Source organism: Hymenobacter nitidus, assembly GCF_020447315.1.
Lineage (GTDB): Bacteria > Bacteroidota > Bacteroidia > Cytophagales > Hymenobacteraceae > Hymenobacter > Hymenobacter nitidus.
This window is the reverse complement of the sequence record NZ_JAJADQ010000005.1, coordinates 112,561-227,903: the sequence shown is the minus strand read 5'-3', so window position 1 is coordinate 227,903 and position 115,343 is coordinate 112,561. Positions and strand designations below refer to the sequence as shown.

The 115,343-nt window shown below is 58.3% G+C and carries 92 protein-coding genes (2 of these 92 only partly in view); 44 read left to right on the top strand and 48 right to left on the bottom strand.

The window, feature by feature from the left end:
• The 19 genes from LGH70_RS11535 to LGH70_RS11445 form a co-directional block, all read right to left on the bottom strand.
• Nucleotides 1–810 carry the start of a DUF8818 domain-containing protein gene (locus LGH70_RS11535; RefSeq protein WP_226185686.1) on the bottom strand. It extends 2,655 nt beyond the left edge of the window, so 810 of the gene's 3,465 nt are visible here — the first part of the coding sequence; its start codon is at nucleotides 808–810; the stop codon falls past the left edge of the window.
• Nucleotides 811–968: 158 nt separating this feature from the next.
• The gene (locus LGH70_RS11530) at nucleotides 969–4,700 is read right to left on the bottom strand and encodes a sensor histidine kinase (protein WP_226185683.1); all 3,732 of its coding nucleotides are present in this window, start codon (nucleotides 4,698–4,700) and stop codon (nucleotides 969–971) included.
• A gap of 127 nt (nucleotides 4,701–4,827) precedes the next feature.
• Nucleotides 4,828–5,139, bottom strand: coding sequence for a DUF983 domain-containing protein (locus LGH70_RS11525; protein ID WP_226185680.1), 312 nt, complete (start codon nucleotides 5,137–5,139; stop codon nucleotides 4,828–4,830).
• A gap of 68 nt (nucleotides 5,140–5,207) precedes the next feature.
• Nucleotides 5,208–5,453 carry a hypothetical protein gene (locus tag LGH70_RS11520; RefSeq protein ID WP_226185678.1) on the bottom strand — a complete coding sequence of 82 codons (246 nt, stop codon included), beginning with the start codon at nucleotides 5,451–5,453 and terminating at the stop codon, nucleotides 5,208–5,210.
• Nucleotides 5,454–5,494: 41 nt separating this feature from the next.
• Nucleotides 5,495–6,049 (bottom strand): DUF420 domain-containing protein, encoded by a 555-nt coding sequence (locus LGH70_RS11515; RefSeq protein WP_226185676.1) that lies wholly within the window; start codon nucleotides 6,047–6,049, stop codon nucleotides 5,495–5,497.
• Nucleotides 6,024–6,698 (bottom strand): SCO family protein, encoded by a 675-nt coding sequence (locus tag LGH70_RS11510; RefSeq protein ID WP_226185674.1) that lies wholly within the window; start codon nucleotides 6,696–6,698, stop codon nucleotides 6,024–6,026. The genes LGH70_RS11515 and LGH70_RS11510 overlap by 26 nt, the downstream gene beginning before the upstream one ends.
• Before the next feature lie 3 nt (nucleotides 6,699–6,701).
• Nucleotides 6,702–7,043, bottom strand: a complete 342-nt coding sequence (locus tag LGH70_RS11505; protein ID WP_226185672.1) for a cytochrome C oxidase subunit IV family protein — start codon at nucleotides 7,041–7,043, stop codon at nucleotides 6,702–6,704.
• Nucleotides 7,044–7,092: 49 nt separating this feature from the next.
• Nucleotides 7,093–7,866 (bottom strand): cytochrome c oxidase subunit 3, encoded by a 774-nt coding sequence (locus LGH70_RS11500; RefSeq protein WP_226185670.1) that lies wholly within the window; start codon nucleotides 7,864–7,866, stop codon nucleotides 7,093–7,095.
• A 22-nt stretch (nucleotides 7,867–7,888) separates the two neighbouring features.
• On the bottom strand, nucleotides 7,889–8,476 hold the full coding sequence (locus LGH70_RS11495; protein WP_226185668.1) for a cytochrome c oxidase subunit 3: 588 nt from the start codon (nucleotides 8,474–8,476) through the stop codon (nucleotides 7,889–7,891).
• A 9-nt stretch (nucleotides 8,477–8,485) separates the two neighbouring features.
• On the bottom strand, nucleotides 8,486–9,337 hold the full coding sequence (cyoE, locus tag LGH70_RS11490; protein ID WP_226185662.1) for a heme o synthase: 852 nt from the start codon (nucleotides 9,335–9,337) through the stop codon (nucleotides 8,486–8,488).
• A gap of 50 nt (nucleotides 9,338–9,387) precedes the next feature.
• The gene (locus LGH70_RS11485) at nucleotides 9,388–10,467 is read right to left on the bottom strand and encodes a COX15/CtaA family protein (protein ID WP_226185660.1); all 1,080 of its coding nucleotides are present in this window, start codon (nucleotides 10,465–10,467) and stop codon (nucleotides 9,388–9,390) included.
• A gap of 169 nt (nucleotides 10,468–10,636) precedes the next feature.
• Nucleotides 10,637–12,499: a cytochrome c oxidase subunit I gene (locus tag LGH70_RS11480; protein ID WP_226185658.1), complete on the bottom strand. Its 1,863-nt coding sequence runs from the start codon at nucleotides 12,497–12,499 to the stop codon at nucleotides 10,637–10,639.
• Nucleotides 12,500–12,525: 26 nt separating this feature from the next.
• Nucleotides 12,526–13,596, bottom strand: a complete 1,071-nt coding sequence (locus LGH70_RS11475) for a cytochrome c oxidase subunit II (RefSeq protein ID WP_226185656.1) — start codon at nucleotides 13,594–13,596, stop codon at nucleotides 12,526–12,528.
• A 93-nt stretch (nucleotides 13,597–13,689) separates the two neighbouring features.
• Entirely contained in the window at nucleotides 13,690–15,024 is a 1,335-nt protein-coding gene (locus tag LGH70_RS11470; protein ID WP_226185653.1) for a quinol:cytochrome C oxidoreductase, read from the bottom strand.
• A 2-nt stretch (nucleotides 15,025–15,026) separates the two neighbouring features.
• Nucleotides 15,027–15,749, bottom strand: a complete 723-nt coding sequence (locus LGH70_RS11465) for a c-type cytochrome (protein ID WP_226185651.1) — start codon at nucleotides 15,747–15,749, stop codon at nucleotides 15,027–15,029.
• Nucleotides 15,749–16,273: a DUF3341 domain-containing protein gene (locus tag LGH70_RS11460; RefSeq protein ID WP_226185649.1), complete on the bottom strand. Its 525-nt coding sequence runs from the start codon at nucleotides 16,271–16,273 to the stop codon at nucleotides 15,749–15,751. The genes LGH70_RS11465 and LGH70_RS11460 overlap by 1 nt, the downstream gene beginning before the upstream one ends.
• Nucleotides 16,266–17,723, bottom strand: a complete 1,458-nt coding sequence (gene nrfD / locus LGH70_RS11455) for an NrfD/PsrC family molybdoenzyme membrane anchor subunit (RefSeq protein WP_226185647.1) — start codon at nucleotides 17,721–17,723, stop codon at nucleotides 16,266–16,268. Before nrfD ends, LGH70_RS11460 begins: the two co-directional genes overlap by 8 nt.
• A 110-nt stretch (nucleotides 17,724–17,833) precedes the next feature.
• Nucleotides 17,834–20,860 (bottom strand): TAT-variant-translocated molybdopterin oxidoreductase, encoded by a 3,027-nt coding sequence (locus tag LGH70_RS11450; RefSeq protein ID WP_226185645.1) that lies wholly within the window; start codon nucleotides 20,858–20,860, stop codon nucleotides 17,834–17,836.
• A 153-nt stretch (nucleotides 20,861–21,013) separates the two neighbouring features.
• Nucleotides 21,014–22,372, bottom strand: a complete 1,359-nt coding sequence (locus LGH70_RS11445; protein WP_226185643.1) for a c-type cytochrome — start codon at nucleotides 22,370–22,372, stop codon at nucleotides 21,014–21,016.
• A gap of 382 nt (nucleotides 22,373–22,754) precedes the next feature.
• On the opposite strand from LGH70_RS11445, the gene rpsF reads away from it, so the two are divergent.
• From rpsF to priA, 6 genes are all read left to right on the top strand, one after another.
• The gene (gene rpsF / locus LGH70_RS11440) at nucleotides 22,755–23,132 is read left to right on the top strand and encodes a 30S ribosomal protein S6 (RefSeq protein ID WP_135464846.1); all 378 of its coding nucleotides are present in this window, start codon (nucleotides 22,755–22,757) and stop codon (nucleotides 23,130–23,132) included.
• A gap of 4 nt (nucleotides 23,133–23,136) precedes the next feature.
• Entirely contained in the window at nucleotides 23,137–23,388 is a 252-nt protein-coding gene (gene rpsR / locus LGH70_RS11435) for a 30S ribosomal protein S18 (protein ID WP_100338887.1), read from the top strand.
• A 21-nt stretch (nucleotides 23,389–23,409) separates the two neighbouring features.
• Nucleotides 23,410–23,853: a 50S ribosomal protein L9 gene (gene rplI / locus LGH70_RS11430; RefSeq protein WP_226185641.1), complete on the top strand. Its 444-nt coding sequence runs from the start codon at nucleotides 23,410–23,412 to the stop codon at nucleotides 23,851–23,853.
• Between the two features lie 302 nt (nucleotides 23,854–24,155).
• Nucleotides 24,156–26,276: a GSCFA domain-containing protein gene (locus LGH70_RS11425; RefSeq protein ID WP_226185639.1), complete on the top strand. Its 2,121-nt coding sequence runs from the start codon at nucleotides 24,156–24,158 to the stop codon at nucleotides 26,274–26,276.
• Between the two features lie 54 nt (nucleotides 26,277–26,330).
• Nucleotides 26,331–28,382 carry a thioredoxin domain-containing protein gene (locus LGH70_RS11420; RefSeq protein ID WP_226185637.1) on the top strand — a complete coding sequence of 684 codons (2,052 nt, stop codon included), beginning with the start codon at nucleotides 26,331–26,333 and terminating at the stop codon, nucleotides 28,380–28,382.
• Between the two features lie 109 nt (nucleotides 28,383–28,491).
• The gene (gene priA / locus LGH70_RS11415; RefSeq protein ID WP_226185635.1) at nucleotides 28,492–31,029 is read left to right on the top strand and encodes a replication restart helicase PriA; all 2,538 of its coding nucleotides are present in this window, start codon (nucleotides 28,492–28,494) and stop codon (nucleotides 31,027–31,029) included.
• A gap of 100 nt (nucleotides 31,030–31,129) precedes the next feature.
• Here the strand turns inward: priA and LGH70_RS11410 are convergent, their stop codons facing one another.
• Nucleotides 31,130–31,621: a hypothetical protein gene (locus LGH70_RS11410; protein ID WP_226185633.1), complete on the bottom strand. Its 492-nt coding sequence runs from the start codon at nucleotides 31,619–31,621 to the stop codon at nucleotides 31,130–31,132.
• A gap of 335 nt (nucleotides 31,622–31,956) precedes the next feature.
• Between LGH70_RS11410 and LGH70_RS11405 the strand changes: the two genes are divergently transcribed.
• From LGH70_RS11405 to LGH70_RS11395, 3 genes are all read left to right on the top strand, one after another.
• Nucleotides 31,957–32,736, top strand: a complete 780-nt coding sequence (locus LGH70_RS11405; protein ID WP_226185631.1) for a class I SAM-dependent methyltransferase — start codon at nucleotides 31,957–31,959, stop codon at nucleotides 32,734–32,736.
• 69 nt (nucleotides 32,737–32,805) lie between these two features.
• Nucleotides 32,806–34,044, top strand: a complete 1,239-nt coding sequence (locus LGH70_RS11400) for an S-adenosylmethionine:tRNA ribosyltransferase-isomerase (protein ID WP_226185630.1) — start codon at nucleotides 32,806–32,808, stop codon at nucleotides 34,042–34,044.
• A gap of 189 nt (nucleotides 34,045–34,233) precedes the next feature.
• Entirely contained in the window at nucleotides 34,234–34,551 is a 318-nt protein-coding gene (locus LGH70_RS11395; protein ID WP_226185629.1) for a hypothetical protein, read from the top strand.
• 74 nt (nucleotides 34,552–34,625) lie between these two features.
• Here the strand turns inward: LGH70_RS11395 and LGH70_RS11390 are convergent, their stop codons facing one another.
• A complete protein-coding gene (locus LGH70_RS11390; RefSeq protein WP_226185628.1) occupies nucleotides 34,626–37,205 on the bottom strand; it encodes a M14 family metallopeptidase in 2,580 nt (859 codons plus the stop codon).
• 166 nt (nucleotides 37,206–37,371) lie between these two features.
• Between LGH70_RS11390 and LGH70_RS11385 the strand changes: the two genes are divergently transcribed.
• Nucleotides 37,372–37,800, top strand: coding sequence for a DUF2721 domain-containing protein (locus tag LGH70_RS11385; protein WP_226185627.1), 429 nt, complete (start codon nucleotides 37,372–37,374; stop codon nucleotides 37,798–37,800).
• 82 nt (nucleotides 37,801–37,882) lie between these two features.
• Here LGH70_RS11385 and LGH70_RS11380 read toward each other — a convergent pair whose 3' ends face one another.
• Nucleotides 37,883–38,131, bottom strand: coding sequence for a hypothetical protein (locus LGH70_RS11380; protein WP_226185626.1), 249 nt, complete (start codon nucleotides 38,129–38,131; stop codon nucleotides 37,883–37,885).
• 224 nt (nucleotides 38,132–38,355) lie between these two features.
• Between LGH70_RS11380 and LGH70_RS11375 the strand changes: the two genes are divergently transcribed.
• The gene (locus LGH70_RS11375; protein ID WP_226185624.1) at nucleotides 38,356–38,835 is read left to right on the top strand and encodes a hypothetical protein; all 480 of its coding nucleotides are present in this window, start codon (nucleotides 38,356–38,358) and stop codon (nucleotides 38,833–38,835) included.
• Between the two features lie 208 nt (nucleotides 38,836–39,043).
• The gene (locus tag LGH70_RS11370; protein WP_226185622.1) at nucleotides 39,044–40,231 is read left to right on the top strand and encodes a ribonuclease D; all 1,188 of its coding nucleotides are present in this window, start codon (nucleotides 39,044–39,046) and stop codon (nucleotides 40,229–40,231) included.
• A gap of 159 nt (nucleotides 40,232–40,390) precedes the next feature.
• Here the strand turns inward: LGH70_RS11370 and aceA are convergent, their stop codons facing one another.
• Together aceA and aceB are read right to left on the bottom strand one after the other, a co-directional pair.
• Nucleotides 40,391–41,683: an isocitrate lyase gene (gene aceA / locus LGH70_RS11365; RefSeq protein WP_226185620.1), complete on the bottom strand. Its 1,293-nt coding sequence runs from the start codon at nucleotides 41,681–41,683 to the stop codon at nucleotides 40,391–40,393.
• Nucleotides 41,684–41,906: 223 nt separating this feature from the next.
• A complete protein-coding gene (gene aceB, locus LGH70_RS11360) occupies nucleotides 41,907–43,541 on the bottom strand; it encodes a malate synthase A (protein ID WP_226185618.1) in 1,635 nt (544 codons plus the stop codon).
• Nucleotides 43,542–43,742: 201 nt separating this feature from the next.
• On the opposite strand from aceB, the gene LGH70_RS11355 reads away from it, so the two are divergent.
• The 3 genes from LGH70_RS11355 to mltG all read left to right on the top strand — a co-directional run bounded on the left by LGH70_RS11355 (nucleotide 43,743) and on the right by mltG (nucleotide 47,202).
• Complete coding sequence (locus LGH70_RS11355; protein ID WP_226185616.1) at nucleotides 43,743–45,230, top strand: helix-turn-helix domain-containing protein; 1,488 nt, start codon at nucleotides 43,743–43,745, stop codon at nucleotides 45,228–45,230.
• A gap of 109 nt (nucleotides 45,231–45,339) precedes the next feature.
• A complete protein-coding gene (locus LGH70_RS11350; RefSeq protein WP_226185614.1) occupies nucleotides 45,340–46,110 on the top strand; it encodes a class I SAM-dependent methyltransferase in 771 nt (256 codons plus the stop codon).
• Between the two features lie 21 nt (nucleotides 46,111–46,131).
• Complete coding sequence (gene mltG / locus LGH70_RS11345; RefSeq protein WP_226185612.1) at nucleotides 46,132–47,202, top strand: endolytic transglycosylase MltG; 1,071 nt, start codon at nucleotides 46,132–46,134, stop codon at nucleotides 47,200–47,202.
• 36 nt (nucleotides 47,203–47,238) lie between these two features.
• Here the strand turns inward: mltG and LGH70_RS11340 are convergent, their stop codons facing one another.
• Both LGH70_RS11340 and LGH70_RS11335 read right to left on the bottom strand, forming a co-directional pair.
• A complete protein-coding gene (locus tag LGH70_RS11340) occupies nucleotides 47,239–47,832 on the bottom strand; it encodes a hypothetical protein (RefSeq protein WP_226185610.1) in 594 nt (197 codons plus the stop codon).
• Between the two features lie 142 nt (nucleotides 47,833–47,974).
• Nucleotides 47,975–49,471, bottom strand: a complete 1,497-nt coding sequence (locus LGH70_RS11335; protein ID WP_226185608.1) for a hypothetical protein — start codon at nucleotides 49,469–49,471, stop codon at nucleotides 47,975–47,977.
• 95 nt (nucleotides 49,472–49,566) lie between these two features.
• Here LGH70_RS11335 and dtd point away from each other — a divergent pair, with 95 nt between their 5' ends.
• Both dtd and LGH70_RS11325 read left to right on the top strand, forming a co-directional pair.
• The gene (gene dtd / locus LGH70_RS11330) at nucleotides 49,567–50,025 is read left to right on the top strand and encodes a D-aminoacyl-tRNA deacylase (RefSeq protein WP_226185606.1); all 459 of its coding nucleotides are present in this window, start codon (nucleotides 49,567–49,569) and stop codon (nucleotides 50,023–50,025) included.
• Nucleotides 50,026–50,128: 103 nt separating this feature from the next.
• A complete protein-coding gene (locus LGH70_RS11325; protein ID WP_226185603.1) occupies nucleotides 50,129–50,455 on the top strand; it encodes a nucleotide pyrophosphohydrolase in 327 nt (108 codons plus the stop codon).
• A gap of 132 nt (nucleotides 50,456–50,587) precedes the next feature.
• Here the strand turns inward: LGH70_RS11325 and LGH70_RS11320 are convergent, their stop codons facing one another.
• Both LGH70_RS11320 and gcvT read right to left on the bottom strand, forming a co-directional pair.
• Nucleotides 50,588–51,304, bottom strand: coding sequence for a 2-phosphosulfolactate phosphatase (locus tag LGH70_RS11320; RefSeq protein WP_226185601.1), 717 nt, complete (start codon nucleotides 51,302–51,304; stop codon nucleotides 50,588–50,590).
• 95 nt (nucleotides 51,305–51,399) lie between these two features.
• Nucleotides 51,400–52,506, bottom strand: a complete 1,107-nt coding sequence (gcvT, locus tag LGH70_RS11315) for a glycine cleavage system aminomethyltransferase GcvT (protein WP_226185599.1) — start codon at nucleotides 52,504–52,506, stop codon at nucleotides 51,400–51,402.
• Between the two features lie 206 nt (nucleotides 52,507–52,712).
• Between gcvT and LGH70_RS11310 the strand changes: the two genes are divergently transcribed.
• From LGH70_RS11310 to LGH70_RS11300, 3 genes are read left to right on the top strand one after another with little or no spacing between them, the layout of a single operon-like run.
• Nucleotides 52,713–53,078 carry a CZB domain-containing protein gene (locus LGH70_RS11310; RefSeq protein WP_226185597.1) on the top strand — a complete coding sequence of 122 codons (366 nt, stop codon included), beginning with the start codon at nucleotides 52,713–52,715 and terminating at the stop codon, nucleotides 53,076–53,078.
• Nucleotides 53,079–53,107: 29 nt separating this feature from the next.
• Nucleotides 53,108–54,649 (top strand): sensor histidine kinase, encoded by a 1,542-nt coding sequence (locus LGH70_RS11305; RefSeq protein ID WP_226185595.1) that lies wholly within the window; start codon nucleotides 53,108–53,110, stop codon nucleotides 54,647–54,649.
• 54 nt (nucleotides 54,650–54,703) lie between these two features.
• Nucleotides 54,704–55,147, top strand: a complete 444-nt coding sequence (locus LGH70_RS11300) for a response regulator (protein ID WP_226185593.1) — start codon at nucleotides 54,704–54,706, stop codon at nucleotides 55,145–55,147.
• A 185-nt stretch (nucleotides 55,148–55,332) separates the two neighbouring features.
• Here the strand turns inward: LGH70_RS11300 and rnhB are convergent, their stop codons facing one another.
• Nucleotides 55,333–55,908, bottom strand: a complete 576-nt coding sequence (gene rnhB / locus LGH70_RS11295) for a ribonuclease HII (RefSeq protein WP_226185954.1) — start codon at nucleotides 55,906–55,908, stop codon at nucleotides 55,333–55,335.
• A 195-nt stretch (nucleotides 55,909–56,103) separates the two neighbouring features.
• A complete protein-coding gene (locus LGH70_RS11290) occupies nucleotides 56,104–56,295 on the bottom strand; it encodes a hypothetical protein (RefSeq protein WP_226185588.1) in 192 nt (63 codons plus the stop codon).
• Between the two features lie 493 nt (nucleotides 56,296–56,788).
• Here LGH70_RS11290 and LGH70_RS11285 point away from each other — a divergent pair, with 493 nt between their 5' ends.
• The 16 genes from LGH70_RS11285 (at nucleotide 56,789) to LGH70_RS11210 (ending at nucleotide 82,769) form a co-directional block, all read left to right on the top strand.
• Nucleotides 56,789–57,370 carry an NUDIX domain-containing protein gene (locus LGH70_RS11285; protein ID WP_226185587.1) on the top strand — a complete coding sequence of 194 codons (582 nt, stop codon included), beginning with the start codon at nucleotides 56,789–56,791 and terminating at the stop codon, nucleotides 57,368–57,370.
• Nucleotides 57,371–57,442: 72 nt separating this feature from the next.
• The gene (locus LGH70_RS11280; RefSeq protein ID WP_226185586.1) at nucleotides 57,443–58,300 is read left to right on the top strand and encodes a lysophospholipid acyltransferase family protein; all 858 of its coding nucleotides are present in this window, start codon (nucleotides 57,443–57,445) and stop codon (nucleotides 58,298–58,300) included.
• A 25-nt stretch (nucleotides 58,301–58,325) separates the two neighbouring features.
• Nucleotides 58,326–58,613, top strand: coding sequence for an Asp-tRNA(Asn)/Glu-tRNA(Gln) amidotransferase subunit GatC (gene gatC, locus LGH70_RS11275; protein ID WP_135397914.1), 288 nt, complete (start codon nucleotides 58,326–58,328; stop codon nucleotides 58,611–58,613).
• Nucleotides 58,614–58,622: 9 nt separating this feature from the next.
• Nucleotides 58,623–61,673, top strand: a complete 3,051-nt coding sequence (locus LGH70_RS11270; RefSeq protein WP_226185585.1) for a tetratricopeptide repeat protein — start codon at nucleotides 58,623–58,625, stop codon at nucleotides 61,671–61,673.
• A gap of 11 nt (nucleotides 61,674–61,684) precedes the next feature.
• Nucleotides 61,685–62,413, top strand: a complete 729-nt coding sequence (locus tag LGH70_RS11265) for an ABC transporter ATP-binding protein (RefSeq protein ID WP_226185584.1) — start codon at nucleotides 61,685–61,687, stop codon at nucleotides 62,411–62,413.
• A gap of 80 nt (nucleotides 62,414–62,493) precedes the next feature.
• Nucleotides 62,494–63,045 carry a cob(I)yrinic acid a,c-diamide adenosyltransferase gene (locus LGH70_RS11260; protein WP_226185583.1) on the top strand — a complete coding sequence of 184 codons (552 nt, stop codon included), beginning with the start codon at nucleotides 62,494–62,496 and terminating at the stop codon, nucleotides 63,043–63,045.
• 63 nt (nucleotides 63,046–63,108) lie between these two features.
• Nucleotides 63,109–64,173, top strand: coding sequence for a branched-chain amino acid aminotransferase (locus LGH70_RS11255; protein ID WP_226185582.1), 1,065 nt, complete (start codon nucleotides 63,109–63,111; stop codon nucleotides 64,171–64,173).
• 116 nt (nucleotides 64,174–64,289) lie between these two features.
• Nucleotides 64,290–65,367 (top strand): peptide chain release factor 2 gene (gene prfB / locus LGH70_RS11250; RefSeq protein WP_226185580.1). Its coding sequence is split into 2 segments (ribosomal slippage): nucleotides 64,290–64,340 and nucleotides 64,342–65,367, totalling 1,077 coding nucleotides; the frame shifts between segments, so codons are not numbered across the junction.
• A gap of 286 nt (nucleotides 65,368–65,653) precedes the next feature.
• The gene (locus LGH70_RS11245) at nucleotides 65,654–68,851 is read left to right on the top strand and encodes a SusC/RagA family TonB-linked outer membrane protein (RefSeq protein ID WP_226185578.1); all 3,198 of its coding nucleotides are present in this window, start codon (nucleotides 65,654–65,656) and stop codon (nucleotides 68,849–68,851) included.
• Between the two features lie 53 nt (nucleotides 68,852–68,904).
• Nucleotides 68,905–70,425, top strand: a complete 1,521-nt coding sequence (locus tag LGH70_RS11240) for a SusD/RagB family nutrient-binding outer membrane lipoprotein (RefSeq protein WP_226185576.1) — start codon at nucleotides 68,905–68,907, stop codon at nucleotides 70,423–70,425.
• Nucleotides 70,426–70,519: 94 nt separating this feature from the next.
• Nucleotides 70,520–71,890 (top strand): cytochrome c, encoded by a 1,371-nt coding sequence (locus LGH70_RS11235; protein WP_226185574.1) that lies wholly within the window; start codon nucleotides 70,520–70,522, stop codon nucleotides 71,888–71,890.
• 191 nt (nucleotides 71,891–72,081) lie between these two features.
• Nucleotides 72,082–75,321, top strand: a complete 3,240-nt coding sequence (locus tag LGH70_RS11230; protein ID WP_226185572.1) for a SusC/RagA family TonB-linked outer membrane protein — start codon at nucleotides 72,082–72,084, stop codon at nucleotides 75,319–75,321.
• 26 nt (nucleotides 75,322–75,347) lie between these two features.
• Nucleotides 75,348–76,976, top strand: coding sequence for a SusD/RagB family nutrient-binding outer membrane lipoprotein (locus LGH70_RS11225; protein WP_226185569.1), 1,629 nt, complete (start codon nucleotides 75,348–75,350; stop codon nucleotides 76,974–76,976).
• Nucleotides 76,977–77,013: 37 nt separating this feature from the next.
• Complete coding sequence (locus tag LGH70_RS11220) at nucleotides 77,014–77,604, top strand: hypothetical protein (RefSeq protein ID WP_226185568.1); 591 nt, start codon at nucleotides 77,014–77,016, stop codon at nucleotides 77,602–77,604.
• 316 nt (nucleotides 77,605–77,920) lie between these two features.
• Nucleotides 77,921–81,112: a SusC/RagA family TonB-linked outer membrane protein gene (locus LGH70_RS11215; RefSeq protein ID WP_226185567.1), complete on the top strand. Its 3,192-nt coding sequence runs from the start codon at nucleotides 77,921–77,923 to the stop codon at nucleotides 81,110–81,112.
• A 13-nt stretch (nucleotides 81,113–81,125) separates the two neighbouring features.
• A complete protein-coding gene (locus LGH70_RS11210) occupies nucleotides 81,126–82,769 on the top strand; it encodes a RagB/SusD family nutrient uptake outer membrane protein (protein ID WP_226185566.1) in 1,644 nt (547 codons plus the stop codon).
• A 61-nt stretch (nucleotides 82,770–82,830) separates the two neighbouring features.
• On the opposite strand, the gene LGH70_RS11205 is transcribed toward LGH70_RS11210, so the two are convergent.
• The 4 genes from LGH70_RS11205 to lon form a co-directional block, all read right to left on the bottom strand.
• Complete coding sequence (locus LGH70_RS11205) at nucleotides 82,831–83,562, bottom strand: SDR family NAD(P)-dependent oxidoreductase (protein ID WP_226185565.1); 732 nt, start codon at nucleotides 83,560–83,562, stop codon at nucleotides 82,831–82,833.
• 124 nt (nucleotides 83,563–83,686) lie between these two features.
• Nucleotides 83,687–85,102, bottom strand: coding sequence for an ATP-dependent protease ATPase subunit HslU (gene hslU, locus LGH70_RS11200; protein ID WP_226185564.1), 1,416 nt, complete (start codon nucleotides 85,100–85,102; stop codon nucleotides 83,687–83,689).
• A 126-nt stretch (nucleotides 85,103–85,228) separates the two neighbouring features.
• On the bottom strand, nucleotides 85,229–86,293 hold the full coding sequence (porQ, locus tag LGH70_RS11195) for a type IX secretion system protein PorQ (protein WP_226185563.1): 1,065 nt from the start codon (nucleotides 86,291–86,293) through the stop codon (nucleotides 85,229–85,231).
• 213 nt (nucleotides 86,294–86,506) lie between these two features.
• Nucleotides 86,507–88,963, bottom strand: a complete 2,457-nt coding sequence (gene lon / locus LGH70_RS11190; RefSeq protein ID WP_226185562.1) for an endopeptidase La — start codon at nucleotides 88,961–88,963, stop codon at nucleotides 86,507–86,509.
• A 347-nt stretch (nucleotides 88,964–89,310) separates the two neighbouring features.
• Between lon and LGH70_RS11185 the strand changes: the two genes are divergently transcribed.
• Entirely contained in the window at nucleotides 89,311–91,305 is a 1,995-nt protein-coding gene (locus tag LGH70_RS11185) for an OmpA family protein (RefSeq protein WP_226185560.1), read from the top strand.
• A gap of 242 nt (nucleotides 91,306–91,547) precedes the next feature.
• Here the strand turns inward: LGH70_RS11185 and LGH70_RS11180 are convergent, their stop codons facing one another.
• The 3 genes from LGH70_RS11180 to LGH70_RS11170 all read right to left on the bottom strand — a co-directional run bounded on the left by LGH70_RS11180 (nucleotide 91,548) and on the right by LGH70_RS11170 (nucleotide 94,756).
• Nucleotides 91,548–92,066 (bottom strand): DUF6702 family protein, encoded by a 519-nt coding sequence (locus tag LGH70_RS11180; protein WP_226185557.1) that lies wholly within the window; start codon nucleotides 92,064–92,066, stop codon nucleotides 91,548–91,550.
• A 92-nt stretch (nucleotides 92,067–92,158) separates the two neighbouring features.
• Complete coding sequence (gene rseP, locus LGH70_RS11175; protein WP_226185556.1) at nucleotides 92,159–93,499, bottom strand: RIP metalloprotease RseP; 1,341 nt, start codon at nucleotides 93,497–93,499, stop codon at nucleotides 92,159–92,161.
• A gap of 90 nt (nucleotides 93,500–93,589) precedes the next feature.
• Entirely contained in the window at nucleotides 93,590–94,756 is a 1,167-nt protein-coding gene (locus tag LGH70_RS11170; RefSeq protein ID WP_226185555.1) for a 1-deoxy-D-xylulose-5-phosphate reductoisomerase, read from the bottom strand.
• 130 nt (nucleotides 94,757–94,886) lie between these two features.
• Here LGH70_RS11170 and LGH70_RS11165 point away from each other — a divergent pair, with 130 nt between their 5' ends.
• A complete protein-coding gene (locus tag LGH70_RS11165) occupies nucleotides 94,887–95,372 on the top strand; it encodes a hypothetical protein (protein ID WP_226185554.1) in 486 nt (161 codons plus the stop codon).
• A 221-nt stretch (nucleotides 95,373–95,593) separates the two neighbouring features.
• Here the strand turns inward: LGH70_RS11165 and LGH70_RS11160 are convergent, their stop codons facing one another.
• The 4 genes from LGH70_RS11160 to LGH70_RS11145 are packed head-to-tail and all read right to left on the bottom strand — an operon-like array spanning nucleotide 95,594 to nucleotide 98,767.
• Entirely contained in the window at nucleotides 95,594–96,049 is a 456-nt protein-coding gene (locus LGH70_RS11160) for a 3-oxoacyl-ACP synthase (protein WP_226185553.1), read from the bottom strand.
• Nucleotides 96,049–96,660, bottom strand: a complete 612-nt coding sequence (locus LGH70_RS11155) for an SMI1/KNR4 family protein (RefSeq protein ID WP_226185552.1) — start codon at nucleotides 96,658–96,660, stop codon at nucleotides 96,049–96,051. The genes LGH70_RS11160 and LGH70_RS11155 overlap by 1 nt, the downstream gene beginning before the upstream one ends.
• A 46-nt stretch (nucleotides 96,661–96,706) precedes the next feature.
• The gene (locus LGH70_RS11150) at nucleotides 96,707–98,203 is read right to left on the bottom strand and encodes a GH3 family acyl-acid amido synthetase (protein WP_226185551.1); all 1,497 of its coding nucleotides are present in this window, start codon (nucleotides 98,201–98,203) and stop codon (nucleotides 96,707–96,709) included.
• 51 nt (nucleotides 98,204–98,254) lie between these two features.
• Nucleotides 98,255–98,767: a hypothetical protein gene (locus LGH70_RS11145; protein ID WP_226185550.1), complete on the bottom strand. Its 513-nt coding sequence runs from the start codon at nucleotides 98,765–98,767 to the stop codon at nucleotides 98,255–98,257.
• A gap of 104 nt (nucleotides 98,768–98,871) precedes the next feature.
• Between LGH70_RS11145 and LGH70_RS11140 the strand changes: the two genes are divergently transcribed.
• Together LGH70_RS11140 and LGH70_RS11135 are read left to right on the top strand one after the other, a co-directional pair.
• The gene (locus LGH70_RS11140) at nucleotides 98,872–99,300 is read left to right on the top strand and encodes an OsmC family peroxiredoxin (RefSeq protein WP_226185548.1); all 429 of its coding nucleotides are present in this window, start codon (nucleotides 98,872–98,874) and stop codon (nucleotides 99,298–99,300) included.
• A gap of 143 nt (nucleotides 99,301–99,443) precedes the next feature.
• A complete protein-coding gene (locus tag LGH70_RS11135; RefSeq protein WP_226185546.1) occupies nucleotides 99,444–99,944 on the top strand; it encodes a hypothetical protein in 501 nt (166 codons plus the stop codon).
• A gap of 90 nt (nucleotides 99,945–100,034) precedes the next feature.
• On the opposite strand, the gene dnaA is transcribed toward LGH70_RS11135, so the two are convergent.
• The 5 genes from dnaA to LGH70_RS11110 all read right to left on the bottom strand — a co-directional run bounded on the left by dnaA (nucleotide 100,035) and on the right by LGH70_RS11110 (nucleotide 106,177).
• Nucleotides 100,035–101,531, bottom strand: a complete 1,497-nt coding sequence (gene dnaA, locus LGH70_RS11130) for a chromosomal replication initiator protein DnaA (protein ID WP_226185952.1) — start codon at nucleotides 101,529–101,531, stop codon at nucleotides 100,035–100,037.
• Between the two features lie 143 nt (nucleotides 101,532–101,674).
• Nucleotides 101,675–102,601 (bottom strand): bifunctional metallophosphatase/5'-nucleotidase, encoded by a 927-nt coding sequence (locus LGH70_RS11125; protein ID WP_226185544.1) that lies wholly within the window; start codon nucleotides 102,599–102,601, stop codon nucleotides 101,675–101,677.
• Nucleotides 102,602–102,745: 144 nt separating this feature from the next.
• A complete protein-coding gene (locus LGH70_RS11120) occupies nucleotides 102,746–103,507 on the bottom strand; it encodes a 5'-nucleotidase C-terminal domain-containing protein (protein WP_226185541.1) in 762 nt (253 codons plus the stop codon).
• 46 nt (nucleotides 103,508–103,553) lie between these two features.
• On the bottom strand, nucleotides 103,554–104,825 hold the full coding sequence (locus tag LGH70_RS11115; RefSeq protein WP_226185539.1) for a porin family protein: 1,272 nt from the start codon (nucleotides 104,823–104,825) through the stop codon (nucleotides 103,554–103,556).
• A 110-nt stretch (nucleotides 104,826–104,935) separates the two neighbouring features.
• Nucleotides 104,936–106,177, bottom strand: coding sequence for an outer membrane beta-barrel protein (locus tag LGH70_RS11110; protein ID WP_226185536.1), 1,242 nt, complete (start codon nucleotides 106,175–106,177; stop codon nucleotides 104,936–104,938).
• Nucleotides 106,178–106,356: 179 nt separating this feature from the next.
• Here LGH70_RS11110 and LGH70_RS11105 point away from each other — a divergent pair, with 179 nt between their 5' ends.
• Entirely contained in the window at nucleotides 106,357–108,132 is a 1,776-nt protein-coding gene (locus tag LGH70_RS11105) for a methylmalonyl-CoA mutase family protein (protein ID WP_226185534.1), read from the top strand.
• Between the two features lie 87 nt (nucleotides 108,133–108,219).
• Here LGH70_RS11105 and LGH70_RS11100 read toward each other — a convergent pair whose 3' ends face one another.
• A complete protein-coding gene (locus tag LGH70_RS11100; RefSeq protein ID WP_226185527.1) occupies nucleotides 108,220–109,485 on the bottom strand; it encodes an outer membrane beta-barrel protein in 1,266 nt (421 codons plus the stop codon).
• A 376-nt stretch (nucleotides 109,486–109,861) separates the two neighbouring features.
• On the opposite strand from LGH70_RS11100, the gene scpA reads away from it, so the two are divergent.
• A complete protein-coding gene (scpA, locus tag LGH70_RS11095) occupies nucleotides 109,862–111,997 on the top strand; it encodes a methylmalonyl-CoA mutase (RefSeq protein WP_226185526.1) in 2,136 nt (711 codons plus the stop codon).
• Nucleotides 111,998–113,340: 1,343 nt separating this feature from the next.
• Nucleotides 113,341–114,048, top strand: a complete 708-nt coding sequence (locus LGH70_RS11090; protein ID WP_226185525.1) for a hypothetical protein — start codon at nucleotides 113,341–113,343, stop codon at nucleotides 114,046–114,048.
• A gap of 222 nt (nucleotides 114,049–114,270) precedes the next feature.
• On the opposite strand, the gene LGH70_RS11085 is transcribed toward LGH70_RS11090, so the two are convergent.
• Nucleotides 114,271–115,032 (bottom strand): MBL fold metallo-hydrolase, encoded by a 762-nt coding sequence (locus LGH70_RS11085; protein WP_226185524.1) that lies wholly within the window; start codon nucleotides 115,030–115,032, stop codon nucleotides 114,271–114,273.
• 169 nt (nucleotides 115,033–115,201) lie between these two features.
• Here LGH70_RS11085 and LGH70_RS11080 point away from each other — a divergent pair, with 169 nt between their 5' ends.
• A protein-coding gene (locus tag LGH70_RS11080) for a winged helix-turn-helix transcriptional regulator (RefSeq protein ID WP_226185523.1) crosses the window boundary here: on the top strand, nucleotides 115,202–115,343 show its 5' end (the start). The gene runs 197 nt beyond the window's last position; only the first 142 of its 339 coding nucleotides appear in the window; its start codon is at nucleotides 115,202–115,204; its stop codon lies off the right edge, out of view.

The window sequence follows — 115,343 nt, the reverse complement described above, 5'->3', positions numbered from 1 at the left end:
GTTTTCGATGGGGGCAATATCGATGGAGGCAAACTTGCCCTTGGCCACACCCGCGGCTACCGTCGTGTTGCTGCGGCGGCCGGGCCGGGCGCCCACGTTGGCCTCAATGGCGGCGCCCTGCACGTTTTTGTAGAAGCGCAGGAAGTAGTCGGGCCTGTTGCGCAGCACCACGTCACCGGCCGTCAGGTTCCAGCGCGGGTGGGTGAGCGTGATGTAGAGCCGGTCGAATTCCTGGAGCTGCTGGGTGTTGCCCTCGGGTTGAAACGGCACGCTCTGGTCACTAATGGCCGCCGTCAGGGTAATATCGTCGGTGAGCTTGCCGTCGAGCTGTAGGTTGAGCGAGGAATTGACAAACACATTCTGGGTGTTGCCAAACGAGACGCCCCGCGACAGGTTGCCGGTTTTGCTGATGCCCGGCGTGTTAAGAATTTGCTCCTTAACGGCAAAATCCTGGTAGCCGAACGTGCGCCGCCCGAAGCTCACACTGTCCATCAGCCCGCGGGGCCGCCGAAACCGGGGCGCAGCCAGCTGCATAGGTAGCACCCGGTAGCATACCAGCACCGAGTCGGGCCGGATGATTCCCATCGAGTCGGGAGCGGGAGCCGGCCGCACCAGCTGGTACTGGCCCCGGCGGCTGTCGTAGGCCACCGAGCGGCCCAGCACGCTCACCGACGACGGCACCACTGTCAGGGAATCTCTCAAGGCAAAGCGGGTGGTGTCGCGCCCCGGCGTGAGCGGCACCCAGCGGCAGCGCCGCGACGAGGGCACATCGCGCTGCTGCTGGGCCTGCGCCGCTCCGGCTCCCAGCATTCCTCCGAGCAGTAACAGGCAAATGCGCAGAATTCGAAGCGTATTGCTGCTGATCATTCGGTCCTGAAAACGGGTTGAAGGCAAAAGTAGTGGTGTGGCTCAACAACGTGAAAAGCGGGTTGTTTCGTGCCAGCGCGTTTCACCTTCGCCCCAGATGCTTAGGCCGGCGCCAGGGGCAGCTCGATGTAGAACTGCGTGCCCACGCCTTCCTCGGTTTCAAACCAGATTTTGCCGCCCGCGCTTTCGATGCCGCGCCGGGCCACGGCCAGCCCGATACCCGAGCCCGACTCCTTGGTGGTGAAGTTGGGCACAAACACCTTGTCGCGCACGTTTTCGGGAATGCCCGCGCCGTTGTCCTGAATGCAGACCTGCACCCGGTCGGCGCCAACTACCTTCATACTGGCCGTAATCCGGGGCTTGCGGCTGTCGGGCACGGCCTGCAGGGCATTGATCAGCAGGTTATTGAAAGTACGCACCAGCAGGTTTTCATCGGCGAATACCACGAAGCGGCCGTCCTCGGCTGCTTCCGGCAGCTCCAAATCGATGCCACCGCCGCGGGCCCCGCCCTGGTGCAGGCCCACGCAGCGGCGCAGAATGGAGGCCACGTCGAGACGCTCGGGGCGCATGGCGGGCAGGTTGGTGAAGTTGCTAAACGAAGTGGCAATGTCGCTCAGCACGTCGACCTGCGTTATCAGCGTCTGGGAAATCCGGCCGATCAGCTCCTCGGCATTAGGCCGTTTCTCGGCAATAGCCTTTTGCAAAAACTGCAGGCTCAGCTTCATCGGCGTCAGCGGGTTCTTGATTTCGTGGGCTACCTGCCGGGCCATTTCGCGCCAGGCAGCCTCTTTTTCCTGAGTGGCCAGCTCCTGCTTGCTTTCCTCCAGCTTGAGCAGCATGGCGTTGTACTCGCGCACGAGCAGCCCGATTTCATCCGATGACTCGTAGGCCAGCATCTCATTCTGTCCCGTCAGGGTGGTATGCCGGAGCTTCTCGGTCAACACTTTCAGCGGTGAGGTCAGCAGGCGGGAGGCAATGAAGGTGAGCACCAGAAACAGGATGAACATCACGGTGAAGATGTTCAGAATGGTCGAAATCAGCTCAATCAGCTTGTTGTCCAGCTCTTTTTCCGAGTCGAAGAAAGGAATACCCACGTAGCCCACCACCACGTTGGCCCGCTCGGGTCCCATTACAGTGCGCAGGGGCAGATACAGAGAGTTGAAGGACAACGTGCCGGCCCGCTCAGTGAGCAGCACCCGGGGCTGGGCCTGCTCGGCCAGGGCAGCGGCGGCCTGGGGGTTCATCAATGGGCTCAGCAGTCCCGATTCGAAGATGAGCGGCTGACTGCTCACCAGCAGCTCGCCCTGGGCATCGTAGAGGTTCAGGTCGGTTTCGGTGAGGCTGGACACGTTTTCGGCTAGGTCAATCAGGGCGGTGCGGCTGGCGGAGTCGGCCAGCACGGCGCGGTTTTTCAGCAGGTTTTCCTGTACGGCCTTGCCACGCCGCTCGTAGGTGCGCAGCAGGTCGCGCTTGTAGGAGTTGGTTACCTGGCTGGCCGTGGCAATGCTGACTACGATGAGCGGCACCAAAATGCCCAGGTTGAGAAACAGCTGAATCTTGGTGCTGAAATTGGCTTGAAACGCCTCGAAATACCGCCCCCGGGCCAGCATATAAATGCCAATGGCCGCCAGCCAGAAAAAGGTGTGCAGCAGAAACAGAAAGGAGAAGTTGGCCAGCCAGTCGGCAAAGGAATAGGTGGCCGTGGTAACTACGGCCGTCCGGTTCTGGGGGCCGCGCACGGCAAGGTGGTGGAAGCCCTCTACTGACAAGCCGGTGCTGTACAGACGCGGGTCCTGCAGCTGCTGCAGCGTAAGGCGGTTAGCGTAGTCAAAGTCGCCTTCGTTGTACACCAGCCGGCTGTGCTCAAAGCCCGCGTAGCTCAGCTCGGGGCCAAGGCTGGGCTGAAAAAACTTCTGGTCCACCAGCAGCTCGGGCACGACGCTGTTGGCCGTGAGTTTTTTCAGGGAGAGCTCCAGGAGCACGGTACTCACGCCACCGCGGGGGCTGGGCACGCCCACAAAGGCCACGTAGCGCCGGGTGCTGAAGGAGCTGGGGTTGCGAATCAGGTAGACGTTGGGCTGGTCGGTGGCCAGGGCCGCGCGCAGCAGCAGCTGGCGCGTAGTAGCCAGGCCGGGCTTGCTTTTGGCTTCCTGAATCGGCTTGCCCGCGGGGTCAAACAGCGACACAGTCACCTCGTACTTGTCGAAGTAGTCGCGCAGGTAGTACTTCACAATTTTCTGGCGCACCACATCCTGGTTGGCAAACGGGCTGGCCAGCATGGAGCGAATCAGCGGGTCGGCAGCCATTTCGCGGGTCCGCTCAGCCAGCAGGTATTCACCCTGCAGGTCATTATCTACGAGCAGGTTGCCGGCAATCTTCTGCTTGGTGAGCACCAGCTGCCGGTCGAAATGCTCGTAGAGCGCCAGGGCCCCAACCGCCGAGCTGATGCCCAGCATCAGAAAGATGAACAGGTAAACTTGGTAGGGCATGATGGAGGCAATCTGCTTGAGCCCGGTCAGCCGCACGACCAGGAAAAACAGCAGCGTGAGGCCCAGCAAAATGATATTGGCCTCGCCTATGGCTACGCCGGCCGGCAGAAACAGCCCCGTCGACAGCGCCAGCATCGTCACGCCCAAGCGCTTGGAACTGGGCCGGCCAATGGCAATAAAGAGCTGGGACAGGATATAAAAGCCGACCAGATAGCCGCCCGTGTGCAGCACAATAGCCAGACACAGCAGCAGCTTGAACCCGGAAATCTGGATGTTCTGGGTTATATCCAGCACCAGTTGGGAGTTATTGAAGCTGTTGGAGTAAAACTGAAACAGCAACGCCAGCAGCCCCAGAAAAACAAACACGACTACCGTGCCTACCGCCGTCCGCCCGGCTAGTCCCTGTACGTGCCGCGCCTGCCGCACCACGCCGTAGCGCCGGAACAGCAGCAGCACGTAATAGGCCGTAATTAGCAGCAGCAAGGCATTTATCAGCAAATCACCCAGTGAGGGAGAAAGCCAGGAAGCGGCATATACACGCGGATCAAACAGCGGCAGCTCGACCACCGAAAACGGCAGGCCCAGGTAAAGCAGGGCCGCCCGGTAGACGGCCAGCGGCACTACCACGCTGGCGGCACCTTCAATGATGCGGCCCTGGCGGAGCAGGCGGCGCGTGAGGAGCAGCCAGCCGCCCACGTAGAGCACAGTGCCCAGCACCAGAAAAGCCAGCAGCAGATACTTGCCCGTAATCGGGTTGGGCTGCAGGCTCTCCACCGAAAACAGGTATTTGCCTTCCGCCGAACGGAGCCAGGGCAGGCGGGAGCCCGGCATAGCGGGCATAATACGCACGTTCAGCCCCTTAAACAGCGCTTTGTCGGAGCCCTCCCGCAGGTAGCGGTTGCTGATGCCGTAGCGCTTCTCCAACGGGACGTAGGTTAGCACCACGTAGGCCCCAGCCGGCTGCCGCAACGCCAGGTAATAGCCAAAGCGCATCTCCACGAGCTTCTCGCGAAAGTTCTGGGTGGAATTCTCCGGCTCGGGCCGCGTAGTATGATCTGACCAGTACAGGAGCTTATCCCCCCGAAATACAAAGCACGGGTACGTCGTGTGGCCCACCAGGGTGCCAAAGTTCAGCTCGCCGCTCTGCAGGCGGCGGGCTACTTCAGCTGCTTCGCGCTGGGCAATATTTTCGGCACCCTCTACCAGACTCTGCAGACGTACCACATCGGTATGCACCAGCACGCCGGAAGCCCGCGTCCCAAAACGGTTGCTAAGGTAGGCGCCCACAAAGCAGATCGTGGCGGCCAGCAGCAGAACAAGCGGGGAAAAACGGGACGACTTCAACAGCAGGAAAAAACGGTAATCGATTGAGGCACTTGGCAAAGTGGGAGGCAGCCCAAACAAAAATGCCGCCAAACGGCGGCATTTCCTATTTCTGCAGCAAGCCGGCAGGGTTTACCAACCGGTAGCGTTAGCGGTGCGGCTCATAATGAATGCCCCCGAAAAAGTACAGCATCACGGCGCGGGCGTAGCGAAACAGCAAAGGCGTCAGCAGCAGAACGGCCCCGGCTACCGAGCTGACGTACACCCACACCGGTGGGTCGTGCGCCAGGTAATAGAGCAGCATGCCTACCACCACCACAATGCCGACGGAAAAGCCGTAGCTGACATACATGGCGCCCCAGTAAAACCCGACTTCCGGCTCGTAGTGCTGCCCGCAGTCCGGACAAGCCTCGTACATGGCGTCGAACTTGGTCAGGCTTAGGGCTGAGTACTTAAACAACGGTCCGCGGTGGCACCGCGGACACTTCAGTTGCAACAAGGCCCAACCCGCCGAGGTGGGGGCGGCCACTACTTCTTTTTGTGGCTGTTGCGGTACCAGAAGTACCCTACGGTGCCAATGAGCAAATATGGAATCGTCATCAGATACACGATGCCCTTGTTCAGGCCCGAGGTATCGTAGGCATCCTTCTCAGTGCGTGCGGCTTCTACCTGCGTTTTGCACATCGTACACTGCGCCTGCGCAGCCAGGGGCGCCAGGCTCAGCAGCACCGCCACAAACAGGGCAATCAATCCAGCTCCAAAAGTCTTTTTCATCTCTTTGAAAACCAATCAGGTGAGGAATAGTTTCCCGCGTCCTAGGTGTAATACGGCGAAATCATGAAGTAGACAATCACGCCCGTTACCGACACGTACAGCCAGATCGGGAACGTCCAGCGGGCAATGCCCCGGTGTTTGGCAAACTGCTCGGTCAGGGCATAGTACAGCGTAAACAGCACCAGGCCCACCGTTACGGCGGCCAGCAGGATATGGGAAATCAGGATGAAGTAGTACACGGTCCTGATCAGGCCTTGTCCGCCAAACTTAGTCGACTCTACCTGAGAATGATACACCACGTAGGAAACCAGGAACAAGGCGCCCAGCAAGAAGGCCGTCCCCATCATGGCCCGGTGCTTCAGTACCTGTTTCTGACGAATGAAATAGTACCCAAGCACTAGGCAAACCGCCGTCAGAGAGTTCAGCACCGCATTTACGGTCGGCAGAAACTTCACCTGGGCGCCGGCAATATGAAACGACTTCGAGAAGAAATGCAGAATGGCTACTACCACCGGTATAGCCACTCCCAGGATGATCATGATGGTCTTGATCCGGGCATTATTGCCAGGTTTAGCGACCGGACTTGTCGTGGTCATAATTGTACAGCAGAATGCTGGTTTCGGTAATGAGGCGCTCTACTTCCTTGGCCTTCGTGCCGTCGTAAATACCGCGTACCCGCTTGTCCCGGTCGACCAGATACAGATTCTGGCTGTGGACGATGCCGGGGGCCGCACCCGAAGGAGCGGGCAGACGAAACTCCTCCGTTGCTAACCGGTACAAATCATCTTTGTTGCCAGTCAAGAAAAACCACTTGCCGGCAATGGCCCCGTACTGCTCGGCATAGCGCGCCAGCACCGCAACCGAGTCGTGTTCGGGGTCGACGGTGTAGGAGACGAGCTTTACGCGGGGCTCCTTGCGAAACTTCTCCTGCACCCGCATCAGTTGGCTGTTTACGCGGGGGCAGGCCCCCGGGCAGGTGGCAAAGAAAAAGCTGGCCACATACACTCCCCCGTTCAGGTCCTGCTGACTAACGACCCGCCCCGACTGGGAAGGCAGCTTAAAGTCACCGAGGGTATGAAAAACAGTATCGCGCTGCCACTTCCCGCCTACTTGTGTCGAGTCGACACGTTCGGGCAGGTAAGTTGGCAGCGCGAAACGATTGGTACCGAAGGTTTTGAGAAACAAAAACGCCAGTACCGGCAAGAGTAGAATGAGGCCCAGAATCAGGGTTTGCTTGGGCCGCATTGCTTATTTAAAGGCATTGTAGATGGCCTCGCCAATAGCCGAGCCCTCCGTAATCAGGGCTACCATCAGCCAGACCAGCAGCGCCATGGGCACCAGGATGGTCCAGATCAGGCCTTTGGTCTCATGCTTCAGGTGCATAAACTCGGCCACGATGAAGAAGGCTTTGAAGATGGTCAGCACAATCAGAATCGAGTTCCGCAGGGTGCTGGGGTCCATGATGAAGGTAACGGCAAATTCCAGGGCCGTGATGCCAACCAGAACGAAGAACGTTTTCCAGATCCAGCCCGTGACGGGCTTTTGAATCTCACCGGTTGGCTGGGTATGGTCAGTTGCGTGATGAGCCATATGAGTAGGGAAGTAAAAGCGAAGAAAAGAGACGGAACCTGGTTCGTAATTAAACGAGGTAGAAGAAGGTAAAGACGAATACCCACACCAAGTCTACAAAGTGCCAGTACAAACCTACTTTTTCTACCATCTCGTAGTGGCCACGCTTTTCGAAGGTACCGTTGGTGGTGGCAATGAAACAGTAGGTCAGTAGCACCAGCCCACTGAATACGTGCGTGCCGTGGAAACCGGTAATAAAGAAGAACAGGTCGGCAAACAGCACCGGGCCGTACTGGTTCATCTGCAGGTTGGCGCCGTGGAAAATCGTACCGTCCAGCATCTTGGTGCCTTCGTCGGTGCCAGCAATAAAGTGGCTCCACTCCCAGGCCTGGCAGCTTACGAACGTAGCGCCGAAGAGCAACGTCCACAACAGCCACTTCTGCACGTCGGCCTTGTCCATGCGGTGACCAGCTTCCACGGCCAGTACCATCGTCACGGAGCTGAAGATGAGAATCATCGTCATCAACGCCACGAAAGCCAGTGGCAGGTCCATGCCGTGCAGACCGGGGAAGGAGTTGAATACCTTATCCGGAATGGGCCAGTAGGCCGTGGAGAACACAAAATCCTTGTGGTCGCCGGTGAACGCCAGGTGGCGGTGGCGCATCAACCCGTAGGTTGTCAGGAAGGCGGCAAACGTGAAGGCATCCGACAGCAGGAAGAACCACATCATCAGCTTGCCATAGCTAGCCTTGAAGGGTTCGTTGCCGCCATCCCAGGTCCCGGAGCGGGGCCGCTCGATGGAGGCGTTGTTGTGAAGCGTCTGCGTCGTGGAGGTGGTGGACATAACGAGCGAAGTAAAAACGAAATCAGTGGTTCAAAAGTAGGAACAAATACAGGTACAACCAAAGCGCGCCGAGGAAGTGCCAGTAGATTGTGGCATTGCCAATGGAGAGCATCTGGCGGGAATGTACCTGGTAGTTCAGGCTTTTACGCAATACGATGAGCAGAAAAATGAGGCCCGTAATTAAGTGAAAACCGTGTACGCCGGTCAGCACATACAGAAACGAGCCCGACGGATTTGCATCAACGCCACCGAAGTGAATTTTGTTGGCTACCAAATCACCCCACACGTTCCACTGACCCACCAGAAAGACAAAGCCGAGGATAAAGGTCAGGGCCACACCGATTTGCGCGCGACGCACTTCATCTTTGCGCGCCGAAAACCAGGCCCACTGCATTGTGAGGCTGCTCAGGGCAATGATAACTGAAGTATAGAGCAGCCCGGCGGGCAGGTCAAACTCCAGCCAGTTGCCTTCCTCGCGCCGGACGATGTAGGCGCTGGTGTAGGCAGCAAAAATCATGGAGATGCTGATCATCATCAACACCAGCAGAAGCCGCTTGGGGTGCATTCCGGCACCGGCTTCTTTGTCTTGCAATATTTCGGAAGTTGCCATCCTGAAACGTTAAATTTTGTCGAAAACCAGCGCAATCTGCACGATTGGCAGGTACAGAAACGACCCGAACATGATGCGCATGGCCGCTTTCTTGGAGCAGGTCCGCATCAGGTAAAAAGTCTGCATTAGAAACAGCACACCGCAGACTACGGCAATCAGGGCCGAGGTTTTGCCCGCCATACCTAGTTCCAGTGGCAGCAGGCTCAACGGAATCAGCAGCAGCGTGTAGGTCATGATCTGGAAAGCCGTCCGCAGGTCCTTGCCCCCCGGGGTAGGTAGCATCTTGAAGCCGGCCTTCTTGTAGTCCTCATCTAAAACCCAGGCAATGGCCCAAAAGTGCGGAAACTGCCACATGAATTGAATACCAAAAAGCACCCAGGCCTCAGTACCCAGAAAGCCGGTAGCAGCTACCCAGCCCAGCAAGGGCGGCATACCACCCGGAATGGCGCCTACGGCCACGCAAATGGGGGAAATAGTCTTTAGCGGCGTGTAAACAAAGCCGTAGAGAATGAGCGACAACAAGGAAAGTGCCGCCGCGAGCGTATTGAAAAAGTACCCGAGAATAAAGAGCCCGATGACGCCCGTAACGATGGCAAACACCCAGGCTTCGGCGGGACTCAGTACTCCCATTGGCAACGGCCGCTTGGCCGTACGCTTCATCAGCTTGTCGAGCTCAATCTCGTGAATCTGGTTAATGGTATTCGCCGAGCCCGTCACGGCCAGGCCACCCAGCAGCACGAGCAGCGCCCGGCTCCAATCAAACTCCTGGGCGCCCAGCAAATAGCCGATGGCGCTGGAAAAGGCCACCGTCAATGCCAGCCGGAATTTGATTAACTGGAAATAGGCCTTGGCTTTCGTCATTCTACGCAATCAAAACTCCCGCCAGATCAGCCTCAAACGGGGCCGCAAAGTTACGCAACAACGCCCGGATAAGCGGCCTGCCGCTCGAATTTCGTTGCCCGACCATACAAAACGATGGTCAGGAACTGGGTTCCAAACAAAACCGTAGCCAGCGTCAGGTGAATTGGCTGCACGGCGGCCGGCAGGGCAAAATACGCCAGGATGATGCCCGCCAGAATTTCCAGCCCTATCAAGGCCATATTCACCTTAGCCATGTAGCGCAGCTGCCCCGAAGGCAGATTGTACAGCCGGTAAGCCACGTAAGCATTCAGTAGCAGCAGCAAGGCCGAGAAAGTGCGGTGAAACTTGAATACCGCCCCAAGCTGCTCAACCCACGCTGCCCGGTTCAGGTGGTTAGCAGTAAAAGATACCATATCCACCTCTTCCCGCACCTGCGTGCCCAGCACAATCTGCACGAACGTGAGTACGGTGATAAGCCACAGCCAGGGGGCCAGGTTGTGCATGGCCGGTACCGGCTCTACTGTGGTATCAGCCCGCTGAGAGCGGATAACAGCGTAGATCAGCATAGCCACAATCAGTAGGGCCAACCCCATATGAATCGTTACCATGATGGGCAGCAGGTTGGTAGAAACCACCAAAGAGCCCAACCACCCTTGGAAGCCAGTTAGCAGAAACGACCAGAAGGCTAGCCAGAATACCGTACGGTCGCGCCGCCAGTACGGTAGGGCAAACACGACGGTGAGGAAGACAAAGACCCCAATCAGCGCCCCAACCAGCCGGTTTACATACTCAATCCAGGTCTTGGTGACATTGAAGTCGGTTTCGATGTACTGCGTCGGGTGCGCGAAAATCTCGCTGGCCACCTGCTTAAAGCCCAGACGCTGGAGCGTGGTGGCAAGCTTGGTGTTCTTGGCCACGCGCTGAGCGGTGTATATCTCCTTGTAATTGGCAGGCAACTGGCTGGCCGCAGTGGGCGGAACCCAGGTTCCGAAGCATTTTGGCCAGTCGGGGCAGCCCATGCCGGAGCCGGTGCTGCGTACTATCCCTCCGACCAGAATCAGCAGGTAAACGGCCGTTACTGTTACTATCCCGATGAACCGGAAGCGGCGCACAAAGGCAGGTACTATCATACGTATTGTGGTGCTTTTACTTACCAGATAAACAAGTGAAAACCCTGTTTGTCTGAATGCAAAATGAGGAAACCCAGGCCGGTGGTTCCGGTACCGGATTTCCTCATTAGAGAAAACAAAAACGGGCCGCCGTGTTGACAGCGGCCCGTTTCAGATGGCTTTTAGAAGACTAGTCTTCCGAGTCACGCTCGTAGGGCAGATTCGAAGACTGGGTCTGCGAATACGGCACGTTCTGCGGAATGAAATCCTCAGCGGCACCGGGCTTGCTATAATCGTAAGGCCAACGGTACACAGCGGGAATTTCGCCGGGCCAGTTGCCATGACCAGGCACGACTGGGGTCGTCCACTCCAGCGTCGTCGAGTTCCAGGGGTTCTCGGTAGCGCGACGGCCACGGAAGATGCTGTAGAAGAAGTTGAAGATGAAGATAAACTGACCGAAGAAGGCCAGAATAGCTGCAGCTGAGATAAACTTGTTCAGGTCAGCAAACTGGCTGAATGAGTCGAAGCCAGTCCAGGCGTAGTAACGACGGGGGAAACCGGCAATACCTACATAGTGCATTGGCATGAACACCAGGTATACACCGATAAACGTCAACCAAAAGTGGATGTAGCCCAGTTTCTCGTCGAGCATGCGGCCGAACATCTTGGGGAACCAGTGGTACACACCGGCAAACAGACCAAAGAAGGCCGAGCTACCCATTACCAAGTGGAAGTGAGCTACCACGAAGTAAGTGTTGTGCATCTGAATGTCGATGGCGGCGTTACCGAGGATAATACCGGTCAGACCACCCGAGATGAACAGCGACACGAAGCCAATCGAGAACAGCATGGCCGTGGTGAAGCGGATGTTACCGCGCCACAGCGTCGCCAGCCAGTTGAAAGTCTTCACGGCCGATGGAACGGCAATGATCAGCGTCAGGAACATGAACACCGAGCCGAGGAAGGGGTTCATGCCGGTTACGAACATGTGGTGAGCCCACACAACGAACGACAGCAGTGAAATACCCAGCAGCGAGCCAATCATAGCGCGGTAGCCAAAGATTGGCTTACGGGCGTTGGTGGCCAGAATCTCGGATACCATACCCATGGCAGGCATGATAACGATGTACACTTCGGGGTGACCCAAGAACCAGAACAAGTGCTGGAACAGAATGGGGCTACCACCCTGGTGATTCAGTGCCTGTCCGGCAATGTAGATATCCGACAGGAAGAATGAGGTACCAAACGAGCGGTCAAAGATCAGCAGCAAAGCCGCCGAGAACAGAACCGGAAACGACAGCAGACCCAGAATAGCGGTCAGGAAGAAGGCCCAGATGGTCAGGGGCAGCTTCGACATTGACATGCCGCGGGTACGCAGGTTGATTACCGTGGTAATGTAGTTCACCCCACCCAGCAGCTGCGACACGATGAACAAGGCCATCGATACCAGCCACAGCGTCATGCCCAAGCCCGAACCAGGAATAGCCTGGGGCAGGGCGCTCAGCGGCGGGTAAATTGTCCAGCCAGCAGCGGCTGGCCCCGTCTCGATGAACAGGGAGATGAACATGATAACACTGGAGATAAAGAAAAACCAGTAAGAAAGCATGTTCATAAAGCCCGAAGCCATGTCGCGGGCACCAACCTGCAGCGGAATCAGGAAGTTGGAGAACGTACCCGACAAACCAGCCGTCAGCACGAAGAATACCATGATGGTACCGTGCATCGTGACCAGAGCCAAGTAGAATTCGGGGTTTAGCTTACCCGCTTCAATCCACTTACCAAGGAAAGGCGACAGCCACTCGAAAGTAGACTCAGGCCAACCGAGCTGAAGACGGAACAAGCTGGAGAGCGTACCACCAATGATTGCCCAGAAGATACCGGTAATCAGGAATTGCTTGGCAATTACTTTGTGGTCCTGGCTGAAGACGTACTTGAACAGCCAGTGCTGATCATGGTGCTCGTCGTGGTGCAGGTGCTCGTCGTGCGTGGTGCTTGGCTCGGTTACCCCGATGCCACCCTGCACTTGCGAGTGAGTAGGAAGATTAGCAGCCATAAAAGAGAGCGTGCGTTAAATAAGAGTTAGAGCGAGGCCTTGGTAGCCGGAGTAACAACAGCGGCAGCAGCCGAAGCGTTTTCAGTTTCTACCAGTTTATCTGATTTCTGCTTGAAGGTAGCCAGCACATCAGGGTTCTGCTCCGAGAAAGATTTTTGCTGCGCATACCAAGCTACGTAGTCGTCTGGCTCGTCCACGATAATGTTCAGCTTCATAGCGAAGTGACCACGACCACAGATCTGGTTGCAGGCCAGCTCGTAGTTGAACTTAGGATTGCCCAACTGAGCACGCATTTCGTCAGTCGTCTTGGTTGGCGTAAACCAGAACTTGGTAGGCATACCGGGCACAGCGTACATCTGCACGCGGAAGTGCGGCATGTATACTGCGTGCAGCACATCACGTGAGCGAATCTTGAGCAGCACGGGGTGACCTTTGGGAACGTGCACCTCACCGGCAACAAAGTCATCCAGACCGCTTTTGTCACTGAGGTCAAAACCGAACTCGTTGGTAGCGTCAATCAGCCGATAGTTTACCACGCCCAGCTTCTGGTCGCGGCCGGGGTAACGCACAAGCCAGTTGAACTGCTTGCCCATTACTTCCAGCACAACCGAGTCTTTGGGAGCCGGACCCGTGATTTTGGTCCACTCTTTCCAACCGGCGAATACCAGACCAGCCATTACAATAGCCGGAATCACCGTCCAAATGATTTCAATCTTGTTGTTGTGGGGAAAGAAGTAAGCGCGACGACCTTCTTTGTGCTGATACTTGTAGGAGTACACAAACAGCGCAATGTGGGTTAGGACGAATACAATACCGATGATGATCATCGTCGTCCAGAACAGGCGCTCCATTGCAAAGCCGTGAACCGACGCAATCGGCGGGTTCATCTTGCCGTAGTTCTCAATGAAGGAGTAAGCAAACGCAGCACCCCCAATCACCATGAATAGGATGAACAGGATGGCGTTAACACGGTTACTCGTGCCAATCTCGCGCGTAGAGCTGCCCGAGAAAATGGATGTCAGTATCTGGATACGGAACAGCAGGCCAAATACGACCAGCAGCAGCACGAGTACCAGAAGAATACCAAGAGCAATCATTAGTTGAATGAAGAGGTGAGAGTTGAGAGGTTAGAAGTGAGATTTCGTTACACAATCAAGTCTAACTTCTCACTTCTCAATACTCATGTCTAATTAAGTCGTGTGGTGCACGCTTTCGTCCAGGAACGGGTGATTTACCGGTACCAGGGAGGCTTGCGCCAAGCGCTTGGTAAACAACAGCAGGTAGCTACCCAGGAAGATCAAAGCCACGCCTATCTCTATTACGAACCCATTCTCGCCCTTCATAGTTGCAGGCATGAGCATTAAATAGAAATCGGACCAGTGACCAATCAGGATGGCAATGCTCACGATTTTCAGCATGATCATCTGACGCTTTGCATCCCGCGTCATCATCAGCAGGAAGGGGAAAACAAAGTTGATAACCAGGTTGAAGAAGAACATCCACGTATAGGCACCGTTGAAGCCGCCCAGACGCTGGTTGTAGTACACTGCTTCTTCAGGCAAGTTGGCATACCAGATCAGCATGAACTGCGAGAACCATACGTAGGTCCAGAAGATGCTGAAGCCGAACATGAACTTACCCAAATCGTGCAGGTGGTTCGAGTTTACATACTTCAGGTAGCCGGCTTGCTTTAGGTAGATAGCCGTCAGGGTAGTCAGGGCGATGCCCGATACCCACCAGGAGGCGAATACGTACCAGCCAAACATGGTGCTGAACCAGTGTACGTCAACTGACATTACCCAATCCCAGGCCGACATTGACGAGGTTACGGCGTAGAGCACGAGGAACAGCGCAGCTACGTTGATGCTCTTATGGAAGTACTCGGTACCGCCGTTGAGATCTTCAGCCAGCGAAATCTTGCGCAGACGCTCGGAGAAGAACCACCAGATGCCCAGGTACACGACCATGCGAATCAGGTAAAAAGGCGTATTCAAGAAGCCGCTCTTGCCGGCGATGATAGCATCGTAGTTGGCGGCTTTGGGGTCCATGATACCGTCGTGAGTCCAGTGGAACAGGTCATGACGGCCCAGGAAGAAGACGGCCAGGAAAATAACGAGGCCGGGCAGCAGCCAAACACTCATGGCTTCGTTGATACGCTTAATAACTACCGACCAACCCGCGTAGGCTACATACTGCAGCGCGACGAAGAAGGTACCAATAGCCGACACGCCCACGAAGAATACGTTGTTGTGCCACAGGCTCACAATCAGGCGCTTCAGCCATGCTGGGCTACCCTCGTGGTGGGCTGCTCCGGCCCCAGCCTCGGGTCCTGCTGCATGAGCAGCACCAGCGCCATGGGCGGCTCCGGCAGCTTCGTGTCCGCCGCCGTAGAAGGCGGCCATAATTAGTCCAATGGCCAGCAGGACCACCCCAGCAACGATGATGCTGATGAATGTTCTGCGGGTTTTCGGCGAAAGCTCCAGGTATTCAGCCGTGGCGCTTTCATGATGCGTCAGAGTTGCCATAGTTAGTTCGCCGTTCCGTTTCGTGCCTGGTCACCTTGACCGGGAGTGGATGATGCTTTATCGGCCTGAGCTTCCAAAACTGGAGCCTGGGTAGCACGGTCAGTCATCTGAGTGGAGTCATTGCTGACTTTCACAAAATCAGCCAGTCCATCAGGGCCTTTACCAGCTTGCAGTACGCGGACATACATAGCAATCTTCCAGCGCTCTTCGGGATTCACAATGGAGCCGTGCGGCATCATGCGGTTTTTACCCCACTGAATCACGTGGTAGACGTGGGCCTCGTTCATAGTCTTATAGGCACCTACCGTGTAGTTAGGTACGCCCTTGAACTTCTGCCCTACCGGCCCGTCACCAGCGCCCGCCTCGCCATGGCAATGCGAGCAGATTCGGGTGTACAAAACCTTCCCTTCTTCAAGATTGGCTTTGGTGTAGGAATAAGGATTGCGCAGACGGCGCTCAGCCGTGGTTACGCTATCCTTCGGGATGTGGGAGTAGTAGTTGAGCTTCCCACGGGGAACAGTGCCCACTACCGGAGTGCGCATGTTCAGCCCCATCGGATTCACCGTGTTCGTATGAATCTGCTTCAGCGGTTCGTAGCCAATGGACTCATACATCTGCGGCGCGTACTCCAAGCCCGTATCATCAGCCTTGTTACAAGCTGTAGTCAGCACCGAGGCAAATAGAATAGCCGACGCCTGCAGACCTAGTTTCAGCGTGTGCGTCATTAGTTCTTAGTCATTTCTTTTTCGTTCACCTCCGAGGCGCCGTTCTCGCGCAGCAGTTTGCTCAGGTTGTTGAGGTCAGTGCTTTCGTTGATCTCAATAGCCATGACGAACTTGTCGTCCGTCGAGCGTACATCCAGAACTGGAGTTCTCCAGCGAGGATACAGTTTGCTGATCGTGTAGAAGGTGATTACCATGCCGTGGCAGGTAAAGAACACCGTCAATTCGAAGGATACTGGAATAAAGGCGGGCAGCGCAATGTGCGGCTTACCACCAATAATCATGGGCCAATCGAAACCGAGCATGTAAATCTGCATCCACAGAGCGAAGGCCAGACCGCACATGCCGTAGAAGAAAGCGGCAATGGGCAACCGGGACCGTTCAATACCCAGAGCATCGTCGATGCCGTGGATGGGGAACGGGGTAAATACTTCGTAGATTTTAACACCCGCCGCGCGGACGTTCTCAATGGCGTGCAACAGCACGTCTTCGTCGTCGAAGATGCCGAGGGCGAAGCGCTTAGTCATGCTTATCGTAGTTTACCGGAGCATTGGCAGGCACTCCGTGGGTGGTTGGCTTGTGAATCAGGTCGTGGTGCGGATCATGACCAGTATAGGTCGGACCGTTGTCAACCGTGTATTTCAGCACGGTCTTCACTTCAGCCATATTAATCACGGGGAAGAACTTAGCGAAGAGCAGGAACAGCGTGAAGAACAAGCCCAGCGTACCGACATAGATACCGATGTCGATAATGGATGGCGAGAACATAACCCAGCTCGAAGGCAGGTAGTCGCGGTGCAGCGAGGTTACGATAATCACGAAACGCTCGAACCACATACCAATGTTTACGATGATGGACAGAATGAACGTCAGCGGAATGCTGTACCGAACCTTGCGAATCCACACCAGCTGGGGCGTAATCACGTTGCAGGTCATCATCGAGGCATAAGCCCACCAGTAAGGACCGGTAGCGCGGTTGATGAAGGCGTATTGCTCAAACTCAACCTGCGAATACCAGGCAATGAAGAACTCCGTGATGTAAGCCACACCTACGATAGAGCCAGTAATCATCATGATTTTATTCATGAGGGCGATGTGCTCCATCGTGATGTAATCTTCCAGCTTAAATACAACCCGCGTGATAAGCATCAGGGTCAGTACCATGGCGAAACCCGAGAAGATAGCGCCAGCTACGAAGTAAGGAGGAAAGATAGTGGTGTGCCAGCCTGGTACTACCGAGGTAGCAAAGTCCATCGATACAATAGTGTGTACTGACAGTACCAGCGGGGTCGAAACACCAGCCAGAATCAGCGACACCGTTTCGTAGCGGCTCCAGTGCTTAGCCGAACCTGTCCAGCCCATGCTCAGCAGCGAATAAGCTACTTTGGCAATCGGACCTTTAGCCCGGTCACGGATGGTAGCGAAGTCGGGTACTAGACCTGTGTACCAGAATACCAGCGACACAGTAAAGTAGGTCGAAATAGCGAATACGTCCCAGAGCAGCGGCGAATTGAAGTTCACCCACAGCGAGCCGAAGGTGTTCTGCAGCGGGAATACCCAGTAAGCCAGCCAAGGACGGCCCATGTGCAGTACCGGGAACATGGCGGCGCAGATTACGGCGAAGATCGTCATAGCTTCTGCGGCGCGGTTGATGGAGCTCCGCCACTTCTGACGGAACAGCAGCAGAACTGCCGAAATCAGAGTACCAGCGTGACCGATACCTACCCACCACACGAAGTTGGTGATGTCCCAGGCCCAGCCGACGGTTTTGTTCAGACCCCATTCTCCGATACCATACCACAGGGTGCGGTACACGGAGTAAAGAAAGATACCGAGGAAAAAGAGCGCTACGCTCAGGGCGGCCATCCACCGAACGTTCGGGGCGGCCTCTACCTGGCGGCACACGTCTTGAGTGACGTCGTGGTACGTTTTCCCCCCGGTTACGAGCGGCTCCCGTACAGGCGATACGTGCTGCATAGTTTTTGTTGGTTAGTTGGGGTCTTAGGAATGGAGGGTCTGTCGTCTGTTTCGAACCAATGGTTGAGCATCACCCCTACCCTCCGTTCCTAAGCTCCTTGACCCTGTTATTAAGCGTTGCGAACTTCAGTTTCCGTGTTACGGATCTTGGTCAGATACGTGATGTTAGGCTGCACGTTGATGGCATCCAGAACGTGGAAGCCACGCTCACCATCCTCACGGCGCATGATCTTCGAGATCTGCGACTCCGGGTCGCGCATGTCGCCGAATACGATGGCTTGGGTGGGGCACGACTGCGCGCAGGCGGTTACCACTTCTCCATCTTTCGGACGGCGCTTCTGCTTCTTGGCTTCCAGCTTACCGAGCTGAATTCGCTGTACGCAGAACGAGCATTTTTCCATCACACCCCGAGCCCGGACTGTCACGTCGGGATTCAGTACCATGCGGCCCAGATCCGTGAACATGTGGCCGTTTACGTCTTCGAATTTCTCGTTGGAGTAGTACGAGAACCAGTTAAAGCGACGAACCTTGTATGGGCAGTTGTTAGCGCAGTAGCGGGTACCTACGCAACGGTTGTAGGTCATCTGGTTTAGACCTTCCGAGCTGTGGGTGGTAGCCAGTACAGGGCACACCGTTTCGCAGGGAGCGTGGTTGCAGTGCTGGCAGAGCATAGGCTGAAAAATAACCGACGGGTTCTCCGACGGGTCTTCCATGGCTGCATACGTAGCCAGTTTGCCTTTCTCCGCGAAATCCTCCTTGCTGGCGTCCGAGCTGTAGTAGCGGTCAATACGCAACCAGTGCATTTCGCGACGGTTGATTACTTCCTGCTTACCCACAACGGCAACGTTGTTCTCCACCTGGCAACCCACTACGCACGAGCCGCAGCCAATGCAGGAGTTGAGGTCGATAACCATGCCCCAGTGGTGGTTCTTGTACTCATAGTCCTGCCACAGCGAAACCTTGTTGGGCTTCTCTAGGCCTTCCGGCGTAGCAATCTTGTCGTACTCGGTTACCTCCTTAGGGTTCTCAATATATTTGGCCAGCGTCGACTCCTGCACGACCGGCTTGCGGTCCATGATGGTGTGGTGCGTCTGGGTCTGGGCGATGGGCGACTGAGCACCCGTCTTCTCCAGCGTTACAGTGTTAGCGAAGATTACGGCGTTGTCGCGTACCACGGCTAGTGGGTAGGCGTTAGCGCCGGTTTTGTCGCCCACTTTGCCCGCCATTTCGCGGCCGTAGCCAATGGCGATGCTGACAGTATCGTTGGCTTGACCGGGCTGAATCAGCACGGGCAACTCAATGGATTTACCGTTGGCAGTTACTTTCAGAACGTCGCCCTGCTCCCACTCCTTGGCTACTGCCATCTTGCGGGGAACGGCTACGTAGTTGCCCCAGGTAGCTTTCGAAACCGGGTCGGGCAATTCCTGCAGCCAAGGGTTGTTAGCCTCGCAGCTACCAACGCCAACGCCAACCTTCTCGTAGAGGGCCAGTTCAATGCCTGAGCCTTTCGGGGCGGAATTGATGGCGGCAATAGCTTGGTCGGTGCTCATGGCCGGAGCAGCCTGTGCTACCGGAGCCGGCGACAAAGAGCCGACTGCCACACCATCGTGTACGGCTTTATCCCAGCCAGCCTGGAAGTTGCCTCCCAGCAGACCGCGCCAGGAAGCGCGCAGGTAATTGTAGTAGCTCTGCGGATTACCAGCCCAGGTCAGCAGGCTGTCCTGCGCCTGACGGGTAGCAAACAGCGGCGAAATCGTGGGCTGACTCAGGCTCAGGAAGCCACGCTTCGGCTCATAGTCATTCCACGACTCCAGATAGTTGTGGTCGGGGCAAGCGTAGGTGCAAAGCGAAGTGGTTTCGTCCAAACGGTCGTTAAGCGAAATGCTCAGCGCTACTTTGGCGACACCCGTTTTCACTTTATCAGCCAGCGGATGGTCGTAGGCGGGGTTGGCATGATAGAAAATCACGGCGCCAACGGTGCCAGCATTCATATCGTTCACCAGACGCAGCATGCGGGCATCATCCCCTTGGCGCAGCATCGATGGGCTAGCAACGTCAACGGCTGCACTGCCGATAGCCTGGTTGATGGCGGCTACCAGCGTTTGTACGGCTACATCATTGGAACCCGACACAACCAAACCACGGCTGCCAGCGGCTTTCAGCTCATCGGCAGCTTTCTTCAGCTGGGCCGAACTGGCAGCACCGCTGCCTACTACGCCATTGTATAATGCCAAGGCAGTAGCACCCATTTCCGAGGGCTTAACCGGTACCCGAACATCGGCGTTGGAACCAGTCAGTGACAGCGCGGTTTCAAACTGGAAGTGACGCGACATGGTCTTCTTGTCAGCCGATACCTTGCGGTTGGTGATGTACTGACGAGCATACTCAACCGGAGAAAGCCAAGTACCGAGGAAGTCGGCGCCCAAGCTCACGATAACAGCAGCTTTGCTGAAATCGTAGGAAGGCAGTACGCCACCATTGGCCCGCAGCAGTGCTGACTGGGAGTTGGCATCGTACATCACGTGCTCCGTGTTGGGGTAGCGCGAGGCAAACTCAGCAATTACCTTCTTGGTGCTTGGGCTGATGATAGTCGGCGACACGATGGCAATACGACCGGTAACACCGGCCAGCTTCGTGCGGATTTCCTGGTCGACTTGGTCGGTAGCAGCTTTCTTACCCTTGATGGCGAAGTGCTGCAGACGGCCTTTATCGTAGAGGCTCAGCACCGAGGCCTGAGCCCGGGCCGACAGGCCACCCCGCGTAATGGGCGACTCAGGGTTGCCTTCCAGCTTAATTGGCCGGCCCTCACGGGTTTTTACCAACACACTGTTGTAGTCGGTACCGGTGAAATAAGTGGAGGCGTAAAAGTTGGCAATACCCGGATCAACCTCTTCAGGCTTGTTCAGGTAGGGAATTGCCTTGCGGACCGGGGTTTCGCAGCTAGCCAGGGTGGCAGCGGCAATACCAAAGCCCATGAGTTTGAGGAAGTCGCGACGCGGGGCTACCGCGGCGTCGGAAGAGCCGTGGGATTCCTTCACCGGCAGAAAATCCGCAAACTCGCTGAACGCGCCTTTTACGAACTCCGGTGAGCTTTCCAGTTCCTCAATTCCCTTCCAGTACTTAGGCGACTCTTGCATCGTGTTTTTTGGGGACTAGGGTCTTAGGGACTTAGCGACTTGGATTCAGGTCCGGTAAGTCTCTAAGTTGGTATGCTTGTTTTTAAAGAAGAAAACAGGTCTTAGGCGCTCCGAAAGCAGCACTGCTGGCTCGGGCACCTAAGACCTAGTATGCTAGTAGTGGCACTTCGAGCACTCCGTGCCGCCGTTCGACGATACCGTAAACGGTGCAGCACCGTTGGCTTTATCGTGCAGCTTCACGAGGTTGTTGTAGTAGCCGTTGCCCTTCGTGTTGAGAGGCGTTTCGCGGTGGCAGTTGATGCACCAGCCCATGGTGAGAGGCGAATACTGGTACACCACTTCCATATTCTGAATCGGACCGTGGCAGGTCTGGCACTCGATGCCGCCCACCTGGGTGTGCTGCGAGTGGTTGAAGTAGGCTAAGTCAGGCAGGTTGTGAATCCGAACCCACTGGATTGGCTGCTTACGCTCGATGGCGCGGTATATCTTCTTGATTTCGGGCGACTCCGTTTTGATCTGCGAGTGGCAGTTCATACAGATGTTGGCCGAAGGAATGTTAGCGCTCTTGCTCTTGTATACCGACGTGTGGCAGTACGAGCAGTTAATCTGGTTTTCACCGGCGTGCAGCTTGTGCGAGAAGGCAATCGGCTGAGTAGGCTGATAGCCCTGGGCCAAGCCAATGGCCATCACACCCTGTACCGACTCATATAGCACAACCAGTACGAACAGGCCCAACGCCAGGCCACGCACCACGGGCGACCGGTAGATCTTGCCCAGGTCGAAGCGCGACTCTAGCTGCTCCACGTCGCGACCATCAAGGTCTTTGCGGCCGCGCAGCACGTCTTTCATGATGTTGGCGATGATAACCAGGGTTACCACCAGCACCAGCAGCACAACTACTAATACAATCAGCAGAATGTCGATGGTGCTGCTGCCGGTACCAGCGCCAGCGGTGGCACCAGCATCCTGGCCGTCAACTTTACCGGCATTATCACCCGTTGCACCACCGGCAGTAGCCTGGGCAGGCTTATCACTTTCGGCAGCTACATAGGAGATAATCGAGGTGATTTCAGCGTCGGAGAGCTGGAAGCTCGGCATCTGCTGCTTCTGGTACTGGTTGAAGATCTTCACCGCGTACTCGTCGCCGCTGGCAACCAGTTTGCTGGAGTTCTTGATCCACGGAATCAGCCAGGAGATTGGCCGACGCTTGTGAATATCTTTAAGGGCGGGGCCTACTACTACATCATTGATGGCGTGGCACTGAGCGCAGTTTTGGGCGAACAGAGCGTTACCAGCGCTGATAGCAGCGGCATCACCGGTGGTGGCACCCGCAGCGGCAGCTGGGGCGGCGGCGGCTGTTGAGCCGGGCGTCACGCCATCCTTGCTAGCAGCCGGCGCCGTAGCGACGGGAGCGGCATCTGCTTGCTGAGCGGTGGAGTTACCCACGGCAGCAAATGTCAGAAACAGCGCTAGAAAGAAGTGGGAGAGTGGACGAAGTCGGATGCTATTCATAGCACAATGTGACTGGGAAAAAGAAAGGCAGGGGTACTTCAAGGCCACAAATGTAGGTCGGGAAACGCAGACCGCAAACCTGCCCGGGCTAATTTTCGCCCGTTGCAGCTTGCTTAGAATCATTCTAAAAACCAACGCAGCGCATCTCCTTATATAATAGGAATACATTGCTGCCCTCTACACCCGAGCTTGAAGCTCCCACGGATTAATACTACTCCTTATGCTAACTTATCTTAGCTTCAAAGGTTTGCCTTTGCTTCACCTTCGCCCCGATATTTCCCGGGTCCCAATAATTTTACACGTGGTCTTGAGTAGAACCCCAGAATAATAGTATCTTTGCGCCCTGATTCATTTTTCTCATTTAATTTTTTCATCCCGTCTAATGGAAGTAAGAAATTACGAGACGGTCTTCATCCTCACTCCCGTTCTGAACGAGACGCAGGTGCAAGAGACGATCGAGAAGTTCTCGCAGGTGCTTAAGGAAAATAGCGCCGACATTATCCACTCCGAAAACTGGGGCCTCAAGAAGCTTGCTTACCCAATTCAGAAGAAAAACACCGGATACTATTTCCTGGTGGAGTTCACTGGCTCAGGTAACATCGTTGACGTACTCGAACTGGCTTTCCGCCGCGACGAGCGTGTCATCCGCTTCCTGACGACCGTTCTCGACAAGCACGCGGTGGCCTACAGCCAGCGTCGTCGCAATGGCGAGATGAACCAGCAGAAGGCTCAAAAACAATCGGAAGCCGTAGCCCAATAAGACCATGAGCCTAGCCAACGAGAAAATCCACAAGCAGGACACGCGCAAGAAATACTGCCGCTTCAAGAAGAACGGCATTAAGTACGTGGACTACAAAGACCCGAACTTCCTGCTGAAGTTCGTGAACGAGCAGGGCCGCATTCTGCCCCGTCGTATCACCGGCACCAGCCTGAAATTCCAGCGCAAAATTGCTCAAGCCGTGGCTAAAGCCCGTCACTTGGCTTTAATGCCCTACGTAACCGATTCGTTGAAGTAAACCTTTCTTACAGAGACTGACATGGAAGTAATTCTGAAAGACGACGTAAAGAATCTGGGCTACAAGAACGACATCGTTACTGTAAAGTCCGGCTACGGTCGTAACTACCTGCTGCCGCAGGGTCTGGCTATTCTGGCCGACAAGACGAACAAGAAAATCGTTGCCGAAAACGTACGTCAGGCTGCTCATAAAGCTGACAAAGTGAAAGGCGACGCGCAGGCAATTGCCGACAAAATCGGTGATGCAGCCTTCGAGCTGAAAGCTAAAGTAGGTGAGAGCGGCAAAATTTTCGGCCGCGTAACTACCCTGCAGCTGGCGGAAGCTTTGAAAGCAAATGGCGTGGACGTAGACCGCAAGCGTATCTCCTTCGACCAGGAGCCTACGTCGGCTGGTGAGTACACCGCGACCATCAACCTGCACAAGGAAGTGAAGCACCAGGTGCGCTTCAACGTAGTAGCTGAGTAAGCTCCTACTTCTTGAGTAAAGAAAAGCCTGACTACCGCGGTAGTCAGGCTTTTTTGCTATTTGCTACGGGCAATTTTATAATCACCGCCCGTTGCCTACTCCTAGCGCACCCGAAAAGGGAAACGTCTTCTTGGTGAGAGGTGTATACCTTTACCCCAGGGAAGATCAACCCAAGGAGCGTGGTTGGCCGTAGGCTTTCTGAGCTCTTTCTCCCCTGCTCTTCACGGGCTGGTTTTGGCTGAAAGAACAGAGTTGAGTAGGTTGCTTGTTCGTTGGCCGTTGTTAGGCCTTATACCTGTAGAATGTTTCGTACTGAATTACCGCTTACGCCGCACCCGCAACAACTGCCGCTCTCTACCCGAGTGCTGACGGTGGGCTCGTGCTTTTCGGATACTATTGGGAGCCGCCTGGCGGCGGCCAAGGTGCATACCCTGGTCAATCCTTTTGGCACCGTCTTCAATCCTTTATCGGCTTGCCAGCTGCTACGCGCGGCCGCCGGTGAAGAAATGGACTGGCAGCAGCACTTGGTAGAAGCCCGGGGCCGCTGGCAAAGCTACGACCTGCACGCCACCATCGGGGCCGATTCGCCCGTGACGCTGCTGCAGCGCATTCAGGGCCTCGTGCAGGAAGTAGGCGCTTTTCTGCAGCAGACGGATGTGGTGATTCTCACGCTGGGCACTGCCTACGCGTATCGGCTGCTGGAAACCGATGAGGTAGTAAACAACTGCCACAAGGTACCGGCCGACCGGTTTGAGAAAGTTCTGCTTACGCCGGACGAGATTATCAATGCCGTGGCCGAGACGCACGCCTACCTGCGGCGGGCCAACCCCAAGCTGCGCTTTATTCTGACGGTAAGCCCGGTGCGGCACCTGAAAGACACACTGCCGTTGAACTCGGTCAGCAAATCGGTGCTGCGCGTGGCGTGCCACTACCTGAGCGAGCTGCTGCCCGACGTGTCGTACTTTCCGGCCTACGAGCTGTTGGTGGATGATCTGCGTGACTACCGCTTCTACGCGGCCGACATGCTGCACCCATCCGAAACAGCCGAAACCTATATCTGGGAGCGGTTTACGCGCACTTACTTCGACGCCGCTTTCGGCCGGTTCCGTAAGGAATGGGAATCGGTTCGGCAGGCACTTGGGCACCGGCCGCTCTACCAGGAAGCCCCCGAGCACCGGGAGTTTCTGGAAGCAACGCTGGGCCGACTGCACCGCTTGGCTTCGCAGGCCAATGTGCAGGCTGAAATCCGGGAGGTGGAACGCCAGCTAGCCGCACTGCCCGTGCCCCAGCCGACTATAGTGCCGGAGCCGGAACCCGATGATGACGAGGAGCGCATTGACATTGGTGAGCCCCAGAGCCAGCCCCGCGAGGTGAAGGGCCGGCCAGCTTTTGTGCCCGCCGTAACGGCACCAGTATCACCGCTGCCGACGCCGGAACCAGAAGTACAGGCAGAAGACGATTCTGATGCGGAAGATACGGACGAGGCCGACGAAGCTGATCAGCAGGGCGAAACCCCGGCATTCCCGAAGAAGAAGCGCCGAAGCCGTGGTGGTGCCAAGCGTACGGCTCGTAAAAAGGCGGCCCAGCTCTACGCCCAGCAATTAGCCGAAGCGTCGGGTAGCGTATCTACCGCGGAAAGTGTAGAGCCTGCTCCAGCCGACGATATCGTAGCGCCATCTTCGCAGCCCGAAGATCAGTCCGCTCCTGCTCACCCTGCAGAAGCACTGCCAACAGCCGAACCGGCTGCAGCGGAAACAGCAGTGCTTGCTGAGCCAGTGGCGGCAGCAGCTCCTGTGGTTGTGCCCGCCCCGGTTCGGGTTTCTGCCCCTGCTCCTGCCCGGGTGGCCAAACCCGATTGGTTGCAGCTTATGGATGAGTCCGAGGAAATAGTGGCCCCCGCCCCAAGTGAGGCCAACACGCCGGCACGTATCAAAAAAGCGTCCCAGGCAGCTGAAAAGAAGCCCCGGGCTGTTAAGGACCGCCTCATTACGACTCCTCCCCGTAACTCCCGCCGTAAGCAGACGCCGCTGTACGCTGAACCTGCACCGGAGACTGACGACGCACTGCCCGTAGAAGCAGTGGTTCCGGTAGAAGCGCCCGTAGAGGCCCTGCCAGCTGCGCCGATAGAGTCAGCAGCTCCGGCTCCGGAAGTAGTGGCGGCGGTAGTAGCTCCAATTGAGGCCATAGCGCCCGAGCCAGTGGCAGAAAAGCCCGAACCCAAGAAAAAGTCCCGCCCCAAAGCGGCTCCTAAGGCCAAGGCTACTCCCAAAGCCAAAGCACCGGCAGCAGCTCCGGAAGTAGTTCCGGCAGCAGCTCCAGAAGTAGCCCCCGAACCAGCAGCGGCCAAGGTCCCGCCAAAAAAACGGACGCGTCCACCCCGCAAAAAGCCAGCGGCGGCCGACGAAACGCCCCCAGCTTCGTAAACCAGAACCCGGCTTGTATGGCCGGGTTTTGCATTTAGCCCCAGCCGTCTGCTCATGTCTGCCAACCAGCCCGCTACCAACCGTCTCAGTCAGGAAACCAGCCCCTACCTGCTGCAGCACGCCCATAATCCCGTGGATTGGTATCCGTGGGGGCCAGAAGCGCTGCACCGAGCCCAAGAGGAGCAGAAGCCCATTATCGTCAGTATAGGCTACGCGGCCTGCCACTGGTGCCACGTGATGGAGCGGGAGTCGTTCGAGAATCCGCGCATCGCGCAGGTGATGAACGAGTACTTTGTGTGCATCAAAGTTGACCGGGAAGAGCGGCCCGATGTCGACCAGGTGTACATGGATGCCCTGCAGGCCATGGGCTTGCAGGGTGGCTGGCCTCTGAATGTGTTTCTGAACCCCGAAGCCAAGCCCTTTTACGGCGGCACCTACTTTGCGCCCCGCAGTTGGGTGCAGCTGCTCGAAAGCATCGGGCAGGCGTACCAGGGCGAGCACCGGGCGGAGCTGGACAAGTCGGCGGAGGAATTCGCGCGGGGGCTGCAGGCCAGTGACCTGGCAAAGTACGGCGCGGCCCCGTCGGATCTGGCGCTGTCGGAGGAGCAATTCAAGCTGTTGGTCTACAACCTGGGCGTGCGGTTCGATGCGGAGAGAGGCGGCATGAACCGGGCACCCAAATTCCCGATGCCCGGCATCTGGCGGTTTCTGTTGCGCGGCCACGCCCGCACCGGTAGTCAGCTGCTACTGAATCAGACCTTGCTTACGCTGCGCGAAATGGCCTGGGGCGGCATGTATGACCAAGCTGGGGGCGGCTTTGCCCGTTACTCAGTGGATGCCGAGTGGCTGGTGCCTCACTTCGAGAAGATGCTCTACGACAACGGGCAGCTGGTGAGTCTCTATTCGGAGGCCTACCAGGTAACCCAGGAACCGCTTTTCCGCGAGGTGGTATACGACACTATTGCCTTCATCAGGCGGGAGCTGACCAGCCCGGAAGGCGGGTTCTACTCCTCCCTGGATGCCGATAGTGAAGGTGAGGAAGGCAAATTCTACGTGTTTACCAAGGAAGAGCTGCAGCACATTATCGGCGACGAGGAACCGCTTTTCTCGGATTACTACAACTGCACGGCGCTGGGCAACTGGGAACACGGCCGCAACATCCTGCACCGCCGCCAGTCCGATGCCGACTTTGCCGCCAAGCATGAGCTGGCGCCCACGGTGCTGGCCGAGCTGGTAGCTGAGTGGAAACAGAAAATCATGCGGGCCCGGGCCCAGCGGGGGCGCCCCGGCCTCGACGACAAGATCCTGACCGGCTGGAATGGCCTCATGCTAAGCGGCCTCGTGGATGCTTACCGGGCATTCGGGGAAGCCGAGTTCCTGGAGTTGGCCTTGCGGAATGCCCGTTTTCTGCAGCGCACCTTGCGCCACGGTTCGCGCCTGCGCCGTACCTACAAGGCCGGCCGGGCTACCATCGACGGATTTCTGGAAGACTACGCCTTGGTTATCCAAGCCTATATCGGGCTCTACGAAGTTACCTTCGAGGCCCAGTGGCTGCACGAGGCCCAGGCCCTGACCGACTACGTGCTGGCCCACTTCTTCGACCCGGCAGAGAATCAGTTCTTCTATACCGATGATGCGGGTGAAACGCTGATTGCCCGCAAAAAGGAGCTGTTCGATAATGTGATTCCCAGCTCCAACTCGGTAATGGCCCACAACCTGCTACGCCTGGGCCTGCATCTGGACAAAGAAGACTACCGCGACCTGGCTGCCACCATGCTGGGCCAAGTGCAGGAGTTGGTGGTAAAAGAGCCCCAGCACCTCACCAACTGGGCTTCCCTGTATGCATCTTTGCTGCAGCCCACGGCCGAAATTGCCATCGTCGGCCCCGAGGTGGAGGTGGTGCGGGCAGAACTGAGCCGCTACTTTCTGCCCTATGCCGTACTGGCCGGCACGGCTGAACCCAACGACGAGCTGCCGCTTCTGCAGCACCGCACGGCCCAGGGCGGCAAAACCACGCTGTACGTCTGCTTTAACCGCGCCTGCCGGCAGCCAGTACAATCGGTAGCGGAAGCCTTGGCCCAGCTGCCCCTGAATCCGGCGGGCTAACTTTTATCGGTTGGCCCTGACCCAGATAAGGGGAAATGCTCGGCGCGGGGAAACCTGCGGCCCGCAATTCGGCTTACCTTTGCGGTCCTGTTGTTAGCTGATCTGTCCGTTGAGCCTTTCCTTTGACTTTGCCCAGCCGGAAGCCGCCGGAGCCGACCGCGTCACGCTGTTTGTGGACGTGATTCTGCCCCTGCCGCTGCCCAAGCTGTATACCTACCGCGTGCCCTACGAGATGAACGACGAGGTCGTCATCGGAGGCCGTGTGATTGTGCAGTTTGGGGCCAAAAAGACGCTTAGCTGTATTGTGGCTGCCGTGCACGAAACGCCGCCCGCCCTTTACCAGGCCAAATACATCCTGGAGTTTATCGACGACGCGCCCGTCGTGACGCAGGCCCAGCTGAAGCTGTTCCGCTGGATGGCCGATTACTATATGTGCACGCTCGGCGAGGTGATAAACGCGGCCCTGCCCTCGGCCCTGAAGCTTAGCTCGGAGTCGCGCATTCAGCTGCACCCGGCTTTTGAGCCCGAGCAGAACCCGTATCCGCTGAGCGAGCAGGAGGAGAAAATCGTGCAAGTGCTCAGCGCCGAAGATGGCAAGGCCCTGACGTTTACCGAAGTCGGGGATTTGCTGGACAATGCCAACTTTCACAAGGTGATTAAGTCCCTGATTCAGAAGGACGTCATCTTTCTGTTTGAGCACTTGGCCGACAAATACTCGCCCAAAGTGGTGAAGAAAGTGCGACTGGCCCACCATTTCGTGGAGGAAGCCGCCATTGAGGAGCTGTTTACCCGCCTGGCCAGCAAGCCCAAGCAGCTCGATGTGCTGATGCGCTATTTGCAGCGGGTGCCCGTGTACCAGAACGTGCATAGTAACCACCAGGGCATCGAAAAGGCCTACCTCACCAGCGCCCCCCACCTCTCCCCTTCGGCGGTAAATACGCTCATCAAAAACGGCGTGCTGGAGCAGTTCGACGTGATTGTGTCGCGCTTCCCGCTGGACGACTCGCCCGAGGCCAAGATTCATTTCTCGCTCAGCGAGGCCCAGACGGCGGCCCACGACGAGGTGCTCAAGCAGTTTGGCGAGAAGGACATCGTGCTGCTACACGGCGTGACAGGCGCAGGCAAAACTGAAATCTACATCGAGCTGATCCGCAAGGCGCTGGAGGGTGGCGGGCAAGTGTTGTACCTGCTGCCCGAAATTGCCCTCACGGCCCAGATTGTGACCCGCCTGATGCGCGTATTCGGCACCCGTCTGGGTGTGTACCACTCCAAGTTCTCGGACAACGAGCGGGTGGAAGTGTGGAATGGCGTGCTGTCGGGCCGCTTTCAGGTGGTGGTGGGTGTACGGTCGGCTGTGTTCCTGCCCTTCGACAACATGTCGCTCATCATCGTGGACGAGGAGCACGAGAGCAGCTACAAGCAGTACGACCCTTCGCCGCGCTATAACGCCCGCGAAGTAGCCCTGATGATGGCCAACTTCCAGGGGGCCAAAACCCTGCTGGGCTCGGCCACGCCGGCCGTAGAAACCTACTACCAGACCCGGGCCGGCCGCTGGGGCCTAGTCACGCTCAGCAAACGCTTTGGCGAAGCCGGCCTGCCCGAAATTGAGCTGGTAGACACCCGCAAGCAGCGCGACGCCAAGAAGATGCTCAACCACTTCACGCCCGAGCTGCTCAGCGAGATTGAGCGTAAGCTGGGCCTGAAGGAGCAGGTTATCCTGTTTCAGAACCGCCGCGGCTACTCGCCCTTCATTTCCTGCCTCGACTGCGGCTGGATTCCGAAGTGTAAGAACTGCGCCGTGAGCCTGAGCTACCACAAACACGCCCACGAGCTGCGCTGCCACTACTGCGGCTTCCACGACCGGATGCCGGTGGAATGCCCCGCCTGCGGCTCGCGCAACCTGAAAACGGTGGGCTTCGGTACCGAGAAGATTGAGGACGACCTCAAGATCATGCTGCCCCAGGCCAACGTGCAGCGCATGGACCTGGATACGACCCGGGCCAAGAACTCCTACCAGCAGATTATTGCCGATTTCGAGCAGCAAACGACCAACGTGCTGGTGGGCACCCAGATGGTGACCAAGGGGTTGGACTTTGCCAACGTGAGCCTGGTGGGCATTATCAACGCCGACAGCATCATTCACTACCCCGACTTCCGAGCCCACGAGCGGGCGTTCCAGATGTTTGTGCAGGTGAGCGGGCGGGCGGGCCGCAAGGGCAAGAAAGGCAAGGTCATCATCCAGACGGCCGACCCGGCCCAGGTGATTTTCGACAAGGTAATCCGCAACGACTACCTCGAGTTCTACGAGTACGAAATCACCCAGCGGCGTGAGTACGGCTTTCCGCCCTTCATGCGCGTGATTCGCCTCACCGTAAAGCACGTCGATCAGCTGGTAGCAGAGCAGGCCGCTATTTTACTCACCCAGGAGTTGGTGTTCCGCCTGGGCCGGGAGGCAGTGCTGGGGCCGGAAGCGCCCTACATCTTCCGGATCCGCAACTTCTACCTCCAGGAAATCACCATCAAGCTCGACCGGGAACACACGGTGCTCAAGCACGCCAAGGCCCAGATTATGGAGTCCATGAACGTGGTAAAAGACCAGAAGGAGTTCAAGCAGGCCCGCCTGGTAGCCGACGTGGACCCGATGTAGTACCGCCGGTCATTCAACGAGCACCATTTCATCCTTGTATCAACAAAAAAGCCCCGCCGGTACCAGTACCAGCGGGGCTTTTTCGTGGGGCAGAAGACGATTACACAGCGTCGAGCAGACCCAGAATGATCAGGACGACGCCGATAATGGCGATGATGCCACCCAGCAGGCCGAAGATGCCGCTGATGGGGCTCAGCAGTGATACGAGCAAGCCCACCAGCAGCAGGATGATACCTGTGCGGATGTTGCCGCTAAGCTTGTTGGCGCTGGCCGTTTCGCTGTGCTTTTTCACCTGCAGCTGGCTTGCCAGCTTGTCGGCTTTCTTGGCTACTTTGCTAACCATAGCACGCTCCACCAGGTTGAGCTTACGGGCGGCCGGAGCTGGCGTAGCTACCGTAGCCGTGGCAGCCGAAGCGGCGGCACGTGGCGCGGCGGGGGCAGCAGGCGTGGCAGGAGTAGCCTCGGGCACTACAGCTACTGCGGCCGGAGCTTCGGGAACCTGGGCAACAGGGGCTTCCTGGGCCGGTGCTGGCTGCACGCTCACGGCGCGGTGCTGCTCAGTTCCGTGGTAGGAAGAGGTCTTGGGAAGCATGGCGTATTCAGCCCGATTACAGCTGCTGAGTGCAACCACAACGGCCGCAAATGCCGTTAGCTTGTGTAGAAGTCCGGATACGTGTTTCATAGTGTGGGGAAAGGGTGAAGGAAGGTGAAAACAGGCTTTCTACGGGCCAAAATAGAAAGAGTGGCTCTACTTTATCGTTTATCTTCTATTTTTTATCTACTCCCCACCGTGCGGCCCAGCTTGCCAGTGGAGCTTGCTCTGGATAAAATAAGCTGAACCATACCACGTTACAGACCTCCAACCCGAACGAACCCTTCCGCACGCATGGATGTTTGCCTGAACACAGTTTATTTGCACCTGTGCGTATGACCATTCCTTCTTTCCTTCCGCTGGCGTCCTGGGCGCTGGGCGTTTTGCTCACCCAGGCCTGCACCCAGCCGCTGGCCGAAAGCACCGCCGCCGCCGCCGGTGAGCAGCGTCGGCAGGCCCCGGTAGCCGACACAACCGGCTACGAGATTCGTCCCCCGGCCGACCCCAACGGCATCAGCCGCTACTACCTGGGCCGGCAGATTGCGCACGTCATGGGCCACGAGGGCGCCGACTGGCTGGAGCGTTCCGGCCGGCAGGCTGAGGAAGGCACCGACGTGCTACTGAAAGCCCTGCGCCTGAAGCCCACCGATGTGGTGGCCGATATTGGCGCCGGCACCGGCTACTTTTCCTTCCGCATGAGCGCCCTGGTGCCCCAGGGCAAGGTGCTGGCCGTGGATATTCAGCCGGAGATGATAACCTACCTGCAGGACAACAAGGACCGCAACAACGCGCCCAATGTGGAGCCGGTGCTGGGTACGGTACAAAACCCCAACCTGCCCGCCAACAGCGTTGACCTGGCCCTGATTGTGGATGCCTACCACGAGTTTGACCACCCGCGCGAAATGATGCGGGCCATTAAAACCTCCCTGAAGCCCAACGGGCGCGTGGCCCTGGCTGAGTACCGCGCCGAAGACTCCAAAGTGCCCATTAAGCGCATTCACAAGATGAGCATTGAGCAGGCCCGCAAGGAAATGAAAGCCGTGGGGCTGGAGTTTATCGAAAGCGTGGAAACCCTGCCCCAGCAGCACCTGATGTTCTTCCGCCGCGCCAAGTAGCCGAAAGTAGAATGGCAGCTAGCAGACCAAGCGAAATTAAGCCAAAACGGGCGCGTACCTTTGCGGCCTATGTCTGCTTTCCCCGATCCGCGCCTCCTTTCCATTCACGACTTCACGTATCAGCTGCCCGCTGAGCGAATCGCGCCCGAGCCCCTCCCCGACCGGGACCAGTCGAAGCTGCTGGTATACCGTAGCGGCACGCTCCAGGACCAGCGCTTTACCGCGTTGCCCGCCGAGCTGCCTGCCGACGCGCTGCTGGTATTCAACAACACGAAAGTAGTTCGGGCCCGGCTGTTTTGCCAGAAGCCCACCGGCGGCATGGTCGAGCTGTTTTGCCTGGAGCCCGTGGCCCCGTACCGCTCGGTGGAGCTGGCCATGCAGCAAACCGGCAGCTGCGTGTGGAAATGCCTGGTTGGGAATGGCAAGCGCTGGAAATCCGGACCGGTGCAGGTTGAGTTCAGCATAGCCGATCAACCGGCGGTGCTGAACGCGGAGCGCCTCGAAGCGGCCGACGGCTACTCCCTGATTCAGTTCAGCTGGCAGCCCGCTGCTGTGCCATTTGCCGAAATACTACGGGCCGCGGGTCATTTGCCCCTGCCGCCCTACCTCAACCGGGCCGACACCGAAGTGGATGCCGTGCGCTACCAGACGGTATACGCCGCCCACGAGGGTGCCGTGGCCGCGCCTACCGCCGGCCTGCACTTCTCCGACGCAGTATTTGCTGAGCTCAAAGCCCGGAACATTGCCACCGCTGAACTGACTTTGCACGTGGGCGCCGGCACGTTTCAGCCGGTGAAAGCTGACCGTATGGAAGGCCACCCCATGCACGCCGAGCCCATTTCGGCCAATGCGGCCCTGCTGCGGCAGTTGCTGCACCACGCGCCCCGGCCCATTATTGCCGTGGGCACCACCAGTCTGCGGACCCTGGAAAGCCTGTACTGGCTGGGTTGCCGGCTGGTGCGCCAGCCCGAAACGGCCGAAACCGGCGCGGCTTTCCACGTTACGCAGTGGCAGCCCTACGAGGAAGGCCCCGCCGTATCGATGCCGCAGGCGCTGCAGGCCCTACTCGACTACCTGGCGCGCACCGGCTCCGACACGATTCAGGCCACCACCCAGCTGCTGATTGCGCCCGGCTATACCTTCCTGGTTATCAACGGCCTGGTGACCAACTTCCACCAGCCGGAAAGCACCCTATTGCTGCTCGTGGCGGCCCTCATCGGCCCCGACTGGCGCCGCGTCTATGACCATGCCCTGGCGCACGACTACCGTTTCTTGAGCTACGGCGACAGTTCCCTGCTGCTGCCCTAGCTGGTTTCGGCTGTTTTGGGCTCACTCCCGGATTCAGGAGCACGGAGCAACAGCAAGCCAAACACTGGTAGTCAATATCTGACGTGCCGCGAACCGCACATTCCGGAACCAGCCCCGACTGCCGATTACAACCATTTTTATCTACCCCGTATAAGGACCTAGAATATCCTATTCCAAACGACTCTCCTCATGAAAAAGATAGCAACGCTACTGACGATGGTAGCCTTTTCGTACGCTGCGCAAGCGCAGGACACCAAAACCACAGTCCGTGACAACGCCACCGGCGCCAAAACCGAAGCTGAGATTCGCGACAATGGCACCGTGAAAGTGGAAAGCCGCTCGGGCCGCACCAAAGCCGGCCAGGCTGCCTACAACACCAAGGAAGACGCTAAATACGCTGGCAAGAAAACAGGCAGCGTAGTAAAGAAAGGCGCTCAGAAAACCGGCCGTGCCGTGAAGAAGGGCGCCTCTGCCGTGAAGAACAAGGCAGAAGATGTAGTAGACTAGTCTACTGCGTGATTGAGCAAAAAAGCCCTGCCATGAGAATGGCGGGGCTTTTTTTTGTACCAAGGCATACGGTTTTACTGCCCGACAAAGAAAAGAGCATTGCCGAACAACAGCTTGCCACCCTGCCAGAACCCGCGGAACAGCGGATTGTCGGCTAGGTACACGACCTGCCCGCGGCCCATGTTCTGGGTGCCCAGCACAAAGGTATCGGTGAGCTTGCGGCGGGCGGCGCGGCCGGCAAAACCGGCCGTGTAGTTGTCGCGCTTCAGCACGCCCACATTCCAGCCGCCTTCGGGCAAAAACCGGTAGTTGAGCGGGTCGCGCACCAGGGCAAAGTAGGTAGAGCCGTAGCCAAAGGCCAGTGGGTGGGTGTTGTCGAGCTGCACTCGGTAGACGCTGCCCTGCACCCGCTCCCCGATCTGCTGACGCTCGGCATCGGCGTAGCGGCGCAGCAGCTGGTAGGAGTTCTTGACTTTGGCGGTATCGGGCGCTTTAGTTTTAAGCAGAAAGTCTTTCTTGTTGGCCAGAAACGCCGCTGCGCCTTCCAGAGCAATGAGCTTGCCCCCGCCCCGCACCCAGGCTTTCAGCGTCTCCAGGCTCTTTTCGGGGTAGATGTCAGAATAGTCGCCATCGGGCAAGATCAGCACGTCGAACTTCTGCAGGGGCACGGTGCGCAGGTAGTCGGTGCCCAGCACCGTGACGGGGTAGCCCAGCTGCTGCTCGAAGAAATGCCAGACCTCCCCAAAGGCTGTGGGGGCTATGCCTTCGCCGGCTACCACGGCCACGTTGGGCCTGCTCACGGGGCGCACGTAGCCCGAGCCCAGGTCGGCGCCGCTGGTCGAAAAGCCCGAGCGCACGGCCTGCAGCTGCACGCCGGCCGAGTCGGCTTGGGCCCGCACCAGCTGGTCGAGGCGGGCTCCCAGACTCTCGTTGCCGGTGCGCGTGATAATGAGGGCGCCGGGCTGGTATTTCTGCCCTTCGGCCTCGAAAGCCCGCTGTGCTACCCGCACCTTAATGCGGTGCTGCAGCAATTGGCTCAGAAACCGCAGATCCTGCACGCTGCTCCACCGCGCCACGTAAGCGTAGGGCGCGGCAGTGCTGCCCACTACCCCGGATTCCTGATAGCCTTTGCCGCCCGTAAAATTCTTGGGACGCTGAGGCTCGAGGCGTGACCAAAGCGCGTAGCTTTTCACGCCGTAGGCGTAGGGCAGCGCCCAGGCGGTGATGTCGTAGGTCAGGGAATCTTCCAGGGCGGGCCGCGGCTCAAACAGCACTTTCACCAGCGTCGATTTGGGCTGATACATACTCACTACTACATCCTGGGGCTGCACCCGCACATTCTCAGTGGTACCAGTCGTGTAGCTAAAGGCGCGGGCATTGAGTTGGCGCCCCGCGTAGCCGTAGCGAATCTGCTGGCGGTCGAGGTAGGCGGTGAAGGCCCGCAGCTGGCCCGGGTCGCCGGCGCTGCTCAGCACGTAGGTTTTGTACTCGCCCCGGGGCTTGGTGCGGGCCGTGGTGTAGTACTTTTTAAACTCCTCTACCAACTCCGTATGACGCTCCGAGGCGGCCTGAATAGTCGCCAGACTAGCCGCATGGTGGTGGGCAATGCGCTGCTCCAGCGTGAGGGTGTCGCCATCGGCTTTAGCCACCCTGATGCCTGCCCGGCCCGAGCCGCCCTGCTCGTAGGTCATACCGATAGCGCCGTTGAAGCTGGGGTAGGTGTCGCCGTAGCTGGGGTAGAACAGGTCGTAGGTTTCGCGGGTGAAGTAGAGCCAGTTGTTTTGGTCGAAGACCTTGCGGTTGTAGTCGCCGATGACGTTCTGGAAGTTGCGCTGCCAGGGCGTAATGTCTTCGTGGAAGGGCTTGGCAGCGGGCGAGAAATAGTACGGGTCGTCCGGGCTCATCTCGTGGAAGTCGGCGTGCACCTGGGGCAGCCACTGGTTATAGAGGGCCACGCGCTGCTGGCTCTCCTGCTGGGTTTGCCAGGCCCAGTCGCGGTTCAGATCAAAGAAATAGTGGTTATAGCGCCCCCCGGGCCAGGGTTCATGGTGCTCCCAGGCGTAGGGCGAGGCGTTGGGCTGCTGGTTGCGCGAGCGGTTGTACCACTGCACGTACCGCTCGCGCCCGTCGGGGTTCACGCAGGGGTCCAGGAGCACCACCACGTGTTGCAGCCACTGCTGGGTTTGCGCGTTCTGGGGGTTGGCCAGGTCGTAGAGCACTTCCAGCACCGCCTCCGACGACACCGCTTCGTTGCCGTGAATGTTGTAGCTAAGCCACACAATGGCCGGCTGCTGGTCCTGCACGGCTCCGCTTTCCAGCCCGGCCAGCCGCAGGTTGTTGCGCCGGATGTCATCCAGCCGGGCCAGATTTTCGGGCGTGCCCACCTGCACTACTTCCAGCGGGCGGCCTTCGTAGGTGGTGCCGTAGGGTTGCAGCCGCATTCGGCCGCCCGAGCTTTGCACCGCGTGCTGCACGTAGCTCAGCACCTGAGCGTGGGTGGTGAAGCGGCTGCCCAGCGCATAGCCCAGGTATTGCGGGGGCGTGAGCAGACCCGCCGCGGGTTGGGCCACGCCGGGCATCCCAGCCAGAAGAAACACCAGAAGTGCCGCTACGGCCGCCCAAAGGCCGCGGCCAGACACAGTATAGGTTTGCATGAGCTACGAACGAGAAGAAAGGAAAGCGGAATAAACCACCGGAGAGGGGCCAAACCTAGGGATTCTGCCGTTACCTTGGGCATGAGCCGGGCCGACCTTGCCAGCTGTCATAAAAAATACCGCAAGAAGGCGGCCTGCTCCTGGCACCGTCGTTGTCCTCTGACTTATGGAAATTACCCTTACCACGCCCGCTCTGCTTTTTCCGGCGCTGTCGTTGCTACTGCTGGCTTATACCAACCGCTTTATGACGCTGGCCACCATCGTGCGCACGCTCAAATCGCAGTACGAAACTACCCACAGTGCCCACCTGATCAAGCAGATTCACAACCTGCGCCGCCGGCTGCTCATCGTGCGCAATATGCAGGCCGTGGGCGTCGGAGCCATGTTCGGCTGCGTGCTGTCCATGTTTTTGCTGTACGCGGGCTTCACCACGGCGGGCCATCTGGTGTTCGGCGCCAGCCTCATCGGCCTGCTGATTTCACTGGCTATGTCGCTGTGGGAAATCCAGATTTCGGTGGATGCCCTGCAGATTGAGCTCAATGACATGCAGCAAAGTGAGGAGCAGCGGCTGGCTACTGATGTGCGCCACACCTAAACCTGAGCCGCCGAAACCCATAAGAAACTGGCAGGAACGCTGATTCGCGTTGCCCAGCCGGTTTCTCGGGGCTTGCCGGTAGCTAGTTGCCTTGCTGGGCCGGGGTGTCCTTTTCGCGAATCTGGTACAGCACGCTCTCGGCCACTCCACGCCCAAACAGGCAGATACCCGCGTTGAAGACGCCCAGCGCCACCGTGCCCGCGCCGACCCACTGCGCTGTCGGGGCGCCCTCCTGCTTGAGCGCCGTGGCCCACTGCACCAGGCAGGTACCAAAGCCGATAACCATCAGCCCGGAAGGGGCAAAAACCAGCCATTTTTTCTTGTGTGTCATTCGTCCAAAAAGTTAGGGTGAACTAAGAAGCATTTTTTGCCTGCCAGGAGCAAAACCGACGGTCAGGGCCTAAAGTTGGCCTCTGCTGGCCGCGAGGCCGGTTCTCATCTCCTGCAATCGTACCTTTGCCCCCTGAGGTTACAGCCTGTAGCCCAAGCCAGACGTTTAATTTGGCCGCCGGTCCGGTTTCGGGCCCGGGTGGTCCTTCTTTTCAGCCTCTTCTTATGAGCAATAGTTTGTACGAGCAGCTTCTGCGCGAAGCCTTCCGCACCGAAGCCGAAGCCGCGCAGTACCTTACTCCCACTGAGCTTTCCGCCTACAAAACCTTCGAGCAGGCTCCCAAGCCCGACATTGCCTTTCGCTTCGAGCGGGTGCGGCTGGCCGTGGCCATGTCCATTCTGAAGCTGCTGGCCGACTTGGGCGACCATGAGGAAAGCCGCCAGGTAATGACTGTGCTGCACCGGGCTCTGAAGGCCAAGTCGGTGGGGGAAATTGACGCCACGATTACCAAGGACGCCAAGCTGTTTGAGAAGCTCTATACCAACCTGTACGTGAATGAGGATGGCGAACAGCTGCTCAACCTGTTTGAGCGCACCCTCGACGCCGATACCAAAGCCCTGATGGAAGAAGTGATTCAGGATGCGCTGCGGGTGGCCCGGGAACTGGATTTCAGCCAGAACGAGGACGACGACGACGAAGCATAAGGCCCACGCCCGGCCCAAAACAGCACAGCCAAGGGTCTTTGCCTATTTTGCCGGCCGAATGCAGTAGCTTTCCTGCCCGGGCGTGCCGCACTGCTCCCAGGGCCACCATCGTCCCGATTGGTTTTGCTTGCCGCTCCTGCCTACCTTTAACCCCCATGGCCTCTGGCCATCATCTTCCAGCGCTTCCGCGGCTTTTCTCTTTGCCTGAATGTCTACACCTACTATTCATTACCTGACTACCGAAGCCGACGTGCAGCAAGCTGCCAGCGCCCTGCAAGCCGCCCGGCGCCTGGCCGTCGACCTGGAGTTCGACGATATGCGCCACCGCTACGGCCGCAACCTAGCCCTGATTCAGATCTTCGACGGCCAGGTAGTCTACCTCATCGACCCTATTCCACTCACCAACCCGGCCCAGGAGCTCGAACCCATCTGGGCTCTGCTGCGCGACCCCGCCGTGGAGAAGGTGTTCCACAGCTGCAAGTCCGATATTCTGCTGCTCGATGAGCTCTACGGGGTGCACGTGCGCAATATCCTTGACACCAGCGTGCAGTATACCCTGCTGGGCGAGTCAGACAACAACATCTCCCTGGGCCGCCTGATTCAGGCCGAGCTGGGCCTGGAAGTCGACAAGGGTGAGCAGAAGTCGAACTGGCTGAAGCGCCCCCTGACTGAAGCCCAGAAAGTGTACGCCGCCAACGACGTACTCTACCTCTTTGAGCTGGCCGACCGCCTGCGCGCCAAGTTGGCCGAGCTGGGCCGTACCGAGTGGGCCGAGCAGGAAAATGCAGCCCTGGAGGAAGTGCGCTACACCCGCGACGACCGGCCCTACCTGCGCATCGCGGGCAAATACCGCATTATGCCCGGCGAGCTGCCTCTGTTCCGCGACCTGTACATGCTACGCGACCAGGTAGCGCGCCAGCTCGACAAGCCGCCGTATATGGTGTTTGCCAACGACCGGCTCTCGGAGTTGGTGCGCGCCACCCCGCGCGACGCCAACGACTGGAAAAATACCCGCGGCCTGCACCCTGAGCTGAAGCGTGCCCCTTACCTGGACCAGCTGGCGGCTCTTTCGCCCGACAACTTCGTGCCGGTGCCCGAGCCGGCCGCTACCGGCGAGCAGCGCCGCTTCCCGTTCCGCCGCCGCCTCAGCGGTGAAAAGGCCGCCAAAGCCGATGCCCGTGAGCAGCTGCTTACCCAGCTTAAAGGCCTCATCACGGCCGATGTCAACGTGTACGTAGCCAACCTGGTGCTGTCCAACCGCCTCGTAGCCGACATCATCGAGCTGGGCGCCGACCAGGTACTGCGCCCCTGGCAGAAAACGATTCTGCAGGAAGCCTGCCAGCGCCACGGCCTCGACTACGCCCAGATTGCCACCCCTTTTGATGCCGCTGCCTAACGTTGTTTTACCGTCTACAAATAAGTGAGCCGCTCTGTACAGAGCGGCTCACTTGTTTTGCACTACTTCCGACTAATTAAACCTGTCGAGTAGCCGGAGACATCTCACGGGCAATACTACTGTCAGACTGAGCGTAGCCGAAGCAGGACTATCTGCTCGCTAATGAGCGTTCTGAAACTGCGCTTCCTCCGTGGAGCCTACCAGCGCCGAGGTGCTGGCTTTGCCCGCCGACACCACGCTCTGTACGGCGTCGAAGTAGCCGGTGCCCACGAATGACTGGTGCTTCACGGCCTTGAAACCATGTTTCTGGAGGGCAAACTCCCGCTCCTGCAGCTCCGAGTAGCCAGCCATGCCCCGCTCCCGGTAAGCCTGGGCCAGCTCAAACATGCTGGTGTTGAGCGCGTGGAAACCAGCCAGGGTGATAAACTGGAACTTGAAGCCCAGCGCGGCCAGCTCCTCACGGAAGGTTTCCATCTGCTCCACGCTCAGCTTGGAAGCCCAATTGAACGAAGGGGAGCAGTTATAGGCCAGCAACTTGCCGGGAAACTGGGCATGAATGCCTTCGGCAAAGGCGCGGGCCTGCTCCAGGTCGGGGTGGGAGGTTTCCATCCACAGCAGGTCGGCGTAGGGGGCGTAGGCCAGGCCGCGGGCAATGCATGACTCCACCCCGGGCCGCACGCGGTAGAAGCCTTCGTTGGTTCGCTCTTCGTCGCTCAGTACAAACGGCAGGTCCCGCTCGTCCACGTCAGAGGTAATCAGGTCGGCGGCATCGGCGTCGGTGCGAGCCACTACCAGCGTGGGCACGTTCAGCACGTCGGCAGCCAGGCGGGCCGCCACCAGCTTGTTGATGGCCTCCTGGGTGGGCACCAGCACTTTGCCGCCCAGGTGGCCGCACTTCTTGGCCGAGGAAAGCTGATCTTCGAAGTGCACACCCGCCGCGCCGGCCTCAATCATCATCTTCATCAGCTCAAACGCGTTGAGGTTACCCCCAAAACCCGCCTCCGCATCGGCCACGATGGGCACCAGCCAATGCACGTTGCCCTCTCCACTCAGGTTCTGAATCTGGTCGGCACGCAGCAGGGCGTTGTTGATGCGTTTCACCACGTTTGGCACGCTGTCGACCGGGTACAGGCTTTGGTCGGGGTACATCTGGCCGGCGCCGTTAGCATCGGCAGCCACCTGCCAGCCGCTGAGGTAAATGGCGTTCAGGCCGGCCTGCACTTCCTGCACGGCTTGGTTGCCGGTCAGCGCCCCGAGGCCGGCCACGTACTGCTCCGAGTGCAGCAGGTTCCAGAGCCGCTCGGCCCCCTGGCGGGCCAGGGAATACTCGATGCGGATAGAGTTCTGCAGCTTCACCACGTCGGCGGCGGCGTAGGGTCGCTCAATACCTTTCCAGCGCGGATTGGTGGCCCAGTCTTGCGTAATGGCGGCAATACGTTCTTGCTTGTTCATGGGAGAGAAAGTTGGGCAGGCACAGCCTGCGGGTTGAAAGAAAGGATTGGGAAGGAGGAATGTGGGAATCGGAACAAAAGGGCAAAGCGGGGCCGGGCAGACTTAAAAGCCGCTTTTGGGAAAAGGCAATAAGGAAATGGCACCCGGCTTGGCTCGGGCGGATCAGGCGGGTAGCCTACTGCTTAGAAGGCAGCAGGTCACGTATCCGGAAAACAGTGGCTGGTTAGCTGGGCAGCTGCTCGTAGGCCGGCACGGTGAGGAATTCCACGAACTTCTCACTGGTCACCAGGCCGTCGAAGAGGCGGGCGGCCTGCAGGTAGCGGCCCGTGGTATAGCGCTCCTCCCCCACCAGCGCCCGGATTTTCTCCAGCTGCTGGGGCACATAGGAACGGTACAGCTCCACGGTAATTTCGCGGCCGTCGACTAGTGTGGTGCCGGGCGTGTGCAGCCACTGCCACACCTGGGCCCGGCTGATTTCGGCCGTGGCCGCATCTTCCATTAGGTTGTAAATCGGTACGCAGCCGTTGCCGCCCAGCCAGGCTTCGATGTACTGAATGGCCACGTCGATGTTGAGTTTCAGCCCTTCTTCAGTAATAGTGCCCTGGGGCGCTTGCACCAGGTCGGCGGCCGTTACCTTCACGTCTTCGCGCTTGTTGTCAATCTGGTTGGGCTGGGGCATCAGCTCATCGAACACGGCCAGGGCCACCGGCACCAAACCCGGATGCGCCACCCAGGTACCATCGTGGCCATTTTTGGCCTCGCGCACTTTGTCCAGCCGTACTTTTTCCAGGGCGGCCTCATTAGCCTCAGGGTCGTTCTTAATCGGAATCTGGGCGGCCATACCGCCAATGGCGTGCACCCCACGGCGGTGGCAGGTCTGGATGACGAGCTGGGAATAGGCTGCCATAAAGGGCACCGTCATCGTGACCTGGGCGCGGTCGGGCAGGCGGAACTCGGGCTTCAGGCCCAGGCGTTTGATGTAGGAGAAAATGTAGTCCCAGCGGCCGCAGTTGAGGCCGGCGCTGTGCTCGCGCAGCTCATACAAGATTTCGTTCAGCTCGAAAGCGGCGGGTAGCGTTTCAATCAGCACTGTGGCCTTGATGGTGCATTTGGGCATTTTCAACGACCACTGCGCAAAGCCGAAGATGTCGTTCCAGAGCCGGGCTTCCAGGTGGCTTTCGATTTTGGGCAGGTAATAGTAGGGCGCGCTGCCGCGGCTGCACAGCTCGTGGGCGTTGTGGAAGAAGTACAGCCCGAAGTCGAACATGGAGGCGCTGATGGGCTCCCCATCGACCAGCACGTGCTTTTCGACCAGATGCCAGCCGCGGGGCCGCACCACCAGCGTGGCCGTTACGTCGTTGAGCTTGTACTCCTTGGCGGGCGTGCTCAGCGAAATAGTGCGGCGCACGGCGTCGCGCAGGTTGCGCTGACCTTCCACCACGTTGGCCCAGGTCGGCGAGTTAGAATCCTCCAGATCAGCCATAAACACCTTGGCGCCCGAGTTCAGAGCGTTGATAATCATCTTGCGCTCCACCGGCCCGGTGATTTCCACGCGGCGGTCCTGCAAGTCGGTGGGCACGGGGGCCACGGTCCAGGGCTTGTCCCGAATCATCTGGGTTTCGGGTAGGAAGTCGGGCAGCACGCCGGCCTCAAACTCCCGCTGCCGCACCTCGCGGCGCAACAGCAGTTCGCGCCGGGTGCGGTCGAAGCGGCGGTGCAGCTCGGCCACGAAGGCCAGAGCTGATGGGGTCAGGATTTCGGCAAACTCGGGCGAGTAGGCCCCCACCACTTTCACCCGCTCGGGCGTGATATAAGTGGGGGTCGAAACCAGGGTTTGGGGCTCAGCGAAAGGTGACATAAGCAGGATGGTTGTAGGAAAGCTGGAAAGGATATGACCAAACATACGCCAGCGAATTTTATAAGTCAAGCGAATATTCGCTAAAATTTACAAAAGCTTGTTTTTACCTACTTTTACCACGGTTTCGCCTCACTCTCTTTTTCTTGTAGCTGCCCCGGCTTCCCGGTTTCTGGCTGCCGAGCCTACTTCTGTACTCACCTTATGCTTAGTCACGGTCAGGTTGTCCGCTTAATTTTTGGTTTAAAGCTGCGGGAGCTGCGGCAAGAGCGCGGCTTCACCCCCGCCGAGCTGGCGCGGGCCTGCGACGTTTCGGTTTCCTACCTGAATGAGATTGAAAAGGGCAAGAAATACCCCAAAGCTGATAAAATACTGAGCCTCAGCAAGGTGCTGGAAGTAAGCTACGACCAGCTGACCTCCCTGACGCTGAGCCGCAAGCTGGAGCCGATTTCCGAGCTGCTGCAGTCGGATCTGCTCAAGGAATTCCCGCTGGAGATGTTCGGCTTGGACCCGATCCGCATCGTGGAGCTGATTTCGGACGCGCCGGCCAAGATGAATGCCTTCATCGGGACGCTGTTTGAAATAGCCCGCAACTACGAGATGCGGCAGGAGCACTTCTTTCTGGCGGCGCTGCGCTCCTACCAGGAAATGCACGACAACTACTTTGAGGAGCTGGAGCAGGACGTGCGCACTTTTATCGTGCAGGAAAAGCTGCTGGTAGCCGCGCCCTTCGCCACCCGGCAGCTGGAACGGGTGCTTACCGATAAATATGGCTATACCGTCGACCGCACCAAGCTGGGCGAATACGTCAGTCTGGGGCGGTTGCGCTCCGTATTTCAGCCCAAAACCAAGCGCCTGCTGATGCGCCCAGGCCTGAGCGGTGCCCAGGAAGCCTTTGTGCTGGGCCGCGAAATTGCTTTCAACTACCTGAACCTGCGGGAGCGGCCCTACGTGAATGCCAGCTTCCCGGTGCGCAGCTTCGATGAGGTGCTCAACAACTTCAAGGCGTCCTACTTTGCCGGGGCGCTGCTGATGGAAGAGGAAAGCCTCACCCGGGACTTTCAGAAGCTATTTGCCAGCAAGAAGTGGGACCCTACGGCGTTTCTGGACCTGATTACCAAGTATGACGTGTCGCCGGAGATGTTCATGCAGCGCATCACCAACCTGCTGCCCCGCCACTTCGGCCTGCAAAGCCTGTTCTTCCTGCGCTTCGACCAGGCCAATGCCGAGGCGGCGTTTGTGCTGACCAAGGAGCTGCACCTCTCGCGCCTGCACAACCCCCACGGCAACGAGCTGCACGAGCACTACTGCCGCCGCTGGGTGTCGTTGCGCCTGATTTCGGAGCTGCGTCAGCAACCCGCTGCCCCCATGCCCACCACGGCTATTTCGGCCCAACGCTCCCGCTACTTCGGTACCGATGATGAGTACCTGTGCCTGACCCTGGCCCGGGCCGGCGGCCCCAACGAGCCGGCCGTAAGCGTCACCGTGGGCTTGCTCTGTGATGACAACCTGCGCCAAAAGGTCACCTTCCTCGACGACCCCGCCATTCCGGTCCGCATCGTAAATGAAACCTGCGAGCGGTGCGCCATATACGACTGCGAAGTGCGGGCCGCCGCGCCCGTCGAGATTGAGCGGAAGCAGCGCACTCAGGAGTTGGAAACCGCCATTGCCACGCTGGTGAATGCGGGGTAAAAGTTGCTTTTGGCGGCTGTTTTTTGGTTTTTAGGTGCTCGTTCCCGTTAGAAGTAATCGAACGTCCTGTTGACCATCCTGAGAGTGCACCAACCTACAACCAACTGCCATGTCTTCCGCCAAAGAACAGTTTGACCGCCAGGCCCCGCACTACAATGCCCAGTGGAATACCTGGAGCGAGGCCCTGCTCCGGTGGCTACTGGAGCACGCCAGCGCGCAGCCCACCGATATTGTACTGGATGTAGCCACCGGTACGGGCTTTACGGCCCTGGCCTTCGCGCCGCTGGTACGGTCGGTGGTGGGCCTGGATGTGTCGACGGGCATGCTGGCCCAGGCCCAGAAGCGGCAGCAGGAGCTGGATGTTACCAATGTCACGTGGGTGGTTGGGGCAGCCGAGGCGCTGCCGTTTCCGGATGGCTCCTTCACCGTGGTTACCTGCCGGGTGGCGCCGCATCATTTCACCTCCGTGCCGCAGTTTCTGGCCGAAGTAGCGCGCGTGCTGCGGCCCGGCGGCCGGTTTTTGCTGGCCGATACCGCCGTGCCCGACAACGAGCCCAAGGTGAGCGAGTGGCAGAACCGCGTGGAAAAGCTGCGCGACCCTTCGCACGCCCGCAACCTCTCGCCCCAGGAATGGCGCACGGCCATCGGGGAAGCGGGCCTGTGGGTCGAGGAAATCGGGGAGCCGGAGGCCGATGCTGCCATGGGCCTGAACGACTGGCTGGACAAGGCCGGCTGCAAAGGCAACAGCGCCATTCAGGTGCGGGGCGAGTTCCGCAATGCCTCCGTCATGGCCCGACGGCAGTTCCAGATTCAGGAGGTTGCCGACGGAGACTTTACCTTTGTCTGGCGGCGGGTGGTGGCCAAAGCCACAAAGCCCTAAAACAAGCCGTAGTTTCGTATTTTGAGTGTACAGCATCCTTCCCAACCTCCTGCCCTGTGGTGGCGGGTGGCCCGGGTTTTACTTCCCGTGTTGCTGCTGGCCGGCAGCGTAGTTTTGTATAAAGCCTGGCAGCTGCTCTGGAAACCCAACGTAACGGCGTCGGCTTTCGGCCCAGCCTACCTCTACATCCGCTCGGGCTCCTCTTTTCAGGCCGTGCTCGACTCCCTGACTAGGCACGAGCTGCTGCGTGACCCGGAAACCTTCGCGCAGGTGGCCCGCTGGCGCGACTATCCGGCCCACGTGCAGCCTGGTCGCTACCTGCTTACGCCCGAACTGGGCAACTCGGCGCTGCTTGACAAGCTACGGCTGGGCCAGCAGGACACGGTGGCTTTTACCATCGACGCTTTCAAGTACAAGCCTCAACTGGTGCGCCAGGTAGCCCGCCAGCTCGAAGCCGACTCGGCCCAGCTGCGCCGGCTGCTCAACGACAACGGCCAGCTGCTGCGCCGCTACCAGCTCGATACCACGACTATTCTGACGATGTTTCTGCCGGGCCCCTACCGGTTTCTGTGGAACACCTCGGCCACGCAGTTTCTGGACTCGGCGGCGGCCATGCACCACCGATTCTGGACTGCGGAGCGGCGGCGTCAGGCCGATTCGCTGAAGCTGACGCCTACCCAGGTACATGTGCTGGCCAGTATTGTACAGCGCGAAACCTCAGAGCCCACCGACAAGCCCATCATTGCGGGCGTATACCTGAACCGGCTGCGCACGGGCATGCGCCTGCAGGCCGACCCCACCTTGCTCTGGGCCATCGGCAACTTCGGGGTGAAGCGCGTGCTGAATAAGGATAAGCTCGTGGACTCGCCCTACAACACCTACAAACACAAAGGCCTGCCGCCAGGGCCCATCACCTCGGCCAACCGCTCCAGCCTGAATGCCGTGCTGAAACCCGCGGCTCACCAGTACTATTTCTTCTGTGCCCGCCCCGACCGGAGCGGCTTCTCCGACTTCGCCGAAACCTACGCCCAGCACAAGCGCAACGCCCGCAAATACCAGCGCACGTTGGATAGCCTGAAGATTCTGCGGTAAATTCTTGTTTACCAATTACATATTAGCTCGATTTATTTACCTGAATATTTTTACCAATTTATCAGCAACAATATCATACACCTTATCCAGCTTATCATATTCAGTATCTATCTCATTTTTATGCTTTACAATAGTAATATCATCAGCCAAATGGATTGCATACAATGGAAACGTTGAGTATTCTTTTATCATATCTCCAACGGCAGAATCCTCATCGAACAATAGTTCAAACCCTACTACCGCATCAACCTCCTTACCACGGCAATAGTCGCCAAAAAACTCAGCAAGAGAATCTAGTAAGAGCATTGGCTTTTTCGGCCATTCATAAGCCATAAACACATAACCGTCACTTCTACAGATTATTTCTATATCTATACCGTTAACTTCATACTCAACCATATAAGGATATGTTTTTTCTTCACTATCTAAATATGCGAAGTCGCGGTACTCTATTCTTTTATCATAATCCCAAAAATCCAAGCTTATACATTGAAAATAAGACGCATTAGATTTGACAAAATTTATCATCTCTGCTTCGGTCATCTGCGACTTATCGACAAAGCAATATATTTCCAGGTTACCCAGAAAAGCGAATGGGTGCAGACCAATCAGTTCTTCTATAGTGTTCATATTTATTGATTCTACTTTAAGATTTAAGTTGTAAAAAACACATTTTTCAAGTACCCACTCTGGCCACAGACTTCGGCGCAGCCGCGTCTGTCGGCCGATACACGCGGCGAGTCTCCAGACTCGCGGCACCAGCACCGGCTCCTTACCGCAGCCGATACAGCCGAAGCTGCTTTAGCTCAGGCATCTTAGCTAAACGCTGCATTTTTATCGTTTCCTCCACGCTAAGCCCCGTGTATTCGATGTGCTCCAGGTTCAGCAGCGGTGAGGTCAGCATGGGCTCCGGCCAGGCGGCTATGGGCTGCTGCCGACCCAGCGAATCAAACTGCTGCACGTTGGTTACCCGGTAGTAGTCATCCAGCAGCACATACTGAAAGCCGCGCTTGCGCAGGGCCGGCAGCTGCTTTTCGGAAGTAATGCTAACCACCGAATCCACCCCGAACGGGGCCAGGCCCAGGCCCACTGTACTCACCACCTTCGTAGCCTGGTGCTGCCGCAGCCACTGCGTTACCTGTGGGTAGCTGCTGGGCGTGTAGTCATACACTTCCTCTTTAACCTGGTACATATTGAAAGCGCAGGCCAGCAAGATTATCACCGCCAGCTGCCAGCCCGGCACCTTGCGGCGCAACGTCAGGAAAGCCAGGGTATAGAAAAGGCCATACGCCAGCAGCAGCCCCCGCGGCGCTTTCAGTAGCAACGACATGCCCGCCAGATACGCATAGGCCCACACGGCCAGATAGCGCACCAGATTGATGCGCCGCAGCTCCCGGAACAGCTCCCGCCACCACAGCAGCGGTACCAGCGCCACTCCTGCCAGCACCAGCCACGACTCGTAGCGCGCCAGAAACCACAGGTAGAAGGTTACATCCAGCTGCACGCTGCCCTGCCGGCCCGCCGCGTTGGGCGCGCCCGGAAACAGCACATTGTAGTACACCGCCGGCCACCGGTACCAGGGCAGCCCGGCCAGCACGCCCACCAGCCCAAACACCACGAATGGCGCGACCAGGATACCCAACACCCGCAGCCAGTTGCGCTGCCGCCCCAACAGTCCGTCGCGCTGTAACAGCTCGAAAACCGACAGAATGGGCAAGGTCAGGATGAACTTGTAGTTGATGCTCAGTCCCACCGCCAGCCAGACGGCCGCTACAAGCAAGGCCCGGCTGTTCGGAGTAAGCAGCCGTTGGTAATACGCCCGCAGCAGGCTCGCAAACACCAGCAGCGAGGCCGAGCCCATAGTAAAGTCGCGGCCCGAGAAGGTGAGAAACACCGAAGTACCGATAAAGAGCGTGAGCAAAGCCGTTTCCAGCGCCGTGAGGCGGGCCGCTTTCGTCACGAACCAGGCCAGGGCACCCACAGCCGCTACAGCCAGCAGGGCATTCAGGAATTGAAAGACGTGGAAGTTGGTCGTACCCCAGGCCACGGGCACGTAAAGCACCGAGAAGCCGGGGCTGCCGTGGTGAAACAGATTACGAAAGTTGCCGTGGGCTATTTCCTGCACAATCTGCCAGTTGCGCACCGAGTCGTAGTCGGGCAGGGCAGCTTCCTCCAGACGGTACAGGCGCACGGCCGCTACTGCCAGCAAGGCCAGCACCAGGAAAAGCGCGTTTTTTGTCGTCGGATTGTCGTTCTTCGTGTCGGCCATTGGGTGCGTTGCGTGCGCGGAATGCCGAGTGGCGCCGCGAAGTACGAAAAAACGGCGCGACCTTATCCTCTTTCTGTTTTCCGCTCCTACCCCGTATGCGAGTAGTTATCCAGCGCGTTAGCGAAGCCAGCGTCACCGTCGAGGGGCGCATCACTGGCCAGATTGGCCCCGGCCTGCTGGTACTGGCCGGTTTTACCCCTGACGACAACCTAAAATCCCTCGACTGGATAGCCCGCAAGCTGGTACAGTTGCGCATCTTCGGCGACGAGGAAGGCAAGATGAACCGCAGCGTGCAGGACATCCAGGGCCAGGTGCTGGTCGTAAGCCAGTTTACGCTGCTCGCCGATGCCCGCAAAGGCAACCGGCCCAGCTACACCGGGGCTGCCCCGCCCCCCGTCGCCATTCCGCTCTACCAGCAGTTTGTGGCCCTGCTCGAAACGCTACTGGGCCAGCCCGTACCCACCGGCGAGTTTGGCGCCGACATGCAGGTGCACCTCCTCAACGACGGCCCCGTCACTATCGTCCTTGATTCGCCGGAAGGAGCTCAAGGATAAGCGAGTGTGAGGGCAATATGTCATTGCTTCGTACTGCGCAAAGACACGTTTCCCTTTTCTGCCCTTCTACTCCCATACCCTTTCACCCTTTTGCCTACACATCATGACCATCGAGGAAGCCCAAAAAACCGTCGACACCTGGATTCAGACCACCGGCGTGCGGTATTTCAATGAGCTGACCAACATGGCCATGCTCACGGAGGAAGTGGGCGAAGTAGCCCGCATCATTGCCCGGCAGTACGGGGAGCAGTCTTTCAAGGCCTCTGACCGTGACAAGGTGCTGGCCGACGAGCTGGCCGACGTGCTGTTCGTCGTTATTTGCCTGGCCAACCAAACCGGCGTGAACCTGACTGAGGCCCTACAGCGCAACCTGGAGAAGAAAACCCTGCGCGACGCCGACCGTCACCAGCAAAACGAGAAGCTGCGCTAACCCATCCGACAGACTTAAGCGCTGGCCGAAACAGTTTCAATAGTGCTCGAAAGCCCCCCTAGGCGCGCGCAAAGGATTCGTGAGGCACCTGTAGAATTTCGAGTGGCATCGGCGCGGCTTTTGGCGAGCCGCCTATGCGTGAGCCACCAGCCGCTTCTCTTGCCAGATGGGCAGTATATCGTGCGTATCGAGCTGGATACAGTACTCAAAGTCCTTGTTAGCTTCCAGCCCGTTCAGCCGCCGCACGTGCGCCGACTGTAGTAGGTAACTGGCCAGGTCCGCCTGGGCCTGCTGCCACAGGTGGTGGGCCGCCAGGGTCGCGTCGCTGCCGACGGTATCAAAATCGGCTGCCAGCCGCTCGGCCAGAGCGCCGCCAAAGAGCGTGTCTTCTAGATTGAACATGCCTTTCCAGCCGGCGCACACCACCACCACATCTTTGCCCTGGGCCCGCACAAACCGCGCTACGGCTTCCAGGTTCAGGAAAGCACCCACCACCACGGCATCAGCCGCCAATGACAAGTGCAGGGCCCGGGTGCCGTTGGTAGTCGTAATGGCCACGCCCCGGCCCTGCACCGGCAGCACGCCGTCGAGGTAGCCGAAAGGCGAGTTGCCCAAGTCGAAGCCTTCGGCCTGCCGCCCGTCGCGCTCAGCGGCCGTCAGGTAGCCCTGCGCGGCCATGGCCCGGCAGTCGTCCAGCTCGCTGAAGGGCACGATGTGCGAAACGCCGGCGGCCAGTGCCGTTACAATCGAAGAAGTGGCCCGCAGAATATCAACGACCACCGCCACTTTTCCCCGCAACGCATACAACGGCAACAACTCCGGACTAAAGCAAATATCGAGTGAGGGCATTTTCTAAGAATATGAATACAAAAAGAGCGTCATGCTTCATCTGGCGGACGCCCGATGAAGCATGACGCTGAAATCAAAAAAGCCAACAGGGCCGCTTACGCCTCTTCCGTGCCTTTCACGAAGGGCAGCTTCACTACCGTAGCGGGGAAGTTCTTACCGCGGACCTGCACGAAAATCTGGCTGCCGGGCGTGCTGAACTCGGTTTTCACGTAGCCCAGGCCGATGCCCTTGCTCAAAGAAGGCGACTGGGTGCCGGAAGTAACCTCTCCGATTTTCTCGCCGGCCTCGTTCACCAGCTCGTAGTGGCTGCGCGGAATACCGGGACCGTCCATCAAAAACGCCACCAGCTTGCGCGTTACGCCCTGCTCCTTCTGGGCCTTCAGGCTGGCCGAGTTGGTGAACTCCTTGGTGAACTTGGTAATCCAGCCCAGGCCCGCTTCCAGCGGCGAGGTGGTGTCGTCAATATCGTTGCCGTAGAGCGAGAAACCCATTTCCAGGCGCAGCGTGTCGCGGGCCCCCAGGCCGATGGGCTTCAAACCAAACGGCTGGCCGGCTGCCATAATCTTGTCCCACACTTGCTGGGCGTGCTCGTTGGGAATATACAGCTCGAAGCCGCCTGCACCGGTATAGCCCGTAGCCGAGATGATGACGTTGGGTGCCCCGGCAAACGTGCCCTGCACGAATGAGTAGTACGGGATGCTACTTAGGTCCGTATCGGTCAGGCTCTGCAGGGCTTCGGCGGCCTTGGGTCCCTGCACCGCAAACAGGCTGGTCTGGTCGGAAATGTTTTCCATGTCGGCGCCGCCCGTGTTAAACTGGCTAATCCAGTTCCAGTCCTTGTCGATGTTGGAGGCGTTTACCACCAGCATGTAGTCTTCATCGGCCAGCTTATACACCAAAAGGTCGTCTACGATGCCGCCTTCCTGGTTGGGCAGGCATGAATACTGGGCTTTGCCGTCGGTGAGCTTACTGGCATCGTTGCTGGTCACGCGCTGAATCAGGTCGAGGGCCTGGGGGCCGCGCACCCGGAACTCGCCCATGTGCGATACGTCGAACATCCCCACGGCCCGCCGCACGGTGCGGTGCTCGTCGAGGTCGGAAGAGTAGCGCACGGGCATGTTGTAGCCGGCAAAGGGGACCATTTTGGCACCTAGCTGCTGGTGCACGTCATTCAGGACAACGGTTTTGAGTTCTTCGGCCATGGGGCGGGTTGGGAGGTAGTGAAAAGGTTTTGCGAAGGTTCCGGAGAAAGGACCGGGCGAAATTAGCCATTTCCACCGGCCGGACCGTACAGCCTCAACCATTGCGGCTCACTTCTATCTTTGCCACGGGGCTGTGGCAGCCTTATTTTCGGGGCCGGCTTACTGGCGGCCCTTTCCTTCAGTGTGCCTGCGCAGGGCAATTATCTATGGATTTAAATCTTAAACAGGACTTCGAAACGGCTATGCTCAAACACCTGCTGTTCAAGTCCAAGCTCCGGTCCTTCCTCTACGGCAGCGCCCTGGCCGAAGGGCCCGCCCGCGACCCGGACCAGTGCAGCCTCGGTATCTGGATTACGGAGCGCCGTCGCAGCGCGTGGGGCCACGTGCCCGAATGGGCCGCTCTCGACCGGGCCCACCGCCAAGTGCATCAGCAAGCCAACGAGCTAATGGATATGTACCTGCAGGGCTTCACCGAGCAGGCCCGCGAAGGCCTGAGCGACCTGCTGCCCCTCACCGACCGAATCACGCAACTGCTGCAAACTATCCAGGACAAGCTGCGTACGCCTCGCTAATTGCACCACTTTGTCAGTAGCTGCCCTGCATGAAGCTCAAGCTTTCTACCAAACTATTTGCGGGCTTCCTGGTCATTTCGGCCCTGTTTGCCACTGTGGTGTTCGTCAACTACCAGCTCTCGCGCCAGGTGCTGCGCAACTCCGAGCGGGTACAGGCTTCCCAGCTTATCACGGCCGAAACCTCGGCGCTGTTTCGCAACATCATCGACATGGAATCGGGCTTTCGGGGCTACATGCTTATCGGGAGCGAGGCCGTGTTGCAGCCCTACTATAAAGGAGAGCAGGAGCTGCTGAGCCGTTTTACCCAGCTGCGCAGCCAGATCGACGCCGACGACCCGCAGTACGCCCGCATTGCGCGCACCCAGCGCCTCTACCAGCAGTGGTCGGCCTACTCCCACCTGTTGATCAGCGAAAAGCGGGAAGCCCGCCGCCGCGACCCCAACCAGATTGCCATGGAGGGCATGGAGCACCGTACCCTGGCCGAAAGCCTGACCGGCAAGCAGATCATGGACCAGATCCGGGTGCTGTTTGCCGGCTTCGAGCGCACCGAGCTGATTGAGCGCGAAAAAGTACGGCAGAAGCTGGAGGACAGCATCCGGCAGACGCGCATGATTTCCATTATTGTGACGGTGCTGGCCATTGGCATTGGGTTGCTGTGGGCCTCCTACATCACCCGCCTCATTGCCCGCCGCATCGATATGATGGTGGGCCTCTCTACCCAGATTGCCACCGGCGACTACAACACCCGCATTCAGGACACTGACCAGGACGAGCTGACGGAGCTGGCCGACTCGCTCAACGTAATGGCCCGCACCATCGACTCGACTATTACGCAGCTGGAGCGCCGCAACCAGGAGCTCGACCAGTTTGCCTACGTGGTGTCGCACGATTTGAAAGCGCCGCTCCGGGGCATTGAAAGCGCCTCGCGCTGGATTGAGGAAGACATGGGCGACAACGTGCCCGACCACATCCGGGAGTTTCTCATGCTGATGCGCGCCCGGGTACACCGCATGGAAAACCTGATCAGCGGCATTCTGGACCTGGCCCGCATCGGGCGCACCAAGCAGGCCGATGAGCGCATCAACGTGCGGGAGCTGCTCAACGAAATCGTGGACTCCCTGGCGCCCCCGCCCGGCTTTCGGGTAGAGCTGCCCTCCTACCTGCCCACCATGGTGTCCAACCGCGTGCAGCTGCAGCAGGTATTCAGCAACCTGATCAGCAACGCGCTGAAGTATCACGACCACCCCGAAAACGGGCTGGTGCGCATCGGCTGCCGCGAAGACCGGCAGCAGTACACCTTCACCGTGTCCGACAACGGCCCCGGCATCGACCCGGAATACCACGAGCGGATATTCGTCATTTTTCAGACCCTGGTGGAGCGCGATACGCTGGAAAGCACGGGAGTAGGGCTGGCAATTGTCAAGAAAATTGTGGAGCGCCAGGGCGGCACCATCCACGTTGAATCGACAGAAGGACAGGGGGCTAGCTTCATCTTTACCTGGCCTAAGGAACGGGCTGTGCACGCCGAGCGCCGGACGGCCGCCCTACAAACCCCACCCAAAACCGTCTGAATATCGTCTTTCCCGTATAGAGGGTAGTTTTTGACTTGTCTTTCCCTCACTCATATGTCGACCGACGCTTTTGCCCCCAGCATTCTTCTTGTTGAAGACGACCAGATGGACATTATGAACGTGCAGCGCGAACTGCGTAAGCACGATATCAACGTGCCGCTTCACATTGCCAAAAATGGCCGGGAAGCCCTGCACCTGCTTCGTGGCGAGGGTGGCCAGAACCCAATAAGTAAGCCCAGCGTGGTGATGCTCGACATCAATATGCCCCGCATGAACGGCCTGGAACTCCTGGACACCCTGCGCTCCGACCCCGAGTTCGTGGGCCTGAACGTATTCATCATGACGACTTCCGACCTGGAAACGGACCGCCTGAAAGCCCGCGACCTAGCCGTGAGCGGCTACATCATCAAGCCCCTGAACTTCGATAAGTTCGGGGAAGGCGGCTCCACCGTCGACGGCTTCAGCCTCTTCCTGGACCTGCTTCGTCTGAAGGATTAAGTTGTGTCATTGCGAGGCACCGAGCAATCTGTCCTCCGCTGGTGCCCCCCCCCTTTTACCAGAAAGCCCCTTACTACCGCCGTAGCAAGGGGCTTTCTATTTTAGAAGGTTGAGCACATTTCAGAGGCCGGGTTGCTTGCTCGTGCCTCCTCGCCAGGGCAGGAGTTCTGCAGTAGCACCTTGCCCTATAGCAGGCGGAAGCCCATACGGTGGTGCTCAGACGGGCCATATTCCCGGATGGCGGCGCGGTGCTTTTCGGTGGGGTAGCCGGCATTTTGCTCCCACCCGTACATCGGATACTCCCGGGCCAGCTCGTGCATCCGGTCGTCGCGGAAGGTTTTGGCCAGCACCGAGGCCGCAGCAATGCTGCGGTAGCGTCCGTCGCCTTTGATAAAGCAGGTGTGCTCAATGTCGGGGTACGCCCGAAAACGGTTGCCATCCACAATGAGGTGCTCGGGGCGCTGGGCCAGCAACGCCACGGCGCGGTGCATGGCCAGATAACTGGCCTGGGCAATGTTGATGGCGGCAATTTCCGCAGTATTGGCCTCGCCCACGGCCCAGGCTATGGCTTCCCGGCATATCTCGTGTCGAATCACCTCCCGGCGCCGGGCCGTCATCAGTTTGGAGTCGTTGAGGTAGGCGGGGGCAAAATCGGGCGGCAGAATAACGGCGGCGGCGAAAACCGGTCCGGCCAGGCAGCCCCGGCCGGCTTCATCGAGGCCCGCTTCCCGCGAAAGGCCAGTGTGGGAGGCAAGCAGCATCATACCGGCGAAGGTACGGCCTCCGGCCGGCCCGGCCCAAAACCGGCGGCAAACAAAAAGGCCTCCCCGGCAGCCGCAGCAACCGGAGAGGCCCTTTTTAGAGGAGTCTTAACTTGGGTGTTGTGGGTAATGGGCAAGCTTTACTCTGAATGGGCTGCTAGTGCCGCCCGAGTTCCGGCTCGCCATTGCACCACTTTAATGGCGGCCGGCGGTAGTGCCGACATCAGGCGTGCCCGACTCGCCACGGCGGAAGCCTTGCTTGTCACGCGGTCCTTCGTCGAGGGCCGCGTCTTCGTCGGTGCTAACGTATTCGTTGGTAATCGGGCCAAGACCACCCGTATTCTGGATTAATTCGGCTTCGGCTTGAGCGTGTTTCAGGTTAAACAAAGGGTCTCCGGGCTGGGCCTGAGCGGACTGATTTTTGGGTTGATTTGCCATAAAAATATCCGGGGCCGACTGGGATGTAAACAGTCGGTTTCTGCTTGGTACGCGGCCCGTAGTGTCGGGGTTGGCCGGAAGCGGCTTATGGTGCCTATAAGATTTTGGCTTCAGGCACCCGAGCCGTATGGGCACAAAAAAAGCCGCTGCTCTTGGCAACGGCTCTTTATTTTGCAATGACCGGCAGAAATTCATCCACCCTACTCCTTAGCCCGGTCAGAGCACACAAACAGAGACTTCCTTTCCACAACCTCTGTTTGTGCTGGTTCCTTTCTACGACAAAACTACTTGCTCTCAGACATTTATTGCGCCGTTTTTTGTCAAACGAGGGTTCTCACCCGACTAACCCAGCTTGCAGCCCGACGGACAACAAAGGCGCTTTTCGGCTACTTCCGAAATTGTACCTTTGCCATGTCAAGCCTTTTTACTTACGCCTGCTTTTATGAGCCATATTCCTTCTCCCGACTTTGATGAAACCCATAATCCGTGGCAGGTGCTCAGCTCGGAAGTGACGTATCAGAACCCCTGGATTCGGGTTCGGGAAGACCAGGTTATCAACCCCAAGGGCGGCCGGGGCATTTATGGGGTCGTTACGATGAAGAATAAGGCCCTGGGCATTATCCCGGTGGATGCCGACGGCAACACGTGGCTGGTAGGCCAGTACCGCTACCCCTTGAATGAGTACTCCTGGGAAATTCCGATGGGCGGCGGCCCGGTAGAATTGGACATTCTCGAATCGGCGCAGCGTGAGCTGAAGGAGGAAACCGGCTTTACGGCCCGCCGCTGGACCAATATTGCCCGCCTGCACACCTCCAACTCCGTCACGGATGAGGAAGGCTTCGTGTTTTTGGCTGAGGAGCTGGAAGCCGGCGACGTGGAGCCCGAAGAAACCGAAGATTTGCGCCTCTGGAAGCTGCCCCTGACCGAAGCAGTGGCCATGGTGATGGATAACCGCATCACGGACGCCATCAGCGTGGCCGGGCTGCTGAAAGCGGAACGCATCCTCAACGCCCGCCGGGGGTAAATCGGCCCGAGCCGGCCAGCCCGTAGGGCATTGGCTGGCCGCTTCTAAGTTTCTGTCTCGTATTTTTGCGGTATGGGTCGACTGTTGCGTTATATCTGGCACCGCATCTACACCACGTGGAGCACGTTCTGGTTTGTGCTGCCCTTTTTTGTCACCTACCCCATTCAGGTAGTGCTGGGGCGGCGCCCGTCCCTGCACAAGTACCTGCACGGCATCAACCGGGGCTGGTCCACTTTCGCCATCCGGATGTGGGGCATGCCGGTTGACATCGTGCGCAAGAACCCACTGCCCAAGTCCCAGCCCTGCATCTACGTTTCCAACCACAGCTCCTACATCGACATTCCGGTCCTGTTCAAGGCCATTCCGGGCTTTCTGAACATCATCGGCAAAAGCGCCTTGGCCAATGTACCGCTCTGGGGTCCGGTGTTCGGCAGCGTTTACATCACCGTGAACCGCAACAGCGCCGTGAGCCGGGGCCGGGCCATGGTGCAGGCCAAGCAAAGCCTGGAGGCGGGCCGCTCGGTGGTCATTTTCCCGGAAGGCACCATTTCCAAGAAGCCCGGCGAGGAGATGGTACCCTTCAAGGACGGCGCCTTCCAGCTGGCTATTGCTACCGGCGTGCCCATCGTGCCGGTTTCGATGCCCCTGAACCACCGCTTCATGCCCGATGTTGGTGGTATCCGGGTGCGCTACACGCCGCTGCAGGTCGTGATTCACGAGCCCATCTTCACCCAGGGCCTGACCAGCGCCGACGTGCCCCGGCTCCGGGACCAGGCTTTTCGTACTATTGCCAGCGCCTTCCGCCCCGAAGCCGCCGGTATTCCGGAGCCCTCGCTCGTGCGGCCCAAGCCCCAGGCCTCTGCGGAAGCAGGGGCTACCTCCACCCCGGCTACGCCCCCAAACGCGGAGCTGGGGTTGCCTAATTCGTAATCTGAACTTCTTATTTTCTCTTTCCGTGAGCACCGATTTATCAACCCTGCGCAAACTGGCCCATCTTTCCCGCCTCGAATTTGACGCCACCAAAGAGCAGCAGATGCTGGGCGACCTGAACAAAATTCTGGATTGGGTAGCGCAGCTGAGCGAGCTGGACACGACCAACGTGGAGCCGCTGGTGCATTTGTCGCACGAAATCAACGTGCTGCGGCCCGATGAGGCCCGCAACTCCGTGAGCCACCAGGAAGGCCTGCGCAACGCCCCGCGCAAGGATTCCGACTACTTCCGCGTGCCTAAAGTGCTGGAATAACCTTTTCCCTTGGCCCTTCTTCTTTCGTCTCCGCGCTCCACTGGCTGGCGCAGCGTCCTGTGGGCGCTGGGTTTGGCGGCCGGTATTTCCGTCGGCCTGGCCGTCTATTACTACTTCACTGGCAACGACTTCACGCTGCGGGTTCAGGAAATAGCTCAGCTCAAGCCCGTGCCTACGGTGCTGCGGCAGGTGCGTATCGGCCTCGATGAGCTGCCGGTGCGCGCAAACGGCTACCTCGTTACGGAAACCCACGACGTCACCGGCCCTTTCGTGCGGCCTGATGCCGCAGCTCTGCTGCTGGGCTTGGTGGCTTTCTGCCTGGTTTTTTACCTGGCCGTCATCAGCCGCCTGCCCCGCTTTTCTTTCGTGGCCGGCATGGCTTTGCTGATCTTTTTCCTGATGTCGTTGAATGCCGACCTGCTGGGCATTTTCGACTCGCGCGAGCAGTATTTCCTAGTGCTGACGCTGCTGGCCCTGGCTGTGCCCGCTTACGTGTTTCACGCCTTCTGGACGGACGTTTCCTTTGGCTACCGCCTGCTGACTTTTGCCCTGCTAGTAGCGGGGCTGAGCACCCTGCTGTTTCTGCGCAGCGACAATCCGGCCGATACCACGGCGCTGCACCTGGTGAGCTATGCCACGAGCAGCGGCGCCGTAGTGCTGGCCTTGCTGGTGCTCTGGCTCGGGGTTGAGAATATTTTTGGGTTGCTCTGGTTTAATACCCAGGCCGAAAACCCCGGCAGCCGCTTCGGGTTGCTGCCGTTTTTGCTGGTCAGCAGCCTCTACCTGGGCACGCTGCTGATGTACTACTGGAACAACGGGGAGTTGCTCATTCTCCCCGGCGTGCACCTCGACCCGCTGGTGCTGCTACTGCCCGCTCTCATTATTAGTTGGCTGAACCTGCCGCGCCGTGCCGCTAGCTTCGGCCAGTGGGTGCCCCTGGCTTCGGCCCAGGTGCTGCTCTTACTCTTGGTTACGTTGGCCGCGGGCTTTCTGGGCTTTGCCTTTGCTACGGCTAACGACCCGCTGCTGGCCGCCGCCCGCGACTTCACGGGCCTGGCCTTGCTGGCCGTAGGCGCGGCGTTCCTGCTGTACCTGCTGTTCAACTTCGTTACCCTAATCCGACAAAAGCTGCGCGTGTTTCGGGTAGTATATGAGCCCCGCCGCCTGCCTTTTTACATTGTATATGTAGTAGGCATCGGCAGCATCATTGCCGTGGAGATGCGCAACAACTTTTACGTCGTGGACCGGGTGCAGGCGGGCTACTTCAACAACGTGGGCGACCTGACCCGGCTGCAAAGCGAGGAGCAACCCAACGGCGACGGGCTGGCCCTGCTGGCGGAACGCTACTATGCCGAGAGCGACATGCTGGACCAGCACAACCACCGCGCCAGTATGGGCCGGGCGGCGCTTTACCATTTCCGGTCCCAGCGGCAAAACGAGATTAATGCCTTGCGGCGGGCCCTAGACCGGGCGCCGTCGGAGAAGATTTCCCTCCGCCTGGCTGCGCTATACAACGAGCCCGGCGACTTTTTCGACCGGCTTCAGGTACTGCGCCAGGGCATCAAGCATACGCCCCGCAGTGCGCGCTTGGCCAACGACCTGGCCCAGCTTTACACCCGCTCGGCCCTGACCGACTCGGTAGAGTATTACCTGCAGCAGGCCGAAGCCCTGGCGCCTAACAGCTCGGTGGTCCGGGCCAATCGGCTGGCTTTTCTGCTGCAAACCCAGCAGGGCGAAGCAGCCCGCAAGTTTATTCAGGAGCAACCAAAAGAGGTCAGCCCAGCCTGGGCCAGCAACGTGTCGTTGCTCAACCTGCTCAGCGGCGCTCCTGAACTGCCGCAGCCGGCCACTCCCCCTTCTCCGGTTTTATCAACGGCCGATTTTGCCCGGCTCTACCACGACGGCCTGCGCCGGGCGGCCCTCGGCGACACGAGTCAGCTGCAACTGCTGACGCGCCTGGCCCAGCAGCCCGAAAACAACCCCTATTTTGATCAGCTAACTTTCCTGCGCGCCCTGACCCAGAACTATGGCGGGCAGGTAGTGGGTGCCCAAACCACGCTGCTGCCCCTTACGACCGGCAACTCAGCGGGCAGTGCCTACTACCAGAACTTGTGGGGGCTGTGGCTGCTGGAGCAAGGCCTCTACTCCCCGGCCTCTGCCCACTTTGCCGCTGCCAACCGGAACGGCTACGCGGAAGCAGCCTTATTTCGGGCCTACGCCCAGGCCCTGCAGAATCAGCCCGATTCGGCGCGGGTGTCCGCGGGCCGCGCTGTGGCTGACCAAACGTTTGGCACCAGTCGCCGGGCCCGCCGGGTAGTATCCGTTCTGAACCTGGATTTTAGCAGCCAGTACGCTGCCGCACCCGATTCGGTGAAAGCGCAGTATCTGGTACTGCGGGGTGGCACGCTCAACCCCGAAAGCCTGATTCCGAGAGCAGCGGCGCTGGGCACTCCGGCTTCGCGTGAGGCGGCCCTGCTGGCCCAAATTCCGCGGGCGGTGCAGGCCGGGCGGCTAGCCGAAGCCCAGCAAGCCGTGGAGCTGTTTGGCCCCAAAGCTGCCGTCAAAACCGAATCGGCTTCGGCCTGGAACGTGCTACGTGGGCAGATCTACTTACGCAGCCAACAGCGCGCCCCTTTACAGCAGCTGCTGCAAGCGGGCTACTTCAGCCGGCAGCACCAGCCCCAGCGGCTCTACTATCAGGCGGCACTGGCAGCATTGGAAGGCAAAAAGCCCCGCGCTACCCAGCTGTTTGCCCAGGTTGTGCGGGAGGCGCCGTTCTTGGAGGAAGCAGTGTTGGCCGCCGCCGACTTCTACCTGAGCCAGCAGCAGGATATGCCGGCCTACAATGCCCTGCTGAAAGGCCTGGAGTATAATCCCGAGTCGGTAGCACTGCTTAAAGCCTACACTCTGGCCGCTATTCCGGCCGGATTAAGCGAATACGCCAGTGCTTCCCTGGAAAAACTGCGCCCGTTGCTTTCCCCGGCGGAATACAGTACCTTTCTTTCAAAGTACAACGCGCAGCGGGCCACTCAGGCGGCTACCGCTACCCCCTGGAACTAACCGAGCGGCCTATGCTACCCCCAGTAATCGAAACGCACGACATTGCGAAGGAATACCAAATGGGCACCGAGCTCATTCAGGCGCTACGGTCTGTCACCATCACTATTCAGCGCGGCGAGTACGTTGCCTTCATGGGTCCTTCGGGCTCGGGCAAATCCACGCTGATGAACATCGTGGGCTGCCTCGACACGCCGACGCGGGGCAATTATATCCTGAACGGCAAGGACGTGAGCCGCATGACGGATAACCAGCTGGCCGAGGTGCGCAACAAGGAAATCGGGTTCGTTTTCCAGACGTTTAACCTGCTGCCCCGCGCTACTTCCCTCGACAATGTGGCTCTGCCGCTGATTTATGCCGGCTACAGCAAAAGCCAACGGGAAGAAAAAGCCATGCTAGCCCTCAAAAGCGTCGGCCTCGACACCCGCGCCAAGCACCGGCCCAATGAGCTTAGCGGCGGCCAGCGCCAGCGCGTGGCCATTGCCCGGGCCCTGGTCAACGACCCCAGTATTATCCTGGCCGATGAGCCCACGGGTAACCTCGACACCAAGACCAGCTACGAAATCATGGACTTGTTTGAGGCGCTCTACGTGAAGGGAAATACCATCATTATGGTAACCCACGAGGAAGATATTGCCCGCTACGCCCACCGCATCGTGCGCCTGCGCGACGGGCTGGTAGAGTCGGATAACATCAATACCGACATTGCCAACCACCACGAGCAGCTAACCTCGCCGCGCTGAGCAACCGACATAGAGCTGACTATTTTGTTTAGTACGGTCTCTGCAACCTCAGCTCTTGCCTTCTGTCCTTCGCCCAACGCATGAAAATATACACCAAAACCGGCGACCAAGGCCTCACGTCCCTAATTGGCGGCACCCGCGTACCCAAATCCAGCCTGCGCATCGAGTGCTACGGCACCGTCGACGAGCTTAACTCCTACATCGGTTTGGTGCGCGACCAGGAGGTAAACCATTCCCGCCGCGACCTGCTGAAGGAAATTCAGGACCGGCTTTTCACCATGGGCGCAGCCCTAGCCTCCGACCCGGAAAAGTCGAAGATGAAAATTCCGGATTTGCACGATGAGGACATCCTGTTGCTGGAGCGGGAAATGGACCGCATGAATGAAGACCTGCCCGAGCTGCGGGTGTTTATTCTGCCCGGTGGCCACCCCTCCGTTTCCTACGCCCACGTGGCCCGCTGCGTGTGCCGCCGCGCCGAGCGGCTGGTCATTGCCCTGCGCGAAGACTCTTTCGTGGCCGACCTCGTCGTTATGTACCTGAACCGTCTATCGGATTATCTTTTTGTGCTCAGCCGGCAAATGGCGCACGAATTAGGTGCCGAAGAAGTTACCTGGAAACCGCGCCTCTCCTAGGCACGTTTCAGGAAATACCGTTTTCCTACCCGCTCTTCTCCCACTCTCCCACTATCCTGCATTATGCTCGACACTCTCACTATTCGGACCCAGCGTACCTCGGCCTCTCGCCTGCAGCAGCTGGATCCTGACCGCCTCGAATTCGGCAAGGTATTTTCCGACCACATGTTTGTTGTCGACTATCAGGATGGCGAATGGCAGGAGCCCCAGATTGTGCCCTACGGCGACATGGCCGTGAGTCCCGCCAACTCGGCTCTGCACTACGGGCAGGCCATTTTTGAGGGCATGAAAGCCTATAAGAACCCCCAGGGTGACATTGCCCTGTTCCGCCCCTACGATAATCTGAACCGCCTGAACCTGTCGGCTGAACGTATGTGCATGCCCTCGATTCCGGAGGAGCTGTTTATGCAGGGCCTGTCTCAGCTGATTCGCCTCGATGCCAACTGGGTGCCCGATGCCCCCGGCAGTGCCCTCTACATCCGCCCCTTCATGTTTGCCACCGACGGTTTCATCGGGGTGCGGCCTTCCGACAGCTACCGCTTCATGATTTTCACCTGCCCCGTAGGCTTGTACTATAACAAGCCGCTGCGGGTGCGTTTCGAAGAGAAGTTTGTGCGCTCGGCAGAAGGTGGGGCTGGCTACGCCAAAGCAGCCGGCAACTACGGCGCCGCCATGTGGCCCACCAAGCTGGCCCAGCAGGAAGGCTACCACCAGCTGCTCTGGACTGATTCCTCGGCCCACCAGTTTATTGAAGAATCGGGCACGATGAACGTTATGTTCGTCATCGATGGTAAAGTCATTACCCCTGCGTTGAGCACGTCGATTCTGGACGGAATTACGCGCAAAAGCGTACTGCAGGTAGCCCTGGACCTGGGCCTTACGGTTGAGGAGCGCAAGGTGTCGGCTACGGAAATCATGGCGGCGCAAGCCGATGGCACGCTGCAGGAGGCCTTCGGTGTAGGCACTGCCGCTACTATTGCGCCCATTGCTACCATTGGCTTCCAAGGCAAGGACTACGAACTGCCCACCCCGACTGTCAACTCCTTTTCCCACAAGGCCAGCGCAATGCTCAGTGCCATCCGGACCGGCGAAGCTGCCGATACCCACCAGTGGATGGTACAGGTATAGTCCTGTTTCTTCTACGCAAAATAACGGCGCCTGCTCTGGATATTTTATCCGGAGCAGGCGTTTTGCATTACCTACCTTTGCCACTTACCCATTTTTTCATTCAATCTTTTTTTCCCATGACCCAAGACCAGGTTAAGGAATTGAAGGGCCGCGTTGAGGCCTTGAGGAGGTACCTTTGACTACGATACCCGCAAAGCGCAAGTCGTAGAAACCGAGAAGCAGACCGCCGCCCCCGACTTTTGGAACGACTCCAAGAAAGCGGAGACGATTCTGAAGGAGATAAAAACCATAAAAGTTTGGACTGATGACTTCGAGGCGGTTGAAAGCGCCGTTGGAGAAGTAGAAGTCCTGTTTGACTTCTACCGGGAAGGCGACGTAACGGAAGCCGAAATCCAGCAGGAGTTTGACTCAGCCCAGAAGCTGGTGGAGCAGTTGGAGTTCAAGCGCATGCTCTCCGATGAGGAAGACCAGCTTTCCGCCATTATCGACATCAACCCCGGCGCGGGTGGTACCGAAAGCCAGGACTGGGCCGAGATGCTGATGCGCATGTACATCATGTGGGGCGAAAAGCACGGCTTTACGGTGCGGCAGCTCAGCTACCAGCCCGGTGAGGGCGCAGGCATTAAGTCGGCCTCCCTGGAAATCACGGGCGACTTTGCCTACGGCTACCTGAAAAGTGAGATTGGTGTGCACCGCCTGGTGCGCATGTCGCCTTTCGACAGCAGCGGACGGCGCCACACGTCTTTTGCGTCCGTTTTTGCCTATCCGGTAGTCGATGATACTATCAACATCCTGATTAACCCGGCGGATATTACCTGGGACACGTACCGGGCCGGTGGCGCAGGCGGTCAGAACGTGAACAAAGTCGAAACCGCGGTTCGCCTAACCCACGCTCCCTCAGGTATCATCATTGCCGTGCAGATTGAACGCTCGCAGCTCATGAACAAGGAGCATGCCCTGCGCATGCTGAAGTCGCGGCTCTACCAGGTAGAGATGGATAAGCGCAACGCTGAGCGCGATAAAATCGAGGCGGGCAAGAAGCGAATCGACTTTGGCTCCCAGATTCGCAACTATGTGCTGCACCCTTACAAGCTCATCAAAGACCTCCGCACCGGCATTGAGCGTACCGATGTGCAAGCCGTACTCGATGGTGACTTGGACGAGTACATCAAGGGGTACTTAATGCAGAACTAGGGAAAGTTATATATTAGAATAAATTTATTCCATAAACACCCCTGTTTCATGCCCCATCCTGCAGGCAAAATGCCTATATTTAGGATGGGGCGTGTGCAGGTCGGGCACTTATACTGAGACAGATATGAGGAAATAGTGCCGGAGATAATGAAAAAGCGTGGCAGCAGCAGGCCTTCCCTATGTTTCCTAAAAGTTGCTAAATGGGGTTTTTACCTCTATACTTGCCCTATTCGCCCACTTTCCTAACTTCTTTCTTCACCTTTTCACTCACCAAACTAACTATCCAATGAAAAAACTCTTATTTATGGTCATCCTGCTGATGACTAGCCTGTTGCAGCAGGCCATCGCGCAGGACCGGACCATTTCAGGAAGGGTTACTGACCGTGCGAACGGGCAGGGTTTACCTGGGGTTACCGTCATCGTAAAGGGCACCACTGTGGGTGCTTCAACCGGTGCTGACGGTTCCTACTCGCTCAGCGTTCCGGCTACGGCTACCACACTCTCGTTCACCTCAATCGGCTACGTAGCAGTTGACCGTCCTATCGGTACCTCTACCACGATTGACGTGGGTTTGAACACGGACACCAAGCAGCTCGGCGAAGTAGTCGTGACGGCTCTGGGCCGTGAGGAGCAGAAAAAGAGCCTTGGCTACTCCGTACAGGACGTAAAAGGCGCTGAACTGACCCAGGCTCGTGAAACCAACGTGGTTAACTCGCTGACTGGTAAGGTTGCCGGTGTTCAGATTTCGAACAGCTCCGGTACTCCTGGTAGCTCGTCGCGTATTCTGATCCGCGGTGCGAAATCTATTCAAAACAATAACCAGCCGCTGTTCGTAATTGACGGTCAGCCAATCGACAACTCTAACTTCACCAACGCAGTAGGCACTTCGCCCGGCAGCGGCGGCGTTGACTATGGTAACGGTGCCTCGGACATCAACCCCGACGACATCGAGTCGATGACGGTACTGAAAGGTGCCAACGCAGCAGCTCTGTACGGTACCCGCGGTGTAAACGGCGTGGTAGTTATCACGACCAAAAGCGGCCGTAAGTCGCGCGGTATTGGTATCAGCGTCAACAGCACCACTTCGTTTGAAACGCCTCTTGTTATCCCCAAATTCCAGGATCAGTACGGCCAGGGCTACGGTAGCTTTGAGTACGTAGATGGTGCCGGTGGCGGCGACGGTGACAACGTGGATGAAAGCTGGGGTCCTAAATTGGACGGCCGTCTGATTCCCCAATACAACTCGCCTGTTGTAAATGGCGTGCGTGTACCAACTCCTTGGGTTAGCCCAGGTAAAGACAACGTGCGCAACTTCTTCGAGACCGGCCGTACGCTGACCAACAACGTAGCTCTCTCGGGTGGCAATGACAAAGCTGGTATCCGCGTATCGTTTACGAACCTGGACCAGAAAGGCATTCTGCCCAACACGTTCCTGAAGCGTAACACGGTGAACGTAAATGGTGGTGTCGACATCACCAACAAGTTCAAGCTGAGCACCAACATCAACTATTCCAACACGCGCGGCCGTCGCCCAAGCCAGGGCTACGACGAGCTGAACGTAATGCAGCAGCTCTACACGTGGTTCGGTCGTCAGGTGAAGCTTTCTGACCTGAAAGACATCTACGAGCAGGGTGGCCGCGAAGGCAGCCGGAACTACAACTGGATTCAGGTGTATTCGAGCAACCCATACTATATCCTGAACGAGTGCACCAACGACGACGAGCGTGACCGTGTTATCGGCAACCTGACGTTGACTTACGCCCTCACCGACTGGCTGAACCTGACGGCTCGTACCACGAACGACATTTACAACCAGTTCAACCAGCGCCGCGTGGCTCCTGAGTCGCGCGACAACGCCATCCAAGACGACTACACGGAAGAGCGTATCTTCGTACTAGAGCGCAACACCGAGTTCCTGGCTACGGTAAACCGTAACCTGACGGAGGACATCAACATTGATGGCCTGATCGGTGCTAACCGTCGTGACAACCGTCAGAACCGTAACGTAGTGGCAGCTCCTGAGCTGGCTGTACCAGGCCTGTACTCATTGGGCAACGCCGGTGCTCCCTTGGTAACCGGCAACAACTTCGGTTCGAGCAACGACAACAATGCCAACGTCCTGAACCCAGTAACCGAAAACCGGATCAATTCGATCTACGGTTCGGCTCGTTTGGGCTATAAGAACTTCGCATTCCTGGGTATTACCGCCCGTAATGACTGGACCTCTACTCTGCCTGCCAACAACCGCTCGTTCTTCTACCCTTCGGTAGATGCTTCGCTGGTTCTGACCGAAGCTTTGGGCATCACCGAATCGGTCTTGTCGTTTGCTAAGGTTCGTGGTGGCTATGCTCAAGTTGGCAACGACACCAACCCTTACCAGCTGGAGGCTATCTACCCCGGCCGTACACCTTTCGGCAGCAACGCTCAGCAGACCTACTTCAACACGCTCTTCACTCCAGACCTGAAGCCTGAGCGCACAAACTCGGTAGAGGCTGGTTTCGAAGTACGCTTCCTGCAAGATCGTATTGGTCTGGATGTAACGGCTTATCAGTCGACGACGACTGACCAAATCCTGAACGTGCCCGTTTCTGGATCGACTGGCTACCTTTTCAAAGTGTTGAACGCTGGTGAAGTATCCAACAAGGGTGTTGAAGCCATCCTGAACATTGCTCCCCTGCCCGCTACCAGCGCCTTCCAGTGGAACATTACGACCAACTTCGCTGCTAACCGCAACAAAGTGGTGAAGTTCGATGACGAAGGTCAGATCAAAAACCTGATCCTGGGTGCTTCCGGCTTTGGCGTAAACATCGAAGCTCGTATTGGTGAGAAATACGGTGTAATCTTCGCTGAAGACTTCCTGCGTGCTCCCGATGGCCAGATCATCTATGATGGGGGCTTGCCAGTAGGTGATCCTAACCGTAAGATCCTGGGTTCTTACACGCCCGACTGGGTAGGTGGTATCACCAACCGCTTCGGCTTCAAAGGCGTTGATTTCAGCTTTACCATTGATACCCGTCAGGGTGGTCAGCTGCAAAGCGAAACCAACATGTGGGGCAACTACACCGGCTCGCTGGCCAATACCATTTATGGTCGTGAAACCGGCATCATTGGCGAAGGCGTAATGCTGGCTCCCGATGGCGTATCCTACATCAAAAACGATGTACCCGTATCGGCTCAGGATTACTACGGCGGCTACTACTATGGCTTCAACGGCTTGGTTCGTTCCAGCAGCGTGTACGACGCATCGTTCGTGAAACTGCGTGAAGTTCGTCTGGGCTATCAACTGCCCAAGTCCATCGTAGACAAAACTTTCCTGAAAGGCATTGGTGTTTCGGCCGTTGGTCGTAACCTGTGGCTGATCAGCTCGAAAGTTCCCGGTATCGATCCGGAAACTTCTTTCAATAGTGGTAACGTTCAGGGCCTGGAATCCACTCAGATTCCTTCGGTTCGTAGCTACGGCTTCAACATCAACCTGACCCTGTAATCATTGGTGCTGCTCCTTCGGGAGCAGCCCATCCTACCCTCTCTTTACTCACTATGTTGTCCAAATACAATAAAATCGCACTAATGCTGCCGCTGGCCCTGGGCCTTGGCGCATGCGAAAAAGGGTTTGATGAACTCAACACCAACCCGAATAACCCTCTGACGGTTAGCCCCGAAACGCTGCTGACAGGCGCTGAAACGGCTACTGCCTTTCGTCTGTTTGACGTACCGGTGAACATGGACGGCGGTTTGCTGATTGCTCAGCACTGGGCCAAGTCGCAGTACACCACTGAAGACCGGTATGGCTTCCGTGCTACTTCTTATCAGAGCATCTGGGACGGTTTCTATACCGGTACTGCTGCTCTGCCTGGTGGTCTGAAGGACTTCAACGAATTGCTCCGCATCGGCAAGGAAACCAACAACCCGAACATGCAGGCAGTTGCGATGATAATGCGCAGCTACTACTTCTCTGTGTTGACGGATGTCTTTGGTGAAATTCCTTACACGGATGCGCTGAAGCTTTCGAACGAAGTAAACATTATCACTCCTAAGTACGACACGCAGGAAACGGTTTACACCGGCATTCTAGCCGAGCTGAAGCAGGCTACTGCTTTACTTAAGACCAAGAGCCCTCTGCCCGTAGGTGGTGACGTGATGTACGGCGGTAACATGACGAGATGGGAGAAATTCTCCAACTCGCTGCGTCTGCGTCTAGCCATGCGGATCTACGATGTGAAACCGGACTTGTCTAGAACGGAAGTAGCAGATGTGCTGAACGGTACGAACCTGCTGATGACCAGCAATGCCGATAACGCACAGATTGTGTTCCTGGGTGCTCAGCCCAACACCAACCCAATCTTTGAAAACCGTCTGACCCGTGACGACCACCGCATCAGCCAGTCGATGACGTCGGTGCTGAGCCGGCGGAATGACCCTCGTTTGCCCATCTATGCAAACCCGGCTGAGTGCGGCGCGGGTGGCACCGCTCCTGACTCTACGGGTCTGTACCGGGGTGTGAAGAACGGCTTGGCTAACCCCGTTAACTCACGTGGTCCGCTATGCAGCATGTCGAAAGTAGGCGACTACTTTACTCGCCCCGATGCCCCAGGCGTATTGATGACCTATGCTGAAGTATTGTTCTTCACTGCCGAAGCCCGTGCCCGCCAGATTCCTGGTGTAACAGGTAGCGCTGAGGAAGCTTACAACAATGCTATTCGCGCCTCTATGGCCCAGTATGGCATCGTTGATGCTACTGCCGTTGATGCTTACTTGGCCCAGCCTCTGGTAAAGTATAACAGCACCAGCTTGGAGGCGCAGAAGCAGAGCATCGGTACCCAAAAGTGGATTGCTCTGTACGGTCAAGGCGTTGAAGCTTGGTCGGAACTGCGTCGTTTGGACTACCCTTTCCTGAGCTTGGCCGCAGCACCTCAGGGAGCAGCCGGTGGTAAGCTCCCCGTGCGTTTCGCCTATCCAGCAAACGAACAGTCGCTGAACCAAGAGAATTACAAAGTGGCCGTAGGTCGTCAGGGTGCTGATGTGATCCGCACGCGTCTGTGGTGGGATGTTAAGAACTAGTTTCTAACAAAACACTCTTGTAAGAAAAGCCTCCCATTGCATAATGGGAGGCTTTTTTGTGTTACACCGAAAAATTTCTCGGTATCTTAGAGGAATGAACCACCCCCTTTCTCAGGTTTTTCGACCCGTGAAGCGCCTCTTTTCCTCTTGCCTGGTTAGCCTGCCAGCGCGAGTTTTCTCCCTCGCCTTTCTTTACGCTTTAGTTGCCGCCCAGCCCGGTGCCGCCCAGCAGAAAAAAGCGGTTACTTACTCCGAGCACATTGCTCCCATCCTGGCTACCAACTGCGTTTCCTGCCATAAGCCCAACGGAGCCGGGCCATTTTCGCTGCTGACCTACCCGGATGTAGCACGCCGCGCCAAGACCATTCAGCGCGTAACCGAGTCCCGCTACATGCCGCCGTGGAAGGCAGACCCGCACTACGTGTCCTTTGGCAATGAGCGACGACTAACCGAAGAGCAGATTGCCCTCATCAAGAGCTGGGTAGAGGCTGGTGCCCCCCAGGGCGCCGACCGTAAGCCCAAGAAGGCCGAGCTACGCAGCCAAGCCCCGCTGGGCCAGCCCGACCTGGTACTGCGTCCGAAAGAAGCATTCCGCATCAAGGGCGACGGGAATGAGAACTTTGTCATGTTCAAGATTCCGTTTGAGCTCCCGACGGCCCAGCCCATCCGGGCCATTGAGTTTGTGGCCAACAACCGCCGCCTGCTGCATCATGCCAACTATGCCGTGCAGAGCGTAGGGCCGGAGGTAGACATCTACAAGGGCAACGACTTGGTTATTTCCGACCAGTTCCTGACCAACATGCAGGAGTTTAAACCGCTCATGCAGGAAGTAGCCTACTACGGCGGCTGGATACCGGGCAGCACCACCCAGGAATTTCCGAGCGGAGTCGGGTTTACCATGCCCAAGCGCGGAGTGATTCTACTCACGGTACACTACGGGCCCTCAGCGGTAGACACCACCGACTGGTCGAGCGTGAACATCTACTTTGCCAAGGCCCCGATCAAGCGGGAAATCAAGGCCCTGAGCATTGGCTCAGCGGGCGTCGGTGAAATCACTCCGCCCCTGGTTATTCCGGCCGACAGCATCAAAAAGTTTCGGGTAAACCTGAAGCTGGCGCAGGATATTTCCCTGCTGTATGTGTGGCCCCACATGCACTTGCTGGGCAAGTCTTTTAAAGCCTGGGCCACCACCGCGGAGGGAAAACAGATTAACTTGGTGAGCATCCCAGACTGGGATTTCCGCTGGCAGGAAGCCTACCGGTTCCGGCAGCTGCAGCACCTACCAAAGGGCGCCGTCATCACCGTGGAGGGCGAGTACGACAACTCGGCAGCCAACCCAAACAACCCCTTCTCTCCCCCGCGGCGCGTTATTTCTCAGGATCTGATGGAAACCCGCAGTGAAATGCTCAACCTCATTATTCTGTTTCTGCCCTACCAGGCCGGCGACGAAGCAAAAATATTGTAGCCGCTGCCCGCCGTGCCGTGTGGAATTCAACCAGGGATGGCATCATGCTTATGTGGCTCCAAACCCACTCCCCCGTTGAGCTATATAGCGCTTTTCATAGGAGTAGCTGATCCAAAAAATATGTTTTACTTTTAGCAATTAAACCTTTCATCACACCTCGCATTTTTTCCATTTTTCACTCCACCTCTTTCATGAAAAAACTCTTACTGATGAGTTTATTCCTGTCATTGACCCTGATTGGGAGCGCTTGGGCGCAGAATCGGGCAATCTCGGGACGAGTACTCGACGTCACGACCAATGATGGCTTACCAGGTGTAAGCGTTCTGGTAAAAGGAACCAGTATCGGCACTGCTACCAATGCCGAGGGCACCTATACTCTATCGGTTCCGGCCGATGCAACTACCCTTGTATTCAAGCAACTGGGCTACGCTTCACAGGAGCGGGCCATCACCAACAGCAACACGATTGATGTTTCGCTGGCCGTTAATACCGAGCAGCTGAACGAAGTAGTGGTAACGGCGCTGGGTATTTCCCGCGAAAAGCGGGCCCTGGGTTATGCCGTGGCCGACATTTCTGCCGACCAGCTCGTGCAGAAATCTGAGCCGGACGCTATTCGCGCGCTGGCCGGCAAGGTTACGGGTGTGAACGTAACCAGCGCCAGCAGCACTCCCGGTGGCTCTACCAAAATCATTATCCGGGGTAACAACTCCCTGACTGGTACCAACGGTCCGCTGTTCGTGGTAGATGGTGTGCCCTACGACAACAGCCAGTTCGACTCCGACAACGTTCTGGTAGAAGGCACGAGCTATTCCAACCGCGCTGTCGATATCGACCCCAACAACATTGAGTCGCAGACCATTCTGAAAGGTGCCGCTGCGGCTGCCCTTTACGGCTCGCGCGCTGCCGGTGGCGTTATCATCATTACCACCAAAACGGGCAGCCGTGCTCGTGGTGCCAAAGGCATTCAGCTGGGCTATAGCACTTCCTACTCCCTGGAGACGGTAGCCGGCTTGCCCGAATACCAGAACTCGTATGGTACTGGTGCCAACTTCGTTGGTCCGTTCCTGACCAACGGCTCCTGGGGTCCACGCTTCGGCAGCCCACAGGCTCCCGCAACGATTGCTCATCCCCAGGCCGGCAACCCGAACTTCCCCAACATTCCGGCTGACGCTACCATCCCGTACCAGGCCGCTCCCAACAACGTAAAAGACTTCTTCAATACGGGCCGCCTGTATGAGAACTCCATTACGCTGAGCGGCAACAGCGACAACGCCAAGTTCACGGCCGTTGTGTCGCGTTCCGACAACAAGGGTATCATCCCGAACTCTTCGTTCGTGCGCAACAACATCAGCGCCGGTGGCTCAGGCACCTACAACAAGTTCACCATTGGTGGCAACGTAGCCTATACCAACTCGGATCAGCGCGGCCCCCTGACCGGTGGTAGCAGCGCCCAGGGCGGCAACTCGGCCCTGTCCCGCCTGCTGTTCATGCCTCGTAACCTGGATCTGCAGAACCTGCCCAACACGGACCCCATCACCAACGGTTCGGTATTCGGCTGGCTGTCGACCCAGGCTGACAACCCTATCTGGTCGACGGAGAACAATTCCTACACTTCGCGGGCTGACCGGGTCGTGAGCAGCATCACGGGTAGCTACGCCTTCAAAGAATGGCTGACGCTGAGCTACATCGGTGGTGTAAACACGTGGACCGATTCCCGCCGCTCGACTATTCGCCCCGGCAACACGGGTAAATATGACACCGGTCGTATCGTGGAGGACAAACTCCAGAACACCGAATTGGAACAGACCGTAACGCTGACTTTCGACAAAAACCTGACGGAAGACATCGGCCTGCGGGTGTTGGTGGGCAACCAGATCAACCAGCGCCAGTTTGAAGCTGCTTCTTTCCTGGGTACCGGTATCGTAATCTTCGGTATCGACAACCTGGGCAACACGACTGCCGTGCAGCCTTACGGTCCGCAGTTCTCGAAGCGTCGCCTGATGGGTTTCATGGGTGAAGTAGGGGTGAGCTACAAAGACTGGGCTTACCTGAACGCCACCGCTCGTCGTGATGCTTCGTCTACGCTGAATAAAGACGGTATCCTTGGCAACACGGGCCGCGGCTTTTTCTACCCCAGCGTAAGCGGCTCCCTGATTTTCACGGAAGCCCTGGGCCTGGACTACTCCTGGCTTTCTTCCGGTAAAGTTCGGGCTGGCTATGCCCGTGTAGGCAAAGACGCCAGCCCCTACGATGCCGGTCTGACCACGTACCTGAACAACCCCCGCTACGGCAACAACGTTGGCACGACAGACTTCCCTTTCAACGGCGTACCAGCCCTGGCGCTGAGCGGCTCGATTGGCAACCCTGGCCTGACGCCCGAATTCACGAGCGAACTGGAATTTGGTACCGATCTGAACTTCTTTAAGAACCGGATTACCGTCAGTGCTTCCTACTACGATAAGCGCACGACCAACCAGATTGGACCAGTTACGCTGCCTTCGGCGACGGGCTACGGCGTACTGCTGACCAACTTCGGCGAAATCTCCAACAAAGGCGTGGAACTGGCGGCTACGGTAGTACCAGTAGACACCCGTGGTTTCCGCTGGTCGAGCACCTTCAACTTCACGCACAACAAGAACATCGTGGAGAGCCTGACCGATGGCCTGGACCTGTTGGTTATTGACCAGGGCTTCGGCTCGGGTCTGGTGCAGCCTATCCTGCAGCCCGGTCAGCCCTACGGTGCCCTCTACGGCTCGAACGTGGACCGCGACGAGCAGGGCAACGTGCTGGTGGACCCCACCACCGGCCGCATGATTCCCGCCCTGGACCCCAAGATTATCGGTAACCCTAACCCTCAGTTCCTGATGGGTTTCATCAACCAGTTCACCTACAAGGGTCTGACCCTGAACACGCTGATTGACTACCGCAAAGGCGGCAGCATCTACTCCACGACCCTGCAATCAGAGCTGGGGCGCGGTGTAACGCGCGACACGGAAGACCGGGAGCAGCTGTTCGTAATCAAAGGTGTACAAGGTGACCCCAACACGCACCAGCCCATCCGCGACGGTAATGGCAACACCATTCCGAACAACACGGCTATTTCGTTGAACGATTACTACTTCGGAACAGGTTCTGCAGGTATCGGCGGGGCCGCCGAGCAGTCCATTTACGATGCTACCACCGTTCGTCTGCGGGAAATTACCCTGGGCTACGACTTGCCTAAGTCGTTGCTGGGCAAGACTCCCTTCGGCCTGGTTAACATCTCGGTATCAGGTCGTAACCTGTGGTGGTATTCGCCTAACATTCCGAAGTACACCAACTTCGACCCCGAGACCAGCACGTTCAACTCTGGTTCAAACGTGCAGGGCATCGAGTATACCAACTCGCCTTCCGTTCGCCGCTACGGCATCAACCTGCGGGTTAACTTCTAGTCTTGACCTTCTTGCTTTCTTCTTATATGAATTTACGTAAAGGTACCGCTGCCCTGGCTCTACTGAGCTTGTTGGCCGCTACGCCGGGTTGCAAAGATTTCTACGACATCAACGTCGACCCCCTGAACCCCACCTCGGCCCGGCTGCAGGAAATCCTGCCGGCTACCCAAGGCTCCATGAGCGTTTACCTGGGCCTGAGCGCCCTAGGCCTGAGCCAGTCGACTTCCACGCTGGTAAACCAACTGGCCAGCACCCGCGACGTAGGCTCCTACTCACCCGATGGCAGCTCGTTTAGCAACCAGTGGGCTGGTCTGTACTCCGACTGCCTGGTTAACAACGAGCAGGTCATTACCCAAGGCACAGCCTCCCAAAACTGGGATTACGTAGGCATTGCCCAAATTCAGAAGGCGTTTGTCTTCAGCCAGATGGTGGACGTGTGGGGCGACATTCCCTACTCCGAAGCCCTACAGGGCGCTGCTAACCGGGCTCCCCGGTTCGACAAGGACTCCGAAATCTATAAGAGCCTGCTGGGCCTTATCGACGCGGGCCTAGACAACCTGGCCAAACCCAGCAACTCCCCTGGCCTGGCAACGTCGGACCTGATTTATGGCGGCAACAAGACCAAGTGGGCACGCCTGGGCCGGACGCTGAAGCTGAAGCTCTACAACCAGATTCGTCTGAACCCGGAGCCGGTATTGGGTGCTACCAGCCTCAATGCGAAGGTTACGGAAGTATTGGGCCAGGACCTGATGACGACGAATGCCGACGACTACGAGTTCCGCTACAACCAGTCGACGACGCCGGAAAACCGTAACCTGGGCTTCATTGCCGACTACGTTACGTCGAGCCGAGAAAACCTGATTGGCCGTTTCTTCTACGTCGACATGATGTTGGCCAACGCCGACAACGGAGGTAAAGACGACCCGCGTCTGCGTTACTATTTCTACAACCAGGTAGCCAATAGCAACCCCCAGGCGGTAGCTGACTTCCAGCTGGGCCGGTTTATCACGGTGCTCCTGGGCAGCTTTGGTCCTAACCAAAACCAGAACAACTCGACCATCCGCACCCTGCCCGGCTTGTACCCAGTAGGTGGCAAGTACGACAACGGCACTGGTGGGGTAGCCGACGGCAACTCGGGTAAAGGTATCGTGGCCCAGCGCTTCCTTACCTACGCCAGCCGCCGGTTCACGGAAGCCGAGGCTCGCCTGACGATTCTGAACAACCCGACCGAAGCTGGTACTGCTCTGCGTGACGGTATGCAGGCTGCCTTCGATAAGGTAAATGCCATTGCTTCCACAGATGGCAGCCCAACGATTCCAGCTACTGGCCCTGCCACGGGTCCGCAGACTATCGAAGGCTACATTACGGCCGTTATGGCCCGCTACAACGCCGAGAATGCTGCCGGTAAGCTCCGCATTATCATGCAGGAGAAGTATAAGGCTGGCTTTGGCTTTGGCGAGGACATCTACACCGACTACCGCCGCACCGGCTACCCAGCCATTACGCTGCCCGGCAGCCCGAGTGAGCCCAACACCCGCCTGACCGGCGGTTACCCCCTGCGTTTGCCTTACCGCCAGGACGACCTGACGGCCAACCCGAATGCGCCAAAGCAGGTGAACGTATTTACAGACCGGATTTTCTGGGATATCAACTGAGTTTGCTCTTCCATTTAAAATCAAAACTCTGACTTCCATGAAAAAAATAGTTTTCGGCTTGTTTTTGCTGGTTGCCTCCGGAGCAGGACTTACTTCCTGCAAAGAAGAAAGCAATATGCCAGCACCCGCTGTAGAAAGCGTACCAGCCATTTTCCCCCAGGTGAATCCGGCAAAAAGTTTCTTTGACCTGAATTCGTCCAAGGCCGCTACCAGCTCTAACCCAACCCGTCCGGTATTTGAATTTACCATCGACCTAGGCAAAGAGCGTGACCTGAAAGTTGAGCGCGTTGAAGTATTCAAAAGCTACCGCCGGGGTGCCGTTGTAAGCCCACGCGTAAAGGCTGGCGACTACAGCTCGTTTCCGGCAACCGTCTCCATTAATAGCAAGGATGCCTTGCAGGGATTGAGCCGTCTATCGGGTACTACCCTGGTGCCGGTGATTCCAGCGGCTGGCCCGGATGCTTTCAATAACCTGGTACTGGCAAACGACGCCATTGTCTTCACCTTCGATCTTATCGTTGAAGGCGGACGCCGCATCGTTTTGGCTCCTACTAACGCTGCTGGTTCCCCCACTGGTACGCAGATTCTGGCGCCTTACGCGGCTATTGCGGTATTCCGCAACCCGTAATTCGGCAGATCAGCCTATTATTCAGAAGTGCTGGTACCTGTTAGGTGCCAGCACTTTTTATTTTTCCCTTTTTTAGCCGATGTAGTATTTTCTATTTTAAATAGATTAATTCCTGCATTCCATTCATACAGCCTATAAAAACAGCTATTTCATATAAATACCTTCATATACTCTAATTCTCTAAGAGACTTTTTAATCTTCAGGTTTATGAAAAAAAAGCTGACAGAAAATTTAGTTTCGATTAACTGTGAGTATTTTTAAGAGGTAAAAGCGGTTCTCTCGCCCCGCTTATATTCTAACCCAAACTTTTTTCTGCATGAAAAAAATTCTATTCATGAGTTTACTACTCATGTTCACCCTGTTACAGCAGGTAACTGCCCAGAACCGGAACATATCCGGTCGGGTTACGGACCGTCAGTCGGGCGAAGGCCTGCCAGGCGTTACTGTTCTGCTTAAAGGCACCACCAACGGTGTGTCCACGAACTCGGATGGCACCTACACCTTGAGCGTTCCACCAGCCGGTGGTACCCTAGTATTTAGCTCTATCGGCTTCATTCAGACCGAGCGGGCGATTGGTACGGAAGATCAACTCAACATCGGCTTGGCCGTTGACAGCAAGCAGTTGAGCGAAGTAGTAGTAACCGGTTACGGCACGCAGGAACGCCGCGACGTAACGGGCTCTATCTCCTCCGTACAAGGCGAAGCCATTGCCAACCTAGCATCTCCCAGCTTTGCCCAGCAATTGGCTGGTCGGGCTGCCGGTGTGCAGGTTTCTACGCCTTCGGGTCTGTTGGGCCAGCAGCCCCGCATCCTGATTCGTGGTACCAACTCGATTTCGTCGAACACCTTCCCACTCGTAGTAGTAGATGGTGTGCCGATTATCACGGGCAACCAGAGCTCGAGCGGTACTCCGAACAACCCTTTGGCTGACATCAACCCCTCCGACATCGAGTCGTACGAAGTGCTGAAAGACGGTTCGTCTACGGCTATCTACGGTTCGCGCGCTGCCAACGGTGTAATTCTGATTACGACCAAAAAAGGCAAGTTGGGCAAAGCCCGTATCAGCTACGACACCTACCTGGGTGTAGCCGAAACGCTGAAGCGCTACGAAGTGCTGAACGCCGACCAGTTCGTTACCATTAAGAACGAAATGCTGGTGAACGCCAAAGCAGCTCCCGCCGCTTTCCCGTATGAGGCCAACGGCCAGAAGGCTGACACCGATTGGCAGGATCTGGTTTTCCGTCAGGGCTTCCAGCAAAACCACGCTCTGTCGGTAGCTGGTGCTAACGAGAAAACGAGCTACTACTTCTCGGTGGGTTACACCGACCAGCAAGGTGTCGTAAAGACCAACAGCATTCAGCGCGCGACTTTCCGTGCCAACGTAGACCAGGAAGTAAAGAAATGGTTCCGCGTAGGCACCAGCCTGGGTCTCACTCGCACCGTGAACAACGGTCTGAACACGGGTGCCAACAGCTTGTCGGGTAACGTATCGAGCGCTCTGTCGCTGTTCCCGAACGTTCCAGCTCGCAACCCCGATGGCACTCCTTACATCACCGCCAACGGCGCGGCTTTGGGCAGCGGCAGCAACAAGCTGGGCATTGCCAACAACCTGCCTAACCTGCTGTTCCCCCTGGAGAACAACGTCTTCCGGGCTACCAACTACCGTATCCTGGGCAACGTGTATGGTGAAATCGAGCCTATCACGGGCCTGACCCTGCGCACCCAGTACGGTACTGACTTCTTCCTCAACGACGACTTCAACTACTACGATCCTCGCCACGGCGACGGCCGTGGTGTAGCCGGTCTGGTATACCAGTCGTTCGCGCCTACTTTCCGTTGGAACTGGCAGAACACGTTGAGCTACAACAAAACGCTGGCTGACATTCACAAAATCTCGTTTGTGGGTGGTGTAGAACTGCAGAAGACCAAGTCGACCTCGTTCTTCGGTCAGGCAACTGGTCTGGCTGACCGTTTCTTCGGTCCAGAAAACCTTGTATCCGGCACCTATTCTACCCCCACTGTTGGTGGTACGATCAACGAGCGTGGCTTCCAGTCGTTCTTCGGCCGTGTAAACTACTCGTTGAAAGACCGCTACCTGTTGAGCGCCAGCGTACGTCGCGATGCTATTTCTCAGCTTCCCGAAGCTACGCGTGATGGTATCTTCCCCGGCGGCTCGATCGGCTGGCGCGTTTCGGAAGAGCCCTTCTTCAAAGGCCTGGGCCTCGGCTTCTGGAACGACCTCAAACTGCGTGCTAGCTACGCAGTAGTAGGTAACGTTGAACTGGGTGATGCTTACCCCTACGCCAGCTTGTATGGTGCCGGTAAGTATGGCGCACAGAACGGTATTGGCTACAACATCAACGGCCAGTTCGGCAACTACAACCTGAAGTGGGAATCGTCGAACAAGAAGGACGTAGGTCTGGACCTGGGCTTCCTGGACGGCCGTATCGGCGTAACCGCTGACTACTACCGCAACGACGTGGACGGCCTGGTACAGTTCGTACAGCTGCCCCTGTCGCTGGGTGTTCCCGGCAACGGCTACTATGCTAACATCGGTGCGCTGCGCAACCAAGGTTTCGAACTTAGCCTGACCACGCAGAACATCGTGAAGGAAGACTTCACCTGGAGCACCAGCTTCAACTTCGCGACCAACAAAAACCGTGTTCTTGAAACCAACAACAACGAAGACATCCTGTCGAACTACAACGTTACCCGCGTAGGGGAGTCAATTGGCTCTATCTACGGCTACGAGTATGCGGGCGTGAACCCTGCTAACGGCTACCCAATCTACAAGAAGCAGGATGCTGCTGGCACACTGGTACAGGGCTTCATTGATGTGAACGACCCCCGTTCGGGCAAATACTTCCTGTATGACCCCAACAACCCTAATGCTGCACTCGTACTGCGCGACCCCAACGATGCAAGCAAGGCAAATAACGAGTCGTCGCTGAGCCCCACCACAGATAAGAAGGTTCTGGGCAACTCGAACCCCACCTATTTCGGCGGTCTAACCAACACATTGACCTACAAAGGTTTCGACTTCGAAATCTTCGCTCGTTTCTCGGGTGGCAACAAGATCATGAACGTGTCGCGTCAGCAGTTGCTGCGTCAGGAGTTCCTGAACAACGGCACCGAGATTCTGGACCGTTGGACTGCTCCTGGCCAGAACACGGACGTTCCGAAACTGGTATACCTGAACTCGGACTTCATCAACCAGAACAACTCGGCCAACACGCGCTTTGTTGAGAAAGGCGACTTCATCCGTCTGCAGAACATCACCCTGGGCTACACGCTGCCCCAGAGCCTGATCGGCAGAACGGGTCTGAGCCGCATTCGTGTCTACGTTCAAGCACAAAACATTGCAACCATCACCAACTACAGTGGTGTTGACCCCGAGGTAAACCAGAACACGGGTCAGGCACTGCTAGGCAACACGCAGGCTGGTATTGACTTCAATGCCAACCCACAGCAGCGCGTTATCACGGGTGGCTTGAACGTTAACTTTTAATTGAACCGAGTCCATGAGCAATACCTTATTTTCTAAATTCCTTCCTTACAACGTGCGGGTAGCTTCGCTTGTAGCAGTGTTGGCCTTCGGTGCCGCCAGCTGCAACGAAATTACCGACCTGGAGCCCAAGACGGCCGTAGCTGAAGAAGTTGTCTACAGCTCGCCTGAGAAGGTAAACCTGGCCGTAACGGGTGTGTACAACGCGGCTCAGTCGGGCTTCTACGACCCACTGAACGGTACTGGTCTGGCGGTACGGGGGTATCCCTTCGGCGCGGCCGCCAACGAGTTCGGTGACGTTCGCGGTGAAGACGTAGTAGACATGGCCGGCTTCTTCGGCATTGTGTACGCCAACACGCAGCAGCCCAACAGCCCCAACATCCACAACATGTGGGCGACGCTGTACGCGATGATCAACCAGGCCAACACAACCATCGCCGGCGTACGGACTGCGCAGACTTCGGGCGTAATTCCCGCTGCTGACGCCGTAATCTTCGAAGGCGAGCTTCGCTTCCTGCGGGCCCTGGCGTACCATGAGCTGCTGGTTCACTTCGCTAAGCCCTACACCGCCGGCAACGGTGCTAACCCTGGCGTCCCATACCGTGACTTTGCCATCAACACGATTGAGGCTGCTACCCGGGCCAAAACCCAGGGCCGCAACACGGTAAAGGAAGTGTACGACAAAATGCTGGAGGACTTGGTATACGCTGAGACCAACTTGCCTGCTACCCGCAGTGGCACCCTGAAGGTAACGCGCGTTACGAAAGGAGCTGCCATTGCTCTGAAGCAGCGTCTGAACCTGCACATGGGTAACTGGGATGCCGCTGTTACGGAAGGTAACAAGATCGTTTCGGCTACGTTCACCAGCCCAATCGGTGGCTATGCGCTGACGCCTTCCGCTGATGCTGCTTTCGTAGGTAACGCCGTTACGAACGAGGCTATCTTCTCGGTAGAGAACAGCGCTGACGACAACCCAGGCGTGAACGGCGCCCTGCCGAACATGTATGGCTCGCCAGCAGCTACTCCTCCCGCCGGTATCGGCGGACGTGGTCTGATTGCCATCAGCCCGGTTCTGTACAACGCTCCGTTCTGGACTTGCACTGACCGTCGTCGCACTCAGTTGCTGCAGTTTGACGGCACGCGTTACTTCACCTACAAATACAAGGATGCCAAGAACAACACGGACTGGGCTCCTATTATTCGATACTCGGAAGTAATTCTGAACCAAGCTGAGGCTGAAGCCCGCAAAGGCAACACGGCCCGCGCTCTGGCGCTGCTGAATGCTGTGCGTAACCGTTCGGTCGCCGCAGCTGACGTCTATGCTACTGCTCCTGCCGACCTGGTTCAGGCCATCCTGAACGAGCGTCGCATTGAGCTGGTGGCTGAAGGCTTCCGTTGGGATGACATCCACCGCCTGTCGGCGGATGCTCAGTATGCTACCCGCACGACGCCTACCGGCACTGTTGCCGGTCTGCCCAGCAAGATTACCAGCGCTGGCTCTATTGCCGCCAACTATGCTTGCAACGGCACCGGTGTTACGCTGAACCGCAGCGTAACGGGTATTCCTGCAACCGATGGTCGCTTCCTGTGGCCTATCCCGGCGGTGGAAATTGCCAACAACCCTACGCTGGCCCGCCAGCAGAATCCTGGCTACAACTAAGCTGTAGCTAGTCACAGAAAAAGGCCCCAACCGATTGGTTGGGGCCTTTTTTTATGCTGTCCTATGAGATATCAGCCAGGCGTAGCACTACCGCCTCGTCCGGGCGCCCACTCTTCTGTAGCCACTGTACTATCCGGGCAGCTACCTGTTCGGCCGCAGCCAGACTGCCCTGCTGATGGTACTCATGGAAACGCGCTGCTTCGCTGAAGCTGTTGGGCTCGGCGGCGCGGATGTGCTCCTGCATACCCGTATCGATTACGCCGGGCGAAAGGCTGTGAATGCGGACTCCTGAGCCGCGCAGCAGCTGCTCCTTGTGGGCGGTAGCCGTCAGGGCCTCCAGAGCCGCTTTGGAGGCGCAGTACGCCGCCCAGCCATCGACGGGGCGCTGGGCGGCCCCACTACTGATATTGAGCAGCGTGCGCGGCATGCTTAGGCCGGAATAGGCGCTCAGGAAGGTGTTCATCAGCATAGCCGGCGCTACCAGATTCACATCGAACACGAAATTGTAGTGCTCGTTGGTCTGCTCGCCCACGTACCCAATGTCGCCGACCACCGCGGCATTGTTGATGAGCGTAACGCTGGCGGCATCCGTCCAGCGCGGAAACACCTTGTGCAGGTTGTTTTCCACCGCGGCAATGTCTGACAGGTCCAGGGGCTGGTGGAAGTAGCGGGGGTGCTCGATGGTAGCATGGCGCGACACGCCAACCACCGTGGTGCCCGGCTGACGCAGAATAGCTTCCGCCAACGCTTTGCCCAGGCCACGGCTGGCCCCCGTGATGATATAGTAGTGCATGTAGTGAACTGATAAGAGGGTGAAACGAGAAATGCCGCTTAACGGTGGCAGGCCTCCCGGTACGGTTACGTAGGGGAACCTGCTACCGTTAAGCGGCACGCAGCAGCTCACTTAGCTTGGTAGCTTACAGAATGTACTGGCTCAGGTCGCGGTTGCGCACCATGTCGCGCAGCCGCTCTTCTACCAACTCACGCGTAATCTGGATATGCGCGTGGGCACCAATAACATCCGGCACATCGAAAAGAATGTCGTTCAGCAGGCGGCTCATAACGGTGTGCAGACGGCGCGCCCCAATATTCTCAACCTCGGAGTTTACCTCAAACGCAATTTCGGCCAGTCGTTCCAGGGCTTCGTCGTCGAAGCAAAGCTCGACCTCTTCTGCTTTCAGCAAGGCTTCGTACTGCTTGGTAAGCGCGTTTTTGGGGTCTTTCAGAATGCGGTAGAAATCTTCCTTGGTTAGGCTCAGCAGCTCCACCCGAATCGGAAAGCGGCCCTGTAGCTCCGGAATCAGGTCGCTGGGCTTGGCGACGTGGAAGGCCCCGGCGGCAATAAACAGGATGTGGTCGGTGTGGATGATGCCGTACTTGGTGCTCACGGCGCTGCCTTCCACAATAGGCAGCAGGTCACGCTGTACGCCTTCCCGGCTCACGTCGGGGCCGCCTCCCCCACCCTTGCCAGCACGGCTGGCGACTTTGTCAATTTCGTCGATAAAGATGATACCCGCGTTTTCGGCCTGCCGGATGGCTTCGTCCTTCACCTCATCCATGTCGATGAGCTTGGCGGCTTCTTCCTCCAGCAGAATCTTGCGGGCCTCGGCAATGGTTACTTTCCGCTTGCGCGTTTTCTTGGGTATCATGCTGCCCAGCATGTCCTGCAGGCCCGAGAGTGAGGCCTCATCCAGGCCCGCCGGGCCGCCTACTACGCCGATACCGGGTGAGCTGTGCTGCTGCACCTGAATGTCAATCTTACGATCTTCCAACTCGCCATTGCGGATTTTGAGGCGGAACTTCTCCCGGGTGCGCTCATTCAGCTCGTAGTCCGAATCGGGCATGCCGGTGGCTTCGTTGCCAAAGCCCAGGGAAGGCTTGGGCACCGTGACGCCGCTGCCAGTGACGGGCGGAATCAGGGCGTCGAGGATGATGTCTTCCACGGCCTGGGCGGCCCGGCTTTTCACTTCCTCCTTGCGACGCTGCTTCACCATGTTCACCGACTGCTCGACCAGGTCGCGCACCATGCTTTCCACGTCGCGGCCTACGTAGCCGACTTCCGTAAATTTGGAGGCTTCCACCTTCGTGAACGGAGCGCCGGCAATGCTGGCCAAGCGGCGGGCAATTTCCGTTTTACCTACGCCCGTCGAGCCGATCATCAGAATGTTGTTGGGCACGATTTCGCGCTGCATATCGAAGGGCGCGTGCAGGCGGCGCCACCGGTTGCGCAGGGCAATGGCCACATGGCGCTTGGCATCGTGCTGGCCGATGATGTACTTATCGAGCTCGGCCACAATCTGGGCCGGGGTGAGAAAGGTGTCCGAATCTAGCATAGGTGGAGAGAATGGCAGGCTAGTAAAAAAGTAGCGCAGCTCCCATTACCAGGAACTGCGGCTAAAGGTTGGCAGAAAACCGGCCCGGCAGCCGAATGGTTAGCCGGGACAGAAGAGGCGCATCCGCTACTCGCTCTTCTTGAACAGCGAATCGATGTTGCGGGCCACGGTGAAGTAGTTGGCGGCCCCGGAAGCATGGTAGCCGGCCCGCGTATAGTCGAGCTGGAACTGGCTGATGCGCAGCATTGCGCCGAAGCTGATGCCGGCACCGCCAGCGGAATTCTCGAGCCGCAGCTCGCGGCGCTGCAGGTGGTTGTAGCCCAGGCGAATGTTCAGGTTTTTACCCAGAATCAGCTCCCCGCCCACCACGAAATGCCGGGCAATTTTGTCGCCGAGGCTTTTCTTCGGCTTTATTTCTTCGTTATTCTCGTCGAGCTGCCCGCGGATGTTGGGGTCGAGGTACACGATGTCGAGTTGCTGCAGGTGATGGGCCGAAATGGAAATGCGCAGCGGCATGTGCTCGGGCTTAAAGGAAGTGCCAATCTGCACGTCGAGCGGCATGGGCTCCCGCTCGGAACCGGCGTAGGGCTTGAGCTGAATGCCCGCGTTGCGCACCACCAGGCCCACGTTGAAATCCTGGGTCGGATGCTTGAACAGGGCGCCAACGTCGGCCAAGGTGGCCACCGAATGGTTGCCGGCAATACCGGATACGGCCAGCTTCAGGGTGCCGGCCAGGGTGAAGTTGCCGCTGGTATAGGCATCCGTGACGCCTAGGGCATACTCACTGACCGAAAACTGCCCCTGGCTGTTGCCGGCCGCGTCGAACTGCTCAAACTTACCGTAATCCAGGTAGGTGAGGCCGATACCGAAGCGGCCGGCACGCTCGGTATTGAACACGTAGGAAGCGGTGCTCTGCTTGATATCCGACAGGAAGTCGACGTAGCCCAAAGCCAGCCGCCCGTCCATTTCACTGTTGAGCAAAGCCGGGTTGCCGTACAGCATCGTACCATCCGCGTCGCGCGACGACACGTTCACGCCGCCTAAGCCGGCCAGCTTGGCGCTGGGCGGCAGATTCAGGAAGGAAAACGCCTGCTGACCGCCAATCTGGGCTGCCGCGGGCCGGGCCAGCAAGCAGCCGAGTCCTAATACAGTAATCCGCACCAAAGCCGAACGGTGTAGCAGTCGATTCATACCTCTAAGATAGTTGATTGGGAAGCATCCTGGGTAAGACGTACGGCCGGCCCGTTTTATTGCCCGACCGAGGGAAGATGTTCTACGGCCTCCTCCCCATTGTTTTCAGGCCGGTACGCTGAATATCGGTCCTAAAACAATCGTGGGAAGGCCGGGAGACAGTCTCCCAACCTTCCCACTAGTCCGGCAGCCTCTTGCGGGGAGAGTTACCGTTTAGGCGACTTCCACACTGGCGCCGGGGACCAGAGCCGGCTCATCCCGCACGATTAGCTTGATGGGGTGAGCCACTTTCTCGTTCAGCAACGCCACTTTCAGCACATCATCAACCCGGTCGGCGTAGTGCACGGTCAGGTCCTTGAGGTAGTCAGCGGGTATTTCGTTGATATCCTTGCGGTTCTTTTCGCACAGGATAATGTCCTTGATACCGGCGCGCTTGGCGGCCAGAATCTTCTCCTTGATGCCGCCCACTGGCAGTACCTTACCCCGCAGCGTGATTTCGCCGGTCATGGCCAGGTGGCTCCGGATTTTGCGCTGCGTGAATACTGAGGCAATACTGGTGAAGATGGCAATGCCCGCGCTGGGCCCATCCTTGGGTACGGCGCCCTCGGGGAAGTGAATATGCAGGTCGTACTGGTCGAAAACGCGGTAGTCGATACCCAGCTCGTCGGCCCGGCTGCGCAGGTAGCTCAGGGCCGTAATAGCCGACTCCTTCATCACGTCGCCGAGCTGGCCGCTCAGGGTCAGCTTGCCCCGGCCGCGGCTCAGCAGGCTCTCGATGAAGAGAATATCCCCGCCCACTGAGGTCCAAGCCAGGCCCGTAACGACACCGGCGGTTTCGTTGTCCTGGTACAGGTCCCGGTCGAAGATAGCGGCTCCCAGGATGCGGCTGATGTCCTTGGGCTCCAGCGTATCGGGGAAAGGCTCCTTCATGGCCTTGTTCTTGGCAATGTTGCGCGTCACGGCCCCGAGCTTGCGCTCCAGGCTCCGGACCCCCGACTCGCGGGTGTAGTCGTCAATCACGCGCTGCAGGGCCGGCGTGGTGATGGTCACGTCCTTCTGGCTCAGGCCGTGCTCGGTGAGCTGCTTGGGCCAGAGGTGCTTTTTGGCAATCTGGGTTTTCTCCTCCAGCGTGTAGCCGGTCAGGTCAATGATTTCCATCCGGTCGCGCAGGGCGGGCTGAATGGTATCCAGAGAGTTGGCCGTGGCAATGAAGAGGACTTTGGACAAGTCGTACTCCACTTCCAGGTAGTTATCCGTAAAAGTCGAGTTCTGCTCCGGATCCAGCACTTCGAGCAGGGCCGAGCTAGGGTCGCCGCGGAAATCAGAGGCAATCTTGTCGATTTCGTCGAGCACGATAACCGGGTTGGAGGCCCCGGCTTTCTTGATCTGGGCAATGATACGGCCGGGCATGGCGCCCACGTAGGTTTTGCGGTGTCCCCGGATTTCAGCTTCGTCGCGCACCCCGCCTAGGCTCATGCGCACGTACTTGCGGCCCAAGGACTTGGCAATGGAGCGACCCAACGAGGTTTTGCCCACGCCGGGCGGACCATACAGGCACAGAATGGGCGCCTTCATGTCCTGCTTCAGCTTGAGTACGGCTAGGTACTCGATGATGCGCTCCTTCACTTTTTCCAGGCCATAGTGGTCCTGGTCCAGAATTTTCTTGGTGCGCTTCAGGTTGAAGTTGTCCTTGGTGTACTCGGCCCAGGGCAAATCGAGCAGGAACTCCACGTAGTTGACGCTGATGGGAAATTCGGCGGCTTGCGGATTCACCCGGGCCAGCTTTTCCAGCTCTTTGTTGAAGTGCTTGGCTACGGTTTCGGGCCACTTCTTGCCTTTCGCCCGCTGGCGCAGCTTGTCAATTTCCTGGTCGGGGCCATCGAAGCCCAGCTCGTCCTGCAGCACTTTGATTTGCTGGCGCAGGAAATAGTCGCGCTGCTGCTGGTCGATGTCGGTGTGGACCTTGGTCTGGATTTCGTGCTTGATTTCCAAGAGCTGAATCTCCTTCATCATCATCTCCAGCAGCATGGTGCCCCGCTCCACGCCGTCGTTGATTTCGAGCAGTTTCTGCTTCAACCCCACTTCCACATTGATGTTGGAGGAGAGAAAGTGCGTCAGGAAGGCCGGCGACTCGATATTGTCCAGGGCCACCTGGGCCTCCTGCGGAATTTCGGGGTTGAGCTTGAGCATCTTGGCCGCCGCATCTTTCAGCGACGATACCAAGCCCTTCACTTCCTTGGAGTTCTTGTTGGGGAAAGTTTCAGGCGAGTAGCTCACGCGGGCCGTGAGGTAGGGCGTGTCCTGGAGTTGCTCCTCGATGCGGAAGCGGCTCTGGCCCTGAATGATGATGGTCGTGTTGCCGTCGGGCAGTACCAGCAGCTTCAGAATGCGGGCCATGGTGCCTACTTCGAACAGGTCGGCCAGGGCCGGGTCGTCGCTGGAGGTGTTTTTCTGCGCCACCACGCCTACAATCTTATTGCCGCGGTAAGCCTTGCGCACCAGCCGGATGCTTTTCTTACGCGTGACCGTGACGGGCAGCACCACGCCGGGAAACAGCACGGTGTTGCGCACGGGCAGCAGCGGCAGCACATCCGGCGACTCCTGCTCCGAAAGAGGCTGGTCAGGGTCGGCAGCCACGATAGACACCATTTCGGCGGGATCCTCAGTCATCAGCAATACATTAGGTTTGGGCTTGCGCGGATCGTATGAACTCATAAAACGAGGGTCGGGAAGTAGAGGGCGGTGCCAGAATGACAGCAAAAGCAGGCAACACGCAGGACGAAGCGAGCGAGCTTCCGAATATACGGCTTTGTCAAGTGCTATGCCACGGGCCGAAAAAGGTAATTCATGAGGCCGAAACCCGCCAAGGCGGCACACCAACCCGCCAGTCCGGCAGCAACTCGGCAGTGCTGAGTAGATGAGAAATTCCCTATTTTTGATCTTCCGCCGCGCCGTTTGGGCCGGCCATTGTGCCTTATTGATTTATGCTCCGCTCTCTACGCCCGCTTCTCACCCTTTTGCTCTTTCTTACCCTTATCGGGACCGGGCAGGGCCAACAAAAAAACACGCCGCCGCCCACCCGTAAGCTCACGGGCAAAGTGACGCGCCAACTGCGGGTGCGCCCCGACGGTACCCCCGACTTTATCAACGTCAACAAGCTGGCATATTTCCACGATAAAAAGGCGCTGAAAGCCATTCAGAAGGCCGAAAAGCGCCGCAACTACAACCAGGCCCGCAGCCTGCTCGAAGCCTATGTATCGCTGTTCGGCATCCAGAACTTCTACAAGGATACGCCCTTGCTCTGGCGCCTGGCCCAGCTCTGGGAGAAGGCCGGCAACGAGGAAAAAGCCAAAGCCTACTACCGCCTGGCCCTGAAGCACCACCGCCAGGACGTGAAGAAAATCCAGCTGTACTACGACTCGCTGGAGCAGAAGGAGGCCGACCTTTACGTGCCTCTCAAGGTGTACTACGACATCGTGGAGTACCGCAAGAGCATTGCCACGTTTCACCCGCCCAAGGGCGTGTACACGAGCATGGGCGACGCCATCAACTCCAAGGTGGAAGACTACGGCCCCACGCTCAACGCCGGCGCCGACCAGCTGATATTCTCCTCCAAGCGCAAAACCCGCGGCATAGCCGACGCCGTAGATGAGGACCTGTACACCTCCCACAAGGAAGGCGTGTCGTGGGCCGATGCCGAGCCGCTGCCCAAGCCGATAAACTCGCAGTACAACGAAGGCTCGGCCTGCATTACCAAAGATGGCAAGACGCTGTATTTTGCCCGCTGCGAGTGTCCTACCTGCCACGGCAACTGCGACCTGTACGTTTCCACGTTCAAGGAAGGCCAGTGGACCATGCCCAAGAGTTTGGGCAGCACAGTCAACTCGCCGGCCTGGGACTCGCAGCCTACGTTGTCGCGCAACGAGGACACGCTCTACTTCGCCTCCGACCGGCTCGGCGGCTTCGGCCTCTCGGATATCTGGTACACGGCCAAAAACAAGGCCGGCCAGTGGACCAAAGCCCAGAACCTGGGCCCGGTGGTGAACACCCGCGAAAGTGAGGTGAGCCCCTACTACCACCCGCTCTACAACGTGCTATACTTCAGCTCGCGCGGGCAGCTGCTCAACTACGGCGACTTCGACATCTACAAAACCTACCGGGTGCGGGGCCGCTGGCAGGAGCCGCGCAACATCGGGCCGCTGGTAAATGGCAAGGGCTCGGAGTATTACTTCACCATCGACTCGGAATCGACCAACCTGTTTTATGCCCGCTCGGAGGCCAAGGACCTGAAAAACCTGGACCTCTACTCCTTCCCGCTGCCCATGGAGGCCCAGCCGCTGGCTACCACGCACATCGAAGGTTCACTGGTGGACTCCGTCAGCAGTAAGCCGCTTAATGGTATTGTGAGCGTGATTGATACCGACAACGGCATTGAGGTGGCCAGCAAATACGTGCGGCCCGACGGCTCATTCGACTTCGATTTGATTGAAGGCTCGCACTACGTGCTGCTGATTCAGAGCCCGGATTATTTCACGGTGGAAAAGCAGTTCGAGCTCAAAGGCGATACGGTGATGAAGCTCATGACCAACTCAATTGACTACCGGCTGCCGCTGATTTTCAAGAACATCGAGTTTGACCAGGACAAGGCCAACATCCGGGCGGCTATGCACCCGATTCTGGACCGCATTGCCCTGTTCATGGTTGACCACCCTACCTTCCGCCTCAGCATCAAGGGCCACACCGACTCCAAGGGTGACCCGGATTTCAACGAAACCCTCTCGAAAGACCGCGCCGAGGCCATCCGGCGCTACATCGAAACGAAAGGCAAGCTCAAGCCCAACCGCATCGAAAGCATGGGCTACGGCAGCACCCAGCCGCTGAAAGAGGAAGTAACCGAGGAAGACGCCCGCATCAACCGCCGCGTAGAGTTCCGCCTGATCCGGCCCGACGAGGACAAGCCCAAGCCCGGCGACGACAAGAAGCCAGTCGATGGCACCCTGGACTGGAAGTAAGTTGGAGAAGCTGATGGACTACACCACGCGTCCTGGCGAGCAGCGCGAAGCCATCCGTCCGCTACGCAGTATGAAATAACCTTTTATCAAAAAGCCCCCAACCGTAGCAACGATTGAGGGCTTTTTGCTTTGGAGCACTATGCCCGTATCAGCCGACGAGTAGCCGCGCACTGCTGGCAAGGACACGATAGGCTTTGACGCATCAGCACATTCTCTTCTTCATCCAGGCAGGTACCAGCCTTCTACCACGCCAGTTTCTGCTCCTCGTTGCCTTCCCGGAACAGGGCGCTTTGCTTTTTGCCACCGGCATCGAGATTTACAATGTTCATCTGGTCGGCGAAGGTATCGACCAGCAGCTTATGGCGGAGCACGAGGCTGCTGGTGGGCCGGGGCAATTTCACGGCCAGGTACAGCCAGTGCGCTTCATGGTCTTTTTCGAAGCCGATAAGTTGGAGCGGCAAGGTTTCGCCGGGCCTGGTGCCAAAGGCCAGGGACTTGCGCAGCAGCTCCGCTGTGAGCTGCGTCACCTGGGGCCGCGGCGTCTGGTCGAAGCTGATAGCGCGGGGCTGGCCCACGGACAACGCCTTTTCGAAGTCGTCGGTGAAGACTTTCAGGGCTACTTCCAGCTGCTGCTTCTGCGCGTTGTAGCGCACTTCCATAATGCTGGCGTGGTAGGCGTGGGCCACGGCGGGCAGGCGCAGCAGCACCAGCAGGGCAGCCAGCAGCCACCAGCGGCTGGGAACCAGGGAAAAACGGGTCATCGGTTTACGCATCAGGAACGGCCGGTAGAGGAAAAGCCGTGCCACTTTGCAGGAGCACGGCTTTACGCAAAAAGATTCCAAACCAGGCTCGGCTAAAACAGCTTGAGCACCTGCTTAATGATCAGCACGTAGCCCATCAAGCCCAGAATCAGGACCATACCCACTTTCTGGGCGTTTTCCATGAAGCTGTCAGAAGGCTTACGGCCCGCAATCATTTCGTAGAGCAGGAACACGACGTGGCCGCCGTCGAGGGCCGGGATGGGCAGCAGGTTCATAAAGGCCAGCACCATCGACAACATGCCGGTCAGGGTCCAGAAACGCAGCCAGTCCCACTGCCCGCCATACTGCTGGGCAATTTCGACCGGGCCGCCCATCGACTTGCTGAACGACGCCTTACCGCTGAGAATCTGGCCAAAGGCCTTCATCTGCGTAGTGACCACGCCAAAGGCTTTCTTGGCCCCTACCGGCACCGAAGCGGCCAAGCCGTAGGTGCGGGTGGCTTCTTTCAGCAGCGACTTGGGCATAAAGCCAATGTGGCCTTCCTCATCCACGGCAATCTGCAGAGTGAGTGGCTGGTCGTTGCGCAGCACCTGCACGGGTACGGTTTTGCCGGCATTGGCTTTCAGGGCCGTCTGCAGCTCGGGGAAAAACTGGGTGCGTGTACCGGCTACGTGGGTCACCTGGTCGTTGGGCTGCAGGCCGCCTTTGGCCGCGCCGCTACCCGATACCACCTGGTCTACCACAAACGGGTTCAGGGGCAGCACGAAGGGCGTCTGGTCCTTTTCGGAGAGCCGGTCCATAAAGCCGGCCGGAATCGGAATATCCAGCAGCTGCCCGTTGCGGTCTACAGTGTAGTAGCTGCTGGAGCCCAGCATCACGTCGCTGCTATACACTTCGTCGAACTCGGTGAAGGGGCGGCCGTTGATTTTGACGATTTTGTCGCCGGTGCGGAAGCCCATTTCCTCGCCCAGCTTGTTGGGCACGATACCGTAGCGCACTTCCGAGGCGGGCAGGTATTTCTCGCCGTAGCTGAACGTGAGGGCCGAGAAAATGACAATACCGGTAATAACGTTCATGATAATGCCGCCCAGCATCACAATCAGGCGCTGCCAGGCTGGCTTCGAGCGAAACTCGTTGGGCTGGGGTTCGGCCGCGAGGCTTTCGGCATCCTGCGTCTCGTCGATCATGCCGTGAATAGCCACGTAGCCGCCCAGCGGGAACCAGCCCAGGCCGTACTCCGTCTCCCCGATTTTTTTCTTAAACAGGGCGAAGTTCATCACGCCCGGCATCGGAAACAGGAAGTCGAAGAAGATGTAAAACTTATCGACGCGAATCTTGAAGTACTTGGCGGCGGCAAAGTGCCCGAACTCGTGCAAACCCACCAGAATAGAAAGGCCCAGCAACATCTGGCTGGCCATGATTAATACTTCCAAAGCGAAACTTGGTATTGGGTAGAAGGGGAAATTACGGAGCTGGCGTCAGCTGTCATAGCACCGGCGAAGCGGCATTTTGTTTGACAACACTTACAGCCGGCCAACCAGTTCGTGCGCCACGCGGCGCGTTTCCTGGTCGGTCTGCACGTAGTCGTCCAGCGACGGTTCGGCAAGGTACGAAACCTTCGTCAGGCAGCTTTCCACTAAGCTCGGCATTTGCAGGAACCCGATTTCGTCGCGCAGGAAAGCCGCTACGGCAATTTCGTTGGCTGCATTCAGCACGCAGGGTGCGTTGCCGCCCTGGCGCATGGCCTCGAAGGCCAGGGGCAGGTTGCGGAAGGTGGCACGGTCGGGCTGCTCGAAGGTGAGCTGGGGGTAATCGAGGAAGGAAAAGCGTGGGAAATCGGACGGCAGCCGCTCGGGGTAGCCCAGGGCGTACTGAATAGGCAGCTTCATGTCGGGCAAGCCCAGTTGGGCTTTCAACGAGCCGTCCTGAAACTGCACGAGGGAGTGAATAATGCTCTGCGGGTGCACCACCACGTCGATCTGGTCGTTGGTGAGCCCAAACAGCCACTTGGCCTCAATGACTTCGAGCCCCTTGTTCATGAGCGAAGCCGAATCGATGGTGATTTTGGCGCCCATGTCCCAGTTGGGGTGCTTCAGGGCCTGGGCTTTGGTGACGGAGGCCAACTGCTCGGCCGTGCGCCCCCGAAACGGGCCGCCGGAAGCCGTCAGGATGATTTTCTCAATCGGGTTGCGCTCCTCCCCGACCAGGCACTGAAAAATGGCCGAGTGCTCCGAATCGACGGGGTAAAGGCCCACGCCGTGCTCTTTTACCAGGCGCGTAATCAGCTGCCCGGCTACCACCAAGGTTTCCTTGTTGGCCAGGGCAATGTCTTTGCCGGCCCGGATGGCAGCCACCGTGGGCAGCAGGCCCGAATAGCCGACCATGGCCGTCAGCACGATGTCAGTGTCGGGGCGGCCGGCTACTTCGGTCAGGGCGGCGGGGCCGGCCAGCACTTCAGTAGGCTGCCCGGCCAGGGCCGTTTTCACCGTTTCGTACTGGCGCTCATCCCCGATGACGACAACGGCGGGCCGAAATTCGCGGGCCTGCGCAATCAGCAAATCAGCATTGGAATGGGCCGACAGCGCCGCCACCTGAAAGCGGCCGGTGTGGGCCCGGATAACGTCGAGGGCCTGGGTGCCGATGGAGCCGGTAGAGCCCAGCAGGGTGACGCGTTTGAGAAGAGAGGACATGGGACAGGTACAGCTACGGGCACGGTGGGGTTGCCGCTGGCAAAAGTAAGCCGAACTTTCAGTTCCTGACACCGGGCGTCGGCGGCAAGCACCAGAACCGCGTACTTTTGCTTCTGCATTCAGCCTACTCATGACCGACCCTACGCCCGCCGCCAGCCCTTCCGCCTTCGACAAAGCCCGCAACGGCCTTTGGACCAGCCTGCAAAAGCACCTGGAAACCGTGTACACCGCCGAAAAAGACTTCCGCGCCGCCGTCACCTTCACCACTTCCTTCCCGTTTTCGGCCGCCCAAACCGAGCCCCAGCAGTTGGCCGACTACCAGCAGCAGCGCCTCTACCTGCGCGACCTGTTCATCGACGAAACCAACCAGCTCGACAGCCTGGTGAAGGCCGTGCGCACCAAAAGCTACCAGGAAGACGAAAAGAAGCTCCTGCTGCTGATGATTCTGGGCTACATCGACATTGCCGAAAGCATCTTCGATTTATTGGAAACCCACCGCCCCAGCAAGCTCGACAAAGACGAGGAATTGGAAGAAACCACGGCCAAGTTTGAGCGGGTCAAGAACTTCGTGCGGCTCAACATCAAAGGTATTTCTGGGCTGCTGCCGAAGTTGTAGGCTACATATCCGGCGAACTTCAGATAGAAGTGCTGCTAAACTAATAAGTCATCTGAGCGAAGCATTCCGCTTACTGACGTTGCTATTTTATTCTCAGAATAAAGAACGTCATGCTGAGCTTGCCGAAGCATCTCTACTGCACTAGTAAAAGCATTTACTGCTGCGGGAGAGATGCTTCGGCAAGCTCAGCATGACGTTCATTTTTAAATGGCCTACTTGCCCTACAGCACCTCCTCAATCCGAATCTTCTTGCCGTTGAACACGGCCTCCTCCCCCACCCGCTTGCCGCTGAGGGCCGCCGCTACCGGAGCCGCCGCCGATACGGCGAAGTAGTCGGTGCCCTCTACCGGGAGCTTGCCGGCACTGATGCTGATGTAGAACCAACCCATGCTGGTGCGTACCAAGGCGCCGGGCCGCACCGTGTCGCAGGGCTTGCTGGGGTCGATGCGCTGCAGCTCGCCCTGCAGCTGCCGGCCCTGCTGAAGCTGCACCAGGTTTCGGTCCCGCTCGTTCTGGGCCATGGCGCGGCCGGTTTCGTACTTGTCGCCGGCGCTACTCTTGGTTTCACTGTTGGCCGATTCCTGGGCGGCCTGAATGGCGGCCAGGCAGGCGTTGAGGCGGTCCTGGGCGTACTGCTCGCAGAGGGTGTAGAGTTGTTGCTTGATATCGGACATCATTACTGTTCTCGTGTAATTTCCCGGTACATCTTCAGTGTGTTTTGCATTAACTCTGCAAAAGAACGGTACCGAGTTGCTCCTGGCTTCCAATTGGCAAAATGCCATGCCTCCCATTCCCCTTCGTGTTGCACTGCCGGGTTCAATGCCAGAAAACCCGAATCTCCCCAATCAGAAATCATTAAACAGCCTCGCAAATACTCCACCCGAAGCTGTTCATCTATCTGGCTGTCGCCATACCGGTAATAATCATCATCCGGTACTGTTGGTAAAGCGCCCATATTTCGCTCCCAAATCTGAATCAAGTCTTCATCGGTCTTGACCAGCCAGTCCACCTCCGCGCAGGGCTTCAGTCTCCAGATAAAATAGTCTAGTGGCCCGAACCCATCAGAGGTTTGTAGAAAAGCCCGGTACGAAGCCGGTAGCGAAATCTGAAGGCGCTTCTCCAAGCTCAGTAACGTTGCCTCTGTAGCTCCAGTAGCTCCCAGCCACTGTGCTTGACGTTGTTCCGGCCTAACCAGAGAGGCCATATTGCCGCTGATAAAGTCGGGGTCAGACAGAATTTCCTGGCTGATCTGGCGGAGCGTATCGGACCAGTTTGTGCTATTCATCATGGCTTCACTTTGGTACAGGAATAAGCTTTAGTCGGCACTTTCACCGCTATCCAGAAGCTACCAGCCCATTGGCCACCTGCCGGTCGTTGCTCAGGCGCGGCACCTTGTTTTGCCCGCCGAGCTTGCCCAGGCTTTTCATGTAGCGCTGAAATGCCCCGGCCGGCAGCGCCGTGAGCTGCAGCGGGGCCAGAATGCTGCCGGTCAGCAGGTCGTCGTAGTACACGTTGCGGCGGCGCAGGCCCTCGTCGAGGGCCGCGGCAAAGGCGGCGGCATCGTGGGGCGGGCGGGCAAACTCGACCAGCCACTCGTGCCGGCTCGGCTCCTGCGGGTCACTACTCACGCGCGGAGCCACAGTGAATTCCACGACTTCCACTTCCGGAAACCGGCTCATGGCCTCGCGCAGCGTCTGCTCGACTTCCTCGCCGATGACATGCTCGCCGAAGGCCGAGAGAAAGTGCTTGATGCGGCCACTGACGACCACCCGGTACGGATTTTTGCTCACGAAGCGTACCGTATCGCCGAGGCTGTAGCCCCAGAGGCCGGCGTTGGAATTGAGCACCAACGCGTACTGTCGGTCCAGTTCGACTTCCCCGATGGTGAGGCGGGACGGATTGGGCTCAAAAAACCGCTCGGCGGGAATGAACTCGTAGAAAATACCGGCGTCGAGCAGCAGCAGCAGGCCGGGGTTGCCGGGCTGGTCCTGGAAGGCCAGAAAACCTTCGGAAGCCGGGAACAGCTCGATGCTGTCGATGGGGCGGCCGATGGTTTCGAACAGCTTGGCCCGGTACGGCTCGAAGTTGACGCCGCCATACACGAACAGGTCGAACTGCGGAAAAATATCCTTCACGGGCCGCCCGGTCAGTTGCACCAGCTTATCGAAGTACATCTGCACCCAGGGCGGAATGCCCGAAATCAGGGTCATGTTTTCGGGCAGGGTTTCCTCCACGATGTGGTCGAGCTTGGTTTCCCAGTCCTCGATGATGTTGGTGGAATACGTCGGCAGCTGGTTGCGGCGCAGGTAGGCCGGTACGTGGTGGTTGACGATGCCCGACAGGCGCCCGGTGTGAATGCCGCCCACCTTCTCCAGCGCCGGACTGCCCGACAAAAACATCAGCTTGCCATCCAGAAAGCGGCTGTTGCCGGTGCCCTGGATGTAGTGAAACAGCGCATCACGGGCCCCGTTGATGTGGTTGGGAATGCTGTCCTTGGTCAGGGGAATGTACTTGGCCCCGGAGGTCGTGCCCGAGGTTTTGGCCAGGTATTCGGGCTTACCGGGCCAGAGCACGTTGGCTTCGCCGGCTTTCACCCGGTTGAAATACGGAGCCAGGGCCTCGTAGTCGCGCACGGGCACCTGCCGCGCCAGGTCGGCGGGCGTGTTGATGGCGGCAAAGTCGTGGTCGTGCCCAAAGGCGGTGCGGCGGCCCTGGTCAATCAGCTGCCGGAACACGCGCTGCTGGGTAGCTACGGAATCCCGCTGCCACTGCTGGTAGCGGTGGTGAATGTAGGCGGCCAGCGGACGGCTCAGAGCAGATTTCAGACCCATGCGGGGAGGTGGTGAAGTAGTGAAATGGTGAGTTGTCGTGCGGCGGGCAGTCTAGCGGTAGTGCTCCACCGGGAAGCGGGCAGTATCGGCAGGCTCCACGTGCTGCCAGGGGCCCCAGAGCGGCGTAATTTTCACGACCCGGTACTGCGTATCAATGGTGGGAAATACGTTGCGCCGCTGCTGCACGATACGCACGGGCGGATTGACCGACTCATACTGTACCATTTCTTCCTGCCAGCCCCCGTCATCCTCAAACACGAGTAGAAAGGCACAGCTTAGCCACAGTGGTATGGTGGTTAGCAGCAGTAGAATTCCGGCGTAAAAGCGCCAGCCTTCCTTGAGCCGGGTTTCAAACTGCACCCATACTGCTACGGGCCACAGGGCAAACAAACAGTTTTTGGCAGTATCAAAAGTGCGCAACAGGCTGTGGCTGATAGTTTCAAACTGCCAGTCGTCTACCACGGTATTCACCACAAACAGCCCAAAGCCCAGCCAACCCAGCCCGATAAGGAGCGGCCGAAACCAGGCGGAAGCCGGGAGTTTACCTGAAGCAGATGAATCCATAGAAGCGGGAAAGTAGGCAAGATGGGCCATAAAGCAGAATTGGACCAACTCCGCCGCCCGCTAATGAGTATATTCAGTTACACAACCTCAACAACACCAGCACCATGATTAATCAGCGCGGAAATGCCGTTTGGAACGGCGACATCAAAGGCAGCGGCGAAGTTTCGACCCAGAGCGGCACGGTCAAGGCGCCCTACTCGGTTGGGGCCCGGTTTGAAGGCCAGAAAGGCACCAACCCCGAGGAGCTGATCGGAGCGGCCCATGCCGGCTGCTACACCATGTTTCTCACCGGCCAGCTCACCAAGGCCGGCGCCCAAGTCAAGCAGATCCGCACCGAGTCGAAAGTAACGCTCGATACGTCGGGTGACATTCCCAAAGTGGTCAAAATCGTGTTGACGACCGAAGGCGAAGTGGAAGGCATCACCCAGGAAGAATTCCAGAAGCAGGCCGAAAACGCCAAGGCCAACTGCCCGATTTCGCAGCTGCTGAGCGCCGTGCCCGAAATGGAGCTGGCCTCGGCCACGTTGAAGTAAGCACGAAAGACCGTCATGCTTGATCTGGCGTCCGCTTGGCTAGCATGACGGTCTTTTGTACCATCAACTGACAAACCAAAAACCGGTTTCGCCCCAGGCGTTGCCGGTTTTTCGTTTACTTTGTGGTCAGACCTCTACTTTCTATGCCCCGCGCCACCAAAACTACCCGCATCCGGCTGCGTCCCGCCGACACGTCCAAGGTTCCGTTTTGGGGCCAGCTGCTCATTGGCGTCCTCTGGATTGCCTACACGCTATTTCTGATCAGCTCCGACGAAGGCGCCCAGGACTACCATTTTCTGCACTACGTGTTTCTGGTGTTCAGCCTAGTGTATATCGGCTACGTGCTGGTGCACAACGCGCCCATCTTCGGCACCCAGAGCTACCTGGAGTTCACGCCCGGCTACATCGTGCACAAAGGCGGCCTGTTTCGTCCCAAGCAGGTGTTTGCCGCCGAAGATATCGAGGCCATCGACCTGGCGCCCATGCAGCTGCGCATCCGCCTGCGCTCCAACGACCTGTACACACTGAGCCTGCGCGAAGTAAAAGGCCCCAAGCGCCGGGAGAATTTTCGCAACGAAATCCGCCAGTTTGCCGCCCAGTACAACATCACGCTGCGCGAAACGGCCCCGGCTCCGCGCAGCTAAGCAGCCGGTATTCGTACCAACAAAAAGGTCCTGCGGAGCTTGGCTCGGCAGGACCTTTTTGTTTTGGGCAATGCAATGAGTGCGGGCAGCTTACTTCTTGACAAACTTCTTGCGCAGGTCCACTATCGTGTTGCGGAAGTTTTTGTCGCTGTCAATCAGGTCAGAAACGGTCTGGACGGAGTGAATAACGGTGCTATGGTCGCGGCCCCCGAAGTGGAAGCCGATGCTCTTGAGCGAGTGGCTGGTGTGCTCCTTGGCGAAGTACATAGCCACCTGCCGCGCCGTCACGACTTCCTTCTTGCGGGTTTTGGCCTTGAGCAAATCCAGGGAGATGCTGAAGTACTCGGCTACGGTTTTCTGGATGAAGTCCAGGTTTACCTCGGCCTCTACTTCCTCGATGATGTGACGCAGGGCCTGCTTGGCCATTTCCAGGTCAATTTCCCGCCGATTGAGGCTCGACTGGGCCACCAGGGAAATCAGCACGCCTTCCAGCTCCCGCACGTTAGTATTCACTGAGTGGGCTAGGTATTCTACCACCTGCGGGGGAATATCGATGCCGTCCTGCTCCATCTTGTTCTGGATGATGGCCATGCGCGTCTCGAAGTCCGGGCTCTGCAAGTCGGCCGTCAGCCCCCACTTAAAGCGGGAAAGCAGCCGGTCTTCCAGGCCGTTCAGGTCGCGCGGGGGCCGGTCGGAGGTCATCACAATCTGCTTGCCGGCCTGGTGCAGGTGGTTGAAGATGTGAAAGAACATCTCCTGGGTTTTGTCCTTACCCGACAAAAACTGCACGTCGTCCAGAATCAGAATATCGACCAGCAGGTAGAAATTGGCAAAATCCTGCACCCCGTTGTTGCGCAGGCTCTCGATAAACTGATTCGTGAACTTCTCGGCCGACACGTAGAGCACGAACTTATCGGGCGAAGTGGCCTTGATGTGGTTGCCGATGGCCTGCACCAAGTGGGTTTTGCCCAGGCCCACGCCGCCGTACACCATCAAGGGGTTGAAGCTGGTCGTGCCGGGCTTGTTGGCCACGGCCAAGCCCGCCGAGCGGGCCAGGCGGTTGCAGTCCCCTTCCACGTAGTTCTCGAAGGAATACGTGTTGTTCAGCTGCGACTTCACATAGTTTCGGTCGATGGCCTTGGTGGCTTCGAACGGGTTGCGCAGCATGTCGGGGTTGCTGACGGGCGCCGCTGCGGCAGCCGCTACGTTGCGAGCCGAGCCGGTAAGGGCGCTGGCAGCAATGGCGGCAGCCGGTGAAGCGGCCTGAGTGGGGGCAGCCGCCTTGCGCGAAGTCGGGATGTTGACCGTGCGCGGCTTGTTCTGGCTGTTGCCCTGGTCCACCACAATGGAATACTCCAGGCGACCTTCCGGCCCCAGCTCCTGGTAGATGCCTTTCTTTAGAACATCGACATAATGTTCCTCCAGCCATTCGTAGAAAAATTGGCTGGGCACCTGGATGATCAGGACGTTATTGTGGAGCTGCACCGGCACGATTGGCTCGAACCAAGTGCGGAAGCTTTGCTCACCAATATTAGCCTTGATGACGCGAAGACAGTTGGCCCATACGGTTCGGCAATCCTTCAGCATCAATTAGTTAAGACAAAAGCACCAGGTGCTTACAGGACGGACAATAGGGTCGGAAACGGGGTCAAAAAAGCCCGTTTTTTCTAGGGGGAGACAAAAATGTGGAAAAGTCAGGACACAAAAAAACGCTCTTTTCCTTGCTTTTCTCACCCCACTAGTACAGGAACTACGGCGGAGCTGGCAACAGCCAGCCGTTTGGTGCCATGCTCGAAAGCATAGTCGAGACGGCCTAGGTTGATGCCTGACCAGCCAACCTGGTTTACGAGGGTGCGGTGGCCCTTGGGTCCTGCTATTACGTCGGGCTTATCGAGGAAGGTGTGGGTGTGGCCGCCCAGAATCAAATCGATGCCCGCTACCTGGGCCGCCAGCTTCAGGTCGTCCATCTTGGCGCTTTCGTATTTGTAGCCCAGGTGGGAAAGGCAGATAACCATGTCGCACCGCTCGGCTCCGCGCAGCTGGGCCACCATGGCCTGGGAGGTAGCCACTGGGTCGAGGTACTTGGTGCCCCCGATGTTGCGGTCCGAAATCAGGCCGGCCATTTCGATGCCAATACCGAACACGCCGATGCGCATGCCGGCCTTCTCAAACACCTTGTACGGCTTGAACTGCCCGGCCAGAATGGTCTGGGAGAAGTCGTAGTTGGCCACCAGAAACGGGAAACCCGCGTGGGGCAGCTGCTTTTTCAGGCCTTCCAGCCCGTTGTCGAAGTCGTGGTTGCCCAGGGTGCTGGCGTCGTAGCCCATCTGGGTCATGAGCTTGTATTCCAGCTCCCCGCTAAAGAAATTGAAGTAGGGGGTCCCCTGCCAGATATCGCCCGAGTCGAGCAGCAGCACATTGGGCTCCTGTTTACGAATCTGCTCGATCAAAGTGGCGCGCCGGGCCATGCCGCCCATGCCCGCGTATTGCGCGCTACCCTCCGGAAACGGCTCGATGCGCGAATGCATGTCGTTGGTGTGCAGAATGGTGAGGCGCACGTTCTGGGTTTCGCGGCCCACGGCGGGCAGGCTCAGGCCCAGCAGGCCCAGGCTGGCCGCGCCCACCGATGTATGCTTTATAAAATCGCGACGATTCATCGTAGTCAAGGTGCTAATGAGGAATATAGGGGGTACATAAGAACGTGGCAGTATGAATAATACGGGTCTATAGGATTATGTACTGAGTCATCAGCACACTTCTCTCCTTAGCACCGGGGTGCATTATTCACAGTCCCGCATTGCTCACATCAATTTCACCCGGCCTTCAACTCTCGCCATTACGGGCTTGCCCTCTTTGGTGAGCATGCGCAGGTGGTCGGCAATGGCGTTGCGCAGCAGCACGCCGGTGGGGCGGGGCTTCAGCGGCTTAAAAAACACCATCTGGTCGCCGCCCCCGGCCAGGTAGTCGGAAATGGCGATGGTGTAGGTGCGGGCCGGGTCGAAGGGCTTACCGCCGATGAGAACATTCACGGCTTTGCCCTCGGGGCTGACGGTGTAGGTCACGTTCGACAGCGCCATTTTGATGCGGGCAGTATAAGCCAGCAGATCCTGCATCACCGGGCCGGGTGCGTCCAGCACTACCAGCTCGTTCTCGAAAGGCATCAGCTCGAACACCGAGCCCAGGGTGAGGGGCCCGGCCGGCAGGCTGGCCCGCAGTCCGCCGTTGGTCATCACGCCCAGGTCGATGGGCTGGCCTAGCACCTGGCTGGCCCGCTCCCGCTGAATATCGCCTACGAAGTTAGCCAGCGGCGACTCCCCGTTGTTTTTAACAATGGCCACCGGTGCCACGCCCAGCACTTCACTCATCTGCTGATTGACCTGCTGGCGGTAGGGCGCGATGGTCGCCGCCGCTTTGGGGTCGTCGGGCAGGGTTTTAGAAACGGGCTGCGCCGTAACCGGGGCCAGCTGGGGCTTCACCTGGTAGCCGCCGCGCTGGCAGCCGAAGGTGAGGCCAGCGGTTAGTAGCAGGCTTAGCGCGGAAAAGTGAGAACGAGACAAAGACATGCAAAAAGGGAAATAGGCGGAGGGCAAAGGTACGGGCCCCGAAACTTTATTTGGTCAGGTTAACGCCCAGAAGCACGTAGTGGTGCCACATGGTGTCCTTAATTCCAACCGAATTGATAAAGCCGGAGCTTTTTTCCGTGCGGGCCTCCATGGTAATCAGGCGGCCGCCCAGGGCCTGAAGCTGCGCCCCGAGGCTGCCCACTACACCGGGGTCGAAGCGGCTGACGGCCCCAGGATCCAACGGGGCTTTCCAGGTGCCGTATTCCGATCCGGCATTATAAGAAGACTGCTGCCGGATGATAGGCACGGCTTCCAGGCCAAAGTTGGTCGAGATGCCCAGCTGCGCTATCGGCCGTATCCGGCCGATGGGATAGGTATAGCGCAGCATAATAGGTATCCGGAGGTAGGTAAGCTCCACGCGGCCCTGCTCCTTATAAGGGATAGAGCTGCCGAAGCTGGTAACATACTCGGCCTGAAACTCCTGCTGCTGGTAGAGCGCTTCGATCTGCACCGAGAGCTTTTCGCTGAGCCGGGGCAGCGTCAGGCCCAGGCGCAGGCCGCCTACCAGCTGGGTGGCGTTGGGGAAGCGGGCGTCGTTGTAGCTGGTGTATCCCGTGATTTTTAGCTGGCTCCGGTTGATGCCCCCCACGATGCCCAGCGTCAGGCGCGGCAGGCGCGAGACGGAGATTTGCTTCTCATTCGTCGCAGTACCGCTCACGCAGGTATTGTAGCGCTTGATAACCGCGGTCAGCGCGCTTTGGGTAAAGCCCAGATCCGACACCCGCTGCTGCACGCTGGGGCAGCTGGCAAATGCCTCGGCCAGAGTGCCGCGAAACAGGTTCTTTTCCTGGTAGCGGATACTCACCTTCACCTCCGAGGAGTTGTTGGTTTGCACCAGCTTGCGGCGCTGTACCAGCTCGGTGGTGGCGGCTTCGCTCGTACTGATGTAGAAGTGGTCCTTGCCGTCGGCGTCGCGCCGGGAGTAAAGGTTGGCCGCACCCGCCACTAGCACCTCCAGAAAATACGGTCGGGCCGGCTGCGCGGCGCTGTCGGGCACCGTTACGGGGCGGCTATGGTATACTTTGGCGCCACTCAGGCCGTAGGCCAGCAGCTCGGCCGGCGCATACTCGCGCACGGCCCCACCCTGGCGGAAGCGGCACTGAGTAGCGTTGCGCAGAGCACTGCGGTTGTCTACTTCGCCGCGCACCGTGTCGCCGGCCGGCTGCACGATGTAGCCGGGCCGGAAATCGGTTTGGGCGGAGGCCCCGAAGGACACGGCGAGCAAGGGCAGCGCCAGCAGGCGTAAAAAGGAAGGCATGAGTGCAAGAGATAGAGAAGCAGAAATAGAAAACGGGGGCAACGCTGCGCTGCTGGTTAGCCGGCACAAGCTCCGGGCAGTCAACACTATCGGCCGACTGCTAACCGCGGTTATTTACCAAAAGTGAAACCGGCAATGACAGAAATATCCTGCTTGCCCGATATGCGCCCGGCTTCGTGGGAAAGGGCGTCGGTCAGGCTACCACGGGCCTCCAGCGTAACATCGCCGCGCTGGGTGGGAATAGCAATGCCTGCGCCCAAAGTGCCCCCGATGGCATAGCTGCGCATATCAATAGCATACGTGTCGGTTTGGGGTGCACCGGCGTTATTCTTGAAAGACAGTGATGCTTGAACCGTATTTTTCGTGTACAACGCAAATAGGGGGCCCGCATGGAAGTAGGGACGCACCGCCCCTTTCGGAAAGGTGTAGCGCAATGTCGCCGGTATCTGGATAGAGTTCTGGACAAGGTCGTAGGTGAGGCGTCCCTCGCTACCGTTCATCAACTGCGACTCCGGAACCAGATACTCCTTGATGAACGAATGCTGCGTATAAAGCAGCTGCAGCTGCATAGTCAGCTTAGGATTCAGAAAGGCCGGTGCAAAATCGAGACCTACGCCCCCACCCAGCGTCCAGTCCGACGTTACCTTCTTGCCCTGCACCCGTTCCACATCCATCTGGCTGTTGTTGCCCAGCACAAAAGCAGCCAGCCGCACTTTCGACCCGCGCGTGGGCTGGGCGTAGCGCACCGGGCTACCCGTGCAGACGTTGTACTCCGTTATGATTTTTACCAGGGCCGACCTTTTCAGCTCCATACTCTTCACGCCCACCTGGGTGGCGGGACAGTCGGCCAGCAGAGGCCAGAGCACGCTCCGGAAAGGATATTGCCGCTCGCGCACGGTAGTTGGCTGCTGGGTTTGAGGATTGAAGCGGGTAACGGTGGTGTCGCGCTGCACCAAAGCCTGCAGGGCTGCCGGGCCTTTGCGTACGAAATAGTGCTCTTTGCCCTCTGCATCAACGTGGGGAAACAGGGAAAGAGCACCCAGTGCCAGGGCCTCCAGAAACACCTTAGAAGAGGTAGCTCCCGGCAGCACCTGCGTTTGGTACTGCTCGGCATTTGTGAAGCCATAGCCCAGCAGCTGCTCGGGCTGGTATTCGGTTACGGGCGCGGCGGCCGAAGCCCGGAAGCGGCTGAGCTTGGCATTATACTGGGCACCGCGGTAGTCCACTTCGCCGCGCAGCGTGTCGCCCCCCGCAGCAGGAAGCACGTAGCCCGGCCGGAAATTGGCTTGGGCGGAGGCCCCGAAGGACACGGCGAGCAAGGGTAGCGCCAGCAGGCGTAAAAAGGAAGGCATGGGTAAAAAAGGCAAGCTGAAGACGTTGAGTAAGAAGTCGGATACGTTGTAAACCGACAAAGCTACGGGGAAAACAGGCAGCGCCAAGCCACCACCACTGTGCTTGATCTTCGGCCAATGCGGTATCTTTACCCCGTTCCTATCCGCCGGCACTGGTTGCCGGCTCTATTCCCTTTCCTATGGCCGATACCCCGCCCTCCTCGCCCCTTTCGTTTTCCGAGTTTGACTCCCTCAGCACTGCGGCCTGGCAGGAGCGCATCCGGCGCGACTTGAAAGGAGCCGACCAGGCCGCCCTGGAGTGGCACACCCCGGAGGGCATTGTGGTGCAGCCCTTCTACCACCGGGAAGCTTTGGAAGGCCTGCCGCAGGGGCAGATGATGAACCCCAACACCCAGTGGCTGAATATGCCGACCTACGCCGTCGGCCCCGCCGACAAAGGCCACCGCGCCATCGAGCTGGCGGCCGAGGCCCTGACGCGCGGGGCCGACGGCATCTACTTCGAGCTAACCGACGCGGCGGCCTTCGACGTAACCTTCCTGCACGAGCGGCTGCCCCTGGCCACTACCTACATTGGGTATGCCGTCCGGATTGGAGCGGCCGGCTTCGTCGAGCGGCTGCTGGCTACCGGCACGGCGGGCCTGCGCGGCTTTCTGCGCTTCGACCCCGTCACCGACCACACCCCCGACCTGGCCCACCAGCTGGCCGACCTGCGCACGGTTATTTCCCTGACGCGGCAGCTGCCCGAGTTTCGCGCCTTGACCCTGAATGGGGCTTTCTTTGCCAACCGGGGCGGCACCGTTATCCAGCAGATCGGGTTTGTGCTGGCGGCGGCCACCACCTACCTGGAGCAACTGCCCTCGGCCGAGGTAAGCCTGGCGGAAGTAGCCGCCGCTTTCCAGATGCAGGTGGGGCTGAATCCCAACTACTTCTTCGAGATTGGCAAGCTGCGGGCCCTGCGCCGCCTCTGGGCCACGCTGCTGCACGCCTACGGCCTGCCTACAGAGGCAGCTCAGGCCCTGCGCATCTTTGCTGCTACCTCCACCTGGTCGCAGACCACACTGGACCCGCACACCAACCTGCTGCGCGTGACCACCGAAACCATGGCCGCCGTGCTCGGCGGGGCTGATGCGGTCAGCGTGGCGCCTTTCGACCGGATTTACCAGAGCCCAAACGAGTTTTCGAGCCGCCTGGCGCGCAACCTGCCCGTGATTCTGCGCGAGGAAGCCGGCCTGAACCGCGTAGCCGACCCCGCCGCTGGCTCCTACTACCTCGAAACCCTCACCGACCAGCTGGCCCGTGAAGGCTGGGCCGTGTTTCAGCGCGTTGAGGCGGCCGGCGGGCTGCCGACGGCCATTGGTCTGGTGCTACAGGAGCTGCACAGCGTGGCCCAGACGCAGTTTCAGCGCATTGCCAACGGTGAGCAGATCATCGTGGGTACCAACCGGTTCCAGAACCCCCAGGAGCAGTTCGACTACAACCCCAAGCGCCTGCTGCGCAGCAAGGAGTTCGACTCGACGCGGGCGGCTTACCCCTCGGAAGTGCTGCGGCTGGCCACGGCTATGCACTTCCAGCGCCGCGAGAAAAAGCGGCGGCGGGCGGCCGTGGTACTGCTGGGCACCCACACCAACCAGCTGATTCTAGAGTCGTTTCTGCGGCTGCTGCCCCAGCAGGAAAGCCTGGCGCTGAAAGCCAGCCACCCGGAAGGCACGCTGTCGGTGCTGTTTTCGACGCCGGAAGCCGCCACGCTCATGTATGCTACTCCCGACCAGTTCGGCCACTTTGCCCGCGTAGTCTGCCGCGTGCCCGTCGACGAGCCCGACTTCATTCCGCCCACCCTGCTCACCGCTGACCTGGCTACTATGCAGGAAGCCGTGTCGCTGTTTGGCTTCCGGGAGTTCAACGTGGAAGGCTATAGCACCGAGGATGTGCTGGCCCGCCTGCAAGGGCGCCGCTAACCGGCTGGTTTGCCTTTAACCGAAGCGTCCCCGGTACCAAGCCCTTTGTGAGGCTGATACCGGGGACGCTTTGTTTGGGCGTATGCGCTACTTAGAGAAGGTGTAGCCCAGCAGAGCATTTACATTTGTAAAGGTTGAGCCACCATACAAGAGGGATGGGCCACTTGTCTTTTCCGCACGCAGCCCCAAGGAAAGCTGCTGCCCGTTAGGCAAACGCAGCTCCAGGCCAGCCCCGGCGCCCAGACCAAAGGCAAAGGTTTTTTGTCCACCCAACAAGGAATAGGTGAACTGTGGATATACTTTGTCATCTGAGCTGGTGAAGTACACTTCATCCTCGCTGACCCCAGCCAGCAAACGTGCCGATCCGCCAGCTTCGGCATAGGGCCGCAACCGGCCATGCCCGATGCTGTAGCGCAGCATAGCTGGTATCACCACGTAGCTCAGTTTGAGTTTCACATTTTCCCCGCCCATCAGCGCGGGCACGGCTTTCTCCTCGAAGGACCGGTTCCGCTCGTAGAGCACACCAGAATGCACCGTAAAGGGCGCGCCTTTATAGCCCGGTGTAAAGGCGATACTCAATCCGACAGTGAAGTAACTATCTCCGTCGTACGAGCGGTTTTGGGCATCGCTGCCATCGTTTCTACCCATAGCAAGCATATCCGAAACGCTCCTGCCGACCAGAACGCCGAAGCCGAAATTGCCCCGGTGGGCGCTTTGCTTCGCGACCAACTCGGGCGCGGCACAGGTGTTATAGCTCCGAACAGCTTTTTCCAGTTGTTGGGCCTGGAAGCTGTATTGTGTCACGCGCTTGGCCTGATCGGGGCAGCTCTGGAAGGCGCGGGCCAGCGTGTCCTGGTAGAGCGGCTGCTTCACCAGATAATTCCTGCCGTTCTGCTGTATCTGCTTCTGGCGCTGCAGTAGCTCCACCAGCTTGCCCGGGCGGTAGCCGCCCAGAAAGTAGCGTTCCTTACCATCAGAGCTTAGGGCGTACAGCGTCAGCGGGCCGCGGGTAATCGTTTCCAGAAAGACGGGCATGGTCGCCACGCCCACCGAGTCGGCAATACGCGGCACTGTCTGGCTTTCGTAGGTCAGCATGTCGGTGCCGTAGCCGCGCAGCTCCGTGGGCTGGTACTGCGTGGCAGCGAATTGGTCAGCGGCCTGAAACTCACAGGTCAGGGCATTGCGGCTGGCCCGGCCCAGCACGACCGTGCCGCGGAGCGTGTCGCCGGCCGGCAGCACGACGTAGCCTTTTTGCGGGCCGCTCTGGGCCTGGGCCGAAGCAGGGGCCAGAAGAGTGGTAGTACCGTAGAGAGACAGGCTGCTAACCAGCAGCGAGAGTAACTTTTTATTCATCGAATCGATAAAAAGTGGTGATAGATAATTTGCGGGCTCAAAGCTAGGCAACTACAGTAGAATACTAATATTGTTGGAAATATTATTCTCTGACTTTCTGCGCTTTTGCCCGTGTTTCAAGCGCGGCAGCTCCTTGGCCTAAGCAACTTAGGCACCTCCCGTCGGGGTGTTTAACCGGAGTAGCCAGTGCAAAGCCGCAGTTCGCCTACCGGCTCCGCTTGTGGCTCCGCAGCAGGCTTACGTTGCCCCGCCTGGAGTTATTGCCAATGCCCACGTTCGAGGGCCCAGCCACCACCGCGCCGGCCCTGCTTTCGGGCTAAACCCAGTATCTTTCCTGCCACTTTCGCTTCCGACCATCTGCTTTCCTGCCTGCCCGATGAAACCCGACTTCGCCCATATTCCCTACGACGCCGCTCCCCTGCCCGCCGCCGTGCCCGCCACGGAAGCCACGACCACGCCCGAGGGCATCCCGGTAAAGAGCCACTACTCGCCCGACGACGTGGCCGGCCTCGACCACCTGGGCTTCGGGGCCGGCACCGCGCCCTACCTGCGCGGCCCCTACGCCACGATGTACGTGCAGAATCCCTGGACCATCCGGCAGTACGCGGGCTTTAGCACGGCCGAGGAAAGCAACGCCTTCTACCGCCGCAACCTGGCCGGCGGGCAAAAGGGCCTCTCGGTAGCCTTCGACCTGGCCACCCACCGCGGCTACGACTCCGACCACCCCCGCGTGGAAGGCGACGTGGGCAAGGCCGGCGTGGCCATCGACTCGGTGGAGGACATGAAGATCTTGTTCGACCAGATTCCGCTGGACCAGATGTCGGTATCGATGACCATGAATGGGGCGGTGCTGCCGATTATGGCCTTTTATATCACCGCCGCCGAGGAGCAGGGCGTGAGCCCCGAGAAGCTGGCGGGCACCATTCAGAACGACATTCTAAAGGAGTTCATGGTGCGCAACACCTATATCTACCCGCCCACGCCGAGCATGCGCATCATTGCGGATATCTTCGCCTACACGGCCAAGAACATGCCCAAGTTCAACTCTATCAGCATCTCGGGCTACCATATGCAGGAAGCCGGGGCCACCGCCGATATTGAGCTGGCCTACACCCTGGCCGACGGCCTGGAGTACGTGCGCGCCGGCCTGGCCGTGGGCATGGACGTAGACCAGTTTGCGCCCCGCCTGTCCTTTTTCTGGGCCATTGGCATGAACCACTTCATGGAAATTGCCAAGCTGCGCGCCGGCCGCCTGCTCTGGGCCAAGCTCATGAAGCAGTTCAACCCCCAGAACCCGAAAAGCCTCGCCCTGCGCACCCACTGCCAGACTTCGGGCTACTCGCTCACCGAGCAGGACCCCTTCAACAACGTGGCCCGCACCGCCGTGGAAGCCCTGGCCGCGGCCCTGGGCGGCACCCAGAGCCTGCACACCAACGCCCTCGACGAGGCCATTGCCCTGCCCACCGACTTCTCGGCCCGTATTGCCCGCAACACCCAGCTCTACCTCCAGCACGAAACCGACATTACCCGCGTCGTGGACCCCTGGGGCGGCTCCTACTACGTGGAAACCCTGACCCACGAGCTGGCCGACAAAGCATGGGCCCTCATTCAGGAAGTGGAAAGCCTGGGCGGCATGGCCAAGGCCATTGAAACCGGCCTGCCCAAGATGCGCATCGAGGAAGCCTCGGCCCGCAAGCAGGCCCGCATCGACTCGGGCAAGGAAACGGTGGTAGGCGTGAACAAGTACCGCCTCACCGACCGGCAGTTCGACAACGAGCAGCAGATCGACGTGCTCGACATCGACAACGCCGCCGTGCGCGAGTCCCAGATTGCCCGCCTCACCACAATCAAAGCCGAGCGCGACAACGACGCGGTGAAAGCCGCTCTGCAGGCCCTGACCGACGCAGCCCGTAGCGGCCAAGGAAACCTGCTGGAGCTGGCCGTAAACGCCGCCCGCCTGCGCGCTACCCTAGGTGAGATTTCCGATGCCCTCGAAGCCGTGTACGGCCGCCACCAGGCCACTATCCGGGCTATTTCGGGCGTGTATTCCGCCGAGATGAACTACGACGAGGAGTTTGCCAAAGCCCGGGCCGCCGCCGATGCCTTTGCCACTGCCGAAGGCCGCCGCCCCCGCATGATGGTGGCTAAAATGGGCCAGGACGGCCACGACCGGGGCTCCAAGATCATTGCCACCTCCTTTGCCGATGTGGGTTTCGACGTGGACATCGCGCCCCTGTTCCAGACGCCCGGCGAAGTAGCCCGCCAGGCCACCGAAAACGACGTGCACGTGGTGGGCGTGAGCAGCCTCGCCGCCGGCCACAAAACCCTGATTCCCCAGCTGATTCAGGAGCTGCGGCAGCTCGGCCGCGAAGACATCCTCGTCATTGCCGGCGGCGTCATCCCCGCCCAGGACTACGACTTCCTCTACCAAGCCGGCGTAGTCGGCGTGTATGGCCCGGGAACGGTCATTGCCGTGGCCGCGCAGGAGATTTTAAGGAAGCTTGAGGGCTGACTTGGTAACAAAAGCCCGTCATGCTGAGCTTGTCGCAGCATGACGGGCTTTTGTTGAATGCGGCTTAATTTATCAGTCGATGTATAATAATGGCAAGGCAGGGCAGAAAGAATAAATCAACACCGTTGAAGCATCGCTTCAACTTTGCGTTTTGGCTAAGGTTAATATATATAACAATTATCCCAGGCTATTTCCTTTACACCTGTATTCAAGGCGCTGTCAGGTCTCGTGCGCTAAGCAAGAAAACCGTTTCAACCAAAGCAGTAATCATTAACCAAAAGAACTTTTTTGGCAATAGCCCTGTGAGCCATGAGTTTTCGTATTCGTACCAATTTACTTTAAACGGCAATATTTATCAGGGCGATTCACGCAGACCTAGCCTACATATTGGCGACACAATACTTATCGAATATGTACCCGACAATCCTGTTTATAATCAACCTCTCGGGCAGTGAAACGCTAATTAAAAACAGTCAGGAAAAATTGCCTTTATACACTGCACCAAAATAGCTCAGCAGGAAATATAGATTGGTTGGCACATACCTTTTACTATGCGGAATACCTAATTAGGTTTTCACTCGTCTAGACTAAAAAGGTGGTTGATTCTGTTGATTCTTCTCCCTTTATTTGCTTTGGTGGCTATCAAAGAGCTATTGATCCACGGGGCACCAAGTATAGGCGTTGTTTGCCTGCTTGGTTTCTTACTGTTGTCAGCTCGTGCTCTTACGCCTAATGTCACCCTTACAGAAAAGGCCAAAGTAATTGAGGGGCCCCGGCAGTCGCTCGGCTGTGCCGAGTGACCACTACGCCGGAGCGGCTTTGCCGCGAGCGTCCCAGGCCATATACCGATGCTAATGGCACGGCCTGATTCGCAGCAGAGCTGCTCAAAGCGTAGTGGTCACTCGGCATAGCCGAGCGACTGCGAAGCAGGCCAGCGGACCGGTTTCGTTTCTCCTCTCACCCCCGCCGCTTCGGCGGCCACTCCCGCTGCTTAGAAGCTCCTTCACACCGCTTAGAAGCTCCTTCACACCGCTTAGAAGGTCATTCATGGCGCTTAGAAGATGCTGCACGGGCCTTAGAAGGTCGTTCACGGGGCTTAGAACCTCGTTCACACCGCTTAGAAGATTGTTCACGCCTCTTAGCACCCTGTACACGCGACTTAGAACATCATTCACGGCGCTTAGAAGATCATTCACGCCAGCGTGACGGGCGTTTGTACCGCTGTACTTCCCGTTTATAGCGGCAATATGCCTTTGCGTACTGCACTGGCTATTAGTCTATTGCCAGCGCAGCCGGCTTTGGCTAATGTTACGGATAGTATTCATCCCTACCCTTCTATCCGTATGAAAAAAAACAAGCCCGAGGTGCGGCAGTACCTCAGCACCGACAGCAAGATGCGCCAGGATATGCGCACCATGCACGGGCATTACCTTACTGATCTGGCAAAGTTCACGGCCTTCAATCCCACCTTTACCGCCGCCTTCGGCCAGCAGTGGCTCGCGGCCCTGGAAGCGGCCGAAACTACTCCCTCGGGCACGGCCCTGCGCTCCGACCTGAAAGAAGACACCCAGGCGGTGACGGCCCTCATGGAACTGGCCCGCACCCAGGTGCAGAGCCTGTTTTACTACGTGGAGCAGGCCTTTCCCGGCAACACCGGCCGCCTCGACCAGTACGGCAAAAAGCAGTATGCCCAGGCCCGGCAGAAGCACGATAAGATGCGCGCCCTGCTGCCCGGCGCCATCAGCAGCGCCACCCGCGACCAGGCCGAGCTGACCAAGCACGGCTTCAGCCAGGAAAAGTTGGCGGCCCTGCAGCAGCTGGCCAAAAGCCTCGACCAGGCCGATACCGAGCAGGAAATGCGCAAAGGCAGCAACACCGAAGGCACCGACGACTACGTGCGCCTCCAGAATGCGGCCTACAACTTCGGCCAGCAGCTGAGCAAGGCCGCCAAGGTGGCTTTCGTATCGGAGCCGCTCAAGCAGCAGCTCTACCGCCTGGCCGCCCCCGGCCCCGACGGAGAAGCTAAAAAGGGCGGCAACGGGGCGGCGTAGCCGGGTGAGGCGGCAGTGGTAAGCATTACCAAAACCGTCTGTCATCCTGAACGCAGTGAAGGACCTTATCACGTTAGAGCGAGTCGTATCAACGATAATCGTTCTGGCGTGGTAAGGTCCTTCGCTTTGCTTCGCGCCGTTCAGGATGACAGAGTAAACAACACCAGCCCGCGAGGTTCCTCGCGGAGCTTGAAATGACGGGCTGGCGTATTTAGGGTCACCTTACAGGGGCAGCCACTCGCCGTCGGCGGGCACGTGCACGCGGGCAGAGAGGCCCTGCTCGGCGAGGTAGGCTTTCGTGGTGGCGCGGTCTTCGGCGCAGTGATTCACGGCTTCCAGGTGCACGGCGTGGATGGTAGCCTGCGGGGCGTGTTGTGCCACCTGGGCCACGTCGGCGGCCGTCATCACGATAGCGCCGCCCTGCAGGAACTGGGCTGCACCGGCATTTACTATGATGGTCGTGGGGTGGTGCTGGTCGAGGGCCTGGCGTACTTCCTCGCACCAGATGGTGTCGCCGGCAATATAGAGGCGCTGTCCGTCGGCGTCTACCACGAAGCCAGACACTGTACCCATACGCCGCCCGATTTCGCCGAGGCCGTGCTGGCCGCCGGTGCGGGAAAAGCGGATTCCCTCCCACTCCAGCTGGGGGTCGACGGGCAGCACCTGGGTGAAGCCGGCGGCGCGCAGGGTTTCCACGTCGGCGGGCTGGCAGAGGATGGGCAGGTGCTTGGGCAGCAGTTGCTGGGCTACCGTGTCCCAGTGGTCGAGGTGGGTGTGGGTGAGCAGCACCGCGTCGAGGGAGGCTACCAGGGCGGGCAGCTCGGTGGCGGCAAAAGGCAGCTCTACCACCGGGTTGCGCACGGTGTTGGCCGTCTGCGGGATGGGGTCGTACTGGAAGCGCGGGGCCAGCAGCGGGTCGACGAGCAGGGTTTTGCCCGCTACCTTGAGCAGCAGCGTGGCATTGCGAATTAGTTGAACTTGCATGGCAAAAGCGGGTTAAGTTGTGGCCGGGTACTACCTGAACCCAGGCAAAGCGGATGCGGTTATGACCCCGCTCCGAACCCGTCAAAAGTACCCCGTCCCCAGGCCCGGCCCAAGAAGGTTACCGGCTGGTAACCCGTTCACTTATTTGTTTCCTCCTCCGTTTCCTGCCATGCGCCATACCTACCACGACGTCGAATTCTGCGCCACCCGCGTGGCCCTGGGTCTGCTGGCGGGCAAGTGGAAGCCCATCATCCTCTTCCACCTGTTTGGCGGCCCGCGGCGCTTCACCGAGCTATGGCGCGGCATTCCGC

Excerpts from the sequence above, each read along its gene's own strand:
- rplI (WP_226185641.1), top strand. The coding sequence starts at position 23,410 with ATGGAAGTAATTCTGAAAGACGACGTAAAGAATCTGGGCTACAAGAAC.
- LGH70_RS11480 (WP_226185658.1), bottom strand. The coding sequence starts at position 12,499 with ATGGCTGCTAATCTTCCTACTCACTCGCAAGTGCAGGGTGGCATCGGG.
- LGH70_RS11120 (WP_226185541.1), bottom strand. The coding sequence starts at position 103,507 with ATGTCTTTGTCTCGTTCTCACTTTTCCGCGCTAAGCCTGCTACTAACC.
- LGH70_RS11385 (WP_226185627.1), top strand. The coding sequence starts at position 37,372 with ATGGAAATTACCCTTACCACGCCCGCTCTGCTTTTTCCGGCGCTGTCG.
- LGH70_RS11115 (WP_226185539.1), bottom strand. The coding sequence starts at position 104,825 with ATGCCTTCCTTTTTACGCCTGCTGGCGCTGCCCTTGCTCGCCGTGTCC.
- aceA (WP_226185620.1), bottom strand. The coding sequence starts at position 41,683 with ATGAACAAGCAAGAACGTATTGCCGCCATTACGCAAGACTGGGCCACC.
- hslU (WP_226185564.1), bottom strand. The coding sequence starts at position 85,102 with ATGCTAGATTCGGACACCTTTCTCACCCCGGCCCAGATTGTGGCCGAG.
- aceB (WP_226185618.1), bottom strand. The coding sequence starts at position 43,541 with ATGTCACCTTTCGCTGAGCCCCAAACCCTGGTTTCGACCCCCACTTAT.
- LGH70_RS11285 (WP_226185587.1), top strand. The coding sequence starts at position 56,789 with ATGAGCCATATTCCTTCTCCCGACTTTGATGAAACCCATAATCCGTGG.
- LGH70_RS11325 (WP_226185603.1), top strand. The coding sequence starts at position 50,129 with ATGACCATCGAGGAAGCCCAAAAAACCGTCGACACCTGGATTCAGACC.
- LGH70_RS11320 (WP_226185601.1), bottom strand. The coding sequence starts at position 51,304 with ATGCCCTCACTCGATATTTGCTTTAGTCCGGAGTTGTTGCCGTTGTAT.
- nrfD (WP_226185647.1), bottom strand. The coding sequence starts at position 17,723 with ATGCAGCACGTATCGCCTGTACGGGAGCCGCTCGTAACCGGGGGGAAA.
- LGH70_RS11235 (WP_226185574.1), top strand. The coding sequence starts at position 70,520 with ATGAACCACCCCCTTTCTCAGGTTTTTCGACCCGTGAAGCGCCTCTTT.
- LGH70_RS11180 (WP_226185557.1), bottom strand. The coding sequence starts at position 92,066 with ATGACCCGTTTTTCCCTGGTTCCCAGCCGCTGGTGGCTGCTGGCTGCC.
- LGH70_RS11350 (WP_226185614.1), top strand. The coding sequence starts at position 45,340 with ATGTCTTCCGCCAAAGAACAGTTTGACCGCCAGGCCCCGCACTACAAT.
- LGH70_RS11400 (WP_226185630.1), top strand. The coding sequence starts at position 32,806 with ATGTCTGCTTTCCCCGATCCGCGCCTCCTTTCCATTCACGACTTCACG.
- LGH70_RS11460 (WP_226185649.1), bottom strand. The coding sequence starts at position 16,273 with ATGACTAAGCGCTTCGCCCTCGGCATCTTCGACGACGAAGACGTGCTG.
- LGH70_RS11210 (WP_226185566.1), top strand. The coding sequence starts at position 81,126 with ATGAGCAATACCTTATTTTCTAAATTCCTTCCTTACAACGTGCGGGTA.
- LGH70_RS11255 (WP_226185582.1), top strand. The coding sequence starts at position 63,109 with ATGCTCGACACTCTCACTATTCGGACCCAGCGTACCTCGGCCTCTCGC.
- LGH70_RS11520 (WP_226185678.1), bottom strand. The coding sequence starts at position 5,453 with ATGAAAAAGACTTTTGGAGCTGGATTGATTGCCCTGTTTGTGGCGGTG.
- LGH70_RS11090 (WP_226185525.1), top strand. The coding sequence starts at position 113,341 with ATGAAAAAAAACAAGCCCGAGGTGCGGCAGTACCTCAGCACCGACAGC.
- LGH70_RS11410 (WP_226185633.1), bottom strand. The coding sequence starts at position 31,621 with ATGCTTCCCAAGACCTCTTCCTACCACGGAACTGAGCAGCACCGCGCC.
- LGH70_RS11515 (WP_226185676.1), bottom strand. The coding sequence starts at position 6,049 with ATGACCACGACAAGTCCGGTCGCTAAACCTGGCAATAATGCCCGGATC.
- LGH70_RS11245 (WP_226185578.1), top strand. The coding sequence starts at position 65,654 with ATGAAAAAACTCTTATTTATGGTCATCCTGCTGATGACTAGCCTGTTG.
- LGH70_RS11240 (WP_226185576.1), top strand. The coding sequence starts at position 68,905 with ATGTTGTCCAAATACAATAAAATCGCACTAATGCTGCCGCTGGCCCTG.
- LGH70_RS11355 (WP_226185616.1), top strand. The coding sequence starts at position 43,743 with ATGCTTAGTCACGGTCAGGTTGTCCGCTTAATTTTTGGTTTAAAGCTG.
- LGH70_RS11205 (WP_226185565.1), bottom strand. The coding sequence starts at position 83,562 with ATGCACTACTATATCATCACGGGGGCCAGCCGTGGCCTGGGCAAAGCG.
- LGH70_RS11160 (WP_226185553.1), bottom strand. The coding sequence starts at position 96,049 with ATGATGTCCGATATCAAGCAACAACTCTACACCCTCTGCGAGCAGTAC.
- LGH70_RS11310 (WP_226185597.1), top strand. The coding sequence starts at position 52,713 with ATGGATTTAAATCTTAAACAGGACTTCGAAACGGCTATGCTCAAACAC.
- LGH70_RS11405 (WP_226185631.1), top strand. The coding sequence starts at position 31,957 with ATGACCATTCCTTCTTTCCTTCCGCTGGCGTCCTGGGCGCTGGGCGTT.
- LGH70_RS11140 (WP_226185548.1), top strand. The coding sequence starts at position 98,872 with ATGATTAATCAGCGCGGAAATGCCGTTTGGAACGGCGACATCAAAGGC.
- LGH70_RS11500 (WP_226185670.1), bottom strand. The coding sequence starts at position 7,866 with ATGTCCACCACCTCCACGACGCAGACGCTTCACAACAACGCCTCCATC.
- lon (WP_226185562.1), bottom strand. The coding sequence starts at position 88,963 with ATGACTGAGGATCCCGCCGAAATGGTGTCTATCGTGGCTGCCGACCCT.
- LGH70_RS11445 (WP_226185643.1), bottom strand. The coding sequence starts at position 22,372 with ATGAATAGCATCCGACTTCGTCCACTCTCCCACTTCTTTCTAGCGCTG.
- porQ (WP_226185563.1), bottom strand. The coding sequence starts at position 86,293 with ATGAATCGACTGCTACACCGTTCGGCTTTGGTGCGGATTACTGTATTA.
- rpsR (WP_100338887.1), top strand. The coding sequence starts at position 23,137 with ATGAGCCTAGCCAACGAGAAAATCCACAAGCAGGACACGCGCAAGAAA.
- LGH70_RS11165 (WP_226185554.1), top strand. The coding sequence starts at position 94,887 with ATGACCGACCCTACGCCCGCCGCCAGCCCTTCCGCCTTCGACAAAGCC.
- dnaA (WP_226185952.1), bottom strand. The coding sequence starts at position 101,531 with ATGCTGAAGGATTGCCGAACCGTATGGGCCAACTGTCTTCGCGTCATC.
- rnhB (WP_226185954.1), bottom strand. The coding sequence starts at position 55,908 with ATGCTGCTTGCCTCCCACACTGGCCTTTCGCGGGAAGCGGGCCTCGAT.
- LGH70_RS11380 (WP_226185626.1), bottom strand. The coding sequence starts at position 38,131 with ATGACACACAAGAAAAAATGGCTGGTTTTTGCCCCTTCCGGGCTGATG.
- LGH70_RS11335 (WP_226185608.1), bottom strand. The coding sequence starts at position 49,471 with ATGGCCGACACGAAGAACGACAATCCGACGACAAAAAACGCGCTTTTC.
- LGH70_RS11145 (WP_226185550.1), bottom strand. The coding sequence starts at position 98,767 with ATGGATTCATCTGCTTCAGGTAAACTCCCGGCTTCCGCCTGGTTTCGG.
- LGH70_RS11425 (WP_226185639.1), top strand. The coding sequence starts at position 24,156 with ATGTTTCGTACTGAATTACCGCTTACGCCGCACCCGCAACAACTGCCG.
- LGH70_RS11155 (WP_226185552.1), bottom strand. The coding sequence starts at position 96,660 with ATGATGAATAGCACAAACTGGTCCGATACGCTCCGCCAGATCAGCCAG.
- LGH70_RS11260 (WP_226185583.1), top strand. The coding sequence starts at position 62,494 with ATGAAAATATACACCAAAACCGGCGACCAAGGCCTCACGTCCCTAATT.
- LGH70_RS11395 (WP_226185629.1), top strand. The coding sequence starts at position 34,234 with ATGAAAAAGATAGCAACGCTACTGACGATGGTAGCCTTTTCGTACGCT.
- cyoE (WP_226185662.1), bottom strand. The coding sequence starts at position 9,337 with ATGACGAAAGCCAAGGCCTATTTCCAGTTAATCAAATTCCGGCTGGCA.
- LGH70_RS11370 (WP_226185622.1), top strand. The coding sequence starts at position 39,044 with ATGTCTACACCTACTATTCATTACCTGACTACCGAAGCCGACGTGCAG.
- LGH70_RS11510 (WP_226185674.1), bottom strand. The coding sequence starts at position 6,698 with ATGCGGCCCAAGCAAACCCTGATTCTGGGCCTCATTCTACTCTTGCCG.
- LGH70_RS11280 (WP_226185586.1), top strand. The coding sequence starts at position 57,443 with ATGGGTCGACTGTTGCGTTATATCTGGCACCGCATCTACACCACGTGG.
- LGH70_RS11100 (WP_226185527.1), bottom strand. The coding sequence starts at position 109,485 with ATGAATAAAAAGTTACTCTCGCTGCTGGTTAGCAGCCTGTCTCTCTAC.
- LGH70_RS11265 (WP_226185584.1), top strand. The coding sequence starts at position 61,685 with ATGCTACCCCCAGTAATCGAAACGCACGACATTGCGAAGGAATACCAA.
- LGH70_RS11215 (WP_226185567.1), top strand. The coding sequence starts at position 77,921 with ATGAAAAAAATTCTATTCATGAGTTTACTACTCATGTTCACCCTGTTA.
- rpsF (WP_135464846.1), top strand. The coding sequence starts at position 22,755 with ATGGAAGTAAGAAATTACGAGACGGTCTTCATCCTCACTCCCGTTCTG.
- LGH70_RS11110 (WP_226185536.1), bottom strand. The coding sequence starts at position 106,177 with ATGCCTTCCTTTTTACGCCTGCTGGCGCTACCCTTGCTCGCCGTGTCC.
- LGH70_RS11420 (WP_226185637.1), top strand. The coding sequence starts at position 26,331 with ATGTCTGCCAACCAGCCCGCTACCAACCGTCTCAGTCAGGAAACCAGC.
- LGH70_RS11230 (WP_226185572.1), top strand. The coding sequence starts at position 72,082 with ATGAAAAAACTCTTACTGATGAGTTTATTCCTGTCATTGACCCTGATT.
- scpA (WP_226185526.1), top strand. The coding sequence starts at position 109,862 with ATGAAACCCGACTTCGCCCATATTCCCTACGACGCCGCTCCCCTGCCC.
- dtd (WP_226185606.1), top strand. The coding sequence starts at position 49,567 with ATGCGAGTAGTTATCCAGCGCGTTAGCGAAGCCAGCGTCACCGTCGAG.
- gcvT (WP_226185599.1), bottom strand. The coding sequence starts at position 52,506 with ATGGCCGAAGAACTCAAAACCGTTGTCCTGAATGACGTGCACCAGCAG.
- LGH70_RS11105 (WP_226185534.1), top strand. The coding sequence starts at position 106,357 with ATGGCCGATACCCCGCCCTCCTCGCCCCTTTCGTTTTCCGAGTTTGAC.
- LGH70_RS11475 (WP_226185656.1), bottom strand. The coding sequence starts at position 13,596 with ATGATTGCTCTTGGTATTCTTCTGGTACTCGTGCTGCTGCTGGTCGTA.
- LGH70_RS11305 (WP_226185595.1), top strand. The coding sequence starts at position 53,108 with ATGAAGCTCAAGCTTTCTACCAAACTATTTGCGGGCTTCCTGGTCATT.
- LGH70_RS11340 (WP_226185610.1), bottom strand. The coding sequence starts at position 47,832 with ATGAACACTATAGAAGAACTGATTGGTCTGCACCCATTCGCTTTTCTG.
- LGH70_RS11470 (WP_226185653.1), bottom strand. The coding sequence starts at position 15,024 with ATGGCAACTCTGACGCATCATGAAAGCGCCACGGCTGAATACCTGGAG.
- LGH70_RS11375 (WP_226185624.1), top strand. The coding sequence starts at position 38,356 with ATGAGCAATAGTTTGTACGAGCAGCTTCTGCGCGAAGCCTTCCGCACC.
- LGH70_RS11505 (WP_226185672.1), bottom strand. The coding sequence starts at position 7,043 with ATGGCTCATCACGCAACTGACCATACCCAGCCAACCGGTGAGATTCAA.
- LGH70_RS11465 (WP_226185651.1), bottom strand. The coding sequence starts at position 15,749 with ATGACGCACACGCTGAAACTAGGTCTGCAGGCGTCGGCTATTCTATTT.
- LGH70_RS11300 (WP_226185593.1), top strand. The coding sequence starts at position 54,704 with ATGTCGACCGACGCTTTTGCCCCCAGCATTCTTCTTGTTGAAGACGAC.
- LGH70_RS11495 (WP_226185668.1), bottom strand. The coding sequence starts at position 8,476 with ATGGCAACTTCCGAAATATTGCAAGACAAAGAAGCCGGTGCCGGAATG.
- LGH70_RS11150 (WP_226185551.1), bottom strand. The coding sequence starts at position 98,203 with ATGGGTCTGAAATCTGCTCTGAGCCGTCCGCTGGCCGCCTACATTCAC.
- LGH70_RS11390 (WP_226185628.1), bottom strand. The coding sequence starts at position 37,205 with ATGCAAACCTATACTGTGTCTGGCCGCGGCCTTTGGGCGGCCGTAGCG.
- LGH70_RS11125 (WP_226185544.1), bottom strand. The coding sequence starts at position 102,601 with ATGAATCGTCGCGATTTTATAAAGCATACATCGGTGGGCGCGGCCAGC.
- LGH70_RS11220 (WP_226185568.1), top strand. The coding sequence starts at position 77,014 with ATGAAAAAAATAGTTTTCGGCTTGTTTTTGCTGGTTGCCTCCGGAGCA.
- LGH70_RS11450 (WP_226185645.1), bottom strand. The coding sequence starts at position 20,860 with ATGCAAGAGTCGCCTAAGTACTGGAAGGGAATTGAGGAACTGGAAAGC.
- LGH70_RS11085 (WP_226185524.1), bottom strand. The coding sequence starts at position 115,032 with ATGCAAGTTCAACTAATTCGCAATGCCACGCTGCTGCTCAAGGTAGCG.
- LGH70_RS11225 (WP_226185569.1), top strand. The coding sequence starts at position 75,348 with ATGAATTTACGTAAAGGTACCGCTGCCCTGGCTCTACTGAGCTTGTTG.
- LGH70_RS11485 (WP_226185660.1), bottom strand. The coding sequence starts at position 10,467 with ATGATAGTACCTGCCTTTGTGCGCCGCTTCCGGTTCATCGGGATAGTA.
- LGH70_RS11135 (WP_226185546.1), top strand. The coding sequence starts at position 99,444 with ATGCCCCGCGCCACCAAAACTACCCGCATCCGGCTGCGTCCCGCCGAC.
- LGH70_RS11170 (WP_226185555.1), bottom strand. The coding sequence starts at position 94,756 with ATGTCCTCTCTTCTCAAACGCGTCACCCTGCTGGGCTCTACCGGCTCC.